The organism is Sphingobacterium sp. UBA5789 (assembly GCF_002418355.1).
Taxonomy (GTDB): Bacteria; Bacteroidota; Bacteroidia; order Sphingobacteriales; family Sphingobacteriaceae; genus Sphingobacterium.
The window spans coordinates 450,944-566,286 of the sequence record NZ_DIDX01000004.1 but is presented as its reverse complement, the minus strand read 5'-3'; the positions used below and the strand labels follow the sequence as shown (position 1 = coordinate 566,286).

The 115,343-nt window shown below is 39.1% G+C and carries 105 protein-coding genes (2 of these 105 running past the window's edge); 41 read left to right on the top strand and 64 right to left on the bottom strand.

Annotation, left to right across the window (positions count from 1 at the left end; genetic code table 11):
• Window positions 1–981: the 5' portion of a bifunctional aconitate hydratase 2/2-methylisocitrate dehydratase gene (locus B4B65_RS11720; protein ID WP_293915782.1), read on the bottom strand. It extends 1,824 nt beyond the left edge of the window; only the first 981 of its 2,805 coding nucleotides appear in the window; the start codon lies at window positions 979–981; its stop codon lies beyond the left edge, outside the window.
• 265 nt (window positions 982–1,246) lie between these two features.
• Complete coding sequence (locus B4B65_RS11715) at window positions 1,247–1,549, bottom strand: winged helix-turn-helix transcriptional regulator (RefSeq protein ID WP_201679221.1); 303 nt, start codon at window positions 1,547–1,549, stop codon at window positions 1,247–1,249.
• Between the two features lie 144 nt (window positions 1,550–1,693).
• Between B4B65_RS11715 and B4B65_RS11710 the strand changes: the two genes are divergently transcribed.
• The 6 genes from B4B65_RS11710 (at window position 1,694) to B4B65_RS11685 (ending at window position 5,694) form a co-directional block, all read left to right on the top strand.
• Complete coding sequence (locus B4B65_RS11710; RefSeq protein ID WP_293915781.1) at window positions 1,694–2,293, top strand: nitroreductase family protein; 600 nt, start codon at window positions 1,694–1,696, stop codon at window positions 2,291–2,293.
• Between the two features lie 156 nt (window positions 2,294–2,449).
• Window positions 2,450–2,791, top strand: coding sequence for a YciI family protein (locus tag B4B65_RS11705; RefSeq protein WP_293915780.1), 342 nt, complete (start codon window positions 2,450–2,452; stop codon window positions 2,789–2,791).
• A gap of 23 nt (window positions 2,792–2,814) precedes the next feature.
• The gene (locus B4B65_RS11700; protein ID WP_293915779.1) at window positions 2,815–3,120 is read left to right on the top strand and encodes a hypothetical protein; all 306 of its coding nucleotides are present in this window, start codon (window positions 2,815–2,817) and stop codon (window positions 3,118–3,120) included.
• A 22-nt stretch (window positions 3,121–3,142) separates the two neighbouring features.
• Window positions 3,143–4,399: an RNA polymerase sigma factor gene (locus tag B4B65_RS11695; protein ID WP_293915778.1), complete on the top strand. Its 1,257-nt coding sequence runs from the start codon at window positions 3,143–3,145 to the stop codon at window positions 4,397–4,399.
• A 144-nt stretch (window positions 4,400–4,543) separates the two neighbouring features.
• Entirely contained in the window at window positions 4,544–5,071 is a 528-nt protein-coding gene (locus B4B65_RS11690) for a hypothetical protein (protein WP_293915777.1), read from the top strand.
• Window positions 5,072–5,232: 161 nt separating this feature from the next.
• On the top strand, window positions 5,233–5,694 hold the full coding sequence (locus tag B4B65_RS11685) for a hypothetical protein (RefSeq protein WP_201679215.1): 462 nt from the start codon (window positions 5,233–5,235) through the stop codon (window positions 5,692–5,694).
• An 85-nt stretch (window positions 5,695–5,779) separates the two neighbouring features.
• Here the strand turns inward: B4B65_RS11685 and B4B65_RS11680 are convergent, their stop codons facing one another.
• Window positions 5,780–6,367 (bottom strand): NUDIX hydrolase, encoded by a 588-nt coding sequence (locus tag B4B65_RS11680; RefSeq protein WP_293915776.1) that lies wholly within the window; start codon window positions 6,365–6,367, stop codon window positions 5,780–5,782.
• A gap of 22 nt (window positions 6,368–6,389) precedes the next feature.
• On the opposite strand from B4B65_RS11680, the gene pyrE reads away from it, so the two are divergent.
• From pyrE to trxB, 4 genes are all read left to right on the top strand, one after another.
• Window positions 6,390–7,037 (top strand): orotate phosphoribosyltransferase, encoded by a 648-nt coding sequence (gene pyrE, locus B4B65_RS11675; RefSeq protein ID WP_293915775.1) that lies wholly within the window; start codon window positions 6,390–6,392, stop codon window positions 7,035–7,037.
• A gap of 18 nt (window positions 7,038–7,055) precedes the next feature.
• The gene (locus B4B65_RS11670) at window positions 7,056–7,454 is read left to right on the top strand and encodes an SRPBCC family protein (RefSeq protein WP_201679212.1); all 399 of its coding nucleotides are present in this window, start codon (window positions 7,056–7,058) and stop codon (window positions 7,452–7,454) included.
• A 231-nt stretch (window positions 7,455–7,685) separates the two neighbouring features.
• Window positions 7,686–8,636, top strand: a complete 951-nt coding sequence (locus B4B65_RS11665; protein ID WP_293915774.1) for a 3'-5' exonuclease — start codon at window positions 7,686–7,688, stop codon at window positions 8,634–8,636.
• Between the two features lie 43 nt (window positions 8,637–8,679).
• Window positions 8,680–9,636 (top strand): thioredoxin-disulfide reductase, encoded by a 957-nt coding sequence (gene trxB / locus B4B65_RS11660; protein ID WP_293915773.1) that lies wholly within the window; start codon window positions 8,680–8,682, stop codon window positions 9,634–9,636.
• A gap of 71 nt (window positions 9,637–9,707) precedes the next feature.
• Here trxB and rnhA read toward each other — a convergent pair whose 3' ends face one another.
• Window positions 9,708–10,208 (bottom strand): ribonuclease HI, encoded by a 501-nt coding sequence (rnhA, locus tag B4B65_RS11655; protein WP_293915772.1) that lies wholly within the window; start codon window positions 10,206–10,208, stop codon window positions 9,708–9,710.
• Window positions 10,209–10,319: 111 nt separating this feature from the next.
• On the opposite strand from rnhA, the gene B4B65_RS11650 reads away from it, so the two are divergent.
• Window positions 10,320–12,155, top strand: a complete 1,836-nt coding sequence (locus B4B65_RS11650) for an alpha-L-fucosidase (protein WP_293915771.1) — start codon at window positions 10,320–10,322, stop codon at window positions 12,153–12,155.
• A 23-nt stretch (window positions 12,156–12,178) separates the two neighbouring features.
• Window positions 12,179–12,868 carry an SIR2 family NAD-dependent protein deacylase gene (locus B4B65_RS11645; RefSeq protein WP_293915770.1) on the top strand — a complete coding sequence of 230 codons (690 nt, stop codon included), beginning with the start codon at window positions 12,179–12,181 and terminating at the stop codon, window positions 12,866–12,868.
• A 220-nt stretch (window positions 12,869–13,088) separates the two neighbouring features.
• Here B4B65_RS11645 and B4B65_RS11640 read toward each other — a convergent pair whose 3' ends face one another.
• Window positions 13,089–13,334, bottom strand: coding sequence for a hypothetical protein (locus B4B65_RS11640; protein WP_003005689.1), 246 nt, complete (start codon window positions 13,332–13,334; stop codon window positions 13,089–13,091).
• Window positions 13,335–13,519: 185 nt separating this feature from the next.
• On the opposite strand from B4B65_RS11640, the gene B4B65_RS11635 reads away from it, so the two are divergent.
• The 3 genes from B4B65_RS11635 to B4B65_RS11625 all read left to right on the top strand — a co-directional run bounded on the left by B4B65_RS11635 (window position 13,520) and on the right by B4B65_RS11625 (window position 19,566).
• Window positions 13,520–13,873, top strand: a complete 354-nt coding sequence (locus B4B65_RS11635; protein ID WP_293915769.1) for a DUF6660 family protein — start codon at window positions 13,520–13,522, stop codon at window positions 13,871–13,873.
• Window positions 13,874–13,978: 105 nt separating this feature from the next.
• On the top strand, window positions 13,979–18,316 hold the full coding sequence (locus tag B4B65_RS11630; protein ID WP_293915768.1) for a CusA/CzcA family heavy metal efflux RND transporter: 4,338 nt from the start codon (window positions 13,979–13,981) through the stop codon (window positions 18,314–18,316).
• Window positions 18,317–18,318: 2 nt separating this feature from the next.
• Window positions 18,319–19,566 (top strand): efflux RND transporter periplasmic adaptor subunit, encoded by a 1,248-nt coding sequence (locus B4B65_RS11625; protein ID WP_201679204.1) that lies wholly within the window; start codon window positions 18,319–18,321, stop codon window positions 19,564–19,566.
• A 158-nt stretch (window positions 19,567–19,724) separates the two neighbouring features.
• On the opposite strand, the gene B4B65_RS11620 is transcribed toward B4B65_RS11625, so the two are convergent.
• The 8 genes from B4B65_RS11620 to B4B65_RS11585 all read right to left on the bottom strand — a co-directional run bounded on the left by B4B65_RS11620 (window position 19,725) and on the right by B4B65_RS11585 (window position 25,257).
• Window positions 19,725–20,432: an endonuclease V gene (locus B4B65_RS11620; RefSeq protein ID WP_293915767.1), complete on the bottom strand. Its 708-nt coding sequence runs from the start codon at window positions 20,430–20,432 to the stop codon at window positions 19,725–19,727.
• A complete protein-coding gene (locus tag B4B65_RS11615) occupies window positions 20,432–21,637 on the bottom strand; it encodes a DUF763 domain-containing protein (RefSeq protein WP_293915766.1) in 1,206 nt (401 codons plus the stop codon). Before B4B65_RS11615 ends, B4B65_RS11620 begins: the two co-directional genes overlap by 1 nt.
• An 89-nt stretch (window positions 21,638–21,726) precedes the next feature.
• A complete protein-coding gene (locus B4B65_RS11610; RefSeq protein WP_293915765.1) occupies window positions 21,727–22,314 on the bottom strand; it encodes a hypothetical protein in 588 nt (195 codons plus the stop codon).
• A 116-nt stretch (window positions 22,315–22,430) separates the two neighbouring features.
• Window positions 22,431–23,171 (bottom strand): SDR family NAD(P)-dependent oxidoreductase, encoded by a 741-nt coding sequence (locus tag B4B65_RS11605; RefSeq protein WP_293915764.1) that lies wholly within the window; start codon window positions 23,169–23,171, stop codon window positions 22,431–22,433.
• 28 nt (window positions 23,172–23,199) lie between these two features.
• On the bottom strand, window positions 23,200–23,871 hold the full coding sequence (locus B4B65_RS11600) for a YiiX family permuted papain-like enzyme (protein WP_201679199.1): 672 nt from the start codon (window positions 23,869–23,871) through the stop codon (window positions 23,200–23,202).
• 12 nt (window positions 23,872–23,883) lie between these two features.
• Window positions 23,884–24,237, bottom strand: coding sequence for a bleomycin resistance protein (locus tag B4B65_RS11595; protein WP_201679198.1), 354 nt, complete (start codon window positions 24,235–24,237; stop codon window positions 23,884–23,886).
• Between the two features lie 15 nt (window positions 24,238–24,252).
• Window positions 24,253–24,780, bottom strand: coding sequence for a hypothetical protein (locus B4B65_RS11590; protein WP_293915763.1), 528 nt, complete (start codon window positions 24,778–24,780; stop codon window positions 24,253–24,255).
• Between the two features lie 18 nt (window positions 24,781–24,798).
• Window positions 24,799–25,257 (bottom strand): DUF695 domain-containing protein, encoded by a 459-nt coding sequence (locus B4B65_RS11585; RefSeq protein WP_293915762.1) that lies wholly within the window; start codon window positions 25,255–25,257, stop codon window positions 24,799–24,801.
• Between the two features lie 80 nt (window positions 25,258–25,337).
• Here B4B65_RS11585 and B4B65_RS11580 point away from each other — a divergent pair, with 80 nt between their 5' ends.
• Window positions 25,338–25,871, top strand: a complete 534-nt coding sequence (locus tag B4B65_RS11580; RefSeq protein ID WP_293915761.1) for a GNAT family N-acetyltransferase — start codon at window positions 25,338–25,340, stop codon at window positions 25,869–25,871.
• Window positions 25,872–25,908: 37 nt separating this feature from the next.
• On the opposite strand, the gene B4B65_RS11575 is transcribed toward B4B65_RS11580, so the two are convergent.
• Complete coding sequence (locus B4B65_RS11575) at window positions 25,909–27,297, bottom strand: MFS transporter (protein ID WP_293915760.1); 1,389 nt, start codon at window positions 27,295–27,297, stop codon at window positions 25,909–25,911.
• Between the two features lie 144 nt (window positions 27,298–27,441).
• Here B4B65_RS11575 and B4B65_RS11570 point away from each other — a divergent pair, with 144 nt between their 5' ends.
• Together B4B65_RS11570 and B4B65_RS11565 are read left to right on the top strand one after the other, a co-directional pair.
• Entirely contained in the window at window positions 27,442–27,912 is a 471-nt protein-coding gene (locus B4B65_RS11570; protein ID WP_201679193.1) for an Lrp/AsnC family transcriptional regulator, read from the top strand.
• A 26-nt stretch (window positions 27,913–27,938) separates the two neighbouring features.
• Window positions 27,939–29,135: a threonine aldolase family protein gene (locus tag B4B65_RS11565; RefSeq protein WP_293915759.1), complete on the top strand. Its 1,197-nt coding sequence runs from the start codon at window positions 27,939–27,941 to the stop codon at window positions 29,133–29,135.
• Window positions 29,136–29,262: 127 nt separating this feature from the next.
• Here B4B65_RS11565 and B4B65_RS11560 read toward each other — a convergent pair whose 3' ends face one another.
• Entirely contained in the window at window positions 29,263–29,454 is a 192-nt protein-coding gene (locus B4B65_RS11560; protein WP_293915758.1) for a hypothetical protein, read from the bottom strand.
• A 149-nt stretch (window positions 29,455–29,603) separates the two neighbouring features.
• Here B4B65_RS11560 and B4B65_RS11555 point away from each other — a divergent pair, with 149 nt between their 5' ends.
• Entirely contained in the window at window positions 29,604–30,026 is a 423-nt protein-coding gene (locus B4B65_RS11555) for a hypothetical protein (RefSeq protein WP_293915757.1), read from the top strand.
• Between the two features lie 46 nt (window positions 30,027–30,072).
• On the opposite strand, the gene B4B65_RS11550 is transcribed toward B4B65_RS11555, so the two are convergent.
• The gene (locus B4B65_RS11550) at window positions 30,073–30,549 is read right to left on the bottom strand and encodes a hypothetical protein (RefSeq protein WP_293915756.1); all 477 of its coding nucleotides are present in this window, start codon (window positions 30,547–30,549) and stop codon (window positions 30,073–30,075) included.
• Window positions 30,550–30,707: 158 nt separating this feature from the next.
• On the opposite strand from B4B65_RS11550, the gene B4B65_RS11545 reads away from it, so the two are divergent.
• Window positions 30,708–31,457 carry a hypothetical protein gene (locus B4B65_RS11545; RefSeq protein WP_293915755.1) on the top strand — a complete coding sequence of 250 codons (750 nt, stop codon included), beginning with the start codon at window positions 30,708–30,710 and terminating at the stop codon, window positions 31,455–31,457.
• Here B4B65_RS11545 and B4B65_RS21695 read toward each other — a convergent pair.
• The 4 genes from B4B65_RS21695 to B4B65_RS11530 form a co-directional block, all read right to left on the bottom strand.
• On the bottom strand, window positions 31,372–31,572 hold the full coding sequence (locus tag B4B65_RS21695; protein ID WP_409590536.1) for a GmrSD restriction endonuclease domain-containing protein: 201 nt from the start codon (window positions 31,570–31,572) through the stop codon (window positions 31,372–31,374). The two genes, B4B65_RS11545 and B4B65_RS21695, sit on opposite strands and share 86 nt — an antisense overlap.
• Before the next feature lie 265 nt (window positions 31,573–31,837).
• Complete coding sequence (locus tag B4B65_RS11540) at window positions 31,838–33,094, bottom strand: hypothetical protein (RefSeq protein WP_293915754.1); 1,257 nt, start codon at window positions 33,092–33,094, stop codon at window positions 31,838–31,840.
• On the bottom strand, window positions 33,094–34,251 hold the full coding sequence (locus tag B4B65_RS11535; protein ID WP_293915753.1) for a hypothetical protein: 1,158 nt from the start codon (window positions 34,249–34,251) through the stop codon (window positions 33,094–33,096). The genes B4B65_RS11540 and B4B65_RS11535 overlap by 1 nt, the downstream gene beginning before the upstream one ends.
• Window positions 34,252–34,365: 114 nt before the next feature.
• Window positions 34,366–34,776, bottom strand: coding sequence for a helix-turn-helix domain-containing protein (locus B4B65_RS11530; RefSeq protein ID WP_293915752.1), 411 nt, complete (start codon window positions 34,774–34,776; stop codon window positions 34,366–34,368).
• A gap of 301 nt (window positions 34,777–35,077) precedes the next feature.
• On the opposite strand from B4B65_RS11530, the gene B4B65_RS11525 reads away from it, so the two are divergent.
• Complete coding sequence (locus B4B65_RS11525; protein WP_293915751.1) at window positions 35,078–35,548, top strand: hypothetical protein; 471 nt, start codon at window positions 35,078–35,080, stop codon at window positions 35,546–35,548.
• 291 nt (window positions 35,549–35,839) lie between these two features.
• On the opposite strand, the gene B4B65_RS11520 is transcribed toward B4B65_RS11525, so the two are convergent.
• The 6 genes from B4B65_RS11520 to B4B65_RS11495 form a co-directional block, all read right to left on the bottom strand.
• Entirely contained in the window at window positions 35,840–37,084 is a 1,245-nt protein-coding gene (locus B4B65_RS11520; protein ID WP_293915750.1) for a sulfate adenylyltransferase subunit 1, read from the bottom strand.
• Between the two features lie 72 nt (window positions 37,085–37,156).
• Window positions 37,157–38,047, bottom strand: coding sequence for a sulfate adenylyltransferase subunit CysD (gene cysD / locus B4B65_RS11515; protein WP_293915749.1), 891 nt, complete (start codon window positions 38,045–38,047; stop codon window positions 37,157–37,159).
• A gap of 13 nt (window positions 38,048–38,060) precedes the next feature.
• Window positions 38,061–38,762: a phosphoadenylyl-sulfate reductase gene (locus B4B65_RS11510; protein ID WP_293915748.1), complete on the bottom strand. Its 702-nt coding sequence runs from the start codon at window positions 38,760–38,762 to the stop codon at window positions 38,061–38,063.
• Window positions 38,752–39,333, bottom strand: coding sequence for a precorrin-2 dehydrogenase/sirohydrochlorin ferrochelatase family protein (locus B4B65_RS11505; RefSeq protein ID WP_293915747.1), 582 nt, complete (start codon window positions 39,331–39,333; stop codon window positions 38,752–38,754). Before B4B65_RS11505 ends, B4B65_RS11510 begins: the two co-directional genes overlap by 11 nt.
• Entirely contained in the window at window positions 39,334–40,092 is a 759-nt protein-coding gene (gene cobA / locus B4B65_RS11500) for a uroporphyrinogen-III C-methyltransferase (RefSeq protein WP_201679178.1), read from the bottom strand. It abuts the gene before it with no gap.
• A gap of 10 nt (window positions 40,093–40,102) precedes the next feature.
• Window positions 40,103–42,214: a HEPN domain-containing protein gene (locus B4B65_RS11495; RefSeq protein ID WP_293915746.1), complete on the bottom strand. Its 2,112-nt coding sequence runs from the start codon at window positions 42,212–42,214 to the stop codon at window positions 40,103–40,105.
• A 145-nt stretch (window positions 42,215–42,359) separates the two neighbouring features.
• On the opposite strand from B4B65_RS11495, the gene B4B65_RS11490 reads away from it, so the two are divergent.
• The 4 genes from B4B65_RS11490 to B4B65_RS11475 are packed head-to-tail and all read left to right on the top strand — an operon-like array spanning window position 42,360 to window position 45,840.
• Window positions 42,360–43,331: a PstS family phosphate ABC transporter substrate-binding protein gene (locus B4B65_RS11490; RefSeq protein ID WP_293915745.1), complete on the top strand. Its 972-nt coding sequence runs from the start codon at window positions 42,360–42,362 to the stop codon at window positions 43,329–43,331.
• A gap of 1 nt (window position 43,332) precedes the next feature.
• Window positions 43,333–44,229, top strand: coding sequence for a phosphate ABC transporter permease subunit PstC (gene pstC / locus B4B65_RS11485; protein WP_201679175.1), 897 nt, complete (start codon window positions 43,333–43,335; stop codon window positions 44,227–44,229).
• Complete coding sequence (locus tag B4B65_RS11480) at window positions 44,222–45,076, top strand: PstA family ABC transporter permease (RefSeq protein ID WP_293915744.1); 855 nt, start codon at window positions 44,222–44,224, stop codon at window positions 45,074–45,076. Before pstC ends, B4B65_RS11480 begins: the two co-directional genes overlap by 8 nt.
• Window positions 45,031–45,840: a phosphate ABC transporter ATP-binding protein gene (locus B4B65_RS11475; RefSeq protein WP_313271122.1), complete on the top strand. Its 810-nt coding sequence runs from the start codon at window positions 45,031–45,033 to the stop codon at window positions 45,838–45,840. The genes B4B65_RS11480 and B4B65_RS11475 overlap by 46 nt, the downstream gene beginning before the upstream one ends.
• A gap of 53 nt (window positions 45,841–45,893) precedes the next feature.
• On the opposite strand, the gene B4B65_RS11470 is transcribed toward B4B65_RS11475, so the two are convergent.
• The 6 genes from B4B65_RS11470 to B4B65_RS11445 all read right to left on the bottom strand — a co-directional run bounded on the left by B4B65_RS11470 (window position 45,894) and on the right by B4B65_RS11445 (window position 52,065).
• A complete protein-coding gene (locus B4B65_RS11470) occupies window positions 45,894–46,676 on the bottom strand; it encodes a GLPGLI family protein (protein ID WP_293915742.1) in 783 nt (260 codons plus the stop codon).
• Entirely contained in the window at window positions 46,666–49,464 is a 2,799-nt protein-coding gene (locus B4B65_RS11465) for an outer membrane beta-barrel protein (protein ID WP_293916769.1), read from the bottom strand. Before B4B65_RS11465 ends, B4B65_RS11470 begins: the two co-directional genes overlap by 11 nt.
• Before the next feature lie 197 nt (window positions 49,465–49,661).
• Window positions 49,662–50,045: a diacylglycerol kinase family protein gene (locus tag B4B65_RS11460; protein ID WP_293915741.1), complete on the bottom strand. Its 384-nt coding sequence runs from the start codon at window positions 50,043–50,045 to the stop codon at window positions 49,662–49,664.
• Window positions 50,046–50,135: 90 nt separating this feature from the next.
• Window positions 50,136–50,858: a bacillithiol biosynthesis deacetylase BshB1 gene (gene bshB1 / locus B4B65_RS11455; RefSeq protein ID WP_293915740.1), complete on the bottom strand. Its 723-nt coding sequence runs from the start codon at window positions 50,856–50,858 to the stop codon at window positions 50,136–50,138.
• A 59-nt stretch (window positions 50,859–50,917) separates the two neighbouring features.
• On the bottom strand, window positions 50,918–51,409 hold the full coding sequence (locus tag B4B65_RS11450) for a glutathione peroxidase (protein ID WP_201679170.1): 492 nt from the start codon (window positions 51,407–51,409) through the stop codon (window positions 50,918–50,920).
• Window positions 51,410–51,423: 14 nt separating this feature from the next.
• Window positions 51,424–52,065, bottom strand: a complete 642-nt coding sequence (locus B4B65_RS11445) for a DUF4294 domain-containing protein (protein ID WP_201679169.1) — start codon at window positions 52,063–52,065, stop codon at window positions 51,424–51,426.
• A 151-nt stretch (window positions 52,066–52,216) separates the two neighbouring features.
• Here B4B65_RS11445 and B4B65_RS11440 point away from each other — a divergent pair, with 151 nt between their 5' ends.
• The 7 genes from B4B65_RS11440 to B4B65_RS11410 all read left to right on the top strand — a co-directional run bounded on the left by B4B65_RS11440 (window position 52,217) and on the right by B4B65_RS11410 (window position 60,612).
• A complete protein-coding gene (locus tag B4B65_RS11440) occupies window positions 52,217–54,427 on the top strand; it encodes a RelA/SpoT family protein (protein WP_201679168.1) in 2,211 nt (736 codons plus the stop codon).
• A gap of 80 nt (window positions 54,428–54,507) precedes the next feature.
• Window positions 54,508–55,002: a Fur family transcriptional regulator gene (locus B4B65_RS11435; RefSeq protein ID WP_201679167.1), complete on the top strand. Its 495-nt coding sequence runs from the start codon at window positions 54,508–54,510 to the stop codon at window positions 55,000–55,002.
• 127 nt (window positions 55,003–55,129) lie between these two features.
• Window positions 55,130–56,407, top strand: a complete 1,278-nt coding sequence (locus B4B65_RS11430) for an adenylosuccinate synthase (RefSeq protein WP_201679166.1) — start codon at window positions 55,130–55,132, stop codon at window positions 56,405–56,407.
• A 3-nt stretch (window positions 56,408–56,410) separates the two neighbouring features.
• A complete protein-coding gene (pabB, locus tag B4B65_RS11425; protein ID WP_293915739.1) occupies window positions 56,411–57,697 on the top strand; it encodes an aminodeoxychorismate synthase component I in 1,287 nt (428 codons plus the stop codon).
• 71 nt (window positions 57,698–57,768) lie between these two features.
• Window positions 57,769–58,428 carry a TatD family hydrolase gene (locus B4B65_RS11420; RefSeq protein ID WP_293915738.1) on the top strand — a complete coding sequence of 220 codons (660 nt, stop codon included), beginning with the start codon at window positions 57,769–57,771 and terminating at the stop codon, window positions 58,426–58,428.
• 2 nt (window positions 58,429–58,430) lie between these two features.
• Window positions 58,431–59,153: a tRNA threonylcarbamoyladenosine dehydratase gene (locus B4B65_RS11415; protein WP_201679163.1), complete on the top strand. Its 723-nt coding sequence runs from the start codon at window positions 58,431–58,433 to the stop codon at window positions 59,151–59,153.
• 61 nt (window positions 59,154–59,214) lie between these two features.
• A complete protein-coding gene (locus B4B65_RS11410; protein ID WP_293915737.1) occupies window positions 59,215–60,612 on the top strand; it encodes an exonuclease domain-containing protein in 1,398 nt (465 codons plus the stop codon).
• Window positions 60,613–60,639: 27 nt separating this feature from the next.
• On the opposite strand, the gene B4B65_RS11405 is transcribed toward B4B65_RS11410, so the two are convergent.
• The 9 genes from B4B65_RS11405 to B4B65_RS11365 form a co-directional block, all read right to left on the bottom strand.
• Window positions 60,640–61,167 carry a hypothetical protein gene (locus tag B4B65_RS11405; RefSeq protein ID WP_293915736.1) on the bottom strand — a complete coding sequence of 176 codons (528 nt, stop codon included), beginning with the start codon at window positions 61,165–61,167 and terminating at the stop codon, window positions 60,640–60,642.
• A gap of 165 nt (window positions 61,168–61,332) precedes the next feature.
• Window positions 61,333–61,965, bottom strand: coding sequence for a hypothetical protein (locus tag B4B65_RS11400; RefSeq protein WP_293915735.1), 633 nt, complete (start codon window positions 61,963–61,965; stop codon window positions 61,333–61,335).
• 27 nt (window positions 61,966–61,992) lie between these two features.
• Window positions 61,993–63,477, bottom strand: a complete 1,485-nt coding sequence (locus B4B65_RS11395) for a hypothetical protein (RefSeq protein ID WP_293915734.1) — start codon at window positions 63,475–63,477, stop codon at window positions 61,993–61,995.
• Window positions 63,478–63,670: 193 nt separating this feature from the next.
• The gene (locus B4B65_RS11390) at window positions 63,671–64,795 is read right to left on the bottom strand and encodes an efflux RND transporter periplasmic adaptor subunit (protein WP_293915733.1); all 1,125 of its coding nucleotides are present in this window, start codon (window positions 64,793–64,795) and stop codon (window positions 63,671–63,673) included.
• Between the two features lie 20 nt (window positions 64,796–64,815).
• Window positions 64,816–67,995, bottom strand: coding sequence for an efflux RND transporter permease subunit (locus tag B4B65_RS11385; RefSeq protein ID WP_293915732.1), 3,180 nt, complete (start codon window positions 67,993–67,995; stop codon window positions 64,816–64,818).
• 10 nt (window positions 67,996–68,005) lie between these two features.
• Entirely contained in the window at window positions 68,006–69,391 is a 1,386-nt protein-coding gene (locus B4B65_RS11380; protein ID WP_293915731.1) for a TolC family protein, read from the bottom strand.
• A gap of 112 nt (window positions 69,392–69,503) precedes the next feature.
• Window positions 69,504–69,896 (bottom strand): hypothetical protein, encoded by a 393-nt coding sequence (locus tag B4B65_RS11375; protein WP_293915730.1) that lies wholly within the window; start codon window positions 69,894–69,896, stop codon window positions 69,504–69,506.
• Between the two features lie 238 nt (window positions 69,897–70,134).
• Window positions 70,135–70,593 carry a DoxX family protein gene (locus B4B65_RS11370; RefSeq protein WP_293915729.1) on the bottom strand — a complete coding sequence of 153 codons (459 nt, stop codon included), beginning with the start codon at window positions 70,591–70,593 and terminating at the stop codon, window positions 70,135–70,137.
• 165 nt (window positions 70,594–70,758) lie between these two features.
• Window positions 70,759–73,176, bottom strand: coding sequence for a TonB-dependent receptor (locus B4B65_RS11365; RefSeq protein WP_293915728.1), 2,418 nt, complete (start codon window positions 73,174–73,176; stop codon window positions 70,759–70,761).
• 763 nt (window positions 73,177–73,939) lie between these two features.
• Here B4B65_RS11365 and B4B65_RS11360 point away from each other — a divergent pair.
• Complete coding sequence (locus tag B4B65_RS11360; RefSeq protein WP_293915727.1) at window positions 73,940–74,101, top strand: hypothetical protein; 162 nt, start codon at window positions 73,940–73,942, stop codon at window positions 74,099–74,101.
• A 73-nt stretch (window positions 74,102–74,174) separates the two neighbouring features.
• Here B4B65_RS11360 and B4B65_RS11355 read toward each other — a convergent pair whose 3' ends face one another.
• Entirely contained in the window at window positions 74,175–74,798 is a 624-nt protein-coding gene (locus B4B65_RS11355) for a hypothetical protein (protein WP_293915726.1), read from the bottom strand.
• 483 nt (window positions 74,799–75,281) lie between these two features.
• Here B4B65_RS11355 and B4B65_RS11350 point away from each other — a divergent pair, with 483 nt between their 5' ends.
• The 5 genes from B4B65_RS11350 (at window position 75,282) to B4B65_RS11330 (ending at window position 79,258) form a co-directional block, all read left to right on the top strand.
• Window positions 75,282–75,986, top strand: coding sequence for a hypothetical protein (locus B4B65_RS11350; RefSeq protein WP_293915725.1), 705 nt, complete (start codon window positions 75,282–75,284; stop codon window positions 75,984–75,986).
• A gap of 229 nt (window positions 75,987–76,215) precedes the next feature.
• Complete coding sequence (locus B4B65_RS11345) at window positions 76,216–77,154, top strand: SPFH domain-containing protein (protein WP_293915724.1); 939 nt, start codon at window positions 76,216–76,218, stop codon at window positions 77,152–77,154.
• 34 nt (window positions 77,155–77,188) lie between these two features.
• The gene (locus tag B4B65_RS11340) at window positions 77,189–77,431 is read left to right on the top strand and encodes a hypothetical protein (RefSeq protein ID WP_293915723.1); all 243 of its coding nucleotides are present in this window, start codon (window positions 77,189–77,191) and stop codon (window positions 77,429–77,431) included.
• Between the two features lie 31 nt (window positions 77,432–77,462).
• The gene (locus tag B4B65_RS11335; RefSeq protein ID WP_293915722.1) at window positions 77,463–78,398 is read left to right on the top strand and encodes a hypothetical protein; all 936 of its coding nucleotides are present in this window, start codon (window positions 77,463–77,465) and stop codon (window positions 78,396–78,398) included.
• 17 nt (window positions 78,399–78,415) lie between these two features.
• On the top strand, window positions 78,416–79,258 hold the full coding sequence (locus tag B4B65_RS11330; protein WP_293915721.1) for a DUF6620 family protein: 843 nt from the start codon (window positions 78,416–78,418) through the stop codon (window positions 79,256–79,258).
• 159 nt (window positions 79,259–79,417) lie between these two features.
• On the opposite strand, the gene B4B65_RS11325 is transcribed toward B4B65_RS11330, so the two are convergent.
• The 4 genes from B4B65_RS11325 to B4B65_RS11310 form a co-directional block, all read right to left on the bottom strand.
• The gene (locus tag B4B65_RS11325; RefSeq protein ID WP_293915720.1) at window positions 79,418–80,923 is read right to left on the bottom strand and encodes a RagB/SusD family nutrient uptake outer membrane protein; all 1,506 of its coding nucleotides are present in this window, start codon (window positions 80,921–80,923) and stop codon (window positions 79,418–79,420) included.
• Window positions 80,924–80,933: 10 nt separating this feature from the next.
• Window positions 80,934–84,416: a TonB-dependent receptor gene (locus tag B4B65_RS11320; RefSeq protein ID WP_293915719.1), complete on the bottom strand. Its 3,483-nt coding sequence runs from the start codon at window positions 84,414–84,416 to the stop codon at window positions 80,934–80,936.
• Window positions 84,417–84,593: 177 nt separating this feature from the next.
• On the bottom strand, window positions 84,594–85,715 hold the full coding sequence (locus B4B65_RS11315; protein ID WP_293915718.1) for a FecR family protein: 1,122 nt from the start codon (window positions 85,713–85,715) through the stop codon (window positions 84,594–84,596).
• Window positions 85,716–85,806: 91 nt separating this feature from the next.
• Complete coding sequence (locus B4B65_RS11310; protein ID WP_293915717.1) at window positions 85,807–86,343, bottom strand: RNA polymerase sigma-70 factor; 537 nt, start codon at window positions 86,341–86,343, stop codon at window positions 85,807–85,809.
• Window positions 86,344–86,430: 87 nt separating this feature from the next.
• Between B4B65_RS11310 and B4B65_RS11305 the strand changes: the two genes are divergently transcribed.
• Window positions 86,431–86,781, top strand: coding sequence for a hypothetical protein (locus B4B65_RS11305; RefSeq protein ID WP_293915716.1), 351 nt, complete (start codon window positions 86,431–86,433; stop codon window positions 86,779–86,781).
• A 42-nt stretch (window positions 86,782–86,823) separates the two neighbouring features.
• On the opposite strand, the gene B4B65_RS11300 is transcribed toward B4B65_RS11305, so the two are convergent.
• From B4B65_RS11300 to B4B65_RS11280, 5 genes are all read right to left on the bottom strand, one after another.
• Window positions 86,824–89,217, bottom strand: coding sequence for a PDZ domain-containing protein (locus B4B65_RS11300; protein ID WP_293915715.1), 2,394 nt, complete (start codon window positions 89,215–89,217; stop codon window positions 86,824–86,826).
• An 18-nt stretch (window positions 89,218–89,235) separates the two neighbouring features.
• The gene (locus B4B65_RS11295; RefSeq protein WP_293915714.1) at window positions 89,236–90,666 is read right to left on the bottom strand and encodes a RagB/SusD family nutrient uptake outer membrane protein; all 1,431 of its coding nucleotides are present in this window, start codon (window positions 90,664–90,666) and stop codon (window positions 89,236–89,238) included.
• Between the two features lie 11 nt (window positions 90,667–90,677).
• Window positions 90,678–94,082 carry a TonB-dependent receptor gene (locus tag B4B65_RS11290; RefSeq protein ID WP_293915713.1) on the bottom strand — a complete coding sequence of 1,135 codons (3,405 nt, stop codon included), beginning with the start codon at window positions 94,080–94,082 and terminating at the stop codon, window positions 90,678–90,680.
• 132 nt (window positions 94,083–94,214) lie between these two features.
• The gene (locus B4B65_RS11285) at window positions 94,215–95,303 is read right to left on the bottom strand and encodes a FecR family protein (protein WP_293915712.1); all 1,089 of its coding nucleotides are present in this window, start codon (window positions 95,301–95,303) and stop codon (window positions 94,215–94,217) included.
• Between the two features lie 89 nt (window positions 95,304–95,392).
• The gene (locus tag B4B65_RS11280) at window positions 95,393–95,992 is read right to left on the bottom strand and encodes an RNA polymerase sigma factor (protein WP_293915711.1); all 600 of its coding nucleotides are present in this window, start codon (window positions 95,990–95,992) and stop codon (window positions 95,393–95,395) included.
• Between the two features lie 419 nt (window positions 95,993–96,411).
• Between B4B65_RS11280 and B4B65_RS11275 the strand changes: the two genes are divergently transcribed.
• Window positions 96,412–96,603 (top strand): hypothetical protein, encoded by a 192-nt coding sequence (locus B4B65_RS11275; RefSeq protein ID WP_293915710.1) that lies wholly within the window; start codon window positions 96,412–96,414, stop codon window positions 96,601–96,603.
• A 414-nt stretch (window positions 96,604–97,017) separates the two neighbouring features.
• On the opposite strand, the gene B4B65_RS11270 is transcribed toward B4B65_RS11275, so the two are convergent.
• The 12 genes from B4B65_RS11270 to fucP all read right to left on the bottom strand — a co-directional run bounded on the left by B4B65_RS11270 (window position 97,018) and on the right by fucP (window position 113,773).
• Window positions 97,018–97,743 carry a LytR/AlgR family response regulator transcription factor gene (locus B4B65_RS11270; protein ID WP_293915709.1) on the bottom strand — a complete coding sequence of 242 codons (726 nt, stop codon included), beginning with the start codon at window positions 97,741–97,743 and terminating at the stop codon, window positions 97,018–97,020.
• A gap of 65 nt (window positions 97,744–97,808) precedes the next feature.
• Window positions 97,809–99,134 carry a RagB/SusD family nutrient uptake outer membrane protein gene (locus B4B65_RS11265; protein WP_293915708.1) on the bottom strand — a complete coding sequence of 442 codons (1,326 nt, stop codon included), beginning with the start codon at window positions 99,132–99,134 and terminating at the stop codon, window positions 97,809–97,811.
• Between the two features lie 24 nt (window positions 99,135–99,158).
• A complete protein-coding gene (locus B4B65_RS11260; protein WP_293915707.1) occupies window positions 99,159–102,497 on the bottom strand; it encodes a SusC/RagA family TonB-linked outer membrane protein in 3,339 nt (1,112 codons plus the stop codon).
• A gap of 18 nt (window positions 102,498–102,515) precedes the next feature.
• Window positions 102,516–105,134, bottom strand: coding sequence for a zinc-dependent metalloprotease (locus tag B4B65_RS11255; protein WP_293915706.1), 2,619 nt, complete (start codon window positions 105,132–105,134; stop codon window positions 102,516–102,518).
• A gap of 137 nt (window positions 105,135–105,271) precedes the next feature.
• Window positions 105,272–106,744 (bottom strand): sensor histidine kinase, encoded by a 1,473-nt coding sequence (locus B4B65_RS11250; RefSeq protein WP_293915705.1) that lies wholly within the window; start codon window positions 106,742–106,744, stop codon window positions 105,272–105,274.
• 286 nt (window positions 106,745–107,030) lie between these two features.
• Window positions 107,031–107,822, bottom strand: coding sequence for an SDR family oxidoreductase (locus B4B65_RS11245; protein WP_293915704.1), 792 nt, complete (start codon window positions 107,820–107,822; stop codon window positions 107,031–107,033).
• A gap of 13 nt (window positions 107,823–107,835) precedes the next feature.
• The gene (locus B4B65_RS11240) at window positions 107,836–108,663 is read right to left on the bottom strand and encodes an amidohydrolase family protein (protein WP_293915703.1); all 828 of its coding nucleotides are present in this window, start codon (window positions 108,661–108,663) and stop codon (window positions 107,836–107,838) included.
• Between the two features lie 9 nt (window positions 108,664–108,672).
• The gene (locus B4B65_RS11235) at window positions 108,673–109,530 is read right to left on the bottom strand and encodes a fumarylacetoacetate hydrolase family protein (RefSeq protein ID WP_293915702.1); all 858 of its coding nucleotides are present in this window, start codon (window positions 109,528–109,530) and stop codon (window positions 108,673–108,675) included.
• Between the two features lie 146 nt (window positions 109,531–109,676).
• Window positions 109,677–110,441 carry an SDR family NAD(P)-dependent oxidoreductase gene (locus B4B65_RS11230; RefSeq protein WP_293915701.1) on the bottom strand — a complete coding sequence of 255 codons (765 nt, stop codon included), beginning with the start codon at window positions 110,439–110,441 and terminating at the stop codon, window positions 109,677–109,679.
• 55 nt (window positions 110,442–110,496) lie between these two features.
• A complete protein-coding gene (locus tag B4B65_RS11225; RefSeq protein WP_293915700.1) occupies window positions 110,497–112,161 on the bottom strand; it encodes a UxaA family hydrolase in 1,665 nt (554 codons plus the stop codon).
• On the bottom strand, window positions 112,161–112,496 hold the full coding sequence (locus B4B65_RS11220; protein ID WP_201679124.1) for an L-rhamnose mutarotase: 336 nt from the start codon (window positions 112,494–112,496) through the stop codon (window positions 112,161–112,163). The genes B4B65_RS11225 and B4B65_RS11220 overlap by 1 nt, the downstream gene beginning before the upstream one ends.
• 11 nt (window positions 112,497–112,507) lie before the next feature.
• Complete coding sequence (gene fucP, locus B4B65_RS11215; RefSeq protein WP_293915699.1) at window positions 112,508–113,773, bottom strand: L-fucose:H+ symporter permease; 1,266 nt, start codon at window positions 113,771–113,773, stop codon at window positions 112,508–112,510.
• Window positions 113,774–113,932: 159 nt separating this feature from the next.
• Here fucP and B4B65_RS11210 point away from each other — a divergent pair, with 159 nt between their 5' ends.
• Window positions 113,933–114,787 (top strand): helix-turn-helix domain-containing protein, encoded by an 855-nt coding sequence (locus B4B65_RS11210; RefSeq protein WP_293915698.1) that lies wholly within the window; start codon window positions 113,933–113,935, stop codon window positions 114,785–114,787.
• Between the two features lie 51 nt (window positions 114,788–114,838).
• On the opposite strand, the gene B4B65_RS11205 is transcribed toward B4B65_RS11210, so the two are convergent.
• A protein-coding gene (locus tag B4B65_RS11205) for a GH92 family glycosyl hydrolase (RefSeq protein ID WP_293915697.1) crosses the window boundary here: on the bottom strand, window positions 114,839–115,343 show its end. Its footprint extends 1,787 nt past the window's final position; 505 of the gene's 2,292 nt are visible here — the last part of the coding sequence; the start codon falls outside the window, past its right edge; it ends in the stop codon at window positions 114,839–114,841.

Below are 115,343 nucleotides of genomic sequence, written 5' to 3'. Positions count from 1 at the left end.
AACAGAATATGTTTGTTCGAGAACAGGCTGCCCTTCCGAATCTACAACCAACTTGCCGTTTTCATCAAACTTTTTAACCCAGTTTTGAAGATCCAGACCAATACCACCGGTTACACCTACAGTAGTAAGAAATATCGGAGAAATACCGTTTGTTCCTGCTACTACAGGAGCAATATTTACAAATGGAATAAACGGACTTGCCGATTTACCGATCCACAGAGCCACATTATTTACACCCGACATTCTGGAAGAACCTACACCCATAGTACCTTTTTCAGCTACCAGCATAATTCTTTTATCCGGATGTTTTTCTTTAAGTTCCTGTAAGTCTTTTTGTTGCTGTTTATTGTGCTCAAACATACACTGACCATGGAGCTCACGGTCAGAACGGGAGTGAGCATCACTGCCCGGAGAAAGTAAATCTGTAGAAATATCACCTATACCTGCAACGAAAGTTACTAATGAAATTTCCTCAGGTATATCCGGCAGTTTTGTGTAGAATTCTGCCTTAGCATAACTTTCAAGAATATCTTTGGCAATTGGACTGCCATTCTCAAACGCTTTCTCTAATCGGTCTGTATCCGCTTCATAAAGAAAAACCTGAGTTTTAAGCACCTCTGCAGCACTCTTAGCAATAGCCGGGTTTTCACCCAATGCCAGATCCAGCAAAACCTCAATAGAAGGACCGCCCTTCATGTGAGATAATTGCTCAAAAGCAAATTCAGGTGATATTTCTTTTACCTGAGAAGTCCCCAGAATAATTTCTTTCAAAAACTGCGCCTTCACACGGGCAGCACTTGTTGTTCCCGGTAAGACATTATAAATAAAGAAATTCAGCGAATCCGCACGATGTTCGTGGTCTGTATCTTTGATCTGTGCGATTACCTCGCTCATCAATTCAGCACCATCAATCGGTAAGGGGTGAAGTCCCTGGGTTTCTCTGTCTGCAATCTGCTTTAGATATTCATTATATCTGCTCATAAATTAATTTTAGTATTAGAAGGGGTCTTAAGTTGTCTAAACTCACAAATTTAAGCAATTTATCCAGAAAGTAGATAATTCTATGTCTACAAATTTGTTCCGTACTTTCTTGATAAACAAAGAAATTGTAAGTATTACCAAAGCTCAGCTTCTTGTTTATTATTAACTATTTCTATTTTACGGTGGAATTCACCTGACAGAAACAGCAACTGTTATTCATATTCTATTCTAAATGTATCATTCGTCAACCTTAACAGCTAATACATTATTGTGGCATGACCTTTATCCGGTTATTAGCTGCCGCCGTTTCTCTTCCCCACTTTGCGACGGCTTCCAGCAAAGGGATAAGTGTCTTTCCAAATTCCGTCAATTCATAATCTACTTTGAGAGGAGGCTTGCTCGTATGGACAGTCCGGATTATCAAACCGTCTTCTTCCATTTCCTTTAATTGAAGACTTAAAGTTCTTTCTGTTATCAACTTACATTCTTTTCTCAGTTCACTATATCGTTTTTTTTCGATTAAATGAATAAGGATTACCGCTTTCCATTTACCTCCTATGTACTTCATAGTCAGGCTGGTGCTGCAGGGATATTTTTTATCGTCTATACAATACATCTGTTACTGTCTTTTTTGACCGTTATTGCAAAGATAATACACTATACTTAGTTTTGCAACAGTAAAAAGTATAGTATAAATTTAAATGTAAACAATATGACTTTTCTAAAACTTGCAGAAAGCAGGTACACCACTAAAAGCTACTTTCCGGCACAAAAGATTTCAGCTGAAAAAATCGAAACATTGAAAGACATTATACGGTTAAGTCCGTCGTCCATAAACAGTCAGCCATGGAAGTTTACCTTCGTTTCGGATGAAAGAGTAAAAAGCGAATTGGCTGCAGCCTCTTATTGGAATGCTGAAAAAATCAATCAGGCCAGTCATTTGGTTGTCTTTAGTGCCATTGATGACATTCATGCCTTTGAAAAACAAATTGCAGAACACCTTCCGGAAGGTTCGGTAAATTATTATAATCAATTTTTGAAACCAAAAGAAGAGCGTGATATCAAAAGCTGGCTTCAGCATCAGGTATATCTTTCCCTTGGATTCTTTCTTTCTGCCTGTGCCAGCCTGCAGATAGACAGCACACCCATGGAGGGAATTCAAAATGAAGAATATGATAAAATTCTTAAATCAGAAGGGTATAAAGCACTATTTGCGGTTGCAATAGGATACAGAAATACGGCTGACAACAATCAACCATCCCTTAATCCTAAATCCCGTTTGCCGTTTGAACAGGTCATTAAGTCGATATAATTATTTGTAGATTTTTTAGGAATTTTTATCGGGTATTTCAAATTTAGTATCAAATACTTTGCTTGTAAAATCAATAATCACTAATTTGTTTTTAAAAAATGTCCCTCTTTTAAAAAATCAATCGTCATTAGGTCGAACATTAAAATAGTTAAAAAAATGAAAGAATTCGCATTAATCTTCAGACTAAAAGACATTTCTGATTTTCAACCTTCACCAGAGCAAATGCAGGAAAGAATGAGTTGGCTGGCTGGCATAGCGGCACAAAATAAACTGGCGGACAAAGGAAATACTCTTTTACCTTCATCCGGAAGTGCTAAAACAGTAAAACCGGATAATATAGTTACTGACGGACCTTATACAGAGATTAAGGAATTTATAAGCGGCTATATTGTAGTTAAAGCAGAAACTATTGATGAAGCTATAGAAATAGCAAAAGGCAATCCGGTATTTAAAATTGGAGGAAGTATTGAAGTAAGAGAAGTTTTAAAAAGAGATTAACAATCCTGAAAAAAAAGTTTTTTATGATCGTAGTAAAAGTAACGTATACTGTAAACAGTGAATATGTAAATACCAATAAAGAAAGGATACAAAATTTCCTGACAGACTTTAAAAAATTGGACAATACGCGGTTTCTGTATTCAGTATTTCAAAAAGAAGATGGTGATACATTTGTCCACCTTTCTCAGTATCAGAATAAGGATATCCAGCAGGAATTGCTGAATACGGCAAGTTTTATACATTTTCAGGAGCAGCGGGATAAAAACCTGGCTTCTGAACCTCAGATTGAATTTTTAAATTTCATTGGAAATTCAGAAGATACACGATAACGTATTAAGAAAGGTGTGAACATTGTCTGATAAAGAAGTACATAACGATCTTTTACCTCACTTATTCCGACAGGAGTATGCTAAAATGACGGCTGTTCTATGCCGTCATTTTGGTTTACATGATATTGAAATAGCGGAAGATATTGCAAATGATACTTTCCTGAAAGCCTCTGAATACTGGGCAATTAATGGTGTCCCTGAAAATCCAACAGCCTGGCTCTATACTGTAGCAAAGAATAAAACAAAAGATTACTTCAAACACAGAGACATTTTTGAATCTCGGATCAAAAAGGAAATAAAATCCGATATGCCTGAAGCTGAGCATGAATTTGAATACAGCGACGAATTAATTGCAGACAGTCAGCTGGCTATGATCTTTGCTGTTTGTAATCCTGCAAATTCACAAGAAAGCCAGATTTGTCTTGCGCTGCAAATTCTTTGCGGATTCAGTATAGAAGAAATCGCCAATGCCTTTTTAATACCCGCAGAGACTGTGAAAAAACGGCTGCATCGTGCAAGAACTCTTCTTCGGAATAACAGTTTTCAGATCAGCGGATTAACCGAATCCCAAATTAAATCCAGACTGGAAGCTGTTCTCAAAATATTATACCTGTTGTTTAATGAGGGCTATTTTTCAAAATCCGGAAATAAACAAATCAAAACTGACCTTTGTTCTGAAGCCGCAAGACTAACCTTATTCTTAACTGAAAATCCGATAACAAATACAGCACAGACAAATGCGCTGCTCGCATTGATGTGTTTTCAGAGTTCAAGACTGGAAGCAAGGGCAGGAGTGAACGGAGAAAGTATACTTTTTAATGAGCAGGACAAAAGCTTATGGGATCAATCGCTGATACAGCGTGGAAATTATTATCTCGTACATGCTACAGCAAATTCAGCCAGTTCTCCTACAAAATATCATTTAGAGGCTGCCATTGCCTACTGGCATACCACAGAGACAGTTACTAAATGGACAAATATATTACAACTGTATGATCAGCTTATTTTAATGGAGTCCTCTCCAATAGCTGTACTAAACAGAATCTTTGCTTTTGCGCAGGTATATGGGAAAGATAAAGCAATACTAGAAGCTAAAGAACATAAATTAATCAAAAATAGTTACTACGAAGCGCTGATGGGTTATCTGCATACTCCCACGGATATTGACAAATCAATGGCACATTACAGACAGGCTATTAAACTGACCAAATCTTTAATTGAAAAGCAGATGCTTCAAAAGGAAGTGGAACGCCTGGCGCTGTCAAATAGTCAACACTAAGAAATAGTATGAAGAAGATAAGTCTTGTAACAAGTATCTTATTATATCAATAATACTTCTTTTCATTTTGAAACCTAAAGGATTGCCAAAATCCCCGGATTCAGGGAAACACAGACATTCCTATTTTATCTATTTTTGGTGAATATGCAGCAATTAGTTTCGCTATCTCAAGATGAACTTAAACGATTAAAAAAGAAATCCCGCTTCAATTTCTGGATTGTTCCTGTGCAGATGTGTGCAATGGCTGTTATTATAACCTGGATATTCGGAAAAATAGTAATCGGCTTGCTTGTCTGTACTGCTGTACTAACAGTCTATACAATTGTCTCTCTGGTCGCATGGAAACATCCCTCTGTCACCGGAAACCATAAAACGATTCGCAGACAAATTGTAGAGGAAGTCCGTATTGAAGGTTCTGGATATAAATTGAAATATGCTTCCATTTATATAAGACTGAAGGAAGAAGGCGAAGCTACAGGAGCTGATTCTATAAATGATTTTCTGATTTATCACAGTTATGGTAGTATCGGCTACCAGCAGGATAAGGATTTACCAAAATACGGTAAAGAACTGGAAGGTAAGATAATCGAAATAGAATATATTACGGAAACCGGACTGGTGCTTGATTTGCGTACTAAGCCTCCTTATCAATTAAAGGACACGGGTAAATAAATCTCTCCCCATCCATTGATAATAAATAACTTAACTTTCTTCTTTCCGTTGTCAAAAGTAGAATTTCTCTTAACATCTTTTAACAATAGTACATTAAACTTTAGGGCTTCCGATCGATCTATTAGATAAAATTAGTTCATTGATTACTAAAAAAATCGAAGATGAAAAAAATGCTATTATTGGTAGGTCTTATGTCCGGATTGACATTTGCTACTTATGCTCAGGAAGTTCAAAGTAAACCTGTAAAAAGAACAGATCGAGGCGAAAAAATGATAAATAAAACTCCGGAAGAAATGGCTACCCTACAGACGGAGCGATTGGATAAGGACCTCAAGTTTACAGAAGCACAAAAGAAACAAGTCTATGCTATCCAGTTGAAAAGTGCTCAAAAACAAAAAGAGGTTATGACGGATCAGAAAGCCGGTCGGGAAGCTTTCCGTGAAGGAATGAAACAAAATCAGGAAGAGCTTAACAAAGTACTGACTCCTGAACAACAAAATATCCTCAAAGAGAAACGTGCGCAACGCGGAGACCACATGAAAGGAAAACGTAAAATGGACGGCGAGCGCAGAAGTAAAAAAGCTGAAAAAACAGCTCCTGCTGAAGATAAAACTTCATTATAATATTAAGTTCATATTCCGATACATTTTAATTTAGTTTAGTTAGTTTAACAGACGGGCAGCCCTAATCGCTGCCCGTTTTTTTGTATTATTTTCTGATTTTTTTGATTACATCCAGAATCAGCGGATACGTATTTTCTCTTACTTTTTTCAATCGGGAAGGAGTGAGCCATTCTGCCTCTGTAATATCCTCTTCATGCTGAGGAATCAATTTCGGAACTTTATTAATTCCCATGCGATACCAATTGGTTGCTTTCAGCACAAATTTACCGCGCATATAATAAGTATGATAGGTAGTAATAAGTTTTGGACCCAGATAATCAATTTTAACGCCTGTCTCTTCCTCCACTTCACGAACAGCTGCAACTTTCATTTTTTCAGCTTCTTCAACCTTTCCTTTTGGTAGGTCCCAGTGTCCTAATCGGAAAATGAAAAGATATCCTCCTTCACCATTTTCAACCAAACCACCGGCAGCCTTAATGATTTTTGCTTTATCCAATATTTTTTTAAAAACTACTTCAAATTCCGGATGGATATACAGATAAGTTATAGGTTCGGTACTCTGCGAAGACTGCGTGAAAAGTTTTTCCAGGTCAATTTCTTGAATGCCAATTGTTTGAGGGTTTTCAATGTTCTTAGGAACGAAATCTGTCAAAATTAAAACAGATTGGTTCATATAAATTTTATAAATTTGCTGCATGAATAATTTAAATGAGGTTGAACAAAAAGTTGCTGAATCCTTACTGCAAATTAAAGCAATTAAATTGCAACCTAAAAGTCCTTTTACATGGGCTTCGGGATGGAGATCACCAATTTATTGTGATAATCGTATTACATTGTCTTATCCGGCTATCCGTACTTACATCAGACAAAAACTTTCTAAACTCATTCAGGAGGAGTTTGGAAGTGTCGATATGATTTCCGGAGTTGCCACTGCAGGTATTCCTCAGGGAGTATTAGTAGCTCAGGATTTGGGCTTACCATTTACTTATGTTCGTAGCAGCGCAAAAGATCACGGTCGCCAGAATCTTATTGAAGGTGAAGTAGTGAGTGGACAGCGCGTGGTGGTAGTGGAAGATTTGGTATCTACAGGAAAAAGCAGTCTTCAGGCCGTAAAAGCCCTGCGTGAAGCGGGTTGTAATGTAGTTGGTCTTGTGTCTATATTCAGCTATGGCTTTGATGAAGCTGTACAGAATTTCGCAGAAGCCAAATGTGCTTTTTTCAGCCTATGTGATTATAATGCCTTAATTCAGGTAGCAGCAGAACGCAACTACATTATGGAAGAAGATGTTGATGTCCTGAGACAATGGCGCGTAAGCCCATCTACATGGGAAGCAACGGTATAACGTTAAATTTTATAAAAGATGACCATTATTCAAAGTAATACAGAAATCAATAAGTCTATAGCTGAAGTATATCTGTTTTTGGCAGACTTCAATAATCACGAAGGACTGATGCCTGAAAATATTTACAATTGGTCATCTACAGCAGACGAAGCCAGATTTACTATCCAAAATATGGCCAAGCTGGCTTTGAAGATAGAACTGCGTACTCCCAATGAAGAAATAGTAGCTGTACCAAGTGAAAAGGCACCCTTTGATCTGACGCTTCGCTGGAGACTGATATCCGTATCAGAAACCGAAACAAAAGCTAACTTTGTGATAGAAGCAGATTTGAACATGATGATGAAAATGCTGGCTTCAGGTCCACTTCAGAAATTAGCGGATCATCAGACAGCAAAACTAAAAGAACTGTTAGGATAATACTAACATTTTATAACGTAAACAAAAGGGAGCTAGATAGTTCCCTTTTGTTGTTTATTATAATAGGAATGAAAAAATGGTGCTGAAAATGCACTGCTTTACAAATTGTATCCCTAGATAGATTTTTATATTTAATTTAAATTTATAATGCTATTGTCATTCTGAAATGATAATGCCATATTTGAAACTTTACTTTGTATTTTTGTATAATTTAGCTAGAAACATTCATTCATGGAACTGAAATTAAAAAGACCATTGGCATTTTTTGACTTAGAAACCACTGGTGTAAATATCCCCTTAGATCGTATTGTTGAGATCTCTATTCTAAAGGTGATGCCTGACGGTAATAAAGAAGTGCTGACGTACCGTATTAATCCCGGAATGCCTATTCCAGCTGAATCATCTATGTTTCATGGTATCTACGATGAAGATGTAAAAGACCTTCCTTCATTTAACGAACTGGGGCAGGAGATAGCAGATTTTATAGGAGATGCGGATCTGGCAGGTTATAATTCCAATAAGTTTGATGTTCCGATGCTAATGGAAGAATTTTTACGTGCAAATATAGACTTCTCACTGGAAGGCAGAAATTTTGTCGATGTTCAGAATATCTTTCATCAAATGGAGCAGCGCACACTGAAAGCTGCATACAAATTCTATTGCGACCAGGATCTGAATAATGCACATACGGCAGAAGCAGATGTCACTGCAACATACGAAGTGTTAAAGGCACAGCTGAGCCGTTATGAAGATGTCATATTTGAGGATAAGCATGGTAACCAGAGTAAGCCTGTAGTGAATGATGTAGAAGCACTGCATGCGTTTACGAATCTGAGCAAGCCCGTGGATTTTGCCGGTCGTATTGTATATAACGAAGACGGTGTAGAGGTTTTCAGTTTTGGCAAGCACAAGGGGCGTCCGGTAGAAAATGTATTTGAAATAGAGCCAAGTTACTATTCATGGATGATGCAGGGTGACTTTCCTCTATACACGAAAAAATGCCTGGAGCGGATATGGACACGGTTTAAGGAAAACAGAAAGTCAGCTGCTCCAATACCAGCTTCCACACCTGAAGAAAAAAAACAGGTAAAAAAAGATTTTCAGCAGAAAAACAATCCGTCAAAAGGTAAGGCCATTACTACGGATATGTTAAAAGATCTGCAAAGTAAATTTGGTAAATAAAAAGATAATATAAATCATACAAATAACTATTATTCATAATTATATGTCACAAGAAAGAGAACATATCAAATGTTTGATTATCGGTTCAGGTCCTGCAGGTTATACTGCTGCTATTTATGCAGCGCGTGCTGACCTCAAACCAGTTATATATACTGGTCTGGTACCGGGAGGACAATTGACACAAACTACAGATGTAGATAATTTTCCGGGATATCCAAAAGGTATTCTGGGTCCGGAGTTAATGGAAGATCTCAAATCTCAGGCAGAACGTTTTGGCACAGAAGTTCGGTTTGGTTATGTCACCAAAGTGAATCTGGAAGGCGAAATAAAAGAGATAGAGATCGATGGGTCCAAAGTTGTTACTGCAGATACTGTAATTATTTCAACAGGAGCTACAGCAAAATGGTTAGGATTGGAAAGTGAGCAGAAATACAACGGATTTGGAGTCTCTGCCTGCGCTGTCTGTGACGGATTTTTCTTCAAAAACCGTGAAGTTGCGATTGTTGGGGCAGGAGATACAGCCGCTGAAGAAGCGACTTATCTGGCTAAACTGGCATCGAAAGTACATATGTTAGTTCGTCGTGATGAATTCAGGGCTTCTAAGGCTATGGTACACCGTGTTATGAATACTCCGAATATTGAAATTCACTACAATACTGAAGCAGTTGAAATTCTTGGCGATGGTCAGGTAGTTACAGGTGTAAAAGTGATCAATAATCAGACACAGGCCACTACAGATATCCCTGTTGACGGCTTCTTTGTTGCGATCGGACACAAACCAAATACAGAACTATTCACAGGTGTATTGGATATGGATGAAACCGGATACCTGATCACTAAAGCAGATAGTACGCAGACGAATATTGAAGGTGTATTTGCATGTGGAGACGTACAGGATCACATTTACCGTCAGGCTATCACTGCCGCCGGAACAGGCTGTATGGCTGCATTAGAAGCAGAACGTTATTTAGCTGCTAAAGAGCACGCTATAGCTGAATAAATTCAATAAAAAAACGTCATTGCTCCAGCAATGACGTTTTTTTATTCCATTATATAATCTGTAAGGGATAATTATCCCAACGCTTTTTCCTCCTGCTCAAAAACAGAGTCAATCTTCCAGTTCGCTTTATCTTTTGATGCAGCTACCGCCAGTTGATCACATCGCTCATTATCCGGATGACCGGCATGTCCTTTTACCCAGACCAGACGCACCTGATGTAACTTATAACTTTTCATCAGACGTATCCACAGATCTTTATTCTTTTTACCCTGAAAGCCTTTCTGTATCCATCCGTAAACCCATTTTTTATAAATGGCATCAATAACATATTTTGAATCTGAATAAATGGTTACTTGCTGTTGCGGACTTTTTAATGCTTCCAGCCCAATAATGACAGCCATCAATTCCATCCTGTTGTTGGTGGTTCTGCGAAACCCTTCAGAAAAAGTTTTCTCAATCAGTTTACCTTTGAATGCTTCATTTTCACCACTATAACGGGTGCGCAGAATAGTTCCGTAACCTCCCGGCCCCGGATTACCGCTCGAAGCTCCGTCCGTATATAATTCGATCATTGGTAACAAAGTTACTTCTAATCCGCTAAAATACCTGATTTAAGTTTGAAAAATCAGGTATTTGTTCTAATTTTCATGCTTTTAAAGACATCTGATTAATTTGTAAACTTAATGAAGAAGAGAGCTATTATAGCTGTACTGCTTGGGTTATCTGTTCAATTAACAGCACCTGCTCAGCAGCCAACAGAAAACAAAGAAAAAATGGAGTGGTTTGAAGATGCCAAACTCGGCATATTTATTCACTGGGGAATCTATTCTGTACAGGGAATTTCAGAGTCCTGGGCATTTTTCAACAATTACATCAATCATGAAAATTATATGAAGCAGCTAAATGGATTTACTGCTTCGAAATATAAACCGGATGAATGGGCACAACTGATACACGATGCAGGAGCGAAGTATTCAGTTATCACCACCAAACACCATGACGGCGTATCGCTGTGGGACAGTAAAGCAGAGAAAGCTATCACTATAAAAAAGGATGCACAGGCGAAAAAAGATGTATTAGATCCCTTTGTCAAAGCATTACAAAAAACCGGACTTAAAACAGGATTATATTATTCATTGCCAGACTGGAGTCATCCTTATTACGATGTAAATACGCGAACAAGGAAGCGCTACAGTATCCAGGACGAACCCCAACGCTGGGAAAACTATGTTAAATACTATCAGACTCAGCTTAATGAATTATCTGAACGCTACCATCCGGATCTGATCTGGTTTGATGGAGACTGGGAACACAATTCAGAAGAATGGAAAGCACAGCAGACTCTGGCCAATCTGCGTAAATATAATCCGAATATCATTATCAACTCCCGTCTTAACCATCACGGGGATTACGATACGCCTGAACAGGGTATTCCGGTTGTCAGACCATCTGCAGCATATTGGGAGCTGTGTTATACCATGAATGATTCCTGGGGATACCAGGCTTTTGACAAACACTACAAGACACCCAATATGATTGTGCGTACACTGGTGGATTGTATCAGTATGGGTGGTAATCTGCTGCTGGATATTGGGCCTAAAGAAGATGGCACTATTCCACAGGAACAGGTGTCTATTCTTAAAGAGCTTGGTCGCTGGACCGGACTTCACAAAGAAGCTGTATACGGTACACGTGCAGGAATTCCATTTGAAAATTACCAAGGCAAATCTTCTTTGTCAAAAGATGGAAAGACAGTTTACCTGTATCTGGATGCTGTAAAGCGTATGGAACATCTGACGGGCATATCTTCTGCCTTAAAGGGAGCAACTGTTGTCGGACAATCCGGAATCAAAATTCCTTATACACAAAACGGATCTGCTATAACACTGGATCTGAATACAGCCAAATTTGATCCGGCAGTTACCGTATTGGCACTTCATTTTGACACAAAACCAACCTTTAGTAAAGCAGACACGGTAGCAACAGATATCAATACCTTGCTTAAAAGCAAAAATACAGAGGAGGCGGTTTATCAGATTGCGAAGCAACTTTACTCAGGTCATAATCTTCTGAAAAATAATGGTATTACCATCGATGGCCTAAACATGAACTTACCAGGGCAAAAGCAAGCAAATCCGGCTATTGTAAACTGGATCAGCAAACATGCTGAGGCCTTGTATGAAACAGGGGCAGGAATACCTGACGGACATTATGCAGGTCTTACCGCATTGTCAGCAGACAGACAGACGCTATATCTGTTTGTCGAGGGTAAACCAACAGGTCCGGTTGCCTTAAAGGGATTGAAGAATACGGTTGCACGTATCCGTGTTGTAGGTGAAGGATCTATGATTGATCATGATATCTACAACAAACTATACTGGAGTGCTATTCCGGGAATTGTGTACATCAATGTACCTAATGAGCGTCTGGACAATCATCTCTCTGTTATAGCTGTCCTCTTAGATAAACCGGTAGAACTCTACAGGGAAAAAGTCGGGGCAATAGAAAGCAATTTATAAACAGAACACAGCAACTATTGTATATGAAAAGAATCGTTGTATTTACAGGAGCAGGAATTTCGGCCGAAAGCGGGTTAAAAACATTCCGGGGTAATGACGGCTTATGGGAAGGTAATCGTGTAGAGGATGTGGCCACTCCGGAAGCATGGCAGCGAAATCCTGCTCTGGTACAGCAATTTTATAATGAACGTCGCAGACAATGTCTTAGAGCCGAACCCAATTCTGCACATCAGGCATTAGTGAAGCTCGAAGACCAGTATCATGTGGATATTATTACACAGAATATAGATAATCTTCATGAACGTGCAGGAAGTAAGAATATTTTGCATCTGCATGGACAGATCACACAGTCACGCTCATCAAAGGATCCATCCTGCATTTACGATATCAAAGGAGACGAACTAAAGATGGGAGAGCTGTGTAAATGGGGAAGCCAGCTGCGACCTAATATTGTATGGTTTGGAGAAGCTGTGCCGGCCATGATTCCGGCAATGCGGATTGCCCAGCAGGCAGATACACTGATTGTGATCGGAACATCACTTCAGGTGTATCCCGCAGCAAATCTTATTCATGATATCCTTCCGCATTGTGAAATATTCCTGATCGATCCATCAGCAGATCAGTACCGTGTACCGGAGAGAACTGTAACTATAGTTGCAAAAGCATCAGAAGGAGTACCGGAATTAGTTGCGCAATTATTACATCAGATTTAGATTTATTTGGCAAAATAATATAGCCAAATATAATTTTGTTAGTAGTAATAAGTGTTTGAAAAACAGTATTTTAGTGTTGTATATGTAATCTATTAAATTACACTTAATGTTTTTTATGTTTACCCCGTAACAACAAAGGGCCAAATTTAATTTGGCCCTTTGTTGTTTGTTGATGTAATTACCTTATAATCAATGTGTTCATATATTATATATGACACGTCTATTGATATCTGTCATAACTTTCTATAAAGCTTTTACGCATTTCCTGAAAATGGTTCAGCACCTGCTGAATAAACGTTTCATCCAGTAATTCAAACACACCATTGACACCACCTACCACATCAGTTTCAGCGAGCTTGTAGGATTGTTCAAGAACACCCTGTTCAAATTTGATAATAAATTTTTGGTTCATGCCAAAGATGGAAATCTTACAATCCGGATGAGGCAATTCTGCTAATACTCTCATATTATTTTTTGTATTTTCTTAATTCAAATAAAGTTCGGATAAATGATCTTATGATCACTTTTACAAATGTAAGTTTTATTTCAACTTCGTGTGATCCAAAAACCGGGTATAAAATAGTATCTGAAAATAATTATAATGGAATATTTACGTAAATCCCATCCGATCGTTTTAATAAATTTATATATTTGCAAATAAAAATCAAGAGATTGCGCATTCTTGCCTACATATTGAGCCTGTACTTTATTCTTCTGACACTTATACCGTGTCAGGATAATCATTCTGTTTTGCCCAATATAGAGCAGATCGCAACCGAAATTTCCACACATCGCCATACTGATCAAAACGGTAAACATGCTCATAAAGACAGCTGTTCACCACTGTGTGTATGCGGATGTTGTTCTATAGCAGTCCACCTGCCGGAACATATTGATTTTACATTTGAACTTCTTCCTGTACATCAGGACAAATCCTTTGCTTATCATTTATCGTTCTATGCGAACGAATATAGTAGTATCTGGCAGCCGCCCAAACTTTCATAATTAATGTCGCACTGTATCTCATAGTTTCGTCTATGTAGATATATTTTATTTATTCGTACTTATTTTTAAGCAAATAAGTAGTCGTTAATTAATTATGTTATTACTATGTTGAACGCAATTATCCGATTCAGTATCCGGAATAAAATTGTAATCGGATTATTTACTCTGATACTTATAGTCTGGGGTGTATGGAGTGCCACTCACATCCCCATTGATGCTAATCCCGATATTACAAACAATCAGGTACAGATTATTACCAGATCACCTTCCCTTGCCACGCAAGAGGTAGAGCAGTTTGTATCCTATCCCATTGAGCAACAGCTCATGAATATTCCTGATCTTATTGAATTGAGATCTATTTCCCGTTTTGGCCTCTCGGTCGTGACGGCTGTATTTGACGATGACGTCAATATCTATTTTGCAAGACAGCTGATTAATGAAAAATTAAATGAAGCTGTACAAAACATTCCTGAAGGTATGGGCACGCCGGAACTGGCACCTATCAGTACCGGACTGGGAGAAATATATCAATATGTACTGCATCCGGTCAAAGGAGCAGAAGATAAATATTCTGAGGCCGATCTGCGTACATTACAGGACTGGGTAATCGCCAGACAGCTTTACGGCACACCCGGTGTAGCCGAAGTCAATAGTTTTGGCGGTAAACTAAAGCAATATGAAGTTTCCATTGATCCTTATCGCCTCCGTGCGATGAATCTGGGTATCAATGACGTTTTTGATGCACTGGAAGCTAACAATCAGAATACCGGTGGAGCCTATATCGATAAAAAACCCAACGCTTATTTTATTCGTGGTGTAGGTTTACTTTCAGATATGGAAGATATCAGGAATATCGTAATCCGGAAACGAAACGGTGTACCTGTATATGTCCGGGATGTGGCTCAGGTAAAGGAAGGTTCTGCAGTGCGCTACGGAGCATTGACCTATAATGGTGAAAAAGAAGCTGTCGGGGGTATGGTTATGATGCTGAAAGGATCAAACAGTGCGCAGGTAGTCGGGGCCGTAAAAGAGAGGCTGAAAGTAATTGAGAAGTCACTTCCCAAAGACGTTGTGATTGAAGCATTTTCAGATCGTACAGAGCTGGTAAACCGTGCTATCAATACCGTACAGACAAATTTGATTGAAGGAGCCCTTATTGTCATTTTTGTGCTTATCATATTCCTGGGAAATCTGAGGGCAGGTCTGATTGTCGCATCTGCTATTCCTATTTCTATGCTTTTTGCGTTGGGAATGATGCGTATGTTTGGTGTAAGTGCCAATCTGATGAGTCTTGGAGCTATTGATTTTGGACTTATTATAGATGGTTCACTGATTATAGTCGAGGCTACGATGCACCATCTGGGGCTTCGGAAATCGAATCAGCCACTGACACAGGCTGAAATGGATGAAGAAGTGTATCAATCCTCCTCTAAGATTCGTAACAGTGCCGCATTCGGTGAAATAATCATTTTGATTGTGTATATCCCTATTCTGACACTCGTCGGTATAGAAGGAAAGATGTTCAAGCCTATGGCGCAGACAGTGAGTTTTGCCATTATTGGCGCACTGATTCTTTCACTGACCTATATACCGATGATGAGTGCCCTGTTTCTGTCTAAAAAACCTCATACGAAAGTTACTTTTGCAGACAGGTTAATGAATGCATTGCAACGTTGGTATCAGCCGCTTATCAAAAAAGCTGTACGTATCAGAAAGACATTAGTTGCTGCTGCTGTAGCTGTATTTGCGTTTTCCATCTTTCTGTTTTCAAAGATGGGCAGTGAATTTATTCCTCAGCTTCAGGAAGGTGATTATGCCTTTCACTGTATTCTGCCTCAAGGTGCTTCTCTGGCACAAAGTATAGAAACATCTATGGAAGCTGCCCGGATATTGAAAAAATTTCCGGAAGTAAAAACAGTAGTCGGCAAGACAGGAAGTGCCGAGATCCCCACTGACCCTATGCCTCCGGAAGCAACCGATCTTATTGTGACTCTGAAACCTATTAAGGAATGGACCGGAGGAGATACCTATACAGGATTGGCTGATCGTATGATGGATTCATTATCCGTTATTCCCGGAACATTCTTTGAAGCATCACAACCTATACAGATGCGATTTAATGAGTTGATGACCGGTGTAAGACAGGATGTTGCGATCAAGATATTCGGAGAAAATATTGACACATTAGCTGCTCTGGCAAATAAAGTCGGACAAGTGGTACAAACGGTAGACGGAGCTTCTGAACCACAGGTAGAACGTACAACCGGACTGCCGCAGATATCCATTGAATATAACCGCGCACAGCTTGGCTTGCACGGACTTAATGTCAACGAGGTCAATAAAATGATCTCTATGGCCTTTGCAGGCAGCAGCGCAGGGTCTATTTATGAAAATGAACGCCGTTTTGATCTGGTTGTCCGTCTGGATAGCAATTACAAAACTTCTATCGAGGATGTCCGTAATCTACCTGTAGTGACAGGTGAAGGTGAACAGGTGCCGTTAAGTCAACTGGCGAATATTTCGATGAAAGACGGACCTGCACAGATTAGTCGTGAAGATGGAAAACGGCGGGTAGTTATCGGATTCAACATTAAAGGTAAAGATGTAACATCTGTAGTAAATGATATTCAGTTAAAATTAAATGAACTGAATATACTGCCTACCGGTTATTACTATACTTTCGGCGGTACCTTTGAAAATCTGAAAGAAGCTTCTAACCGATTGATGATAGCTGTTCCGGTAGCGCTATTGCTTATCTTTATGTTATTATATTTCACCTTCCGTTCCATTAAAGAATCTATACTTATCTACACTGCCATTCCAATGAGTGCGATCGGTGGTATTTTCGCACTTTTACTACGGGATATGCCATTCAGTATATCCGCAGGAGTTGGATTTATAGCATTATTCGGAGTTGCCGTACTTAATGGAATTGTCTTGATATCTACTTTTAATCAACTGGAGAAAGATGGAATTCATGATGTATTTGAGCGAGTGTGGAAAGGTACTACAATACGACTGAGACCTGTATTGATGACCGCTACTGTTGCTTCATTAGGTTTCTTACCTATGGCACTTAGTACAGGAGCAGGAGCAGAGGTACAGAAGCCGTTGGCTACAGTGGTAATAGGCGGGTTGATTTCAGCTACGCTGCTTACACTTTTTGTGTTGCCAAGTCTCTATGTATTGTTTTTTAATAAAGGCAACAAAATGAACGGAATTGTAAACAAGACACTTCCTTTAGTAATAGCTGTTCTGTTGTTTATTCCTGCTCAGCAATCTTTTGCACAGCAAGGAGCAAAGCGTATTACTTTAGACAGCGCTATACAACAGGCCATGACGGCCAATCTGGATATTAAAAGAACAAGCCTCCAGACGGATAAATTTAAAGTGGAAAGTGCCAAAACATTTGATGGAAAGACAGGAGTATTTGTCGAAAATGAAGACATGGCGCCACTTGATCCGGGAGGTATATGGAAAGTCGGGCTTTCCCAGGATTTCAGCTGGCCTGGATTTTATAAAGCACGTAAAGCTTATTTGAGTAAGAATGTCGAAGTGTCGGCCATGCAGCTTGAAGAGATCAGGGCTCGTATCACCCGTGATGTATCTACAAATTACTATGAGCTCAGCTATCTGGAAGCAAGACAGCGATTATTTCAACAACTGGATAGTATCTATCAGGAACTTTTCAGGGCGGCAGATCTGCGTGTAAAAACCGGAGAAGCAGCCGGGTTGGAACGTATAGCAGCAGAAACGAAATGGCAGGAAAACAAAGCACTTCTGATACAGAATCACCAGGATTTGCTGATATCCGCTCAGAATCTGAGTGTAATCTTAAATCAGAATATGTTTATGTTGCCAAATGAAAAAGAGCTTGTGAAAATCTCTTTCAATAAGCGTGACATTATAGCTTCTTCCCATCCGTTGGTTCGTATTCAGGAAAAAAATGTCGAACTGGCTGATGCAGGAATATTGGTTGAAAAGAAAGGTAAAATGCCTGATTTTTCAGGAAGAGTATTTTCCCAAAGACTTTGGGGACAGAAGAATCCGTTTACAGGATTTTCGGTGACAGCCACTCTTCCAATATTCTCTTCAGGATATTACAATAATAAAATAAAGGCGGCACAACTGGAATCTGACATTCAACAGCAAGGGCTTCTGCAGGTACAACAAGTCCTGTCTGCTGATATTCAGAATGCAGAAAACGAACGCATCAAGAATGAAGGTCAGCTCCAGTTTTATGAAACCTCAGGATTAAAGCAGGCGGAAGCTATTATCAAAGCTGCAAACCTGGGATATCAGAGCGGAGAGATCAGCTACGCTGAGTTAAGTCAGTTTCTTACGCAGTCTATTGACATCAAGATCAACTATCTGAATGCACTCAATGCATACAATAAGAGTGTCGTTAATTATCAATATTTCCAAACATCAATCAATAAATAGACATGAAGATCAACATAATTTATCCAACCTTATTATGTGCAATAGCCCTCTCATTATCCGGGTGTGGCGGAAGTCCGGCGCCTTCAAAAGAAGCTGGTGAGCATGCAGAAGGTGAATCCGAACATGAAAATGAATCCACAACTTCACTTACAGAAGCTCAGTTCAAACAAATTGGACTGACCTATACCACTATAACGCAGCAGGTATTAAGTGACGGACTCGTTCTAAACGGCCAACTTACTGTTCCTAATGACAAGAAAGCCTTTGTAACGTCTGTTTTTGGAGGAGTACTACAACAGTTGTTTGTACAGCAAGGGGATATCGTCAGTAAAGGGCAGCGCATTGGAGTAATCAATAATCCTGATCTGATCAAGACACAGGAACAACTGCAACTAACAAATAATCAGATCAAATTAGCGGAAGTAGAGCTTTTACGTCAAAAAGAACTTGTAGAAGGGAACGCTGCTCCGTTAAAGCGCCTGCAGCAAGTAGAAATGGAACTGGCTAATTTAAGAGCACAACGGAACAGTCTGTACAAACAGCTGACTGCCGGGGGCGGATCTACTCAGATGTCTTCTCAGGTATCCATTATTGCACCGATGTCAGGTACAATATCGACAATAGCAGCACAGATTGGTTCAAATATCAATGCATCCAGTCCCATTCTGGAAATTGTCAATAATGAATCGTTACACGTGGATGTATATGTATATGAAAAAGATCTTCCGAAAGTCAGAAAGGGACAACTAATCCGATTTTCAGCAGTTAATAATCCGGAAGTATCTTATGAAGCACGCATTGATCAGATAGGGCAGGCTTTTGAGGCACAGACGAATGCAGTTGCTGTGCATGCTCAGGTACTAGGGGATAAAACAGGGCTGATCAATGGTATGCAGGTTCAGGCAAATCTGATTGTATCTGATAATAAAGTGAATGCTGTCCCTAATGAGGCTATTGTATCCTCTCAGGGACAGGATTATATATTCATTCTGACAGATGCACACCGCGAGGAAGAGCATCACGAAAGTGGTCATGAAGGAGAAGAGCACGCACATTCTCATGATGAAAAATCAGGTTCTGAGAAAGCAGCATTAGTATATGAAAGGATACCTGTTATAAAAGGTGTCTCAGCGCACGGATATACCGCTATTACTCCTACAAAAGAGATCGGCAGTAATGATAAAGTGGTTCACAAAGGGGCATTTTTCTTATTGGCCAAAATGACAAATTCAGGTGAGCATTCACACTAACTATATTTTTTTCTAATGCAGGGTGGAGTTATCCCTTTTCCATTGATTTGGGAGAGGGATTCTCTTTTTACAGCTCTTCACAAAAAGTCGGATATTACACTATCGAATGAAAGCAGTATTCAAAAATGAAATATGAGGAGCCTCCAATGTCTCATTCTTTAAAACAAACTCAAAGGCTGCTGTATCTTATGATATCCCGGTTTTAGTTTACCTGTCCGAAAATCGTTAACTATATTATGAGCCAACCGGGTGGGCTCAGGAATACGATATCGTCCCGTACACTGCTGTATTACTTCCAGACTTTTGTTCACTGTCAGTCCGTATCCCGGAGAGATAAAAACAGGTTTTACCGCTTCTTTTGTCCGCAATAAATGACCGATATGCGTTGCTCCATCTACTATTGGCGTAGATGCTCCTTTGAAAAGCGCCAGATCAGCATGTACACCATACAAAGAGTTTTTGGCGCATCCAATGGTTGCCTGTCCGGTAAGTACTCCAAAGTGAGAAGCAATTCCCATTTGTCTGGGATGCAGAATACCTTGCCCATCCAGCACCAGCACATCTGGTCTGGCAGGAAGCAAAGTCCAGGCATTCAATAAGGCAGGTACTTCACGAAAAGCCAGATAACCGGGGATATAGGAAAACGAAGAGTGGCCAGTAGCTAATGCATATGAGTGCAAAGTCATATCCGGATAATTCAGAATCACTATAGCGGCATACAGGATTTCGCTGTTTTTGTTAAAAGAAATATCAGCTCCGCCTATGGTATATATAGCCTGAGTATCCGGACGGTCAAAGCGAAGCTTCTGACGTAAATCCTCCTGTATTTCTGTGGCTTCCTGTATTGTAAGTTTATTATAGTCCATTAATCAAAAAGATTAAGTTGAGCTGGAAGGGGAGGTTTTGCTTTTCCAAATACAGTCCGGCCTCCGTATTTCCAGGATTCGGCACGTTCTTTTTCTATTACTTTATCAAAGTTGTCATTCGGTGTAAATCCTTCTTCCATGCGGCTTGCAATTTGAGAAAGCGATTTAATAGCCTGCGATTTGTCTGAATTTCCTAATCTGGAACGTTGTATAGCATTCTGCAAGGTTTGTATGGTATCATCATACACCGTGAGTGGGACAGGGAAGGGGTGACCGTCTTTACCACCATGCGCAAATGAAAATCTTGCCGGATCGCGAAATCGGGACGGACTGCCATGTATCACTTCGCTGACCAGGGCAAGCGACTGCAAGGTACGCGGCCCCATTCCTTTCAACAATAATAATTCTTCAAAATGCTGAATGTTATTATCCTGTGCTAACCACAATACAGACCCCAGTCTTTTCAGATCTACATTTTCCGCACGTACATCATGATGATCAGGCATAACCAGATGAGTAGCCTCCTTTAGTATGTGTTCGGGATTTTCAGCCAGCACACTTAACATCGCTTCTTTAATCGGACGTGCATCTTTATCTGTCAGATTGAGGATTTCCCCACAGTTTTGGCCATAAATAAAAGTATGGGGTTCTTCTGTAAAAGACTGTATAGCTGCTGAATGCCAATGATAACGCCTCGCTGTACTGCTTGCATCACTCATGCCTTGCTGAATTACAGTCCATTGTCCCTCATTACTGACTACAAAGTTATGCTGATAAAGCTGAAAACCATCCTGGATAGCTGTATTATCTACTTTTGCGGCCAGTTTACTGCACCGCACCATATCTGCAACATCTAACCCGTTGAATTCTGCAAAACGTGCAAGCTCCAACGGAGTCTGTCTGGATAATTTACCTTTTCCGCCACAGACATAAATACCAAATTCTTTAGCATGCGGATTAATACTTCGCTTGAGCGCACCCATCACGGAAGTAGTAATACCTGAAGAATGCCAGTCCATTCCCATTACAGCACCCAGACTCTGAAACCAAAAAGGATTGCTCAATCTGCTCAAAAATTCATGCTTACCTTTATGACTGATAATCTCCTCAACAATAGCTAAACCTAATTTACCCATGCGCTCTGCAAGCCACAATGGAACATGGCCGTAGTGTAATGGTAAATCAGCTGTGCCGGATCGCTTCATATTACTAACAAATTTAGTAAAATAATTTATAATATGAAAGCAACCCTTTTATCCAGACTCCCTAGAAGAGTTAATCCTTAAATCTTAACTTACTTTACCTCTTTAAACTTTCCGTTTTCTTGTAAGATGTAATTTTTTGTTTCTTTGGTAGGTTCTTCCTGCATATAATTCCAGTCATCCACAGTGATTTTATCTTTTTCAATAACACTGATTTTACGAAAAGCAGATTCAGCTACTTCATCATATGCTACAGGCAGGATATCGATAATTTTAGTATTCTTATCTACTGTCAGCATACTGGTACATAACTCCATTTCTCCCTTATGATAAGTAATCACAACAGTTTGAAAATTATTGGAAAGTGGGAGGCTGTAATTTATATTAAAATCCGTGGCATCTGCTATAGCTTTTTCAAGATTAAGCTTCTTAAGAAGTTCCGGATTTTGTTTAGTTCCGGATTTGTAATTATCAAAGTTAGTGGAATCTGTAAACGGGAGCTGTTTTACCGGTATACCTGTCCAGATCAAATCTTTAGTATCTGAAACCGGTTTGCTTATTGTATCTGCAGATACTACAGAAGTCGTCGTATCACCGGAAGACAGTTCTTTTTTATTTTCAGTTCCCGTATTACAGGAATATAAAAGAACAAAAGGAATAGCAAATAGTATAGTTTTCATTTAAGTTATGTATTATTTTTAAATAATGTAAAATAAGATTACAGGAAATCAGTAGAGTCAATAATTATTCCAATATCGTTGTTAAAAGTGATATTCAGATGGTTGAAGCCCAAAAATCACACATTCATATCTTTCATGGCGGGCATGGTAATTTCTTTGACACAGGTGGCCTTTGAGGTTGACAGAATAAATCGCACAGCCGCTATTACGTCTTGTAAAGGAATCAGTTCAGCATCAGTTTGCTCTATAACTGTATCCAGGTCATCTTCATAGTCAAATTCAGTAGCCAGATAGCCCAGATTCAGAACGGACACGCCAATGCTGTATTCACGAAGATTTTCTCTTAATGCATGTATAATTCCCCGCAAGGCAAATTTTGTAGCCGAGAAAGTTACTTCTTTTCCATTATGATTCTCTAATCCCCAGGTAGAGCCAATCAATATAATCTTTGCGTTTTCAGATTTCTTTAAGTTCTCCGTAAAACTCCGTACCGCCAGAAGGCAGGATGAAATATTGGTATTGATCATCGTCAGAATCTCTTCCTCCGTGTTATCCTTAAAATCATAGCCGTCTGAAAAAGCATTATGTTCCCATATACCCACGTTATAAATCAGATAATCAATCCGGCTGCCGCCTATGGCATTGCGGATACTCGCTGCTGACTCTGCAGGTTTTGCCAAATCAGCACTGATCCATTCCATCTTATGATTCGCATTATGCAGATAATCGGGCTGACTTCTTGAGACCCCATACACCTGATCATCAGGACCTGGAAGATGCCGGGCTAAAGCTTTACCTAAGCCTTTACTGATGCCATAAATTAAATATGTATGTTTAGTCATTCTATTCTTTTTCATATGTAAGCATGGTTTAAATATCCATTCCTTACTCTTGTGTAATCGTTTCGAGCAATTCACTATCGAAGACTGCAGCAGGTGAAATTACCGTTTCATTCAAGGGGATATGACGCCCGTAGCGTTCCTTTAATTCAGCTCTGACAGCAGCATTCGTAAAATCAAAATCCTTCAGTTTCTGTAACTTCCCCAATTTTATTCCGGCAGCACGCTCATATATTTTATAGATCAGTTCAGAACAATAGATCTTGTCATCAGTCCATTCAAACCGGACATCATAATCTCTTCCTTCCAGCTTTTCACCTTCTTTTTTCATACGGTTCAGTACAGCTGTCGTTAATATCTGATCCGCATTTTTAAGACGCCTGATCACGTACTGATTATTTTCTCCTCTTGCGATCCACTCCAAAAGAGGTGTTTTCTGTACAGGTTGAACAGCTTCCAGTACAACGTAATCTTCGCCCTCCTTAAAGATAATTCCACAATGGGAGTAAGGAGAGTTTGTAGCCAGTTGAATAGCTTTACTTTGTTCGGAAAGAGAAGACTGAAAAATCAGATCTGCTTCTCTGATATCAGTTTGAACCGTGTTCTGAACCTTATTCCGGAGTTGTGAAAGCGAATGGTTTTCACTGCTTTTACCAATACAGGACAGTAGTACAGTAAGAAGCAATAGCGTATAAAGTCCCGGTAATATTTTTTTCATGATACAGCAAAATTACACTACAGCCTGACCGAATGTGAGTAGATTATTATCCGGGTCAAGTATAGAAAATTCCTGTTGTCCCCATGGCTTGATCTCCAGCGGACCATTCGGATGTATACTTACGTTGTTGTCCAGAAGAGACTGGTAACATTCCTCTATATTGTCTGTCCGGATATAAACTTGACCATAATTTTCTAAAGGATCGAGTTCCCGAAACAGGAAGAAATGAATCTCGATGTTCTCTTTTCGGATCATTAAATAATCTCCGTAATCTCCGATTATTTCGAAAGCCAACTCTTTTGTGTAAAACGCTTGTGTGATAACCTTATCACGCATAGGCAATTTTGGATGAATAGCAGTAAGCATTATAAAATCATTTAATTAGAGTTCAAAAAGCCGCAGCAAGGCATTTCCCATATGTTGCAATTTATGGATATAATCATTTTTGCAGGCTTCATTAATTTCACCTTCCTGGTTATATATCTCATCCAACTGTCGGTTCAGATCTGCATATTGCAGCCAACAGTCAAAATCAATATGCAATTCCACAAAATTATTCAGGCTCATTTGTCCCTGATTGTGGTCATAAAAATAGAGCTTATGTTCATTGTCCAACAACCAAAGATCTCCCTGACCATTCTGTCCGAAAATCCAAAAGCGATCAATACCCTGCCGTGTGTAAGTCGCCGGCCAGTAATCCGGATCTGCAAATGTCCGGGTTTCTTTCGAGGCCTGTGCAGCATTAAAGAGTGTACATTCAGTAGAGATCTCTTTGGTTCCTATCTGCTTTACCAGATCTACATAAGATAACGCAAAAGGAAAATTAACGGACTGAGGAAATGTGCTCAGCGCTTTGCCTTCTGCAAGTATATCCTGTTTGATTTGTTCGGCTGATCGTAGTATTAGCATAGTACTGTATGGAAAACCTTATTCCACGTCGTTCAAAAGATTATCCACATTATCCCAGTTCTCATCATCGCTTATTTCACAATCGAAGTTGACCAGTCTGTTCGCGTCTGCTTCCAGTTCATTCAGCTTCCCAATTGCACTTTCCACATCATCTACATACATTTCGATTGAAATTCCATCATCTGTTGTGATACGGGCCACGATATGACATACACATACTTCCCGGAGCTGTTTGGTAAAATAATCTTCTATATCTTTGTAATCCAGATCTTCATTTCGCAGATTAAACTCATCATTCAGCAGATTGACTGATATAAAGCAGTTAAACATACACTCTTGTTTATACGGATAGTCTGCATAAGCTTTATCCACCCAGCAGGTCGCTGGTTTTCCAGAGTCGGTATCCATTAAAAAGAGTGTAATACTATTTGCCGGATATATCTTTTGTGTATCCGTTTTAATTTGATTCCATTCCATATTTATAACACTAATCTATGATCAAATGTATAAATTTATCCTTAAAATTAAGCTATTATTCATTATACAATAAAATACTTATGCCAGACATTCGGACACTGGATAAAGATGAAATATTTCGTATAAAAGAGATAGATCGATCTGAAGAAATTGCAGAACTCTATATATACAGAAATGGCTCTTTGTTATTAATTCCTCACAGAGAAACTGTTAGCGGCTTTGATCCTGCAGAACTCAGAGAAATTACAGAACGTCAGCTGAAGTTGATATCTATTGGCGGTGTAGTGTATGGAGCTTTTGATCAGGAAAAACTGGTAGGAGTGGCTTCTGTAGAATACAAGCCCAGAGGAGTGAAGCAGAACTACCGTAAGATGGATATTCTGTATGTAAGTCATGCCTATCAGGGAAAGGGGACAGGCAGGCAGCTTTTGAATGCCTGCAAAAAATCTGCTTCAGACTTTGGGGCAGACAAACTTTATATATCAGCTATCCCGACACGCAACACTATAGATTTTTACCTGAAAAACGGTGCCATACTGACTACTGAACTGGATAAAGAATTATTTACCGCAGAGCCTCAGGATATTCACCTGGAAATGGATCTTTCGATATAAAGAAAGCTGAGCATGTATTATATTCCTACTCAAAATCTTAGGACACAGCCAGATTGCTTTGTCTGACCTTCTGATCTGTCAAAATAAGGTATACTAACAAACCTATCGCTAGCAGTGCATAGACCACCAGAATACCTATGCTCAGGCCTCCTACCACCCATTCGGAAGGAAACAGCTGACTCAGCAATGTCATAAAAGAAAGTCCGATTCCGGCTCCCAGAAAGTAGCTGGTACTTGTCAGACTGGAAGCTATACCATAGCAGGCCGGGTCTACACCACGAATGCCCAAGACGGATAAGCTGGTGAAACAGAACGTCATGCCTATCCCTGAAATACAGGCTGCACCTAGTAATACTAACCAAACAGGATGACCTGTGTAGACGGAGACAAAAAGAGAAACAGCCCCTAAAAACATACAGGACCAGCCTAGAATACCCATTCTGACCGGATTCAATAGCTTGGATATTTGTGGCAATACAAATTTGGCCACCAGTGCGGACAAGATACTGAAAGGTACCAGCATAAGACCGGCTGCCGCGGCTGTATGCCCCATGTCTTTTTGCAACATCAGGGAAATAAGAAATAAAAAGCCGATAAAAAACGCACCTAACGTAAAAAAGGCAAGATTAGAAACCACCAATGCTGTATTTCTGAATAACTGAAGATCTATCAATGGTTCGGCAACAGATCTCAAACGTATAAAAACAATGACCAGAAGTGCTACCGCAAGCAATAATGAACCTCCTACTAGAAGCGGCTGTTGTGCTATATGCATGAGTTCATGTGTGCCATAGGTCAGGCTCAGTAATCCCAACACAAGCAAAATACCCGATACAGTATCTGTCTTTGCACGTACAGCTGGTTTCTCATCCACGGGCAGATAGAAAACTGCCAGCACCAAAGTCACTAATAGTATAGGAACATTAATCAGAAATACCCAGTGCCAGCTCAGGTAGGTACTTATAATACCTCCAATAGAAAGTCCGCTGCCGGATCCTATAGCGGCAAATGAACTAAAAACACCTAATGCACGATTGCGCTCCTGTGTTTCTCTGAACGTATTGGTCACTAACGAGAGCGCAGCAGGCATAATAAGTGCTGCACCCAGTCCCTGCAAGGCTCTGAAAACGGCCAACATTATAAAATCTGTCGATAGTCCGGCGCCTAATGAGGTCAGCATAAACAGTGCAGCTCCCCACAAAAAGATTTTTTTTCGCCCCACCTGATCCGAAAGTTTACCGCCTATAATCAGAAAACCTCCAAAAAAAAGCACATACAACGTTTGTAACCATTGTACACTGTCACTACCTATACCAAATTGCTCTTGTATTGCGGGAATAGTAAGATTGATAATCGCGATGTCCAGTGCTTCTACAAATGTACCTACGGATGCTAATATTAATATGAGATTTTTTCTCGTCTGCATGTGCTTGAAATTTCTGACAAAATTACCTTTCAAAGAACGTATGTAAAAATTATTGGCTAAATTTGGAACAAAAGCACAATAACAAGCTAAATTATTTATCAATCGTTCCGAATCAATACATTTAACACCTTTAAAACAGAACAAATGCAACAGGAAAATTATATACTGGATGAGAAAGACCTGGCTATTCTTCGATTGCTTCAAAAGGATGCCAAATTAAGTGTAAGGGATATTGCGACCCGGATCAATCTGAGTGCGACACCGACACATGAACGGATCAAACGAATGGAAAAACAGGGCGTTATACAGGAATACACGACAGTTGTAGACCGTAAAAGGGTCAACAAGGGAATGATGGTACTCTGTATGATAGCACTTAGTGCGCATAATAAGAAAGCGGCCGGAAAATTTATTGAAGAAGTGGTCAGACTTAAAGAAGTAGTCGAATTTTATAATATAAGTGGTGATTTTGACTTCATGCTTAAAATTCTGGCTCCGAATATGGATGATTTCCATGATTTTTTTGTCAATAAATTATCCGAAATAGAGGGAATCGGACAGACAAAAAGTATTTTTGTGATGAATAGTATTAAGGAAACCCATCAAATTCTTTGATAATTGCTGTTTTAACTTTTATGCCTATGTCATCTTTTAAACGTCGTGATTTCTTAAAGTTATCCGGTTTGGCGCTTCCAGCCATTGGCCAGATTATTCCTTCAACCAGTTTTGCTGATTCCGGGTCGAAGAAGAAAATCCTGAAAGATAGCGATGCTGTATATTTTATTAATGATGGTATTTTTTACAGACCTGATGATTTTATTGCACAATTGCAGGCAATACAGGCTAAAGATCCGATAGAGCGGGACAGCTATGCGGCTGACGGTACTATGAAAAAGCTGCTGGATATGTGTTTGAACATTACCGGCAAGGAGGCTGCTATTTATATGCCTTCCGGAACACTTGCTAATCAACTGGCGATATCTGTGCTGGGAAAATCTGCTACAAAAGCCTTTGTGCAGGAAAAAAGTCATGTGTACAGGGACGAAGGCGATGCCGCGCAAACGTTATTCAATAAACGTTTGATACCACTTGCAGCAGACAATCACTGGTTCGGTGTACAGGAACTGCAACAAGCTGTAGAAGATCAGGAGCAAAGAGAGGCTTTCGCTGTTCCCGGAGCTGTTGTCTCCATTGAAACACCTGTACGAAGAGCTGACAACCAGGTATTTCCACTCGAAGAAATAGAGAAAATAGCCGAATATTGCCGTACAAAAGGTTATAAAATGCACCTTGACGGCGCAAGATTACATGTGGCATCGGTATATACGGGTCATACTATAGCGGACTATGCTCAGCACTTTGATACCGTATATTTATGCCTGTATAAATACCTGGGAGCTACCGGAGGGGCTATACTCTGCGGAGATAAAGCTGTTATAGATCAGATGCATCATCTGGTCAAGATCCACGGAGGAGGTGTTTTTACCAATTGGCCTAATGCGGCTATGGCGCTGCATCACCTGGAGGATGTCGATCGGGTCATGAAGGAAGTTAAGGAAAAATCCCACATGCTTTTTAGTCTCTTCAATCAGATAGATGGCATTCAGGTGGAGCACCCGGAGCAGGGAAGTAATATCAGTCTCATGAAAATAGGGAAGGGGATAGACAGTGTAAAGTTGAGAGGTCATCTGCGCAATGAGCATAATATTATTCTTGGTCAGCCCCGCCAGACGGATGGAATGATCGCTGTAAAGACGAATGCAACCTTATTAAGACGGGCTAATAACCAGCTTGTATCTGCTTTTGAAGACGCTATCCGAATCGCAAAGAATTCCTGATTAGCGAAAGGTCATTTATCTATAGATGTTCCGCCAATATACCGGGTTTGAGTCTGATTTATTGAACATATAAGCTGTTTTGAAATTAAGTCGTGTTGTTTATCTTAAAACTGATAAATGTTTGTTTTTAGCTTCTGGATCTGTTTCTGAAGTTTTTTATAAGAATAAAAGCAGAAAAAGCAAAGGTGAGTCCATAGACAACGGCTAATCCTTTATGTAAAACTTTAAAATTCTCAAAGTCTATCTGCTTGTAGAGGGCAGATCCGACAATGATGGCTATAATACCAAAAATAAACGATGATGCTTTGTTCTTTTCCATGAGGTTAATGCTTACTGGCGCAACGAATTTAGATATATTCAGGTATATTGACAAGTATTCTTTGTATACCTGTGACCAACTTGAAAAATCATCTGTAATAACTGAATTATGTTTAATTGAATTTCAGTAGTTTTATAAAAAAATATAATATGAAAAACGGACTCCTTATTCTTGCTGTATTGATCTCCTTTGTTTTTATGTCTGAAGTACAGGCGCAGTCAAAAACTGTTTCTGTAAGCGATCTTTCAACCGCTGGAAAAGAAATGAGTAATTTTGCCGGCAAATACTCAAGTGAAGGGGAAGAAATCGGCGTGATTGCTTTTGATATGTCACAAACAGGAACAAAAGTAGAAGGTAAAGCCCGTTATATGACTTTTGGAAAAAAAGCAAAAACGGTGACCTTATCCGTTGATGGAAATATTAAAAGTGACATCGCTTATATTCAGTTTAAAGATCAGAAAGGCACTGTTGTGGCCAAAGGAACACTGAGCATAGACGGAGAAGATACGCTTATTTTTAAGCAGACAACTACATCCGGTCTTATACCCCTTGAGGCTGTTTTGCTGAGGTAGGTTTATCGGATGTTAACTATCTTATAAATTTAAAATTATATGGGTTTCAAATATCTTTTACAACGTTAATCTGATATTTGTCTCCACTTTTCCCTTTTTCCCAAACAAGATCTCCGTTCCAGAATATTTTTCCAATTCGGATAACATGCTTGTCTTTATACAATTCAGCTTTTAAGGTATCTTCCTTCACCATATTTTTCCATTTAATTGTAATGATCGATTCTCTATATATTGGGGAGAAAGTCATGTTTAGAATATTAGATTCACCTTTTTTAGTTACAGAATAACCATCTATTGGTGGCGTGTCGGGTGTTTCGTAGCCGGCGGTAAGATATTCTTGACCATTATTGGTTCCAGAGTGCGTGATTTTCTCGACTTCGAGCCACCCATTTAATAGATTTTCCTGCTTCTTATTCTTAATATCCAATCCAAATTCAGCGTCAAGACTGTAATATGTAGAATTTTTAGAGCAAGAGAACAACAAAATTGTAATGACAGGAATTAAATAATAAAATTTTTTCATAATTATTTTTTATAATCAAACGAATATAAAAAGAAAAACGATACAATAATTAAAATTCAATATTAAATTTTTAAAAAAATACACCATATAGAAATAAATGCTTATTTTTATAAATATTATAAACCTTAAAATGTAGTAAATTAATTATAAAAATTTAAATGATGTATAATTTACAAATTAGGCATTTCATTGGCCCAGTTCTCTGTTTACTTTTTACTCTTTTTAGTTGTCAAAAAAATTATTTAGTAAATCTTGATGAAACAAATCAAAAGAATCAAGAAAAAACGAGAGCGCAAATTTACAAGGCTCTTATTACCTTGGGCTTTCCCACCAATAATGTTAAAGTAAATGGAGATACTATTTTTGTCGAAGATATTATCCTTTACAAATCTCTTCTTTTTCCTAATGACCAAAACACCATTCCACGTCAAGCAACTAGCACTGCATATCCTAAGTTATTTAATACAGGGACTATTATTATTTATTTTCCTCCTATAAATAATTTTGCTTGGGGTTTTTCGGATAAGGAAGTAAGAAGAATGCAAGAAGGTTTTAATAAGTTTTTAAAATCAAATCTTAACAATGAGAGTGGTTTTACCAAGATTATTTTTACCCGAAATTCAAATTTTGGATACCATGTTCAGGTGAATCTAGCTTCCTTTGAAAGTAACTCTAATACATGCGCAAATGCAGAACTTGCTACAACCTACAGAAGAGGAAGCGAAATAGGTATCAGTATGGGTCGAAATATAAATATGAATGTGAATTACCTTAGAGGATTTAAAGGAAAACCAAAACTTACAGACTCGCAATTAACTTTTCTCATTGCTGGCCATCTACAATATCTATTACCTCAAGTTTTTTTGTACCATAATTTTCTGTTGGTTTGTTTACCGGTTGATAAATGACAATTGTTCCCGTATAATGATTGATTATTTTGTCATCAATCAGCGCATCAACATCTTGCACAAAATCTTTCCATTGTTTTATTTCCCAGGCATATCCTCTTTGATAATCAGGTATCTGAAAAATTTTTCCTTCTAAAATATTTGATAACGTTTTTTTTTCATAATAATTGTCGATTTAACCTTAAAAGGGATTTGTTTTTTTAATATAACTTGGATCTATATATTGAAGTAAATTTAAAAAAGTAAGTCATCAAATACCTCTTCCTTGTTTTCGTTTGAAAGCGTAACATTTATTAAATAATTCAATATTGTCATATCCTTACAAACTGAAAACAGTGGAATTGCTAATAATTGTTTATTGCATAAGACTTTGAGATTTCTCATTTTTTACTATTTAAAATACTATTTAGGATTTTTAGTAACAATTTTATGAGACTTCTTTTTTGTGAAGATGGAGGTGCTTCGATTATTGATTCATCTGTTTCTCCAAGATTCATGACAATTCCATGAATTAATATTTCAAATCGTAAAATTATACTATCAACTGTATTTTCTTTATTATTATTTAAAATTGATTTAAAATCATGAAATAACAAATTACGAATGTCATATAAGCAATCGCCGGTTGCTTCTTTATTATATTCACTATCAAATTCAATTATAAATTCTTTGAAAACCTGAGTAATCTCATTTTTATCTTCAAAAACTAGATTATTAACCAGTTTATTAATATTTGCTCTAGCACCATGGACTTCATTTATTTTTTGTATAAACTTAAAGTTAGATAATTCATCCTTTTTTTCTAAAACCTTATTTAATTCCTCTTTAAATTTTGATTCTGTTAAATGTTCAATTATTTGGTATAATAACAAAAAGCGATGTAATGTATTAGCACTAGTAGAAAGTAATTTTACATACAAAAGCTTAATAAGAGGTTCTTTTTCTATTAATTTTCTAGATGATTTAAGAGTTATAAATTTATGATCTCTTTGTTTGTAGAAATAACTTTCTACTAGATCTTTTAAAAATTCATCATTGGAATTAACTAAAAGATCGTTAACATTACTTTTTGTTTTGGTTGCATAGTAGTAATATCCTTTTGAAGCTAAAGAGGGTAAAAAATTTTCAATATTGAAATTTATCTCTATTAAGGGTTTAAAAATAATCAAGTAGATAGAATCAGCATTAATAAGTTTAGAAAACTGTATAATAGTCTGGGCATCATTTTTTAAATCAATTGTTGATGTATCAGTATTTTGTATGATTTTGTTTATGCAATAAAACCTGTACGCTTGTTCTAATTCCTCAAAATCCTCTTCTTCAATATCGACCTCTAAAGAGTTTGCAGGAAAAACTTTTCCAATTGTTTTCCCCATTAACTTCAACCCAAAAGTATCATTTTGTGCATTTAGAAACGGATTGACAAACTCATACACCTCATAGGAACTTAATGGTATATCCGTTTTGACTTTTTTTACTCTTCCGTCAATAGTTGCTGATAATCTAATATTTATTTCGATAGCTATCTCATCTATTATATCATCATCAACTAAAGAGATTTTTTTTAGATTAAATAAACTTTGATCTTCTTGATAAGAAATTTCAAAAAAATCAGATATTTTTTTTTCATCTGCCATTATCCTAGCATATTGGCTTTATAAAATTTATATGCCTGTTCTACTGATTTTTCAATACTTAAATAACCATCGTTTGTATTATTAAATAGGCTTCGTATAAAGTAATAGAAATACATTCTCTGTTCATTACCTACCTTTTTAGCTATAATATTGATTTCATCCAAATAAAGGATCATTTTTTCTAAAGAAAATTCTATATTATTTAGATTAATTTTAGGGATAAGGTCATCTAGTGCATCTAAATTTTTAATTAGCCCATTTTCAATGAGAAAGTTAATTGCAGCACCATAACCTGCCAATACTTGGACTTTGGAAAAAATTTCATTTGAATTTTTCCCAAAAGGTCGTTTTCTTATTTTCTTGTCAGAGTCAAATTGCCAGTTATCTGATTTATCATAAATTACCTTTCTTAATTTATTATAAATAGATATAAGTTGTTGAAAAATGTCTTTTTGTGTATCGTTTTTTGTTAGTACTTCTAAATTTTTTATAATGCCAATTAAATCCTCTCTATCTAATGGTAAATAATCGCCAGTTATATATGAAATAAAACCATCTAAAATATCATTAAATCTAAATTCATTATCTCCAGATGGAACGCGATTTTCCGCCTCTGAAATAAAAACTAAGCCCGAGAATCCAGTTTTGTAATCAGAATATATCATTTCAACCTGTTGTCTAGTTGACATTGGGGTTTGGCCTGTATTAAGAGTTAGCATTCTATATAAAATACCTATTTTACTAATCCCTGTGTAAACTTCTATTCTTAGTTTTTGATCAGAGACAAAACTTAACAAAGTAGTATCATTCTTTATTTCATTTATTAAATCTAAAATAGTATATGTTCTTTGTAGTCCATCTAAAATTAATAATTCTTTACCCGATTGAATTACCAGATCAATAATATTTGAATCATCAATATCTGAGGCAACAAGTTTTTTAGGAATGGCTAAAACAATAGGAGGAATTACACAACCCGTCATAATATCCTCTTTAAGTAATGAATATGTTCGGTTTGCAGTCTTCACTCTTTTTCGTTGCAAATCATTATTATTTATAATGTCTTTTGCAATATCAATATATTGACCAATACTTATTTCTATAAGATGATTTGCTGCTTCTATTTTTTTATCAAAGGTTGTTGTTAATAATTTCATTATTCTTCAAATTTTATACAAGATATATATTTATGTGTATTACATCAGAACTAAAACTTGTTGCTATGAAAAAAATCAGAGCATGCAAGCTTTTCATCACAGTTTTTTTAATCTCTATTTCCCCTCAATCAACCTCTCCAACTTCTCAATCATTTCCTTTTGCTGTTCAAGCATACGCTCGTATAGCTCTACCATTTTGTCAAGAGGATTGAATGTACAATGGAAGTTTGCCTGCGCACCCTCTGTAAAAGTATTTGCGACAGCACTGTCATGGAAAGTATTAGCTATGATATTGATTGCCGAATCTTCATCAAAATTCTCAATGGCTTCTGTAGGTACATTAAGTATTTTAGCCACTTGTTCTAAAATATCCTTTTCTACAGACTCTTTTTGTTCGAGGAGAGAGATTTTCTTTTGGTTCCAATCTTCGCCTAATTCGTAGGCTAGGGCGTCTTGTTTGATGCCCAGCATTTCACGGAAACGCTTTAGGTTTCTATATTTAAGAATTGTTTTAAATTTTGGCATATTGGTTTGGTTACTAATCTCAAATATAATATTTTTAGTTAAAATAATTAATACTTATAATGAAATAATATTTCATAGGCTTTACAATAAAGAGGCAAAAGCATTAACAGAAACAAATATAAGTCATTTAAAAGACCTAGAATTACGGGAAACCGTATAGATTAAACAGTAAACATTTATAAATCATAAATACGCAAATCAAATTAAAAGAGTAGGGGACTACTATATATATACAGGCTCTTAAATAATATTTACATCTCAAATTTGGGACAAATTACAAAACATTATGTTAAGTAAACTGGTGTGCATTAGATGCAAAAAGTACAAATTAGGGGATAAGATGGCAGAAGAATTCATACATACAGAGGCAAAGGTGGCTTTAATTCAAAAATTAAAACAATTTGGTTATGTGCCATTGCCAGAGCAAGTTTCAAAAGATCGGATCAAATTTATAGCACAAAATGGTAATACGTACGAAGTCATTTTGTGCTTCCTCGATTTGGACGAAGTCCGTAGCATTAGTATTAATCAACGTGATTACGACTATACACCACGAGTGGATTTATTGGTACTGCTCACCATGTATATGCAAGATATGAAGCCGGTCATGTATCTGATACCCAGCATGGTATTTACCACGCCCAATACTATATTTCAAAACCACGAGCAGTCTGCCAACTTACGTCATTTTTCTACATGGCAGATCAAAGTCTTTACCAAAGCCATTGAAGAACTCAGTCATTATGCATTGGATGCAGTAAACGAACTGTAGAATGACTGAATCCTGTAAAATTTATGTATATATAAATGTCTTATAATTTATATTATGTTAAGTAATAATTTCGACAAGCTCATACCCTTGCATATTTTTATCACAAAATCCAACAGCTTTTAATATTCTTAAATTCTATAGGTGTGAGTCAATTCCATATTTTCTTTTAGAAAGTGTGGAATATTATTAAAAGCATTAGTCCTTACAATCAACATCTGAAAAATCCTAAAACAAAAAAAACGAACTTCAAATCCTGAAGTCCGTTTTTATATTTTTTGTATAATTTTTTATTTAAGCCACATTTTCAATAATCAATGCACCGACAGTCAGATTGGTTCGCGGATCAATCAAGATGGCGCGGGCATTTGCAGGATTATCAGATGCACGATCAAAAATAATATCCTCAGCTGCTTTTACTTCTACTTTTCCAATATCATTGAGTTTGATCGGTTCATTGTACAAATATTCCTGCGTATTGATATCAATCTTATGAAGCACATCCTGAATCTTGACTTTAGTCACTTTGCTGTGATACTGTATCAAATATACCTGACTGATATCCAGAGGCTTGTTGTCGAACCAACAAATATTTGCTTCAAATTGTCTTTCGGCAAGTGCCGGATTTTCTGCAGAAACAATAACATCTCCGCGGCTAATATCCACATCATCAGCAAGATGCACAATTACAGATTGTCCGTTTTCAGCTTTTTCAAGATGCTTTCCATCCAGTTCAATCGCTTTAATACTGCTCTCCGTAGCTGAAGGCAGGATCAGCACCTTGTCACCAACGGACAACCCCTCTCCCACTACTCTTCCAGCATAACCGCGGTAATCGTGTAATTCATCCGTCTGCGGACGAACAATCCATTGTACCGGAAACCGCCAGTTTTCATTTGTATTCTCCTCAAATTCAACCGATTCCAGATAATCCAGCAACGACGGCCCCTCATACCAGTTCATACGATCCGATTTATGGACGATATTATCACCCTTTAAGGCTGATACAGGCAGATAATCCACATGTGTCAGTCCTAATTTTTGGACCAGTTGTTCGTAGTCATGCTTTATATTTTCAAATACAGCCTGCTCATAATCCACCATATCCATTTTATTGACACATACCAAAACCTTCTTCAGGGATAGTAATTTAGCCAAAAAAGAATGGCGTTTTGTTTGTTCAATAACACCTTTACGGGCATCAATCAGTACAATAATCAGGTCTGAATTGGACGCTCCTGTTACCATGTTGCGGGTATACTGAATGTGTCCGGGAGCATCAGCGATAATGAATTTCCGGTTTTCCGTTTGAAAATATTTATAGGCCACATCTATAGTGATACCCTGCTCACGTTCCGCTTTCAGTCCGTCAGTCAGAATCGCCAGATCCACCGTTCCGTCATCATTCTTACGATTCGCTTTCTGAATAGCTTCCAGCTGATCGTCTAATATAGAGTCTGTATCATAAAGCAGGCGTCCGATCAGCGTACTTTTGCCGTCATCTACAGATCCTGCTGTTATAAACTTAAGTATATTCATTTTAGTCGTTTGTCTTGAGAATTGAATAATTTATATCACCTGAAATAAGATCGGTTCTATTTTTTAATCAGGTTAAAAATAGCCCGCTTTCTTACGGTCTTCCATCGCCGCTTCAGAGACTTTGTCATCCATACGTGCACCACGTTCACTGACTGTAGAAGCTTTGATTTCGGCGATAATATCATCAAGTTCTACCGCTTTAGAATCTACAGCAGCCGTACATGTCATATCACCTACAGTTCTGAATCTTACTGACTTACGCTCGACTACATCTTCCTCATCAATATGCAGAAAAGGTGCCGCTGCCATCAGCTGCCCGTTGCGTGTCACGACATCTCTTTCATGACTGAAATAGATGCTCGGCAAGGCTATATTTTCCCGTTTGATATAATTCCATACATCCAGTTCCGTCCAGTTTGAAATCGGAAATACACGTACGTTTTCTCCTTTATGAATCTTTCCGTTCAGGATATTCCACAGCTCCGGACGCTGGCGTTTCGGATCCCATTGTCCAAACTCATCACGCACCGAAAAGATACGTTCTTTTGCTCTTGCCTTCTCTTCATCTCTTCTTGCTCCTCCTATACAGGCATCAAACTGATATTTTTCTATTGTATCCAGTAAAGTGACCGTCTGAAGGGCGTTACGGCTGGCATTTTTACCTTTCTGTTCCACCACTTTGCCCGCATCAATACTGTCTTGTACATATCCTACAATAAGTTTTTCACCCAATTCATTAATCAGCCAGTCACGGTATTCAATGGTTTCGGGAAAATTGTGTCCTGTATCGATATGTACCAGCGGAAAAGGAAATCTTCCTGGTCTGAAGGCTTTTTTTGCCAAATGAACCAGTGTAATCGAATCCTTTCCTCCGGAGAATAGCAGCGCAGGATTCTCAAATTGACCAGCTACTTCACGCAGGATATAAATGGCTTCTGCCTCCAAATGATCTAAATAATCCATCTATGCTACTTTATTATTTTGTTGTAATATGTAAACCACACTCTTTCTTGCTCTGATCTTCCCACCACCAGCGTCCGGCTCTAAAGTCCTCGCCTTCCTGTACCGCACGTGTACAGGGCTGGCAGCCTATGCTCGGAAATCCCTTATCATGCAGGCTGTTATACGGGATATGTTCTGTTTTGACATACTGTTTTACCTGATCAAAACTCCAGGCAAATAAAGGATGTACTTTTATAATCTGATTGACTTCATCATACTCCACAAAGTCCATATCATGGCGATTTGGCGATTGTTCGGCACGAATCCCGGTCACCCATATCTTATATCCGGCCAATGCCCGGCGCAAAGGTTCAATTTTGCGGATATGGCAACACTGTTTACGGTTGTCTACCGATTCATAAAAAGCATTCGGCCCTTTGGCCGAAACAAACTCCTGCAGCAGTTCCTCATTCGGAGCATACGAACGTATAGGTAATCCTAACCGGTCCAGTGTACGGCTCCAAAGCGAATAAGTCTCTTTAAACAGGCGTCCGGTATCCAGTGTGAATACCTGAATATCCAGATGATTCTGACCTATCCATTCTGTGATAATCTGATCTTCAATACCGAATGAAGTAGAAAATACAACCTGGCCGGGGTACTGTATACTTAGCTCACGAAGCAACTCCGCACCTTCTTTTCCTGCTAATGCTGCTTTTATCGTATTAATATCCATCCTGTTCAATCAAACTTTTTGTGTGTTCGTTCAGCGTTTTAACTTTATACTCAAAGTCTCCCTTTAGCTTATCACGCAGCTGACTCATCAGTTCCAGTGTTTCATCAATCTCTTCCGGTAAAAGATCCTGCAACAGGTCTTTCACTCTTTTAGCGATTGTCGGAGATTTTCCATTTGTAGAAATAGCTACCTTAAGATTTCCCCTTCGTACAATAGATCCAAGGTAGAAATCACATAAAGCCGGCTTATCTGCTGCATTAAGTAAGATATTCTGTTGTTGGGTCAATACCCGGATTTCTTCATTCAATTCCGGATTATTGGTTGCTGAGATCACCAGTTGTTTATTTAATAAATCTGCAGCTGTAAATTCACGTTCGAATAGCTCGACATGAGGATAAGCTGCCGCCAGTGACTTCAGTTCAGGCTTAATCTCTTTTCCTACAATAGTAAGCTGTACCTGGCTGTCCTGTGCTGTAAGTGCCTGAAATTTCTCAAGTGCCACAGCACCTCCGCCTATCAAAAGGGTACGGATCTGATTAAGCTTGATAAATATAGGAAACAGTGTATTCATTTACAATGCCAATGCTTGTTCTTTGATCTTGTTAAATTCACGGTGTTTGGCTACGACCTCACCCAATACAATAATGGCCGGTACACCAATACGGCGTTCCTGCGATTCATCCAGAATATCGTTAATCGTACCTAATACTACTTTTTCGTTGGGCAAGGATCCGTTTTGGATTAATGCAACAGGAAGGTCACCTCTGTTGTGGCGTTGATAAAGCGCTACAATCTCCCGCAGTTTGCCATAACCCATAAGCACCACTACAGTCGCATTTGAGCGTACTGCCAGCTCGAGATCAGAAGACATAGATCCGTCAGATTTTGCACCGGTGATTACCCAGAAACTTTCGCTGATACCTCTGTATGTCAAAGGAATCTGCTGTAATCCGGTCAGTCCTATAGAAGACGATATGCCCGGAATAACTTCAGTTTCAATATTATGCTCACGTAAGAAATCAATTTCTTCACCACCTCTTCCGAATACAAAAGGATCGCCACCTTTGAGACGGACAACGTTTCCGTAATTGACGGCATAATCCACAAGTAAGCGGTTTATTTCATCCTGAGAGGCCGAGAGTTGCTCTGCACGCTTGCCTACATATATCTTGACACAGTCTATTCGTGCATGATCCAACAGTTCTCCGCTGATTAATGCGTCATACAGAATAACATTGGCATGCTGAATCGCTTTTAGTCCTTTGACACTGATCAAATCCGGATCTCCGGGGCCGGCTCCCACTAAGGTAACTTTTGCTTGTATGTTCATGTGCTCCCTCTTAACTTTCTTGTACCTGTTGTATTAAATTCTTATTAGCGTATACTTCATTGAAAAAGGATAGCGAACGAGTCAGATAAGCCTCCGCAAATACCTGTCCCGGTTCATTTTTACTGATCTGCAACACTGTATCTGCAAATGACGGATCAAATGAATATTCACCTGCCTGTACAAAGTGGGTGTTAAATTCCTGAATCACGGCGTTCTGCGTACTTACATTGATTCCTTTTTCTAATAATAAAGCTTTGGCACATTGTACAAAGGCATTGTATGCATGATAAATCGCATCTGCATATTTATTTTCCGCATAGGCTGATTTTGCCCACGTTATTTTTTCTTCCGCTTCGTATATAAGGGTAGCGACAAGATCTATCACTACACCGGCACATTCTCCCACACCGATTGCTGTAGCGAATGTTTCCTGATGTCCCCAGTCTATATATTCATCTTCAGACAAATTGGTCAGGTCTGAAAGTGGCTTTAACAGCGTGTAGAAGTAATTCTTACCCTGACGATCGTAGTAAGCGTGAAAATCCTCTTCTCCGATTGCTTCTTTTTTATAATCGTTCAATACCAGATCCACCACATGCAGGACACGTTTGGTTGGCACTTTAATAATACGTTCTGCAACTCTTCCGAAGCCATCACCTATTGTTCCGCCCCCGATCATAACCTGAGCAGCGGGAACGACTTTGCCATTAGCCTTTACAGAACTTCCATGAAATCCTATATGTGCTAGACCATGCTGACCACAGGAATTCATACAGCCTGATATTTTGATTTTCAGCCGACGGTTATAGATAAAGTCCTGATGAAATTCCTGTATATAGGTTTCAATAACCCGCGCCATTTCAGTACTGTTGGAAATACCAAGATTACAGGTATCTGTACCCGGGCAGGTCGTGACATCTGCGGTGCTTTCAAAACCAGGAGAAGCCAGTTCAAGCTGTGTTAATAAATTGAAAATATGTGGTAAAGATGCTGCAGTAGCATATTTTAACAGCAAACCCTGATTCTGTGTAATACGGATATCGTCTGCAATCAATCCACGTAAACCTTCTATCAGTTCTCTGGATTTGGCAGTAGGCAGATCTCCTGTTGATACCTTTACAAATACACCGTAGTAGCCTTCCTGTTTCTGCGCAAAAGTATTGGTGTCTTTCCAAAGCACATAAGCTTCGGAATCACTAAGATCGAGGGCCGCTAATGCATCCGTATCCGGAGCTTCAGGTTGTACTATACGTGTACGGTCTACCTCGTAGCGCTTTACCTTATTTGCTATTTTCTCTTCTTCGATCAGGCGAATCACTTCTTCCAGACCCAGTTTCTGGATCAGGTATTTAAAGCGAGCCTTATTACGATTATTGCGTTCGCCATGACGGTCAAATACCCGTAATGTCGCTTCTATATAAGGGATAAGTTCATCCTCCTGCAGAAATTCATTGGTAATACTTGCCAGAAAAGGTTGTGAGCCTAATCCTCCACCAAGCATAACTTTGAACCCACGAACTTCTTTCCCGTCGATAATTTTGATTTTAGGAATGAAACCTAAGTCATGTATATATGAAAATGCGGTGTCATCTTCTGCGGAAGAAAAGGACATTTTAAATTTACGCCCCATTTCAGCGCAGACCGGATTGCGTAAAAAATACTCAAATGTCGCATGCGCATAAGGTGATACATCAAACGGTTCATTCGGATCTATACCTGCAGTAGCGGAGGCAGTGACATTACGTACCGTATTTCCACACGCTTCGCGCAGGGTAATATCATCTTCTGCTAATTTGGCCCACAATTCAGGTGTACGATCCAGACTTACATAATGAATCTGTATATCCTGACGCGTTGTAAAGTGCAGATTGCGGCTCGCATATTCATCTGAAATATCTGCAATTTTAAGAATCTGCTTAAAAGTAACCTTACCAAACGGCAGTTTGATACGCACCATCTGTACACCAGGCTGACGCTGTCCATAAACTCCCCTTGCAAGACGAAGTGATCTGAATTTTTCTTCCGGCAATTTGCCTTCTTTAAACAGACGAATCTTTTTTTCAAGATCAATAATCTCTTGCTCCACTACGGGATTCTCTAATTCAGTACGGAAACTTTGCATACACTTAATGATTTATTCTTTGGTCTTCATGACTGATGACGGATCAAATGTAAAAATAATTTTTTTAAAACCTATAATATCTACCAATTTAATATATATTTGTCATTATAAAATTTACAAGAGTATTTCTATAGACTTTAAGTAGATGCCATTTAAGAAAAATAAAACTCTAATTTTAAGCATATTAACACTTATTTTAACGAATTCCTGTGCTCCAAAAGTAAAAGACGGATATAGCGAAGAGAAAGGTTACGAAGGAAATATTTCCATTTCAGGAGCTTTTGCACTCTACCCTCTCGCTGTTATCTGGAGTGAGGACTTCAAGAAAATACACCCTAATGTCCGGTTTAATATTTCAGCCGGCGGTGCAGGTAAAGGGATCGCAGATGCTTTGACAGGAATGGTTGACATCGGGTTGATTTCCAGAGATCTGCATCCCCAGGAAATTGAACGCGGTGCATTCCCGATAGATGTAGCCAAAGACGCCGTGATCTGTACAATCAACAGTAAAAATCCAAATTATCAAAAGTTGCTGAATAGAGGCCTGACTAAAAAGGAACTGGAAGATCTGTTTATTAATCAAAAATACAAACGGTGGAACGATATTGATCCGGCTTTCACCACAGATCCTATAGTGATATATGTGCGTTCGGATGCAGCGGGTGCTGCAGAAACCTGGGCAAATTTTTTCGGACATAAGCAGGAAGATCTGAAAGGAGTAGGAATTTTCGGGGATCCCGGTATTGCTCAGGCTATCAAAGATGATCCAAATGCCATCGGCTTTAACAATATCAATTACGTATATGATCTCAAAACCAAAAAAACTGCAGAGCGAATAGATGTCCTGCCATTGGATCTGAATGCAAATGGAAAGATTGACTCAGAGGAAAGCTTCTACACGAATATAAATGATCTTACAGAGGCTGTAGCGCTGAATAAATACCCTTCTCCTCCTGCACGTAGTCTTTCATTTATCACACATGGAAAGCCAAAGTCTTTGTTATTGAAAAAATTCATCTCTTTTGTGTTAGAAAAACAGTCCCAAAGTATCCTGCTGGAAAACGGATATGTGCCCTTGCACGAAGATATAATCGCTGAAGAACTGAAAAAACTTTAACATGCTTATTAATAGAATACTTAAAGATAAAATCATACAGAAATCCACATTAGTGCTGCTGATCGCATCTATTTCAGTAGTAGCACTCATTGGTATCGGATTGGCTGCTAAATCTGTACCGCTGTTTGAATCGACCAGTGTTGCATCTTTGCTGACACAGAAAGTATGGTCTCCGATGAAAGGTTTTTTTGGTTTTCTACCTTTTATTATGGGGACGTTATCCGTCACCTTTATTGCGGTTCTTGTCGCAGCACCTCTTTGTATTCTTACAGCAGTGTACCTTACAGAGTATGCCGGAAAATCTTTGAGAAATATGATGCTGCCACTTGTAAACGTTCTGGCAGCCATACCTCCGGTATTGTACGGGGTCTGGGGTGTACTCTTTATCGTTCCTGCGGTACAGGATTATATAGCACCCGTCTTCGGAGTCACGACTTCCGGTTATACAGTGCTATCCGGCGGACTGGTACTGGCAGTCATGATCTTTCCGATCATGATCAGTATAATGGTGGAGGTTCTGCAGACTATACCTTATGAATTGAAGTCTGCATCCATGTCTTTAGGTGCAACAAAATGGGAAACGATACAAAAGGTGGTATTAATAAAAGCCAAACCCGGTATTTTTGCCGCAACAGTACTGGCCATCTCCAGAGCATTCGGTGAAACAATAGCTGTACTTATGGTTTGCGGGAATGTCCCCAAAATACCGACTTCTGTATTTGACGCCGGATATCCTATTCCTGCACTAATCGCTAATAACTTCGGGGAGATGATGTCCATTCCGCTATATGACTCCGCTCTTATGTTTGCGGCTTTATTATTATTCGTAATTATTTTTGGATTCAATCTGATATCAAGGTTGATCCTCAACAAACTGGAGGGAAAATACAATGGCTAATGTAAAAACCAGATTATTCAAAGAGCAGGTAGCAAAGACCCTTATGCGCCTGTCCGGGATGGCTGTAACAGGTTCTTTATTCTTTATCCTGGGGACAATATTATACAAAGGCTTACCTTATATCTCCTGGGATATGATTACACAGGTACCAAAGGGAGGTTTTTATATTGGAAAGGAAGGCGGGATTCTGAATGCCATACTGGGCTCTCTTTATCTGGCGGGTGCAGCGACGCTGCTGTCTACCCTTATCGGTATCCCTATTGCCATTTATCTGAATATATATGTACGTAACGGATCAAAGCTGGCGCAATTATCCAAATTGCTGTTTGATGTATTGTTTGGGATCCCGTCTATTGTTTACGGAGCGGTAGCCTTTAGTCTGATGGTATGGTTGGGGATCCGTGCTTCTCTTCTGGGGGGAATTATCACCATTACATTATTAACCATTCCTATCGTTGTACGCACTGTGGATGAGCTTATTAAAACAATTCCCGGCGACCTGAAACATGTTACTTTATCTCTGGGCACAACCCGATGGGAAGTAGCAAAGATATTTATCCGTTACATCAGACCTGGTATACTGACCGCTATTTTACTGGCTTTCGGACGCTCCATCGGAGATGTGGCTGGTGTGCTGTTAACAACAGGCTTTAGTGACAATTTACCCAAATACATTGACGAACCAGCGGCAACGCTTCCGTTAGCTATTTTTTTTCAATTGAGCAGTCCTATTCCTGAAGTACAGGGACGGGCATATGCTTCGGCGCTTATTTTATCATTGATCATCTTAATTATCGTGTTATGCACTCATATCCTTCAATCGAAACAGAAGAAACACAAAATATAACAACCTTGAGCCGTCCCCATCTGGAAATCAAAGACCTCAATGTGTACATAGAGGGCAACCATATTCTGAAGAATATCAATCTGGCTTTGCCAAATAATTCCGTCACTTCGATTATAGGGCCTTCCGGCTGTGGTAAAACCACTCTTTTGAAGACATTAAACAGACTGCTGGATGATATTGATGGTGTAGATATCACCGGATCAGTACTGGTCAATGGAGAAGATATCTATGCCAAAGGAGCTGAAGTAACACACATTCGGAAAAAAATGGGATTGCTCTCGCAAAGACCTTTCCCTTTGCCGATGTCTATTTTTGACAATATTGCTTACGGACCACGTATACACGGAACCAGAGACCGTAAAAAATTAAAACTTATCGTAGAAACACAATTACGTAATGTGGGGCTTTGGGAAGAAGTGAAAGACCGGCTGGATCAATCAGCGACACGGCTATCTATTGGTCAGCAACAACGCCTTTGCCTCGCACGGGGTTTGGCAGTAGAGCCCGAAATTATTCTGGGAGATGAATCCACATCTGCTCTGGACCCTGTATCTACACAGACTATTGAAAACTTACTTATCGATCTGAAAAAAGATTACACCATCGTACTTGTAACGCACATTCTCAGACAGGCCAGACGTGTATCAGATTATATCGCATTCGTATATAATGGAGAAATTCTGGAATTCGGAAAAACAGAGCAGGTACTTCTGCATCCAAAACATGAGGTGACACAACAATATGTAAAAGGTTTTATCTCTTAGCACAAGGGGCTATCCCCTTATGCTAAGAGAGGTCCTGAAAAGCTCCATCGGTGCTACAAGAAAAGCCGTTGCAAATCTTTGTTTCCCATCCATTTCATCAGTTCCTTTAATTTCTTCGAAATCTCAGCCTTTGTCTGAGGAACAGCTTTTTTATTTTTTGTAACGTTAGTAGGCACGGCCACCTGACTTAATTCTACTTTAGTAGCAAAATAATTTAGGTTATAGGACGGAATAGCCACTCCAAGTATCATTCCCGGCAGACCATTTATCAGCTCCGGGCCTCCTGACACAGGAATCTGAGGGGTATAAAAGGCTACAATATAGACAGAGTCTTGCATTACTCCGTTTACACGTCTGCAATCGTATCCCAGAATATTTCGGTACTCATCTGTAAACTTCCATTTAATTTCAGCTATACTGTCTGCCAGCTGCAATTCGTCTTCCCCAAAGGACAGCAGTTTTTTAAAAGTTCCTGTTTTGAAATTACTGTATGTTTTGGTGTCACTGTAATATTCCTGATTTTGCAGGAGATAGCGTTGGTTTGCCGGAAATTCTTCTTTAACATTTTCAAAAAATGTTTCCGTAGTATTAAAATTCAGGGTATTTTTAGTTATCAGCTCAGCAGGTGAATTTTTCAACAGACCATCAAAATAGATGCCCGAATACCCACCCAAATTTTGAGATTTCTTGAGCTGATTCTTGACATAATTATGCAGATGAAACTTACGCTCGTAGGTAATGGTTCCGTTTTCAGGAAAAAAGGCATATTGTGCCTGAACACATTTCACCGTTAATAAGCACAAAAGCAAAGCAAGAAATACAAATCTATTGTTCATTTTTACTACCTCCCTTCATTGTGGTAAAATTATAAATGACTCTAAACATAAAAAATCTATTTATGACATTGTTTTGAGTTTCGAAAAAAGTAGAGCCGCTTTGACTTCTGTTAATACCATTTCTTTCATTAAAAAGGTCATTGACGGATACCTGAGTCTCCAGACTTTTATCTTTGAAAAACTTCTTGGATACATAAGAATTCACATACATATTGTGAATTGGTTTTGCGTATACACCTGTCGCTCCCTGGTAATTTTGGTTAACATCAATACTCAGTTTAAAGTCCTGAGGGAAGATATAACTAAATGTTCCGGAGTTACTGATGGTAAAGGCATTATTGTTAAGCTGAGGCTGAATACTTGAATTCATTTTGCTGAAACCCGGTCTGAGATTTACATTAAAATTAAACCCTGTCTTAGCATATCTGTAAACTCCGAGACCGAAAGAGTAATTCATTCGCTCACTGCGGTTAAGCTCCGGTTCCGAAGCAGTAGTCGTCACATAATTATAAGACCTGTTATAACTGGCTGAAAGGCTCGGAGACACTTTCAAATCTAATTTTTTGAACGCTGTAAAAGAAAACGATCCGTAGATATTTGCATTAAGATTCTGTTTATCGGATACATTTACATACTGTAATGTCCGTTGCCCCGTCGTGGGATTTAGCGTCACAAACGAAGTGATATTGTCCACCACATTTCCGATACTTGCATTCAAAAAGAAGGATTGCTGTTTGAGTTGACGGTACGAATTAAAGGAAGCGGAAAGGTTATTTCTGTATCCTCCCTCTAAATCCTCATTAGGCAGAAATTCGGTTCTTTGATCTGTATTCTGACGCAAAGGCTTTATCTGGCTCAAGGAAGGTTGCAATGTATTTCCGGAATAATTAAGTCGTACGCTTTTACTTTTACTAAGCTTATAGTTGATGTTCACATTAGGATTATAAGACAATTGCGTCACATCCAGTTTAGATTGATCTCCATAGTCATCTCTTACATTAGCAGACGAAGTCAGTCTGTTGTTGATACTAACTGTAAGTTTATCAGCGATATAGTTAAAGCCGAGATTACCTGTGTTACGGTAATTGTGATAAGTTAAATCATTCAGTACGCTCTCATCGAGATCTGTGTATTCCTCTGTAAGCGGATCTTTGTTAAAAGATTGGTCAAGTGTTTTTGATTGATACCAGGCATATTCGTAGCCGACATTTGCCGTAATCGACTTACTCAAAGGTTCGGAATAATTAAAAGAAGAAGTCAGCTGATCATTATTTACTGAATTACGTTTGAATTGATCAATAACGTCAAGACTGTCCAGATTCACGTATTCAACACTGGAAAAATACTGGTTTTCATCCTTTTGCCTGGTTATATTTCCAGCTATCCGTAGCGTAAGAGAACGTTTCGGTTTTCTAAACTTTTTAGTGTAATAGGCAGATAAGTCTGCATTTTCATTTGTATTCTTATTGAATGAGCGGCCTTCCGTTTTATTGATCGGTTCGTATTCCAGCGTTTGTTCCAGACCTTCAGAAAAAGAAGTATTCTCTCTTTTATTCAGTTTATATCCTACATTAAAGGTGATATTAGAGCTGGAATCCAGTTCCAGATCATACCGTAATCCAGCCTGGTGACCATTATTCAGATTACTGGTCTTAGATGTATTATTTTCAATTTTTGAAAATCCCGGTAACTCATCCCGGCTAAACGATGAACTGGTGTTATCTACCTGCAGTCGGGAATATTTATAATTGGAATTGATCTTTTGTTTATTGTCTTTCGTCTTATCACTGAATGTAATTCCTGAGTTTATGGCTGTCGGGATCCCTCCACCTGCATATTCTCCATTGAATCCTTCATCTCCTCCCCCTGCCCGGATAACAATTCCACCTCCTTCAAAGGAAGAATCATCCGATCCGCCAACACCAAATCTCTGATTAGAAAAATAACCTAATCCAACCGTGCCCTCGTTACCTGTAACTCCGAAAAGGGCAATTTTTTGCGCTCCCTTAAACTTATTAATGACCGCAGAGCCTGAATAGTACTTTTCTGGAGCAATACCGCCCTTCAACTCCCCAAACATACCTTTTTTACTTTCTTCCTTGAGACGGATATCAATAGTTTGTGTTCGTTCCCCGTCATCTACACCTGTTCGTGTTGCCATTTCAGATTTCTTTTCATAAACCTGAACTTTAGAAACCATATCCGAGCGGATATTCTTAGTGATTAAAGTAGGATCGTCTCCAAAAAATTCTTCTCCATCCAGAAGAACTTTTTTTACCGTCTTTCCCTGTGCTGTAATAGATCCGTCTGCATTCACTGTTATTCCGGGAAGCACTTTTAGCAGTTCTTCTACTTTCGAACCTTCCTCAACCTTAAAACTGGCGGCGTCATATTCAATCGTATCTCCCTTTATCACGACAGGTATACGACCAGTTACCTGAGCCTCCTCTAACAGAATAGCCGTTTTAGACATACTTATTGCCCCGATATCAATGGCCTGCTCCTGAATATGTATCTTTTTTACAAAATCGGCATATTGGGGATAGTTTATGATCAACAGGTACTCACCTGTATCTTTTGCGGTTATAGAAAATTTACCATTCTCGCCTGTGCGGGCATAGCTCTGCATTACAGAATCTCTGGAACGAAGCAATACGACAGAAGCCTTTTCCAGTTTGGCTTTTTCTTTTATGTCCATTACTTCACCTGTAATTTTTGGATTGTGTTGTGCGTAAAGCTGCGTCAGGCACAATAAGGTCAACCACAATAAGAGTACATATTTTATCATCACAAAGGCTTGGTTATACGAATTATTCGTAAATATATCAGCTTTTGTGCTAAGATGTAATTTATGGAATCTGATTTAACATTATTTAAGATATAGTGTTAATAATTATAAAAATTTAACTTTAAGCAATCGATTGCTTATCTTAAAAAGAAATAAAACAAATTTGTAAATCGGGTTGACGATGGATATTTTTATAATCAAAGAAGGAATAGATTATAAATTTTTGGCAAAAAGATAATTAATCCAACGATCAAGGCAGTCAATGCAGTAATCAGCACAGCGCCTGCTGCTATATCTTTTATACGTTCAATACCAGGATGGCGCTCCAGTGTAATCATATTGGCTATATGTTCGATAGCTGTATTGAGTGCTTCCGTGGCAATAACCAGACCAATACACAGGCAAATAGCTATCCATTCCATTCCCGATATATGTAGCCAGAATCCCAAAACAACGGCAATAATTGCTGCCAATAAATGTATCTGTGCATTTGTTTCCTCACGAAATAATACCTTAAGCCCTTTAATTGCATAGCCAAAACTGGCTATACGCGATTTGAGTTTATTATTCAGATTACCCATTTTATAATCAAAAAAGAGTCGCTTTTTTTATTGAAAAGCGACTCCTAAAGATACAGATTCCTTTTAGAAACTGTTAAAATTTTACGGAAACTATATAAGTTCAAATAAGTCTGTAACCCCCAATACTTTACGACTGGTGAATCCTTCCGCATACTGCACCTGGATATTTCTTCCGAATTCCTTTCCTCTACCTTCTGTAGATTTCATAAAATCCGGATTAGAGATATAAGTTTGGGGTTCATCATCCTCACCACCGGAAGAATTAAACTGAGTCTTATAGGCCAGTACAGCCTTTTCTTTAATATGCCAGTAATCTGTGACATCCAGTATCACATCCGGTCTTATATACTGATCCTGTATTAATTGCAGCAAAAGTCGGGGACGAAAAGCTTCCTGTGGTTTGCCGTCTGCTTCTGTTTCTATTCGACGCAATCCGGCCAGAAACAAGGCGTCATAGACCAGCTGGCTCGCACGTCCGTGATCCGGATGCCGATCAGACAAGGCATTTGTAATAACAATCTCGGGTTGGAATTTACGTATACACTTTATAATTTCCCGTTGTTCCATTTCTTTATTTTCGAAAAAACCGTCGCGCAAATCCAGATTTTCACGGACAGCTACACCTAATATTTCAGCTGCATCCTGAGCTTCTCTGCTCCGTATTTCGGCTGTTCCGCGCGTACCCAGTTCGCCTCTGGTCAAGTCCACAATACCAACTTTTTTACCTTCAGCTACGTATTTTGCAATCGTTCCTCCTGCTCCTAATTCGGCATCATCAGGATGAACAGTCATTACCAATAAATCTAATTTCATGTTATGACATCATTATTATCCGGCACAAAGATACAATTTTCACCTTCATTCCAGTGTCATTATTCGTTCAGGAGTGCTTCGATTTTGCGTGTAATGCGGGAAGAATTGGGCCCTGTAAATGGATAAAAGAAATCCACGACCTCTCCTTTCCGGTTAATGAGATATTTGTGAAAATTCCATAAAGGTTTGACATTCACAGATCCGTTTAATTCTTTATGAGACAGGTACTTAAACAACGGATCTACATACTCTCCTACTACATGTGTTCGTTTGAATACGGGAAAGGTAACCTGCTGCTGCAGGCGACAAAATGTCTCCAGCCGGCGTCCGGTCAGCGGCTCTTGCTGATTAAAATTATTAGAAGGAAAGGCCAGTACTTCAAAACCCTGATCCTTATATTTTTTATAAAGTCGTTCCAATGCTTTGTACTGACTGGTAAATACACATTTACTCGCCGTGTTAACAATTAACAATACTTTATCATGATAATCTTCCAATGACTTTTTTTCGCCATTGAACTCCAAAGCGTGAAAATTGTAAACAGATTGCATAGGCTATAATTTTTTTACTGAAGCGGCGGAGATGCTACCGGGCGCGTTCTCTCAAAACTTCTGATAATGTTTTCGATCTCAAAATCTTCCTGACTATCGTACGTGCTTTTTAGATTGTGACCAAATACTTTTGCGATACCCTGATAGAAAAATGCAGTAAGTCCTCCTTTCATTTCTCTCACCATGTCATAGCTGGTTTTTCCGGTTTGTCTGTCCACCAGTTTTATTAATATTTTACCCTGTGACACAGACAGATTTTTGATTTCCTTGGTAAACTTCTCCTTAATTTCTTCTTCGCAGGCTTTAATCAGTCTTTTTTGTTCTTTTTTATCATTGACCACTGCCAGATCTCTGTCCAGCTGATCGTATCTTTTTTGTGCATAGATGGCGTAAGGCAATACACGCAATACATTTCTTCTTAGTCTGAGATATTCTTTTTTTGCGTCTTCACTGCTCCATATACGTTTGCCCGTCACGACCACTTCCGGTATAGGAAACCAGGGCACTACTTCTCCGTCATCCAATGTAGTTGTGGCATAATGCTCTACCACTTCCGGCTCACCTCCACCATACTGAGGTTTAATCAATGTCTGCCCGTTTCCAAAAAGTGGAAGAAGCAGAAAAAGCACAAATCCGGGTACATATATTATTTTCATTTTTGCATCAAAAAAAGCCTTTTGTTTTTATTCTGATAAATAATTTTACTACATTTATTCAAATGAAAACAGATATCCATATAAAGGTACTTTTTTCTGTCCTAATTTAATAAAAATATTTAAAGTATCTTAAAAATTTTACAGCACGTTTATGAAAGAGTATGTGATTGATATTGAAGCTGAAAACAAAGAAATTCGCAAAAGATATAGAGATTTATTGAGAGCGTGCAAGCCGACTTTACAACGCGGTGACAAACAAGAGATACGTAAAGCATTTGATCTGGCTCTGGAAAGTCACAAGGAAATGCGCCGCAAATCGGGCGAACCTTATATTTTCCACCCTATTGCTGTAGCCAAAATCGCTGCAGACGAGATCGGACTTGGTACCACCTCTATAGTATGTGCACTGTTGCATGATGTCGTAGAAGATACAGCCATCACCTTACAGGAAATCGAAGATCAGTTTGGCAAGAAAGTCGCCCGGATCATCGATGGCCTGACCAAAATATCAGGAATATTCGATCCGAACAGTTCTATGCAGGCGGAAAACTTCCGTAAAATGCTGCTGACACTGGCCGACGATGTACGTGTTATACTTATTAAACTGGCAGACCGCTTACATAATATGCGGACGATGGAGTTTATGGCACGTGACAAGCAGTTAAAAATCGCTTCCGAAACAAGTTATCTTTATGCTCCGCTGGCACACAGATTAGGGCTCTACGCAATTAAATCCGAGCTGGAAGATCTTTCCATGAAATATACGGATCCGGATACGTATAAATTTATTGCGAAAAAGCTCAATGAAAAGAAAGCCGAGCGTGAAAAATTTATTTCGGATTTCGTCGGACCGGTTAAAGAAATCCTGGAAGAACAAGGCATTAAAGCCGAGGTATTCGGACGCCCTAAATCTATCCATTCTATCTGGAATAAGATGCGGAAAAAGTCTATCCCATTTGAAGAGGTATATGACTTGTTTGCGATCCGTATTATCATTGATACGGCTTATGAAAAAGAGAAAACAGAATGCTGGAAGGCCTACTCTATTGTAACAGACCTGTACAGACCTAATCCGGATCGCCTGCGGGACTGGGTATCTTCTCCTAAAGGAAATGGATACGAATCGTTGCACACTACTGTAATGGGGCCACGTGGTCAATGGGTAGAGGTGCAGATACGAACCAAACGCATGAATGAAATTGCGGAAAAAGGATTTGCAGCCCATTGGAAATACAAAGAGTCTAATTCGGACAGCGGACTGGATCAATGGATTCAGAAAGTAAGAGATGTACTGAGCAGTGCTGATTCAAATGCACTGGACTTTGTGGATGACTTTAAGATGAATCTTTTCTCTGATGAGATTTTTATTTTTACGCCCAAAGGAACCCTTATTCAGTTGCCGAATGATGCCACAGCACTGGATTTCGCATTTGAAATACATTCGGATATAGGTGCTACCTGTATCGGTGCAAAGGTCAATCACAAACTCGTACCGCTGAGTCATAAGTTGCAGAACGGAGATCAGGTCGAGATCATTACCTCCGGTAAACAGGTGCCAAAAGAGGATTGGCTAAATTTTGTGGTAACAGCCAAAGCCAAGTCTAAAATACGTTCGTCTCTGAAAGAGGAAAAACGAAGAGTAGCTGAAGATGGCAAGGAAATCCTTGAACGTAAACTGAAATCGTTAAAGATTACCTATAACACCGATAATATCAATAAGATTTCCAATTATTTTAAGTTTCCGAGTTCACAGGAACTGTTTTACAATGTGGCCAAAGGAACGATAGATATCAAAAATCTTCGCGATTATGCCGCAAGTGAAAAACTGATTGATACTTCGCCAAGCCAGTTTAGCTCTCACATCAGCGGATTAGTAGAAAAAATAAACAAGAAAGATCTGGATACGCTGCTGATCGGGGATGATCTTCAGGAGGTAGACTATACGCTGGCTCCTTGTTGTAATCCTATCCCGGGAGATGATGTATTCGGATTTCTGACTGTAAATGACGGCATAAAAATACACCGGACCAGCTGCCCGAATGCGTCTAAGCTGATGGCTAACTACGGATATCGTATTTTAAAAGCTAAATGGGCTTCTTCTACTTCCAACAACGTGGCTTTCCTTACCGGATTACGTATAGTCGGAATTGATGATGTCGGATTGGTCAATAAGATTACAACCGTTATATCTCAGGAGTTTAAGGTTAATATCCGCTCCCTTTCTATTTCGAGTAATGAGGGTATTTTTGAAGGTAATATTATGGTATTTGTCAACGATACAGATCAGTTGGATAACCTGATAAAAAACCTTAAACATATCAGCGGAATAACCGGAGTGACACGATATGAATCGGAGAATTAAATCAACTGAATCTCACATTTTTGAAAAAAGCAATTTTGTGAATCTAATTTGGTAAATTTGTAAAGAATCTTAAGTTTGATATGAATCTAGCAGAAAATTACGCCACTGTAAAAAAGATATTCGAGGCTTATCTGGAAAACAAAAATCTGAGAAAGACTCCTGAGCGCTACGCTATTTTGGAAGAAATCTACTCGCGCTCCGATCACTTTGATGTTGAGTCATTGTATATTCACATGAAAAATAAAAAGTATCGTGTGAGCAGGGCTACAGTGTACAATACATTAGAATTATTGGTGTCATGTGACCTGGTAACCAAACACCAGTTTGGCCGTAACATGGCTCAGTTTGAAAAATCTTTTGGCTTTAAACAACATGATCACGTGATTTGCATAGAATGCAATAAGGTGGTCGAATTTTGTGACCCGAGGATCAATCAGATCCAGAGTCTGATGGGAGATTTGTTGAAGTTTGACATCAAGCATCACTCCCTTAATCTGTATGGCGTCTGTGAAGATTGCCAGGAGAAAGATAAAGCCGCCAAGGCAAAAGCCGAAAAAACGGTTATTTCAAATTAATATTGACTATTGGTAAAATATTATAGTACATTTGTTCGGAAAAACTACTACCGTAATTTTTCCGAACATTTTTGTTTTAGAATAAGTCATTATCTAAATATATTTTTAATCTCAATACAAAAAAGCTATGCAAGTTGATGTGCTTTTGGGCCTACAATGGGGCGATGAAGGTAAAGGAAAAATCGTAGATGTTTTATGTCCTGAATACGATTTGATCGCACGTTTCCAAGGCGGCCCTAACGCCGGACACACATTGGAGTTTGATAACAAAAAATTCGTATTGAATACTATCCCGTCTGGTATCTTTAATGAAGGTATCATGAATCTTATCGGGAATGGTGTTGTTATTGATCCGATTATCCTTAAAAGAGAGTTAGACAATTTGAAAACTGCCGGCTTCGATCCGGTTGGTAAAGGGAATCTGGTTTTGGCGCGAAAAGCTCACCTTATCCTTCCTACCCACCAATTGCTGGATGCTGCTTCAGAATCTAAAATGGGTGCTGGCAAAATTGGTTCTACACTTAAAGGTATCGGCCCGACTTACATGGACAAAACAGGCCGTAACGGTCTTCGTGTAGGTGATACGACATTACCGGATTTTAAAGAACGCTATGAGAAACTAAAAGAGAAACATCTGTCTATTTTAGCTCATTACGGCGAAATCCCTGATTTCTCTGAAAAAGAACAAGCGTTTCTGGCGGCAATTGACTATATCAAAACTATTCCTCATGTAGATTCTGAGCACCTGGTGAACCAGTATCTGAAATCCGGTAAAAGTGTTTTGGCTGAAGGTGCACAAGGTACATTGTTAGATGTAGATTTCGGATCTTATCCGTTCGTTACATCTTCTAATACAACTACTGCCGGAGCATGTACAGGTCTGGGAGTAGCTCCTAATAAAATCGGCAAGGTCTATGGTATTTTCAAAGCATATGCAACCCGTGTAGGTGGCGGACCATTCCCTACTGAACTGCATGATGAAGTTGGTGAGGAATTACGTAAGCTTGGACACGAATTCGGTGCGACTACAGGACGTGCACGTCGTACAGGATGGATTGATATTCCGGCATTGAAATATGCTATTATGCTGAATGGTGTGACGGAACTGATTATGATGAAAGCGGATGTATTAGATACATTTGATAAAATCTATGCGTGTACACATTATAAGCATGATGGTCAGGTAATTGACTATATGCCTTATGAGATCATTACGAATGAGGCTGAGCCTGTGCTGGAAGAAATCCAGGGCTGGAATCAGGACCTGACTGGTATAACTTCAGAAAGTGAAATTCCGGAAGCATTGAAAAATTACATTTCTTATCTGGAAAAAGCGTTGGAAGTTCCTATTACGTTCCTTTCCGTAGGTCCGGATCGTAAACAAACGTTATCCTTATCTAAATAATTAATGCGAATCGAAGATATACATTCGATCGATTCCAATAGCAAATTTCATCAAAAAGCATTGCAATGGGCGATGCAATTTGATGAAATTTGTTTCTTTAACTCCAATGAGTCAGCTGATGAATGGTCTTCCTTTGACTGTTGTCTGGCTGTTAAAGCTGTATCACAATTTGTTGCCGATGGCACCGATACCTTTTTAAAAGCACAACATTTTATAGATCAGTATCCCGGAACATTTATTCCCGGATTTCTTTCTTATGATCTGAAAAATGAAATTGAAGATCTGACCACAGACAAACCCGATATTCTACAGTTTCCGCTTGCTTATTTCTTTGTGCCTGCTGTTGTAATCACCATAAAAAATGGAAACGTATCTATCGAGGCGGAGGATCCGGAGCACATTCTCAAAGAAATACTATCCCAGCAATATTTCTCGAAAACCTTTCAGTTTTCAGATACGATCAAAGCGAGATGGACAAAAGCTGAATATCTGCATGCTTTCGATCGTATTCAGTCTCATATTCAACAAGGTGACCTTTACGAGGCAAATCTTTGTCAGGAATTTTACGCTGAACATGCTGTAATTGATCCTTTGTCCGTTTATCAGCAATTGTCAGAAGTCTCTCCTACTCCGTTTTCTACTTTTTTCAGAAGGGGTGATCACTATATTTTATCCGCATCACCGGAACGTTTTATGGCTAAACGGGAAAATTTACTGATTTCTCAACCGATCAAAGGTACTGCCCCGAGAGGTGCAACATCTACAGAAGATCAGCGTATCATACGTCAGCTGCAGGACTCCCAAAAGGAAATTGCTGAAAATGTAATGATTGTTGATCTGGTACGAAATGACCTGACCAGAAGTGCAGTAAAAGGTTCGGTAAAAGCTGACCGATTATTTGAAATACAAAGTTTCAAACAGGTTCATCAGATGGTTTCTACTATTACCTGTCAAAAATCAGCTGATGTAACGGATATTGAAGCTATAAAAAACACTTTTCCCGCAGGATCTATGACCGGAGCTCCGAAAATTGCAGCCATGAAACATTGTGAAGAAATCGAAAATACCCGCAGAGGATTATATTCTGGGGCAATCGGTTACTTCTCACCAAACGGAGACTTTGATTTTAATGTCGTTATACGGACTCTTTTGTATAATGCTTCCTCACACTACATTTCTTTCCATACCGGCGGTGCAATTACTAACCAGGCGGAAGGTGAGCAGGAATATGAAGAATGTCTACTGAAGGCTAAAAGTTTGTTAGATGCCCTCCAAACCTCTATAGGTTAAAATTATCTATACAAGAATAGTAGATAAAATTTAATAGCTCATTTATTTTTCAGAAATTTGCAGCGCATCGTATGTCAGCTGTCTATATTGATATCCACACCCATAAGAGTGAAACGGTTACTCCCCTATCTGCTATCTGTCAGATACACAGTGTTGCGCTGAATAATGGCGAAACTGTAAATAGCAAGTGCACTACTGCCGGACTGCACCCCTGGTATCTGAATAATGAAGGAAGTGAAAATGCACTGGAACAACTTCGCACACTTCTTCATGATGGCAAACTTTTGGGAGTAGGCGAATGTGGTATAGACAAGGTTATCCAAACGGATGTACATATTCAGAAGGAAGTCTTTGCTGCTCAGATCCGATTAGCTGCGCAATATGATAAACCTTTGATCATACATTGTGTACGTGCTTTTGAAGAAGTAATGCAAACCTTATCTTCCCAATTGTTTCAGGGAAAGGTTGTTTTTCATGGCTATCAAAAGAATGAAATTCTGGCGAAGCAACTGATTGCCAAAGGCTATTATCTTTCCTTTGGAAAGGCTGTTTTGAACGGCAGCATGGATAAAGTACTGACTGAAATTCCTGTAGACCGGATCTTTTTGGAAACAGATCATGCAGCTGTGGGTATTGAAGAAATCTACGCTTATGTGGCAGGCGTAAAACAAATTGAATTAACAAAATTTAAAGCATATATAATACAGAATTATCATTCTGTTTTTGAGTAATTATGAAAGATTTGTCTTGGCTTTCACGTACGGAAGCATTAGTAGGGCGTGAAGCATTGGAAAAACTGGCTAATTCGCATGTAATGATGCTGGGATTGGGTGGTGTAGGCTCGTATGCGGCGGAATTTATCTGCCGGGCCGGAGTAGGCAAAATGACTATCATTGATGGCGATACGGTAGATCCTACCAATCGCAATCGTCAGCTCCCTGCCCTCTCTACCAATCACGGAGAGTCTAAGGCAGAGATTATGAAAGAAAGGTTAATGGCCATTAATCCGGAATTGGATCTGACAGTAATTCAGGATTTTATTATTCCTGAAAAAATACCTGCACTCCTGGATTTAAAGCCGGATTATTGTGTTGAGGCTATTGATAGCATCACGCCAAAGCTATTTTTTATTCGTCTGGCACTGGATGCGAAAGTTCCTTTTGTCAGTTCTATGGGAGCTGGTGGTAAGGTAGATCCTACGAAGATAAAAATTGCAGATATCAGTGAGTCGTACAATTGTAAACTGGCACAACACATTCGTAAAAAATTGAGGAAGCATGGGATCCGTGATGGTGTCAAAGTTGCTTTTTCTACCGAATTGCCGGATAAAAATTCTTTACTCTATACGGATGGCAGTAATTTTAAGAAGTCTGCTTACGGTACGATGTCGTATTTACCGGCAGCTTTTGGCGGAGCGATTGCATCTGTCGCTATCCGGGATCTGATGACGGTTTAAATTTAAACTTCTATTGCAAAACTAATATTTTTAGCATTATATTTGTGTAATGGCTAAAACTATGAGTGTATCAGAAGATCGCATTTATGCTATTGTCGATATTGAGACAACCGGAGGATATGCAGCAAATAGCGGTATCACGGAGATCGCTATTTATCTGCATGATGGTCATCAGGTCATTGATTCCTATCAAACCCTGATCAATCCGCATAAGGAGATTCCTTACCATATTCAGATGCTTACGGGCATTACTCCCGATATGTTGACGGATGCACCCTCATTTGAGGATGTGGCTGCTGAGATTTACTCCTTTCTGGAAGACAAGATCTTTGTCGCACATAATGTTAATTTTGATTATTCCTTTGTCTATTCCCATCTCAAAGCCTGTGGTTATCAATGGAAATCTCCCAAACTTTGTACTGTACGGCTGGCCAGAAATGTTTTTAAGGGATTTTCGTCTTATAGTTTAGGCAATCTGTGCCAGCGTTTGGAGATTCCGATTTCTGACAGACACCGTGCAGCAGGTGATGCTAAAGCCACTGTCATTCTCTTTGAACGTATCCTCTCACAGGATACAGAAGGATTGATTAATAGTTTTCTGCAGACACATGCCAAAGAGCAACTTTTACCTACCCATATTGATAAAATAGTATTTGAACGCCTGCCTTCAACCCCCGGAATCTATATATTTAAAAATAATAAGGGCAAGATCATCTATGTAGGTAAAGCTATAAACATCAGAAAAAGGGTACTCAGTCATTTTACCGGAAACAACACATCCAACAGGCGGCAATTATTTTTGAAGGAAATTTTTGATATTGATTTTGAAGAATCCGGAACGGAGTTAATGGCCTTACTTATGGAATGCCAGTTGATCAAAAAACATTGGCCGGCACACAACCGGGCTTTGAAACAGTATGAACCCAAATTAGGTCTGATGACCTACGAAGATATAAATGGTTATATGCGCCTGGCCATTACTAAAGTTGCAAAAGGAATTACCTGTATTCGCTATTTCGAACGTCCGTATGATGCCAATCAGATGTTACTTAAGCTTATTCAGGATTTTGATCTCCATCCATTATTATGTGCTTTCTATTCCGACAAGACGGCCTCAGCCCATGGAAGACATGTAGAATCCAGATATATGGAAACAGAAAAAGCCGAATATTATAATGATAAAGTCACAGCAGCTCTGGATTCTCTGATCCTGGAAAAGAAAAGCTACATTCTGATTGATCAGGGCAGACATAAGGAAGAAAAGAGCTATATATATGTAAAAGAAAATAATCTCTATGCCTTAGGTTTTCTGGATCAATACCATGAAAGTCAACAGATAGAGGATATCATAAGCAAAGATGACCGCTGCGTCAGTAATTATTATATGATGCAGCTTGTGGAGCAGTTTGCAGAGAAAAATCCGGATAAGATTTTGTTACCGGATCTGCATATGAGTTAAAATGTATTCCTGAAATTGTTCAGGCAATTACATCTTTGCAAAGAAATTAAAAGTTTGTTCTGCAATAAGCTTTGGAGTTCTGCCTGAGGGATCGGTGATTCGTTCTTCGTACAACTCCATCTTTATTGCTTTAACATCATCCGGGATTTTACAGGTTTCATCTTTTGTATAGTTATATCCCGCAATATCAGCACTTTCTTTGCCGGGAATCTTTTTGATTTCCACAAAACATTTCAGTGTCAGGATATTGCCTTTCTCCTCTCCTTTTTCTAAACGAATTTTACTTACCTGATGAATATTGTGTCCTCCGGAACTGATATTTCCCTGTATACGAAACTTTACAGTTTTCTCTTTTTTGGAAATCAGGAGGATCGTGGGATTAAGACGCTCCGTAATTTCTTTACGGGTTGAATAATGCTGCAAAGCTCCCGTTTCCGGGATTTCTTTTGTAACTCGATTGGGTTTGGTATAAATGGTTGTGACTTTCAGTTTCTGAGCACTGGCGTTAGAACTCAACACAGCCCACAACGAGGTTAAAATGATAAAATATTTCACTTCTTTATTTTTTAATAACTTCTTAAATTAAAACATAACCTTGTTTGCGCACGTGTGTCGCGTGTGCAATTTATTTATAATCATACTACTTTATTGTCACAAGCGGACGCTTGCGCCAGAGAAGCGTTAGCGTACGCGTGTGCAGTAAGTACATATTTTTGTATTCTAATTTATTCCGTTTTTGGCATCTTTCAATATTTTTTCAGCGTGCAGTCTTATGGGTTTGGGTAATAATTTGAAGTTTGAATCTCTTTCTTCACGATAAGGGTCAGCTTCTTCAAATGATATCCAACCTGTAATTTTTGATTTTGAAAGCTTTTTTTGACCTCTCTTGGTATAAACAATAACTTTCAATGGTTTGGCGTCTAAACCGTCTGATTCTTCAAAATAAGTCAGGTAAAACTCTGGAAAACCGTCTTTGTCTGCATCACCGACTTCGCAATAGTTAATCAGATATCGCGGTTGTGCCAGACCTTTTGCAAAATCTCTAAAAGTAATTTGCGAAATTAATCCACCGTGATCTTCCAGAAAAATTCCTGCATGCAAATCCTTAGGATGATCATCTAAATAGGCTTCATTTTCAGCTTTACTTTCGTTCAGATACCAAACATAGCTTCCATGGTTGGGAACAAAGGATTTCACAATCATAACCGGATTTCCTGCTAATGGATTTCCAAGATCCTCTATAATCTCATTATATTTTTTGTCGGAAGAAAAATATACTCCTGTTTTTATTTGTGCAAAGGATGAGATGCTTATCATACAGGTAACAATGAGCAATAACTTTCTGAAAATCATAGTGTATCCTTCTTTTAATTTATTGTTTTAATTTTCTTTGTATTCTCTTCCGGAATAAATATCGATATAATAGTAAATGGTTTCGTCTTCGTGGAGCTTAGCATTGACTAATCCATCCGAATTAATAGATTTATAAGCATTCGATCCTATATTCTTTTTATTCTTATTATCATAAAGCGTATACAGACCATCTTTTTCTTTTTGAAGCGTATAGATTTCTTTTTCTGTATCCAAAACCGAGATATCATTGTATTCAGGTTTTATCTCCCAGGTCTTTGTTTTGCTATTCCACAAGCCCATTGTTCTCACTTCTTTTTCGTCTTCAATCCGGATAAGATATAAATCATTCATACCCTGATAATAACTTATTTTTCCAAACTTCCAGTTTTTTTCATTGAACTGATTGGGTAAAATCATTTTCCTGTCGGGCCAAACCAGATATCCAACCTGATCCAAGACCTTAAAATTATAGGGATCTATAGTATCTGTAACATTTCCTTTGGTATCGATATAAAGCCAGTCATATGCCCAAACATCGTGATCGTAATTAAAAGCACCGAGTAAAAAGTAAGGTGAATTGGTAATGGAATACAGCAAGGATGTTTTTTTAATAAAATCAATCTGCGAAGCTGTTGCCTTTGTTATTTCCTTTGGAAATACCTTATCATATTGTGGAAAAGCATAAACATCATTGGTTTTACTATCCATTAAAAGTTTAGGGATATCCGGTTTATACCGCTCCTTATTAACTTCGTTTAATATTATATTTTCCTTACCAAACCGAATTGATAGGGTTTCAGTACCTTGCAGACTATTGTGAATTGCTTTTTTCTGATTCAATCCATATACTGAAAAAGTTGAATTTGAAGATTTGATAAAGCGTTTATCTTCCAACAATTCAGCAATATTATTCTCAACGTCGTGTAAACGATTTTTTTTGATTTCATAAAGACTTCCATTCCAAAAAACATGGTTTTCATCTACAGAAACAAAATTCAGATAATAATTGTCTTCCAGGTACGGGATATCCTCCCTGAGTAAAACTTGTCTGGTTTCTAAAATACCAATCTCAAATTTATGATAGGTTTGTTCCTTCTTGATGCCGCCTCCCATGATATTCCAATCCCATTTCCATACAGGCATTTTCTTTTGGTATTCCATATCTTTTTTATAAAATGTAAGTCCGTTTACAACATTCATATCTATATTTTCTTCTGAAAAATTCAAAATTATTTTGCCTGTTTCATCTATGACTGCAGATTCATTCTTTTCATTCCCAACAATTGCAAAACCTGTAGCTGTAAATAAAGAGGCTGCCTTAAATTTTTGATTAATAGTGGGCTTTAAACTTGTTTTATCTACGTAAGTAAAATCATTCTGTTTCGTTAAAAAAGGAACAGCATTTATGGTTTTCATTTCTGAGATCACTACCTGAGGATTATCATTTTTTTCCTGTGTACAGGCCGTTACTGAAGTCAACATAAAAAGGGTACTTAATATTAATATTCTCATGCATCAAAAGTTTATTCATCATATTGATCAATATTAGATAGAAATACAGAATAAAAAAATCCCCGTTATTGGCTATATTTTGGTTCATTCATCAAACGAATAGCTTCAAAAACAATCTGACACTGATTTCAAACAAAACATCCCTGCCATAATGCTGGTAAGGATGTTTTTCTTTTACATAGTATTGCCGGCTTTACTTGAACGAGTCCTGTTTCTTTATTCTCCCCTCCTTAATCTCTTCCGATGGTTTGATGATAATTTTGTCCTCCGGATCCAGATTACCGAAAACCTCCGTCAGTGTATCTAAACGAATTCCTTCATGTACAGCAATCCGTTTTACTTCATCGTTATTTAACGTCAAAATATAAGTTCCTGACTGTGTATTTAATATACTCTTTGTCTGTACCCAATTAGTGGGGTTTTTACGTTTTAATATCAGTTTTACCTGTGCATAATCTCCTCCCTGCAGTTCGCCCGACGGGTTGTTTACATCAAACTCCAGTGTAAGCGACCGGTCTTGCTGGTCAAGCAATCCCGAGGTACGGGAAAGTCTGGCGTCAAATGTTTTACTCGGCTGAGAGCTGACCGTAAACGTAGCGTACATCTCCTGCTGAACGGATGATACGTGCTTTTCGGGGAGGGATAACGTCAGGCGGAGCTTATTACTCTGCGCCATCATAAACAAGGGTATATTGCTTCCTGCTCCCGCCAATGCACCAACTGAAATATTCCTTTGGGTTATCACGCCGTCAAACGGTGCGGTGATACGTAGATACTGTTGTAATTGCGATGAATGCGCAGTACCTGCTTTGGAAGCATCATAAGCGGATTTGGCACTTTCCATTGCGCTTTTAGCCCTGTCCAGTTCAATATCTGCAATGGCTCCGGTTGTTTTGGAAGCCGTTATCAATCGGTCATACGCCTGTTTTGCATAAAGGTAATCGCTATAAACCTTTTGCTCGGTAGATTTATCGGAAAGATATTTCTGCTGCATTTCGGGAGCTTCCAATACGGCCAAAAGCTGACCTTTCCTAACCCTGTCCCCTCTATCTACGTACAACCGTTGTACAAATCCGGTAACCTTTGCATATACGGAGACCTGCTCATAGGGTTTCAGTTCTGCCGGAACGGATATTTCATATTCAGGATTGATAACCTGTACAGGTGCTGTCTTATAATTCATGGATTTTACAAGCTCTTTTTTCGCTTGTGGCTTTTCCTGTTCTTTTTGTGAGCAAGCCGAAAGCAGCAATACCAACAATATGGTCAATGCCAATAGAGCTGTTGTTTTTCTATTTATTGAAATGCTGTGATACATTGTAATGCTAATTTTAAAGTTTATGATATCGTTTGTTTACCGGACTGTTCTGCATAATACCTGCTTTCGTAATCATCAGGGTCTAATGACGGGCTAATAACTTTAGTCCTTGACATCAGAGAAGAAAAGAAATGTGGTACGAGTAATAAGATGGTGACGGTAGATGCAATCAGACCACCGATAACCGCCCTGCCCAAAGGGGCTACCTGCTCTGCTCCATCGCCTAAACCCATTGCCATCGGCAACATTCCGGCAAGCATGGCTGCTGCGGTCATCAGTACAGGTCTTAGCCTTGAGGAAGCGGCAAGTCTTGCAGCGTTGGCTGGTTTCAAGAGTAATTTTTTACGGTAATATTCTGCCTGATTGACCAGTAGTACCGCATTGGAAACCGATACCCCGAGTGACATAATAATACCCATATAAGATTGCAGATTGAGCGTACTGCCTGTAAAGAAAAGGATAATCAGACTGCCTGCAATTACGGCAGGCAACACTGAAAGGATAATCAAAGGAACTTTGAATGATTGGTAATAAGCCGAAAGCATCAGGAATATGGCCATAATGGCCACACCCAAACCAGCCAGAAGACTTCCTAATGTATCATCCAATAATTGTAATGTTCCCTCTGTCCAGATAGTCGTACCACGCGGCGGTACTCCCGCATCTTTAATGGCTTGTTTCACTGCCCGGGAAGCCGTGCCCAAATCCTTTCCGTATACATTGGCAACAATGGTTACATAACGGTTTGGTCCCTTACGGTTTACCTGTGCCGGAGCTATCACCCTGCGTATAGTCGCTACATCTTCCAGTACAGGACGAAGGCTTCCCGCTTTCAAAGGAAGTGACCGCAATCTTTCTTCCGACATCATACCCTCCGGTATCTGTACCTGTGTCTGGAATACCAATCCCGATTTCGGATCAATCCACAGGTTTTTGTCCGTAAAACGGGTAGATGAGGTCGCCGTAACCAGACTGCGGGTAATATCCTGCATTGTCAGTCCGAACTGTCCGGCAAGGTCACGGTTTACTTCAATTTCCATATTCGGATAAGCAATGGGTTCTGCAATGCGGATATCCCGCAGATACGGAACTTTTTTCAGATTAGCTTCAATCTTTGAGGCATGTGCAAAAGCACCTTTTACCTGACCTGCGCCTACTTTGACTTCAATCGGTGTCATTGCGCCCTGTCCCATAATTTTTTCGGTCAGCTCCATCGGTTCGAAATTAAAAGCAACTTCAGGATGCTTCTCTGTAATCTTATTACGGACTTTCTCTTTGAAATCTTCCATTGAACCGCCGTACACCTCCTGATTAACGGATATTTGCAATATTGCTTCGTGAGAAGAATTACTGAAAAGGAATATGGGATTAATAGGTGACCCGGCGGGATGCATTCCTATAAATGCAGAGGTAATATTCAGTCCGTTTTCAGGCAGTTCGGCTTTGATGTCATTGGTAATATCTTTGACAATCCGTTCTGTTTTTTCAATTCTGCTTCCCTGTGGAGCCTGTATACGTAACTGAAAATCACCATTATTGGAAACTGGCATTACATCTGTACCCACGACAGTCAAAAGTAAACCTGCGATAGCGCAAGCAACCAATACATACACGATAAAAAGCGGTACGGCTTTAGTAGACCATTTACGCATACGGTAGGAATAATTGACACGGAATTTGTCAAAGAAGGCCCGTTTTCTTGCTGAAATGGTTTCTGAGTTGTGTTTGTTCTTCATCATCCAGTTTGCCAGTATAGGCACAAAAGTTTGCGAAGCCAGAAAGGAAGCTATCATAGCAAAGGCAACAGCCATCGATAAAGGCATAAACATATCTTTTGGAATACCTGTCATAATAAAGGCTGGGGTCAATACCGCAAGAATACAAAGCAATATCAGCAATTTAGGAATAGAGATTTCCAGCAAAGCATCCACAATCGCCCGCTGTTTGGGCTTACCCATTTCCATATGCTGATGTATATTCTCTATCGTTACCGTAGCTTCATCGACAAGAATACCGATAGACAGAGCAAGACCGCTCAAAGTCATAATATTGATGGTCTGCCCGAAAAGGTACAAGGTCGTAACTGCGGAAAGAACGGCAATCGGAATAGTAAATACAACAATGATAGCTCCCCGTGTATCGCCAAGGAACAATAATATGACCAACCCCGTGAAAACCGCTCCTAAAATCCCCTCGTGGATAAGGTTAGAAAGAGAGCGTTCGATATAGCTGGATTGGTCAAATTCATAGCTGACCTTTACATCTTCGGGCAATTGATCTTTCAGCATCGGAATGGCATTTTTCAGGTTTTCCACAGCATCCAGTGTGGAAGCATCTGCTTTTTTAATAATGGGCAGGTAAACCGAACGTTTGCCGTTTATCAAAGCGTAACCTACGGTCTGATCTGCGCCGTCTTCTACACGGGCAACATCGCCTACATATATGGTGCGGTTAGCACTTGTTTTCACAGGGGTTTTTAATAGCTCTTCCGGGCCCTTGGCAATGGAATTAATGGGTGCCATCAGGTTTTCCTCTCCTATCCGGATATTTCCGGCAGGTGACGGAAGGCTGTTTCTGGTAATGGCAACCGTTATATCTTCGGGACTTAACCCGTTCGCCTGCATAGCGTCGGGGTCAATGTTGATAACGATAGAACGCACATTGCCACCGAAAGGTGCAGGGGAAGTAATACCCGGAATTTGTACGAACATCGGCCTGATTTTGGTCAATGCTAATGTTTGTATTTCATTAACAGAACGCTGGTCACTTTCAAAAACGAGATTACCAACCGGAAGCGAACTTCCGTCAAAACGTACCACCATAGGTGGGACGGCTCCGGGTGGCAGAAAGCCCATTGCCCGGGAAACGGATGTGGACACCTCCCCGGCAGCCTGTGCCATATTTGTTCCCGGATAAAAGGTCAGCTTCATCAGGGTCAGGCCTTGTACACTTTTGAAATCAATATTTTTGACGCCGCTCACAAACAGGAGAACCTTTTGGAACTCATTTGCCATAAAACCGTCCATATATGCCGGTGATAATCCACCATAAGGCATTGCAACATACATCGCCGGTAATTCCACTTCGGGAAATATATCTACGTTTATTTTTTTTATAGTATTGTAGGAAAAGAAAGCTATCGCGAGTATGACAACCATAATCGCAATGGGTTTTCTTAACGCAAATCTTATTATGTTCATATACGATTAATTAAAGGTTATTAAACAAAAAGTCGAAATCAGCAGTCAGTTCTGCCTCGTAAGCCAGCAATACCCAGTAATCACGGGAAGCCTCAATATGGGCGTTCTCCGCCTGTTCGAGTAAGATGCGTATCTGCAACAGTTCGCTCAAGGTGATTAATCCACTTTTATACCTTGCCCGGTACATATGGTATGCATCCTGAGACTGCTGCACAGCGAGCTTTGTTTTCTGAAGTTGACTATACTGCTGAATGATTTTTGCCCGCGAAGCGGATAAATCTGCCTGCATAGCCTGTTCATATTGTGCATGTAAAAATCTGGTGCTTTCTGCTTCTTTAAAAAGCTGCTGACCTTTCATACGATTTGTATGCAGACTGGTCAGATTCCATGTGATACCGATACCTGCCAAAAAGTTACTGGTGGTATTGTTAAATCCATCTTTCCAGGCTCCTGATACCGTTCCGTTCGGACTGATCCCCGTGCCCCGATACGCATATCCGCCTAACAAGTTAATGGAAGGCAAAGAAGATCTTTTTTGCGCTTCCCCGCTTAACATGTAATACTCAGATTGCTTATCCAAAGCATCTAAAACAGGGTGCGAGACATTTATAATCTTGCTTTTGCCGAGTCTATTTTCTGCCATGTTCTCAAATCGGTTGGCCGATGCGGTATAATTAATGGTATCATTACCATACAATTCCAACAGCTTGATATAAGCGGCCTTTTCAAAGCCCTTCCATTTATCATGTTCACCCATAGCCTGTACATACGAGGACGAGGCGAGCAGGCTGTCTGCCGCAGGTCGCAAACCGGAAGCGGACATAGCAGCAGTTATTTTGCGTATATCGTTGAGACGTTCGGCGTTCTTTTCTGCCCACTGCAGCTTGGCATTATTGTACAGGAGAATGATATACCGTTCAGATAACGTTTTTTTCAGGTTGAGCAAATACGCATCTTTCTCACTGACCGATTTGTGATATAACGCTCCTGCAGCTTCATTCTGCTTGCCAAGCTTTCCGAAGGAAAATACTTCCCATTGGATAGTAGCAGAACCAAAGGTATTCGCTGTCACAGAACTTCCGTCAAGTGGTACAACTGAACCACTTACATTGAAAAATCCTGCCTGTGGAAAAAATGCTCCGGCACTTCCTTCATAAGTTCCGTATGTATTCTGTGCTTGTGCATTTACCTGTGGGAGCATATTGCCTTTGACGGCTCGTTGGTTGAACTTTGCAGCAGCAATTGCTGAAGTTCTTACACTAACGCCCGGATAATTTTCTTCAACTTCAGACCACAGACTGCCTAAAGTATGTTTCTTTTGTTGCTGTGCATGTATTGGAAACATAACAACAACGGCCGACCAGAATAATGCGGTCGCCATAATATGTTTTATCATATTACTCTACAAATTTTGGACAGGTCGCAAAGGGCGACCATAGATTATTTTAAAATGAAATCAATAGAAATACAACCCATTGAACAGGTGCGGTCAACAGGAGAAAAGGGAATTAGCAGGTGTAATGAAGAATAAGTTTCCGGTATTCGAGAAAGATGGGAATAGAACTGTGGATTTTTCCACTATCACTGTAAAGCGGGTGCTTACTTTCTTTGTTTACAGGCTGTAAGGCGAATAGAAAAAGAAATGCAGCCGTAAAGATAACGGCAGGCAGTAAATCGTTCGTATCAATAGATTTCTTTTGAACGATTTGTTTATCTGAAGCATCGGATTGCGCACATTTTTCCATTGCATGTGCAGAAAAATTTTGGCTGCCTTTCGGTATACTCTGTTCTGTTTTAACAGGAATACCTGCCAGATTTTTGATACTTGTTTTGACGACACATGAGGTCAGTAATACCAAAAGTATAGCAGCGAATACGAAAAAATATCGCTTATAATGCATTGAAATATTTGGTATTATCTTGTTCATCAATAAACAAAAGTAGTTTTATTAAGTAAGGGAAGCAAACTATTGTGTTAGTTTTATGCTATTTTACATATAGAAAACTGCGAGTTTTGGTGTAGACATATTATAAATACCAGATTATCCTGTAGTCTTTATGGATCAACATTACACTCAAGATTAACCAGTTACAATCAATGATCTGTTGGTTAACCTCTACTGTATTCTTTGGAATATGTTATTTTAAATAAAGTCCGAAATACCAGGTCCAGCCAATCAGAATCAATTGCATAGGCAGTCTTTGGGCGTAGAGATAATTCATTCCGGGGCCTGTGTAATCGGCTTTGAAAATATTGATCATTTTCTTAGAAGAATTCACATTTGCTATAAACACCACTATTAAAAATATAATAAGCAATACAGCTGTCAATGCACGCAGCCCGGGAATCATGAGTCCTATTCCGGCGGCTATTTCCAATATTCCTGTGAAGTATACAAAAAACATCTTAGCAGGTATATAATCGGGCATCATCATAGCCATTCCTTTTTGAAATCTAAAATGTGATAATCCGGTAAAGATGATAAATACACTCATCCCCAGATTCCCTGCAAAGACAAAATCCCAGAATCCGTACATGAATTTCGTAGCTAACAATGCGATAAAAAATGCAGTAAACAGAAGAATTAATAATTTCATAAGCTTTATAATAATGGTGTATGTATAGGATTCCCAACACGAATACTGCTGTAATAACAAATAACGGAGCTAAATGTTGTGGTTATTATTCAAACAAAAACAGCGTATCAACTTTTATTGATACGCTGCGGGGTTAATGAATTGGGTTTATAATATTATTAATCTCTAGAATTTATAAGTAATACCAAGGCGCATATTACGTCTTGCTTCTACGATATAGCTGTAATAATCAACTCCTCCCTTAGCAAGGGTCGCTGCATTTGCTTTTGAAAAAGATCCTGCAGTCAGTAGTTTTCTGTTATCCAACAGGTTGTTTACCAGTAATGAAATGTTGTATTTCCCTTTTTGATAACTCAAACCACCATCTGTACGTATATAGTTTTTGAAGTTGGATTCCTTTGTCGTACCGACAGCTCTGTCAAACATAGTCTGAACACTTCCCATAAGACCAAATCCTTTCAGTGTTCCGTTTTGAATACGATATTGCAGCCATGCGTTGGCCGTATGTTTTGCTGTATTAGGTGTTATATTTCCAATTGTCGATTCGTCACTCGCTTTAGATATTTTAGAATCGGTCAATGCATAGTTGGCATTGACATTTAATCCTTTTAGGATTTCACCTGTAATATCCAGTTCAATTCCCTTTGATTTTGTCTCCCCTAGCTGTGCCTGGAAAGTTTGCCCGTTAACAACATGATTCGGATCCGGATCTGTCACCAGAGAATTTTCCCTTCTTATCGAATAAGCACTTACTGTAGAAATCCAACGACCTCCAAACCATTCTTTCTTTACTCCTGCTTCCACATTATTACCTCGTATAGGTTTGAATGCATTTCCTTCCCAATCTACTCCTGCCACGGGCACAAATGACTGATCGTATAAGCCATATACACTCATCGATTTATCAATCGAATAACTTAATCCGGCACGTGGACTCCATACATTATCTTTCACGTCAGCAGCATTGGTCTTACCTACTGTCACTGCATTCGTGAATCGTAAACCTAAGGAAAGACGAAGCTGATCATTTAAGAAAGCCATCTCATCATGTGCATAGAATGAAGTATAAGAAACAGAAGACACATAGTTACTTCCTCCGGCTCTTAATTTTACACTTTTGGATCTGTCTATAGCTGGTAAGACTGCGCCTGGAATACCGTACTTCGGATCGTATACATTAAGGGATGCAAATGGAATAGAATCCAGTAACGTTCTGAAATCACCCCAGAATTTTTTGTTTCCAAAGTCTCCTCCGAACAGTAAACGGTGTCTTACACCTCCTGTCTTTTCCTCTCCGGTGAATGAAAACTGTGCAAATCTGTTTTCTCCGGCCTCATCAGCGATGCTGAGGTTACGAGGCATATCACCATTCGGTTTCATATAATTCAGCCAGGTGCTGTTTGCAATCATATTGAAATTAAAATAAGCTACCTGAGCATGTAATTTCCAGTTTTCGTTAAGCTTGTGATCAAAATATACATAGGCACTGTGGTCTTTGATTTTACTAGGTTCAAAAGATGGATCTCCATAGAAGAAATCATTGGCAATACCCGGATCTGCATACTGTTTTGGAGAAAAGGTATAGTTACCATTCGTCAGGTAGGTAGATCCCTGATAAGTGTACTCTACTGTCAGTGAGGTCGCATCGTCAATTTTATACGTCAATACCGGTGCTACTACAACACGGTTGCTGTAGTTGTATTTTGTAAAATAATCCTTCTGTTGACCTGCCACATTAAGACGATACAACAGTTTACCATCCTTACTAAGTTTACCATCAAAATCCAGCGCTCCGCGGTAGGTGCTGAAGCTGCCCATATTGAAGCTTGCGGATCCTTTGGTATGACCTGAAGGTTTTTTGGTTACGACATTATAGAATCCTCCCGGCTCGCCATTAGCCAGCATAAAACCTGCCGGACCTTTTACGAATTCTATACGCTCAATCATAGAGGCGTCTTCAGCTGTAGGACCCCAGGAAGCTTCGATATTCATACCATTCCTGAATGCAGGAATTTTCGATCCGCGCATTCTCAGGTTGGCATATTGGTTATCCCAGTGTCCCTGACGTGTAGCCCCGCTGATATTACGCGTAATACCATCTACAATATCAAATACTTGCTGATCAGCCATTAGATCGGCCGATATGATCTGTATATTCTGAGGTAACTCCAGAATAGGTGTTTTTAAACGGAGTGAACCCGAAATGCTGTCCAGCTTATATTGCTGATAATAACGTCCGTAGACAGAGACCTCGTCAATAGATTCGGATTTTGAAGACAGTTTGATCTGTCCCAGATCCAATGATTGATTCTTGACCAATACAACTGACTGATATTTGCTGTATCCAAAGGATTTTATGTGCAATTCATAATTACCAGACTTTACATTGGACAATTTAAAATGACCTTCAGTATCTGTTGTTGTTGCCAGATCTGAAGGATCCAGTTTGATTGTGGCTCCTGAAACAGGCTGATCATTTTCATTTAAAATTATTCCTTCAACTGAATATAGGCTTTGCGCATAAGATGCTGACCCGGTCAGATAAAGAAGACAAAAAAATAACAAACGTAATAGTTTATTCATGAGTGTGCTGAATTAAGGGTGTGTGTTGTTGTTTATATTATGTGAATTAAATGTTGAGCATAGTTTAGTATTTCCACTTTACAGACTGACATACTGTAAAAGGAAACGGAAAGGCATCAATCTGTATACAGATTGAAAAAACGAAAGCAATATATTATCGAAATGGATTGGAATCTCTTATTCTGAAGGTGCTGACAGGTTGCACAAGCGTAATAGACTCGCTTTCAGGAGAGTTGTAAAGAGAAAATAGATATAAGTATTTCATAATATGTTGAATATTGTCCGTATTTATTTGTTTCAACTCTTTATGAAAAGAAATAACAAGAAGATATTTGAATAAGAAATAGTTTAATTTTTTATTTTTCTCTATCTTGCAGATTCTTCCATATGTTACAGTATCGGGAGTGACCTGTTCAGCTTGCTGAGCAGATCAACTACAATCAGTTGCCGCTGATCGTAGTTTTACGCCATGCAGAGGATTGCCGTCTTATGCATGGCGTTATTCTTATTCGCTATCGGACTTATTATTGTAAACGGCCATGTAATAACCACATTTACAATATTCAATCCAATTATTTAGACTGATTAAAAACAACGCAAATATAAAACGAAATCTTCTTATTACAACTTTTATTTCATATTTCGTGTTTTCAGATCCATTCTCAGATAGATAAGGAGCTTATCTAAAGTGCTGTTTCTTTAGTTGAAATGTGAAAAACAGTCTGTTAAGTCCCATTCTGACTATATTTTTACTTGTTAACGCATGGCGGAGATGACAGTCTTTGAAAAGATTAAGGGATTGTATCAACTTACTCCAATAGATAGTAATGGTTTTGTGCCTTTAGAAATCCGGCAGTTGGAAGAACATTTGCATGTAGCAGTGATCATGAAAAGTTTGAAGAACTGCTCGACAAATTACCAGTGAGCTGGGGCTATATTGAAGATGATAAGGAAGAGGAATAGTCCTTCTCCCCGATCATCTTCGAAAAGTCTGAATATTAGTTGTTTTGCTGCGAAAGAAATTCCTCAGAATCAAAACCTTGCATATAAGAAACCTTCCAGCCGTCATTTTCTTTGACAGCCTTCATCTTGTATGGAACCCCGTCTCCCCATGTCCAGTTGTAAGTTGCGGTTTCACCATCAAATACGACATCCTGCAGGATGATTTTTTTCCAGTAATCATCGGGATTATCCTGACAATTACACCATGGATTTGCTCCGTTTCCAAATGGAGGTAATTCTCCGATATACCAGGAAAAAGAATGACTACGTAACTTCTCATCAATCGTCAATCCGATCTTGTTATAATTTTCAAGAAATTCTGCAGCAAAAAAATGTGTATTCTTAAGCGTCGAAATTCGTTTTTTGTGAGCCTCCAGATCTAAACCCAAATACAGACTATCGGTTTCCTGCTCTGGCAAAGGACTGAAGTCTTCGCCGGCATTATCAGACTCCACCCATTTGTAAAGCTCTTTTGTAAGTGTCTCCAGTTGATCAACAGGTTTAACAGATTCTGTTTGTACTATCGCTGTATTCGTTTTACCGGATTGTCCATTACAACTGCTAATGCTCAAGGCTAACAGAATAATGGTGCTATGTGCTATCAGTTTCATTTTATTCATTTCTGTTTAAATTAAAATATGCTCTCTCGAATGTTAAAATTATATGCTTCTACATTACTGTGGAAAAAGTTGTTGCAAGATATTCTTTTTCCGTCGGGCATATACCTGTATCTGCTGCTTATTTTTTAAAACAAATAATATCCGGTTGCTGCTCTTCAATAACTACAGCTATCATTCATTTATGAGTTAAACAGCAAATTTATTAATTCTTACCAAAAGTAACACTATACTGTTATTATATTCTTTTTTCTCTTTATAAAAAAACTGTCTCTATCCTGTTCTGCTTTTTCTTTACAGCAGATCAAGATAACAACTCTTATTCTTTACCCAGTTGTAGCCTAAAAGCTACTTCTCCAAAGATTACTGAAAAATTTGTTATCATAGAAATTAAAGAAAACTAACTTTACGGCACACTAACGCTGTGTATATGTCCGCTTGGACTGTTCTGAGCAACAAATACACCCACACACTAAATTCACTAACATGAAAAGAAAGTATTACATTCTTTTAATTTGGCTATTGCCTGTTGCGACGCAGATTCATGCTTCGACAAAAGATCCGATTGTGCTGTCATCCCGATTTCAGCAACGGAAGAACAGCCCTTTTTACAATCCCTGGTTCGCAGGCGCAGGCATAGGCGGACAGATCTACTTTGGAGATCATAACAAACAACTTTCTTTCGGAAAACGCATTACACCAAATTTTGATTTGTATGCCGGCAAATGGATCAATGCTAATACAGGCGTCCGTGCAGGTATAAACGGTTTTCAGATCAAAGGACTCACCCAAAATGGAAGTCACTCTACCGGCGAAGTGTATAATGCTGCTGAAAGACTCCAAAAACAGTCATTTAAATATGTGTACGGACATGCGGATATATTGGTCAATATGAACAATATAATAGACGGATATGACAATGAGCGGATTTACTCCTTTATTCCTTATGCGGGTATTGGTGTGATGATGACCACAAATGAACCAAAGGCTACAAAATTAAGTCCTAATTTAGGTATCTTAAATAGCTTTGTACTAACCGAAAATTTAAACTTTACAGCCGATGTACGCGGCAATTTTGTAGGAGACAGTTTTGACGGTGAAGTTGGCGGACGCCGGGGAGAAGGAACTCTTACCGTATCACTCGGTGTTAGCTATACTTTCCGGAAACGTACCTTTTATAACTGGAGATAAAATAGCATTAACCTTACAGCACCATTCCATTTTAAGGCTGTCTTAATTAAGTTCTGAGACAGCCTGATATTTTTTAATCTTCCGGTAGTAAGACAAGAAATTCCTGCCAATGTTACTTCTGCATTAAATTAATGTTACAAAATCAATAATAATGGTTATTGTAATCATTTTAATTTTGACATTAAAGATAATTAATGTATATTAATCTTTAAATTTTAAAATTTAAGCTATGAAATTATCTTTTATAGAGATTATTGAGAGTGTTACGCCGGATCCAAACCTACTAATGTGGAAATATCCGGATGAAGATAAAGAAATAAAAAACGGAGCCCAAATAACCATACGGGAAAGTCAGGCTGCGTTATTTCTCAATGAAGGTCAACTGGCAGATGTGTTCCACGCAGGACTCTATAAGCTGCATACGGAGAATGTACCCCTATTAAGTCAACTCAAAGGCTGGAAATATGGATTTGAAAGTCCTTTTAAAGCGGACATATATTACTTCAATACCCGTCATTTTGTTAATAACAAATGGGGAACCCCAGCCCCTATTCTGCTGAATGATTCGCTATTCGGACAAATTCGTATACGCGCTTTTGGTACTTTCGACATACAGATTACAGATATTCCGACTTTTTTCAGGCAATATGCCGGATCTTATGAACGCTTTACAATTTTTGAACTGCAACATGAACTTCGGGATTACATCGCTCCTAAATTTGGGGAAGTAATAGCAAATGAACAACTGACAATTACTGATGTTGCTGGTAACATAACAGATTTGAGTCAAAAGGTAACTCCCCTATTACGTCCATATTTTGAACAATTTGGTCTGACATTGACTCAGTTCATGATTACCTCCGTAACTCTTCCGGAAGAAGTGACACAACATTACGACAAAATCAGCAATATGAATATGGTGACGGATATGGACAAATACACCAGATTCAGTACTGCTCAGGCTATTTCCCAAAAAGGAACTGATGTGAATGAAGCCACCAGAAATGCCATAGCTTTCAGTATGCTGATGGACAGAAAAATTCTTGAAGAACAAACACAAGAGGATATTGCAGAAAAGCTCAAAAAATTAAAATCCCTTTTTGATTCCGAACTGATAGATGAAGAGGATTACAAAATAAAAAAGACTGAACTTCTGAAGAAATTATAGAGAACAGCAGCATTTGCATATATCAGGTATTCTTATGACAGAAAAGAAAACTAATACTATACTGGAAAAATTAAAAAATAAAGCGAAGACGCAGCAGCATTACGGAGGAAAACCGGAAGAGAAAGAGCCAGAACTAAGTATACATCCCTGTCCGAATTGTGGTGCAGGCAGAGCACAGCAGGACGGTCTCACACATTGTGCATATTGTGGATTTCAATTTATTAAGGTCAAAATTACAGACGGATTACATTTAAAAAGAGAAGACAATTCTATGTAAGAGGTCTTTTACATTACACTACTGATATTCTATGTTTAACCTATTTAGCAAAAGAGAAAACCTGGGTCATGAAAATAATTTCCATTCTATGGAGGAGTTGTCTAAAATTCTGATAGAAAATCGGGAACGATTATTTGTGTTTCTCAATAAATTAGAAGTCAAAATGCAGGAATTCACAGAAGCAGCACTACCTGAGCTTGAGGAGCTGAAAATAAGGGATGAACGCGAATATGGAATATTTTATTCCGGTATTCAGGGGCAGCTTAATAGTATAATAGAAAAAGCGGAGGCTATATATCAGGATAAAATTGAAACCGTTTATCAGCATCTTAGCGTAGAAGTAGATAGTTTGCATCCAATGTACCATAAATTAACTGATTTTAGAATTACATGCTCCGACAGGCTGTACAATGATTTTCATAAAAAGTACAACTATTACCGTGAACAACTTGAGCACACAAATCAGACAGATTATGAAGTACTATATCAAAAGATCCTGGATGAGCATGCGCGGATCAAAGATCGGTTCAGGTGCCAACAGTGTGGAGATACAATTCACCTGACTAAGATTTATTTTATTACTACATATCTGACCTGCCCAAGTTGCCAGACTAAGAATACTTTTAGACCAGGGACACTGTCTCAAAGACTGGAAGACATTGGCCGGGGACTGGCAGAACAACGAACACGCCACCTGCTGGAAAAATATCATAAAGAACAGGAAAATGAAAGGATACTCTATCACCGGGCGCATGAGTTAAAGTTGAAACTGGCTAGTAACAGAACCTCCGAATTACAGCAACAGCTTGATATGCTGGAAGAACAAAGGCAGCAATCCCTAAAGATAGCACCAAAATATTATCAGGAATATCAACGAGCAATGTTTGATGAATGGAAAGTATTAGTGCCGGATCTGGCAGAGCAAACCGAAAATTTCTACCAGGGCCTGCAACGAAGAAAATTTTAATCAAAACTAACAATCTTATGAATTTAGATCCCCAAACATTACATGGTACGCATTACACAGAAAGTCAGTTTGATGCGGAATTAGAAAAAAGATTTCAGGAACATGTAGATAGCAGTGATGGCGATTGGGATAAAAGTGACCGCCACAGCTACCGCAGACATTTGCTGAGACAGATTTATCAGGAATGGAATCCGGAAACAGACACAGACGATTTTATCAATTTTGAAATGGCTAACTCCCTGAAGTATTCAGGTGTGGCTACAGCAGGTTACACAAAAGAAGATGATGATAATCCGCTGTTACAACCTATTCATGGCATTTCTCTAAAAGACTATACAGCTCTGGTTGCCAATCTGGGTAGTATAGACCCGAAAACCTTATTTAATGCCTTCGGTATAGATGAGGCTATATTTGAGGAGCTCAATACACTCTGGCCTAAGCGTATGCAGGAAGATGAAACTTTTACCATCACCACCCTTTATGGTCAGTATTTTATGGAAATAGGAAATCATCCTGTAATTCTTGACCTTCAAAACAAAAGTAACACGACACCTGCCGGCACTAATAACAATCTGGATCGTTTAAAATCTGACCCTTATTTTTACGAAGAATTAAATGCTGCACGTACAGCTGCTTACGAGTATGGAATTGATGGGGCACAATGGATTGAAGATAATTTCGGAATTGGTCTCATTGACTTTCAAAGTGTAGCTATGCAATGGATGACAAAACGAAATCAGAATTTTAATACTGCTGAAATTACCGAAATGATGGATTATCATGAAGTAAAATACGAGGAGTATAAAGCCAAATTCGCCGGTGAACAGGGCGGAAATATAGCTGATGACATTGATTTTTAGCGTAATAAAACAATATAGAACTTATCTGAGTTATCAGACTGAAAAGAGTTTTGATGAAAAGATAGTTAACTAATCCGGCTGCCCTCAGACAACCGGATTGGTTTTGTATGAACATTTTATAAAGATAGCATCCGGATACTATCGCTATTATATGTATTTTTAGTTATACCCTGGATTTTGTTTAATTACGCCATTAGTCTCATTAATCGCTTTTCTAGGGATAGGATATAATACAAATTCGGGTTTTGCAAAGGTAGACCCGTCATCCAAAGCTCTTTGTATATAGGTTCCCCATCGGATCATATCCTCTCTTCGGTTACCTCCCTCAAACCAAAATTCAAATAAGCGCTCATCCATCAGTTTGCTTCTAAACTGGTCTTTTGAAAGTCCTGCTGGCAAAGCATCCAGACCAGCTCTTTTTCTAACCTGGGTTACTAAATCATAAGCTTCAGTTGTAGGACCCGCAGTTTCATTAATAGCCTCAGCAAGTGATAACAGAACATCCGAATAGCGCCAAACAACAATGTCAACTCCTGTATTTTCTCCTGGTGCATTAGGATCAATACCATATTTCATGGGAATAGCCCCTTTGTATCCATTGGCTCTGGCATCAAAAGTTTGTCCTCCGTAAGTTGGCCATTTTGCCAATAATCTTGTCAACCTTTTATCATTCTGATCAAATTTATCATAGGTTTTCCACGGCATTTTGTAGCCTCCCCATTGGGTTAGGGCTTTTCCGCTAGGATCTACATAATTCCCCGGTAAGGCATGAGCCAGCCATATATTGGTAAAGGCAGCATCCATTCTGCTGGAGATTGCAAATATTTTCTCCTGATTATTTCCGTTATTTTCTATGGTAAAAATATTCGCATAGTTTGGTTCCAGACTATGTCCCATACCTTGCAAGGTTCTGCAATTGGTAATAACTTCCGGCCATCTTTTTTCGTGCATATATAATTTTACCAGTCCCATCAGACAGATGTCCTTTGTCATCCTTCCGTAGTCGGCTTTATCCTGCTGCATAGCTGTTGGTAATCCTGCAATAGCCTCTGTATAGTCTTTTTCTATTTGAGCTACCATAGCTTCTTTTGTCATTCTTGGGATAGGCTTAGCAGCGGGATTCTGTGCTTCTGTAGCATCCAAACGTAATCCGACAGGACCATAAAAGTTATAAAGTTGCCAGGCATAATGTGCCCGCAGGGCTTTAACTTCTGCAATATACCTGCTTTTCTCTTCTGTACTCAAAGAGGTCATACCATTGAGTTTATCAATGGTAATTGTAGCATTGGTTACTGCCGGCATTATTGAGGAATACAATAATCCTAGTTGACCATTTGGAAAATCTTCAAAAAAGTTTAGCTGGTAATAAGGTATCCACACCGGATCTCCCCACGAACAAATTAATTCATCTGTAGTAGCACTGGATTGTACAATTACAGAACCGGCTCCGGATCCATAGATAGCATCGTATCCATTTTTGTTAAGAGATGAATATACAGCTGTAACTGCCAGTTTAGCATCAGCCGGAGTCTTATAAAAAGAAATTTCTGAAAACCTGTCATAGGGCGTCTCTATTAAATCTTTTTCACAGGATGTTAAGAACATTAAAATACTCAATCCTACAATGGCTGGTATTCTTTTGAAGTATTTATTAGTTAGTTTCATAATATTTTATTTAAAAAGTAATATTAGCACCCACAATAAAGGACTTGGCAATAGGATAAGAATAGAAGTTTTTAAGCTCCGGGTCTATACCTCTGAATTTGGTTATTACAAAAGGATTCTGTACAGAAGCAAAAATTCTTACACTACTTAATATTTTTTGTTTTTCCAATAAACTTTCCGAAAATCTGTAACCCACGGCAATATCTCTTACACGGATAAAACTCGCATCTTCAATGAAGTAGTCAGAGGATCCACCGAAGGGATAGGTAGTATTAATAGCAGTTGGTATTGTTGCATTTGGGTTATCATGAGACCATGTATCTTTTATACCATTCAATGCATTCCATCCAAAACCTACTAGACTCCCATATCCCCCCATCGTTAGTTCTCGGTTTTGCTTTTTCTGTATAGCACTATAGGCAAAAATAGATAAATCGAAATTTTTATACCTGAACTCGTTATTAAACCCAAAAGTATAGCGGGGAGCTGTGGAAGAATTATCCATGATAACTGTCATATCTGCATTGGTGATTTTCCCATCGGGTTTCCCAGTCAGATAACCATTAGCATCGTAACTATTAATGTCTTTTACAATAATCTCTCCAGGTTTAATATTTGGCATCCATGCCGGAGCATCCATTTTATTAGGATCGTAAATGCCATCCGACAGATAACCATATACTTCATTGAAATTTCCGGTTGGATTAATATATCTGGCAAGCGTTTTAAGAGCTTCTGGTGAGCGCTCTACCCACATATTTTTGAAAGTGGTAAAATTGAATGTGCTATTCCAGTTAAAACCCTCAGGCTTTTGAATATTTTTGGTCTGGATACTAAATTCGAATCCCGTACTTTTTGTTGTTCCCGCATTTCCTGCATACGCAGAAACAGAGAAGTCAGTTGCCAATGATATGGTAGTCAATAAATTTCGGAAATTTCTTCGATAATAATCTACTGTACCGGTAATTCTGTTGTTAAACAATCCAAAATCGATACCAACATTTTTTTCTGCCTGTGTTTCCCAGGTAAGATTTGGATTGGCTAATTGAGACATACCAACACCTTGATATTGGGTGTTATTAAATACAGCATTATAGCCAAAAGAATAATAGGTAAATGCGCTCGATAAGGCACCATTTCGGGTAATGTTTGAATTCCCCACTTCTCCATACCCCAGTCTTAATTTTAGAAAGCTAAGCGTTTTGTAATCCTTCAGGAAGTTTTCTTCTGAAACAATCCAGGCGGCAGAAAATCCGGGAAAAATCCCCCATTTTTTATTTTCAGCAAAATGGGATGCTCCGTCTCCACGGATAGAAGCTGTCAGGATATATCTGTCATCCAGTTCATAAATAGCCCGCCCAAAATAGGATTTCCATATTCTGTCTGGGTTACGATAAGACCCTGCTCCGGGACGCGGTGCTGCGCCTGAGCCTAAGCTGTTGGTCGTAAAAGCATCGGTTGGGAAATTATTGTTAGCAGCAGAAAAACCGTCCTTAGTATTAACCTGATAAGAATGTCCGGCAAGTAAGTTAATCTTATGTTTTTCTGCAAAAGTTTTAACATAGCTTAAGGTATAATCTGCTAAGAGAGTTTGAGAGTTGGCTTCTCCGATACTTCCGGCTCCTCCCGCTCTGGCTCCGTATAAGAATGTTGTCGGGAGGTAATTATACCTTTTGGCAGTACTTTGATCATAGCTAAGGCTTGCTCTCGCTTTTAGTCCCGAAATAATAATCCATTCGGCATATCCAGAGGTTAATAATCTGTTCGAATTGGTATAATCTGTAATTTCCAGATAAGATAAGGGGTTCGGTGTATTTTGATATTTAGGGTTGATAATGTAATTACCCTTGTCGTCTTTAAATGGTAATGTTGGTGGGTGATAGAAAGCGGCACCAATCATTCCGGAGTTTTCATATAAACCATCCCCAATATTTCCGTTGTTAGCTTTAGAACCATTTATAATAATATTTACCCCTACTTTAAAAGCATCTGATATTGCCTGATCTATGGATAGCTTTCCGGAAAAATTTCTAAAATCAGAACCTTTCAATACTCCCTTCTGATTCATATAGTTGCCGGACATATAATACTGGGTTCTGTTTACAGCTCCCGAAACCGAAATATTATGTTGCGCCGTAAGACCCGGACGCATAATGGCATCAAAAGCATTTTGATAAGATGGCTGATTATTAATCTGATCCTGCGTATATACAGGAACAAAAGGTTTCACTGATGCAGGATCCTTGCCTCCATATATTCCGATTTTGTTGTCCGACAACCATTGTTCATACGAAATTCTGTTCGTTTGCGTCATATAATCATACGTATTCATTAAGTCATAATATTTAATAGACTTTTGAAAAGCATTACTAACATCATATTGAATGGTTGGTTTTCCGGATTTTCCTCGCTTTGTAGTAATTAGTACAACACCACCAGCAGCTCTGGCTCCATAAATCGCTGTAGCACTGGCATCTTTCAAGATATCTATAGTTTCTATATCATTTGGATTCAGGAAGTTTAGCGGAGATCTGTTTATTCCCGAACTTCCATATCTCGTTCCTGAGCCTGGTTCTCCTGACGCATCATTAATAATTACTCCATCCACAACATAAAGTGGTCCTTCCGAAGCAAATGAGGCGTTACTTCTTATGAGCAGATCGGCCGCAGCACCAGGTTGTCCGGACGTAGACATTACAGTTACGCCGGCAGCCCTACCCGCCATGGCTTGTACAAAGTTGGTATTGGTGGAAACGTTTACATCCTTCATTTTAACAGAGGCAATAGATCCTGTCACATTCTTGGATTTAATGGCTCCATAACCGATCACTGTCACCTCAGAAATTTCCGTATTACCAGCAGAAAGCTGCACATCAAGTGGAGACTGTCCGGTATAGATGATTTCTTTTGACGCATAGCTGATATGACGAAAAATAAGTGTTTGTCCCGGTTGCACATCTATGGTGAACTTACCCGAAGCATCTGTCTGTACCGTATTATTGTTTTCTTTGACCCGTACCACGACATTTGCCAGAGGTTGTCCGTTTTCATCCTTTACATGTCCTGTTACAGATACCGATTTAACTGCCTTGGCAGGGACTTCCTTATTTTTGGTTAACTCTTTTCGTCTCAAGACGACTGTATTTCCCTTTATTTCGTAGGCTAACGGCTGATTTTTGACCAGCTCATCAAGTGCTTCCTTTATAGATCCGCCCTTGATATGTATACTGACCGGAGATGTACCGGTCAGGTGACTATTTACATAAAAGAAGTCATATCCTGTTTTAGCTTTCAGTGTTTTGACAACTTTCTCAACGGAAGTATTGGATTCGGAGAGTGATATTTTTTGTGCACTTGCAGTTGCAGTTGTATTTAATTGAAGTAATGAAATCAGAATAAGTGCATTCATCAGATACTTGTATCCGGAATGACGAACAGCTTTAAACGATAGAGCCGGATCGGGCTTTTTTAGCCCAAAAATAGTATTCCTCATATTGGTTTATAATTTAGAAAATTGGATATTTTAATTTTACATTTCCTATCTGCAGAAAAATGTCTTGCGACGGACAAACCTTGTTTTACCCGGCTGATTTGATAAGTTTAGTAATCTTTATCTTCCATATAGCTTTACATTAAGTTTTATAATAATTAGTGTGTGTGAATGTTTATATCAGGTTTTACGGATGTAAACCAGATTATCTTTGTATGTTATTTTAAGGAGCTTTGTTGAGCCCAGAATATCCAGTATTTTTGCAAGATCATCCTTGATCCGAATCTGACCACTCATCCCTTCTAGTGGGATAATTCCTTCATACACGACCTCTATATTGTGGAAGCGTGTAACTTTGCGCATGATTTCATAGATATTCTCATTCCGGAATTCAAAGTAGCCGTTTTTCCATGCAGTCACCACATCCGTATCCACATTTCGCTTGCTGATATGATGCGCATCATCGATGCGGGATTGTTCTCCGGGAAGAAGTATAACTTTTTGATTGACTTCTACCGCTCCTTCTACCAATGTTGTTTTGACCAAAGGCTCATCTGCATAGCAGTTGATGTTAAAATGTGTACCCAGGACTTTGACCTGCTGACTACGTGATGCCACAATAAAAGGTTGCTTTGCATTTTTTGCTACTTCAAAATATGCTTCACCGGTAAACTCTACTTTCCTTTCTTTCTGATGAGAAAAACTAAGTGGATAACGGATAGAAGAAGCGGCATTCAACCACACTTTTGTACCATCTGATAGTGTAATCTGAAATTGCTGACCTCGGGATGTAGCCAGTGTATTATAGCTGACTTCCTTCTTCCCTTTACCAGATTGAGCATCGGAGACATGTAATGTATGATCCGCAGAAATAGTAGTAATGCTCGTATTCTGTACGAAGTGATCCTGCTTCATCTCTGATGTCACGTGTACCGTATCACCATTAGATAACGTCAGCACAACACCGTCAAATCCTTCCGGGATCTGATGCTCAATCTTCAGGGTAATTCTGTCCTCTTCATCTGTATTCTTATTCTCTTCCCAAAGAATTTTAATCAACAGGAATAATAACAAAGCTGCAGCAATAGTTACTAACGAAGCGGAGATATATCGTTGACGTTTCGATGCGATTCTTTTTTTGACAAAACGAAATATGGCATCTGTCTGATCCGACCAATCCGATTTGTCCCCTCTGCGCTGTTGCACATTACACCAGGTGTTGTATTGACGCAAGTCTTCTTCCGAATAGTTTCCTTCGGCAATTCTTGAAATGATCTCGTCAATATTATTTTTATTGGTCATTACTTTGTGCTGTACAGTTCAGAGCTATACATTGGTTATATACCAGTAAGTACCATGAAGAAGGGCTATCCCCTAAGCGGATATAAAAAAATTAAAATATTCTATTGAGATAGAGTTTGAGCTTTCTCAACGAAATGGTCATCTGTGCTTCTACTGTTTTTTCCGATATTCCCATTTCCAGGGCTATTTCCTTATTAGTAAGATACTGTTCTCGACTAAGCTGGAATGTTTCTCTTGCACGTACCGGTAAAGTTGCTGTAAAATCCGTTATTGCCTGCTGAAGTTCTTTTAATTCCAGATCATTTGTGGTATCTGATTCATTAACAGGGACTGCTTTGTCCAGAATTTCTTTTTTTCTTTTACCGGAGCTTATAACCCTTATCAATTTATATTTTACTGCAGCCAGCAAATAATTTTTGAGATTCAGAATATTGAGATTTGTCCTGTTTTCCCACAACCAGACGAAAACTTCCTGAATAACATCTGAACATTCATCTTCATCCTTAATAATATTAAAGGCATAACGATAAAGCAGTCCGGAATATCGAAAATAAATGGCATTGAATGCCATTTGATTGCTGTTCTTCAATTCGGTCATCAAAGTAGAATCATCCCAAATTTTATGCATAGTCATAACCGATTAGTATTGAAAATTCATTTCTTTATTAGATAATAACGAAAATAACAAAATATTAACCCCATTAACAAATACAACATGCAACCGGTTGCCATTTACTGTAAAACAGCATGTATAAAAGAAAATTATTTAGCATTAAAAGAAGGTGAAAATTATTACAAAAGTTGGTTTACGATAAAAAGAGCCTTTTTAAATTCTAAAAATGTAATTTTAAAATTGATATACGAAATTAAACAAAATCAAATTAATAATTTTAAAAAAGTAGAAAAAAAACTACAAATCATATTGGTAAAAATAAATAAAACAACATTATACTTAAGTAAGTTTACTTTTGCTAACGTACTCTTGCGACGTGCGCCCAGCATTAAATTAAATCAAGGATTTAAAACTGCAGCAAGCAATAAAAAAACACGTCATTCCATTTGGTAATGACGTGTCTATAAAATATTAGTGTGAAAATAACAGGCAATATCAGAGCCTTACTGTAAAATCCTGTTTTACCTGATTTCGGAAAACCGTGACTGTTAACTGACCGGTATATGCATCTCTTTTAGCTATTCGTATAAAATCATCTACACTATTGGTCGCTGTCTTCTGACAGACAACAATAACGTCACCTACACGAAGACCACTTTTATATAGCGTACTGTTTTCTGACAGGTTCACAACCAATACACCAGCTATAGCAGGTAATCCTGCTGCAGACTGTTCACCTAAAGTTTCAATTGATTTAAATTCTCCGTTGTTCCACTTCACAATCTGGCTGCCCTGATTTCCTTTTTGTTTTGCAAGAGCAGGGATTTCGGGTTTGGCAGCTTTCACAAGCAATCGTGAACTTGTCACACCTACATCCAACATATCAAAGTTTTTAAATCCTGCAGGTATATTGTCCTTAATTCTGAAATCTCCTTTAGGAGCATCTGCAAACGTACCGTCCAACAGGATGGAGTGCTGCTCTACTCCTTTCGCCTGATCTTTCTTTAGGTCATCTATATTTGTATAATAGTTATAATCTACTGTATCAGCCCAATACCTGACTTGTATATCCTGATGAGATTGCATCAAAATATTATTCCGGAATACATCATGACTATCTTTAAACCAGACATGCGGATGAAATCCGTTATTGAGTATAACATTATTGTAAACTGTTCTGTAAAACCCTTCCCTGAGTTTCAGACCTCCACTCAGACATAAATTGTTATAAATCTGATAATTGGTAGATCCGTCATCCAGATCAATATCCCATCCATGATCACATTGAAATCTATTATTCCGAATCAATGTCGGCGCGACAGCATCCAACGTCACCCAATCCGGATGTGCAGCAGCCAGGTGGTTCATTTCTTCGCGATTAGGATGCCAGAACCGATCTCTTCCCCAGGAATTAAATGCACCATGATCACTGGTTTCTAACACCGTACGAAATACATCATTATGTGCGATATCATGTCCTCCCCAGGTCCCATCTCCTACGTTAATACCTGCTCTTGGAACCTCATATATGGTGTTGTGAAGTACGCGAATAGCTGACGCCATAGAGATCTGCACACCAGCTACCTGTTTTTCAATCAGACCAATATGTCTGATCAGGTTATTACTAGCTTCACAATTCAAAGGATAGTCATCCGATTTGGGTCCTTTAATAGTGTCCATATCCGCTTCCGGAACAAATTTTTCATAATGGAATGCAGGAGATCTCACAGCATCGGGATTACCGACAAAACTGATCGCACTCGCACCTATATGTTCGATAAGATTATCTGATATCACCACCTCGCGGTTATAGTTGCTGACAAATACAGCATTTCCACCCAGATCATAAAAATCGGACCCTGAAATCTGGCAGCGTTCCGCATAGGCTATCCGGACAGCGCCTTGCCGGTAAATGGTCCAGTCACTACGTAACAAAGGCTCATCGGTCTTCATAAAAGTTGGAGCTGTATGTACAAAATGTATTCCATTCACATGAATATCATGCACTGGCTTTGTTTTGCTGCCGGATATGCTTATAATATTCTCTAATACCGGGGCTTCTAACTTTTGCTGTTGCGGATTTTTTCCATTTGGAGCATAATAATACAACGTGGAGGTTTTTTCGTCCAGATACCATTCATTGGGTGCATCCAGTTCTTCAAATACATTCTCTACATAACGGTATGTATCATGCATCTTGCTCGGTCTGTTATTTTGCAGTCCTCCTTCCATCTGTAACTTACCGTCCGCATCTTTTCCCGTTACCCGATAATGAAAACCACCCCATCTCCCGATATGGAGTGCATGTACAATTGCACCTTCCGGATTTTTCCATTTGCTGACACGTTCCGGGCTGATAGCATCTGCGGCATAGCCCTGAAACGGAAGGATAGTGGGATCATAATTTGGATATCTGGCCCTTACCAGTGCCTTACCATCAGCATAGAGGCTTTGAAAGCGTAAACCGTTAGGCACCTGAGCTGTCCAGATTCCTTTTTCTCCCTTTTTCCATTGCAGATGTAAAGGGATAGCCCCGCTAAGCACGACCTGCTGACCTTTAGCAGACTGGATCGTTAGCGGAGCAGATTTTGTTCCCGACTCTTCATGACTTAAATCTAGGGGTGTATCCAGATAGTAAGTCCCTCCGTTGATAATGACATCAACAGTTCCTTTGTATCCACTCTTTTTCAACTTTGATACCGCCTTCAATGCCGTATTTGGAGTAGCATATGGCCGTGTTGCTGTACCGGGATTATTATCCCGGCCAGATTTGGCTACATATATTTTTTTTACTGTTGTGGATTGTGCATTTGCAGTCACAACTCCCCCGACAGCACATACAATATATAATGCTAACAAACGGGGCATAAAAGTTAAGGCGTAGTTCATACTTAAAGTTAAAAATATTTATTGATACAGAGGGTTTTGAGGAATATTATTGTTAATTATTTCTTCAATCGGTATAGGCCAGGTCTGATTATAGGGTCCGACAGGAACAGTCAATGTCGCTCCTCTCTGTTGTTGTATACGATTGAATGTATTGGTACGTTTCATTGTCGTCCAGGATAAACCTTCCTCATGCATTTCCCAGTCCCACTCTTTCCACACGGCTTGCTGAAACTGCTCTTTACTCAAATTTTGCAGATCCGGCACATGTGTCGGATCATTCTTGTCCAACCTCGCTCTTTTACGTATTTCGTTTATATACTGATACGCCTGTGCCGGTCCGTTGATTGCGTTCTCAGCTTCTGCCGCAATCAGGTACATTTCTGCGTAACGCAACATAGGGATTGCATACGACACAAGTGAGCCTGATGGAAGTATCCCTCTGTCAATCAGTGTTGCATCTACAAATTTATGAAAAAACGGTCTCGCCAATGGACCGCCCGGAGCCGGATAATTAATCATAATTCCCCAGGACAGGCGTCGGTCTCCTTTTGGAAAACTATTAATAAAATTGGCAGATGGTACTAATGTAGGTGTAAATCCTGGCGCTGTACAGGAACTGCCGTGCAGGAAATTACCTCCCCGGTCTGCTACATATTGCTTGTCCCAGATAGATTCTGTCGTATAGGCTAGTTTATGAAATACTTCTGCATAATCTGCCACAAGTGTAAATCTACCAGATTTAATGACATCAGTAGATTTTTTCAATGCGTCGGCAAAGTATTTCGTCTGATTCAACGGATTACCAGCCATGGTGAGATATACACGTGCCAGAAGCGCGGTAGCAGCCAGTTTATACACACGCCCTTGCTGTGGAGCATTCTCCGGAAGATTAGCTTCCGCAAAAAGTAAATCCTCCAGTATTTGCGTATACACTTCTGCCTGAGGTGTCCGGGGCAATCTTAAGCCATTGTAATCCTCTGCAACCTTCAAAGGCATAGGCACATCTCCGAATAGCTGTACCAACTGAAAGAACGCATAACCTCTCAAAAAGCGGGCTTCGGCAGTTAAATTTGTGACTTGTGCGCTTCCTATCGGCGCATTCGGTAAATACTTTAAGATGAAATTGGCATTTTTGATTATTGAATAAGGGCCGTTCCATGCACTTCGTGCATTATAGTAAGAAGGTGTCGGCTGATTATTATAAACCGGTAGCGCCTGTTCTGCCTGTGCAGAAGGAGTCGCATACAGATCAGTGATCATTTCGTGTGTAAAAGTAACATACAAGGGCAGACCACTATAGATGCCTTTTACAGAAGCCTCATAATTTCCTGGATTCAGGAAAAACTGATCCGGATTTAAAATTGTCTGAGGTTTTTCAACCAATGTACTTTCACAACCCTGTATCAGAAATGTGAAAAGTAACAGGAATATACTATATATCGTTTTCATGTCCTTAAAATTTAAAAATCAACTCTGATACCAGCTGTAATTGATTTAGTCGCCGGATAGTTACCTCTGTCCCATCCGTTTACAGATGCAGAAGCCCAGGAAACTTCCGGATCAAAACCACTGTAATTGGTTATCGTCAGATAATTCTGCGCACTCACATATATCCTTACCTTAGCCATACGGATTCTCTCTGTAACACGCAAAGGCAATGTGTATCCCAGCGTAATATCGCGTAAGCGCAGATATGATCCGTTTTCTACCCATAGGGAGTTCGCATAATCCCGTATCGGACTACCGCTATTTGCCCCTGGTTTGTCAAATGTATTCCCCTGCCCACTTCCTTTCCAACGGTTATCAAAACCTTCCTGTGTAGGTGCCCAGTTGCCATTGAGCGAGATGTTATACTTCCTGAATTCGTTCACAATATCGTTACCATAGCTACCTACTATCATAAAAGAGAAATCAAAATCCTTGTAGGTAAATCCGTTGTTGAAGCCAAACGTAAACTTAGGTTCCAGGCGACTCAATACAGTACGATCTTCCTGATCATTGACAGTACCCTGACCATCCCAGTTCTTAAACCTGTAGTCTCCGGCTTTCTTTGACGGCTCTCCGTTAGCAATGGCTTCCTGATCGGTCTGATAAACCCCTTCTACCGTATATCCGTACAATTGCATCATGGACTGACCTACAATCGTCGGAAACCAGTTGCCTCCTGTTCCGATCTCTTTGAAAGTAACCGGCCGGCCATAAGCATCCGTCCCCATATCCAGTACTTTGGTACGGTTAAAGGAGATATTAAATGAAGGATTCCACCTTAGATGCTCTCCCAACCGTGGCTGAGCAGAGATTTGAAATTCAAAACCTTTATTTTGTACCACACCTATATTCTGCAATACAGAACCAAATCCACCAGATCCGGGCAAAGTAACATTCAACAACAGATCTTTGGTACGTTTGTTATAATAATCGGCTACGATCTGGATTTTGTTGTTAAACAATCCCATATCCAGTCCTATATCATACTGGCGGGTTGTCTCCCATTTCAGATTTGCATTCTCAAGTGCAGCCAGAATAAATCCTGTATTTATCTGATTATTAAATATTGCATCCGTCCCGGAAACATTAGCGAGTGTCTGATAGTTAGCAATAGCCTGATTCCCTGATTCTCCATAAGAGGTTCTGATTTTCAGAAGTGATAAAGTTGGGTTATCCTTTAAAAAATCCTCCTGTGATACTACCCAGGCAACTGCAGCTGAAGGGAAAAAAGCATATTTATTATTTGCTCCAAAACGGGATGAACCATCTCTCCTTCCGGATACCGTCAGGAAATATTTATCTGCATAGGAATAATTAGCTCTGGCCATATAGGAAAGTAACCTGTTATCACCAAATGAAGATGAAGGAAGTGCTTTGGTAATGGCAGACTGAATATTTGATGTTTCATAGGTGTCACTGGCAAAGCCTACTCCGGTACCACTATTCAATCCATCGTTCCTACTGGTCTGATAAGTCAGGCCAACCAATGCATCCAGTTTATGTTTATCTCCGAATTGTTTCTGATATTCCAGAATGTTATCATTGATAAAGGTAGAAGAACTACCGTAATTCTTAGAACCAACACCAAATACAGGTTTTCCGTCTACAGTTCGTTGGCCCAGACTAATATTACCTGGGTAATACGTATCCTGCTTATTATATGCGTGATCCAGTCCTGCACTTAGTTTTAATTTCAACCCATTCAGTATCTCATACGACAGGGCCACATTACCGATAAGACGTAAGCTGTTATTTCTATTTTTCCAGTTTTCGGATATGCCGACCGGATTAGTCTCTCCCCAGGATACTCCGGTGAATTTAGTATAATTGCCATTGGCATCATACACCTGCATAGTAGGAGGCAATACCATTGAAGACCAGGGAATTCCTCCGCTACCATCCGCACTTTGGTATTGTGCACGGTCATAAGCTGAATTTTGAATACTCAAATTGGTTGTCAGATTAATTTTTTCAAACAACTTATGATCAATATTGGTACGAAGAGACAAACGTTGAAATCCCGAATTACGGATAATACCATCCTGATCAAAGTAGCCGAATGAAGTGAAATATTTAGTATCCTGATTACCTCCACTCAGACTCAGATTATGTGTCTGTACAGGAGCTGTCCGGTATACAAGATCCTGCCAATCCGTACCCTTTCCCAGATCATTGATCTGCGTCTGTGTCCAGGGCAATGGTTTCCCGTCATTAGTAGCCACTTCATTCTGAAGGGTAGCAAAATCCTGCGCATTGATAACATCAATCTTTTTACGCAGACGCTGTGTTCCGAAATAATTATTGTAGGAGACTTTTGTCTTTCCTGCGGCACCTTTCTTTGTGGTGATCATCACCACTCCATTTGCCCCTCGGGATCCATAGATAGCTGTAGAAGACGCATCTTTCAATACATTGACACTTTCTACATCATCCATATTAATTTGTGCAGTCAGTCCGTCCAACATCATACCGTCTACGACATATAGCGGATCATTATTTGCACCAAGAGAGTTTGTTCCCCGTATCTGTATCTTCATTCCTTCCCCGGGCTGACCGGAAGCCTGATTGACACGCACTCCCGGTGCATGCCCCTGTAATGCCTGTGCCACATTGGAAACGCCATTTACCTGAGTCAGCTGTTTGGCTGAAATGGTTGAAACAGATCCTGTAAGATCTGATTTTTTGACTGTTCCGTATCCGATAACTACGATTTCAGCAAGATCAGCAATATCCGGCTGCAAGGCAATTTGCAGAGGTATGCCTGTATACATACTTTCTCTTGTCTGATAACCTATATAAGAGAACACAAGTGTTATACTATTTTGCTTTGATCCGGTCAGCTTAAAATACCCCTGTGCATCTGTTGATGTAATATTATTTGTTCCTTTTACTCTTACCGTGACACCCGAAAGACTGTTTCCTGTACTGTCAGTGACTGTTCCGGTAATTGTCTCCTGAAGGGATTCATATGCAGCATGGACAGAGAGATTGGGTGCTGAACTCTCCCGATTAATAAGAATAGATTTTCCTTCCAGACGATACTTTAAAGGCTGATTGAGAAAAACAATATCCAGGACTTTTTGTAAGGTACCGGCTTTTACATCTATGGTTACAGGCTTTGTTCCTTTTAACAGTTCACTGTTATAAAAGACTCTGTATCCGCTCTGCTGACTGATTGATTTTAATACTCTACCCAACTTTTCATTCTTAAAGGAAAGATTAATGTTTTGAGAATATGCTTTACTGTGAACCTGACATAAGATCAGGCATAAAAACAGGAAGGTGTATCTGATATAAAGTACAAACTTTCCTGTGAATGGCCTGTCATAAGGAGATTTCAGGCCAAAAGACTGTTTGAATAATATGATTAAATTCATACATTTGGTTGATTTGGTTTTTAACTGATTAATACTGACTACCTCTATTTTAGTCAATTAAACTAAATTTAAACGGTGTTGCTCGAACTTCACCGTTTTCTTTTTTTATCGATTATATCCGCATAGGCTACTTCATTTTTTTCTGTTTATAATTACTTTCTGGTCTTTATACTGGTAATCCAGTTCTCCTGTTCCTTTTAATGTTTCCAAAGCCTCACCCAAAGAAACATTTCGTTGTACATATCCATTAAACTGATAATCAGAAGATCCGACAAATACAATATCAACATTATACCAGCGGCTTAACTGATTTAAAATCTCTTTTATATTTGTTTCGTAGAAAACAAATGCATCAGATCGCCAGCTGGCAATTTCTTCCAGATCGGCCTTTCGGATCTTAATCTGGCCATTCTCTTCGAGAGTAGCAGTGTTACCCGGGGACAGAAGTGCTTCATGACTTGTACTGTTATTTTTTACTTTTACAATTCCGGTAAATAAGGTGGATTCTTCATTTTCCTGCCCGTAGGATTTTACATTAAAACTGGTTCCAAGTACTTCAATAGTTTGTTTTGCGGTCTGTACGACAAAAGGTATACGTGTGCCATTAGTACCTGACTGTTTTCTGATCTCAAAGAATGCTTCTCCCTTCAACTCAATTTTGCGCAAATCAGCAGCAAATTTTTGAGGAAACTTCAGGGAGCTTCCTGAATTCAGCCACACTTTAGAGCCATCACTCAGACTCAGATGAAATGTACCTCCTCTGGGTACACTGACTTCATATAACTCATTCTCTCCTTCATGAACCAGTTTACCTGATTTGTCCAGAATAGTACTATCCTGGACGACAAGCTCTCCAAAAGTAGAATCCAATATAATATTTCGGCCATCTGCTAACTTCAGCATTGCTCTTGAGGTAGCAGGACCTATATTATTCATTTTTGCGATTTCATTCTCTCTGTCCTGTTGGTAACGTTTATAATAAAGGCCTCCTCCTGCCAGCATCAATACCAATATGACAGCTGCATATTTCAAAAAAGTATAAAAATGAATTCTTTGCTGACTGGCCGGAGCTATGTTCAATTGCGCATTCATATGCCCTTCCATAATGTCATCAAGCTGACCCGTTCTTAGCAAATCCAGAAATAAAGCTATTTCCTGTTCATTTGCCTCTCCGGAATGATAACGTTGTACCAGTTGTTTGTAGAATTTATTATTATCCATTAAATTGGTTATAAAAAGGTGTAGAATAAGGGCCTTTTAATATAAGACACCGCTAAGAGGATATAGGGTACCTCCTAAACTAAATTTTATTAAAAAAAAATAGAATCGATTGTCATACAGACAAACAGACAAACCTGTATATCCAATGGGCCAGATAGCAGAGACCTGAAAGTTTTCATAGTCTGAACCATATATTTTTTGACAGCATCACGACTAAATCCCATTTCTTCAGCTACCTGATCATAAGTCATTTGCTGTTCCCTGCATAATGTAAATACGCGTTTGGCTGTAGGAGACAATTTTTCATATGCTTCCTCAATAAACTTTTCGTATTCTTTTTGTTGTATATTATTTCCGGTAGTTTGCTCGGCGATCGGGTAATAGCGTAATACTTCCTGCAAAGATGCATTAGAACGGGAAATTTTTCGCAGTTGATTAAGGGTGTGATTTTTGGCCAGTGTAAAAAGATAATGCTTAAAAGACAGCACCTGAGCAAATTGTTCTCTCTTGTTCCAGACCTTCATAAAAATCTCCTGACAGATATCCTGGGCCAGATCCGGAGATTTGACATAAGCTAACACAAAAATATATACCGATTGAAAATACTGCTCATAAATATCCTCAAAAGCATGCTCATCTCCATTAGTCAATGCGAGTAGAATCTGCTTCTGTGTGATAGAATCTTTCATGCAAAACTGAGGTTAGAAATTTAAGTTTACCGCCCACAAATTAATAAAGAAATTGATAAAGTAAAAATCATCAAATTAATAGTGAAGTAGAAATATTTATATGCTAAAGATATAAAGCAGTTATAATCTATAATAATTCATTTTTAATATACAGCTAAATTAAATAATTAAGAAAATATTTCACCTTTAATCAACCTGTATAAATTTCCTTAATTAGGTTTGTTATCTGATACATTTTTATTTCCTGATAGGATGATTTATCATTTTGTCTGAATAAGATTAAAAAAAGATTATTCTTCCTTTTAAATCTACAGTAATATGCCTGTTTTTAAACGAATCATAAACCATTTGTAACGAATTGTAAGCAAGTCAGCTGTTTCATTTCTAATCCTGTTATTTTTAGATTTTACCCTAATAAAATGAGAACAGCGATACAACAGGAAGCCTGGCAGGCCCTTCAGAATGGAAATTATGCAGTTGTAGCCAAAAACTGGATACAGGGACACTGTTTTCCGGAAAACCATACAGCTTTAAAGGAGTTATATAATACCCTCATTAATTTACCTAAAGTTTCCCCTAATCCGGATCTGTTGGCTATACTCGGGCTATAGCTTTGGATACAATGAGATTTTTAATTCTGACCGCGAAGAGGCACTTATACAATGTGTACAGTGGAAGCAGCTTTTGACTGTTTTGAGCAAAGCGTTGCTATGGGTTATGCTGATTTTTGGTGTGGATATTGGGCAACACATTGTTCTTACCATTTGACAGAAAATGAAAGGCCTATTTTCTATGCTAATAACGCCATACTGGCCTTGCCCCAGCAGGAAGGCGTCACAGATGATGTTATAGCCGGGCTATATGAGCATCTGGGCAGTGCACAACTCGATCTTGAGCTGTATACAGAAGCGGCACAAAACTACCGGGAGTCTCTCCGATACCATTTTAACCAGATGATATCCGACAATTTGAAGATAGCAGAAGAAAATATAAAAAATTCAGACTCAAATAACTTCTTCAGTAAATTATTTGTCAAGCCACAATTGAAAGTCATGGGACTTCTCTTCACTGACAATAATCTCCAGATTTTCCAGTATCTGGGGATGCAGTTGAAGTTTAATACGGTTACGGCTCATCTTTAGCATTTCGCCAATAGATTGGATATGTATTATAAATTTACGATTGATCTGAAAGAAAAACTCCGGATCTAATCTCGGGGCTAGTTTACTCAAAGTATCATCCACAATAAAACGATCACCCTGTACCGAAAAACCATACAAAAGCTTATCATCGGCCATAAAGTAAGCAATATCTTCAACGGGAACAGACTTTAACCGGATGCCATAACGAACCAGAAATCTGTTTTTATAGTGTGGTATGATCTCCTCGCGTGGTAAAAGAGATTCTACTTTACTCAATGCTTCTTTCAGTTCTGGTAACTCAAAGGGTTTTAGCAGATAAGCATATCCCTGATTACGGAATGCTTCCAGTGCATACTCATCAAAAGCAGTTGTAAAAATAACGGGAGTCTGAATTTTGATATGGTTAAAGATATCAAAGCTAAGGCCATCTCCAAGGTGGATATCCATAAAAATAAGGTCAGTCTCATTTTTCGATAACCAACTGATCACATCCCGCACAGTGGATTTGACAACAGCTGTATACTCATCGTTCCACAGTTCCGTCAACATTTCCATCAGGCTCTCGGAAGCCCAGCTTTCATCCTCTACGATTAGTACCCGAATTGCCATGCCGTGAAATTAAAAAAAAATCCCCACTCTCTAAAGAATGGGGATATCTATCTGCATAGCTATAACTATAGATCCGGATTTTTTTCAATTGCTTCCTTAGGATAACGAATCACATAACGTGGATCATTCTGTATAAGATGAAACTCTTTTCCAAAGAAAGTATGTATAACTTCCGGACGATCTGTACGTTTCATATCGTTCCAGCGAAGACCTTCCAGCGCCAGTTCACGTGCACGTTCTGCAATAATCTCTTTCAGCAGATCCGCATCTGACATCGCATTTAGTTCATTACTGCGTGTAGTAAAATAAGTTGGCGTCAGGCGATTTTTCAACAATGTTGTCAATGCTCCTGTAGCCTTGGGTCTGTCTCCCAGTCGGGCTGCTGTTTCTGCAATAATCAGATATAATTCTGCATTTCTGAAACTGACATTATACCGGATATTTCCACCTTTTAAAGAAACGTAATTACGGCTTCCTTGTTTCCCAAAGTATCTTGAGAAACGCAAATCATCTTTCTGGTTATACAATCCTAATAATTTTGCTGAAATAAAAGTAGATGTACTGACATTAGATTTTCCAACCTCTTCCCAGGCCTGAATCATTTCTGCCGATTCAAAATCGTTAGGCAACAGACTGCCCGACTTATTAAGGTCTACCAGATCTCCTTTTATTGCTAATGCTTTTTCTGCAGCTTCCATAGCCAGCTTCCACTCTCCTTTATACAATCTCAAACGGGCTTCAAAAGCATAATAGGAACGTTTGCTGAATCTATATTTTACAGCTGTTGGCTGATCATTTACATTTAGTAATGTATTTCCTGCCTGCATATCCGCTTCTATCTGTTTGTATACGGCTTCTACAGTAGATGCCGGGAATTTTTGTTCCAGATCTATCTTAGTAGATATCGGTACACCCTTATCAGTCGCAGCTGTTGCGGCATTATATTGCTCAGCATACGAATTCAACAACTCAAAATGAGCATAGGCACGCATCAGGTATGCTTCCGCACGAATCTGCTGAACAGCTTCCGTATTTCCGGCTTCTTCTTCAGCTTTTGAAATAACATGATTGGCATAAAAAATGGATTTGTAAAAGGCTACCCATGCGTAAGGCAAGGTCGTAGCATCCGGATTTTGATCATTCCAAAGATGAATATCCTTTATTGTCGTCAGATCCGTAGAATTCTCATCTAATTGCAGTTCATCTGTCCGTAGATTCAGATAAGATTTATGATCCGGAAAGGACTGATAGCCACTGGTCATCAGAGCTCTGAAGTCTGCCTCGGTCTTAGGAACTACCGTTCCTACAGGTTGTATGTCCAGATATTTGTCACAGGATGAGAAAACTGTTCCCATCAAAAACAGACAGAGATATGTGGTATATTTTTTCATGTTGTATGTTCGTATTGATAAGTATTAAAATGAGGCTGATAGTCCAAAAGCAATAGATTTGGATATAGGCTGTGTATAATTACTACCATAAGTCTCCGGATCGAAAAATCCGGTATAATCTGATCCGAAGACAAATAGATTGCGTCCTTCTACACTCACACGAAGATTAGATGAACGGATCTTTTTGCTTACCGATTGAGGTAAAGTATACCCTAAACGAATGCTGTTGATACGTGCATAGCTCATTTTCTTAGACCAGATATCCAGAAACTGGAAGGAATTGAGCGGGTCATTATCCATCATCCAGCTATACGCCATCCATCTGTCATTCAACTCAATATTGGAGCTACCTAAAGCCGGTAATACACTTCCGCCATTTACGACCTCTAACATTTCACGTGTATTATTCGCTCCTCTGTCCAGTGACGAAGGATTGTAATTAGGAGTGCGTCTTACCAGTTTGTTTATATTAAATATTGCGGATACGGCAAGATCAAAATTATGGTATCTGAAACGGTTAGTCATACCTCCGATAAACTCAGGATCCAGACTTCCTTTATATTTAAACTTAGACTGATACTTAGCCGCATTCAAATTAGTAGCTACACTATATCCGGGAAGAAAATCTGCCCACGGATCATACAATTCATAAAAATCCTCGAAAGAAACAATCTGTCCGTTGTCACCATAAAATTGCGGAACACCATCTTTATCCAGTCCGGCTGTTTCCAGGACAAACAAAGAGTTGATCGGGTATCCGGCTCTTCCGTCCGGCATGTATGCCTTAGGATTGGACACGACACGTGTCAGCTTATTGCGGTTGTGTGCAATATTGAAATCCGTAGACCATGTAAAATGTTCCCGGCTGATATTTTTACTGGAAACAGAGAGTTCTATACCATCATTCCTGACTGAAGCCCAGTTACGTTGTACAAGTTCGAATCCATTCTCTAAGGAAAGATCATTATTACCAATCAGATCTCTGCTGTCACGGTTGTAATAATCTACCGTCACGACCAATCTGTTCTTCCATAATCCCAGATCAATTCCTGCATTCCAGGAAGCAGTTCGTTCCCAACGCAGTTTATCATTTGCAGGTGCAGTCACTACGATGGTAGGTTCACTGGTACCCGGCAATAATGTTGAATTGTTATAATTTCCGACAATAAACGGATATGTGTTACGGTCTATGTTACCCTGAATACCATATGATCCGCGTAACTTTAACATCGAAATCGCTTCTATATCTTTGATAAAGTCTTCTTCTGAAGCATTCCATGATCCGGAAAGAGACCAGATTGGCAGGAATCTGTATTTTGGATCTACGCCAAACATATTCGATCCGTCGTAACGGATACTTCCGTAAACATTATACTTACGGTCTAATGTATAAGATGCATTGGCATAGAATGAAGCGTATGCAGTCTCTCCAATTGCTTTCGCATATTGTCTGTATAGTCCGTTATTCTGATAGTTACTGTTTGGAAATACAATATTCTGCGTCGTCAATGTTACCGGATTAAACCCGAATCCTTTGGTCGAGATCAGCGTATTTTTTGATCTTCTCAGTTCGGTACCGGCCATGACATCCAGTTCATGACGACTGTTGAATGTCTTGTTATACTGTACAAAAGATTTCCAGTTGTATTGAAATTCACTTTTGTTACTATTTTCAATAATACCACCATCCGGCAGGAAGTATTTATACTGTTTTGTCTGGCTATCGTAATAACGTGTATTTTCTCTGAACTTTCTTGTTAAGTAAGACTCTTTATCTCCAAAACGTTCGGTACCTACTTCTTCAAACTGAAGTCCAAGTTCTGTACGTACAGACAAAGAAGGAATAATCTGATATTCCAGATTGGCAATAGCTTTCAAACTTTTATTCGCCAGAGAATAGGATGTATTTTCTCTTTCTTCAATTACATTAAAAGGAATATAAGTATTCTTTTCAAACCCTTCTATATCCCGGTCATATACATAATTGCCATGTGCATCTCTGACCTGTAAATAAGGATTGACGGTACGTGCATATTTACTTGGATTGGAAAACCCGTCTGCATCCTGAGTCAGATTATGTCGGTCTGTGGCAGACCCCAGCAGGCTTAATCCTCCCTTAAGTTTACTGTTTATATTAAAATTGTTGCTGAATGTCAGGGAATAACGACGCATATCTACACCTTTAGTTGTAGCTTTCTCATCATAAAATCCACCTGAAATATAGTATGTATGTGCATCTGTACCTCCTGACACGGATGCTGTGTATTGCTGGTTGACAGCATTACGAAAAAGTTCGTCTCTCCAGTTGGTCTGCTGGCTGCGCAACGTATTGATAGCCTCCTGACTCGTCAAAGATAAAGCACTGAATCCTCCTTTTCTGAATGCATCCAGTTCATTTCCTGTTGCGAGAATACGGGCAACAGCTCCCCTGTCTGCACGGTAATCCAGATCGGTTCTGTTTGCCATAGCCAGTTCAAAATCAACTTTTTCGCTTGATGACATCAGATTCAGTTTATTGTAATCCGGACGTTGCGACACAAAGCTGTTGGCACTGATCTGCACTTGTGCAGGACCTTTTTTACCTTTTTTGGTTGTAATCACAATTACTCCATTTGCGGCACGTGCTCCATAAATAGAAGTTGCTGCAGCATCCTTCAATACCGTGATATCTTCAATATCATCCGGGTTGATGCCTGCAATAGGAAGGTTGGTCAGGTTATTCAGATTATCCTTATCAAAACTGTTTGGAAGCGCTGTTCCTTCTATTGGAAGTCCGTCGATTACCCATAACGGATCCTGCGTTCCGTTCATTGATACGGTACCTCTGATACGGATTTGTGGAGCACTGTTCGGTCCTCCGTTCAGATTACTCAATTGCAGACCCGCTACTTTTCCTTCCAGTAACTGATCGATACCAGAGACACCCGCCTGTCTGATCTCATCAACCTTCAGTTTATTATAAGCTGTGGTATTCTTACGTTTGCTGATGTCCGTATATCCGGTCACAATAACTTCTTCCAGAGACTGATTTTCCGAACGCAGATAAATGGTCTTCTCTCCACCATTTACTTTTACATTCTGGCTTTCATATCCAACAAATGATACGGTAATAAAAGCAGTGTTTTTAGGCACTTTCAACTGAAATTCTCCGTTTGAATCAGTTAAAGTTCCCAAAGCAGACTGTTGAATCTGTCCAGGAACTCCGGTGTCTTCACTGACTGCAGAGCTACCCAGCAGAATCGTCACTCCGCTGATCGGATTTTGACTGCTGGCATCAAGGACCCTTCCCTTGATCGTAATTACTTCCTGTGCATATACGAACTGCACACAGGAAAATAAAAGAAATAATAAAATTCTATTCATGTTAGGTGTTTGTGTTGCTTAATTTTTTGTGTTTAGAACCCCTGCTATTCTCGCCAATAAATCCTGATAATGTGCTTTTGTAGCCATATCTCCGGAATTACGTGCCTGCATCAGTAAAGCTTGAATCTGAAATAGTTCAGCTCTTTTGCTCGTCAGCATCTCTGAAGTTCTGCTCATACCAGAAACATGTACATTGCGGATAGATTTATCCGATCCGTGAGCTGTTCCATGAATAGGGCAGATTTCCGGTCTTGCCTCTTTCAAAAACTGATCTACGAAATCAAGTTTTTTACTTTGCAGCTTTTCCATATTCTTGCTGGTAGAAACCAACAGTACATCAATATAGTTTTGCTGAAGCATACGTGTCTCTATATCCAGATTTTCTTTGTTCAAGGATTTGTGGAAAATATCATTACGCACCGAGGTCAGGAATTCTTCTACACTCCAGGCTTTGTCTTTCCCAAACAACAGTTCCATTTCTGTCATACGGAGTAGACGCTCGTCCTTAACCAGATTATAAAGAATGCTGTATTGAAATTCACGCTTCAGATTGTAAGGCGCATATTCAAACGGACCGACAGGACTATCTTTCAATGGAAATGTTTTCGTAATGAGATCTTGTCTGAATAACCATTCAGGTAAGTAATAAACCTGATTTTTTAGATATTTCAAGGCGTCTATCTGTGTATTGCGCGGTACTGGAGCATAGGCACTTTTACCATCGCCCATAACCGGATTTTCCAGATAGATACCACCAATATTGTTCAGTACGTGATCAGCATATGCATACCATTGTCCGATTACGGCCATATACAATTTGCCTGCACGATAGTAATCTTCACCATTAGCTGTAGTCCAGTTGATAATATGAGGCATCGTTCTTTTCAGGTTACGTAATCCATATTCACCAGCCTTCATTGCATTATCCCCAAGATCTTCAGATTGGGATCTGGGATCAACAATATTCTTTCCATCCTGCTGTTCTCCATACCAGTAATACGGGTTGTGCTGATGTGTCTCGATTACTTTTCTCAATTCAGGAAGTTCATCCCATGGATTGACATTGTCATACCAGCGATATGCCCATCCGATAGCATACTTATCATACAGGCCTATAACAGGAGTAATTACTTTGACATTATCTTCAGGTTGTGCTACATAATTAAAACGTGCATAATCCATAATAGAAGTCGCTGTCCCTCCCATTGTTTCTGTAAAATGTGGCGAACGAAGCGAATCTACCGGAAAACTGTGAGAAGATCCCATATTATGCTTTAAACCAAGGGTATGCCCTACCTCATGAGAAGAAACAAAACGGATAGCATGTGCCATCTTTTCGTCAGAGAAGGAATTTCCGCGCACATCGGTATCTATTATTCCGGTTTGCACACGCATCCAGCTATTTAATATGGTCATTACATTGTGCCACCAGATGACATCCGCCTCCAGAATTTCACCTGTCCGCGGATCTACTACAGACGGCCCCATTGCATTTGCCTGAGGTGAAGCGGCGTACGTAATAGCGGAAATATTTGCATCATCAATATCAAAATCCATCCCCTCAGGCACTTCTTTTGCAATGATTGCATCCTTGAAACCAGCTTCCTCAAAAGCTTTCTGCCAGTCATACACGCCAGCTATAATCTGCTCTCTCCATTGTTTTGGAGTAGCAGGGTCAATATAAAATACAATAGGTTTCTTAGGTACAACCAATTCACCGGCAAGATAACGAGCCTTGTCCTCTTCTTTTGGTTCTAATCTCCAACGGGTTACCAGTTCCCGTTTTTCCATTTCTTGCTGCGCATCCGAAAAATACCAACGTGCTGTAGTAAAATATCCGACACGCGGATCTGCAAAGCGCGCCTTCATCTTATTATCCGGCAGCTCATAGATATTACTCGTTACCGTCAGACTGATCGGAATAGATTCGTTTCCCTCTGTCACTTTTGTACTCAGAATTGATCTGACAACTACGTTATTACGGAAAGATTTGATTTGCTCCACATTTGAAAGCGAACTTTTCGGAGATGTACCCAGTCCCAGGTTGGTAAACACATCATTGAAACTCTTTTCTGTTCCGTCGAATACTTTATTGACTTTGATGAGCACAGCCGATGAATCTGCATTGTAGCTTTCAATTTTAAAGGATTCTATAAATGATTGTGTAAAATTATCTGCTACCGATTTTGCTATAGCATCCTCACGAGGTACTTCTACCTGTGGCTTAGCTTCGCCTACCCACACTTCATTACGCGTTTTCTTAACTGTAAACCGAAGTACTTTATTTTCAAAATTCATCCCCTTATTCAATCCCGCCTCATTCAGGGCCAAAGGTACCGAAGATATTTTATTGATAAGCAAAAAATCCTTATCCATCTTATTCAGAGGGATTTCAAAATAGTAATCTTTGCCTTTTGAAAGGATATTAAAGATGCCGCTATCAATTTTTGCATCTTTAGCAATTCTGGCATAAGCCATGACACTGTCCTTTTTAGTGGTATCGACAGTTGTAGATGTAGCCGAATGATCTTTTCTGAGACCTATTTTGGTCATCAGCTGGCATGAGCCAAGTAACGAAGTGGAAAATAAACAAAGAAATGCTAGTTTAGTGTTGCTACTGAAATAATTGCTTTTCATTAAGATACTTTAAGTAGGGTCAAATAAATGAGAAGTGAAGATCAAAAGAAATACCTTAATTATAAAGCGATTACCCGTGAAACCGCTTAATACAGGAGTGAACCCTCCTTTTAGACAGAAGAAAAATAAAACAATTTCTAAATAATGGGTAGAAAGACTTTAAACGAGGATTTGTCCTCTACTATTTCAAATCCACTAATCTGATAATAATCATAAATATTAGCTAAAAACTGTGTACCATACCCATTAGATTCGTCACCTGAAAGCCTCAGTCGCAGTTCATTACTTACGACAATACGCTGATCTTGCTGATAAATCCAGATTGACAGCGGATTTTCTGAAGAGATTTCATTGTGTTTAATGGCATTCTCCAGCAGAATTTGTAAGCTTAAACGGGGAACCTTTCTATTACGTATGGACGAATCCAGCTGGACATCTAACGGGGAAAGTCCTTCTCCAAAACGAATCTTCTGTAAGAAAAAATACTCCTCAGCCAGTTCAAGTTCTGTGGAAATCAAAGAAAGACCGGAGTCGTCTGCACTTAACAATTTACGATAAACACGGGCAAGCTTAGTAACAAAACTCTTTGCCAACTGCCCATCTTTACCTATCAGCTGCTGTAAAGTCCCTAAACTGTTGAATAGAAAGTGAGGATCCATCTTTTCCTGCAACTGTTCGAATTTCAACAATGCCTGCTCCTTTTGGTATTGTAGATTATTAACTTCCAGCCGATGGTTTTTTCTGCGCTGCAGATAAAAAATAGTCAGGAAAATAGCAATAGCAAATACAAGTATCAAACCTAGCAGAATACTCAGATTGACAATACCCTCCACCTGTTCATCCGTTAAAAGAAAAAGTGTGGATAGTAGTAAATCGCATTCTCCCAATATACCGTGTATTTTGTATTTCTGAATTAAGACAGGAAGTTTAATATAATCGGAATTGATAACCACACTTCCTTTATCATAATCCAGACGGACTTTTGTGTTATCCCGCACGCCTACTTTTTCCAGTTCCGGATTTAGCAGGCAGATTCCGTCTGCATTATAGATTTCGAAATATGACCTGTTACCCAGAGAAGAAGTCCAGAAGTATTCATTGAGCTTCTTTACATCTATATAGATCTGTAATATCCCGTCATCCAGCATTAACTGACGAACGATATACATTCCCTCCTGGGTCTTTATAAAAGTGGCAGTTTCGTCTTCCTGAGGTATAACGGCCTGCAACTGTAGCCGGTCGGATGCCAAAGGAATAAACAGTTCTTGGTGCAAAATCGATCTTGAAGCCTTTTCTTTTCCTTTCCAGATCTGATAACCTACAATAAATTTTTTCTTGTTATCTTCCCGAATTAAACGATCTATGGAAGGGAATTCTTTTGTTTCGGCAAGGGTTTTCAGCAAAAATATGCTTTGATCAAAAACATCAAATTCTTTTTGAACCAGCAGCGCACTTTCCGCATTTATCTCTTTCAGAATAATAGTATTCAGTTTCTCCAGTCGCTGATTCATCAGATGCAGCATACAGAACACCAATACAACAAATGTGATGAGTCCTCCCGAAAAAAGAAGAATACTACGTTTGTTCCATATTTTTTTGCCTGAATACATATTCGGTGCAAAACTACATAAACTCTGTAAGTTAGCGGGAGAAATTAAGGAATAAACAGATTTTAGAACCGAAATAAACCCATACTCATGATTATATATAATTGAAAATAAAGAATATATATTATTTACATAAATAAAGACTCACACAATAGACTGATATTTTAGTTTTACCCGCCACCAGCCTGTTTAAATAACAAAAGCGTCATTGTAAGTACTGAACAACGAATTTTATATCCGTTACCCTGACTTACGATGACGCTTAAAAGATTATTTTTATTTCTGAATGTTACTTTTCAGCCAGAATAGAACGATCCAGATGAACGTAACCTCCATCTACATGAATCAACTGTCCTGTCGTATGACTTGATTTGTCCGATAACAGAAAAACTGTAGTATTTGCAATCTCTTCCGGAGTAGTCATCCGATGTTCCAAAGGAATACGATCTGTAATTTTCTTTAGTGTTTCCTCCGGATTATCCAGTGTCTGAATCCACTTATCATACTGTGGTGTAGAAGATTCCGCGACCACAATAGCATTTACCCGTATAGAATAAGGCAAAAGTTCCACAGCCCATTCCCGTGTCAGTGCATTTCTACCCCCGTTTGATGCAGCATAAGCAGATGTGTTTCCCTGTCCCGTTTCAGCAGTTTTGGAGGTAATATTCACAATACTGCCTTTTGATTTCTTTATAGCCTCTAATGAATGATGAGCCATCAGATAATAATGAACCAGGTTTTTATGTAATGATGCGACAAACTTCTCATAATTGCCGGAAGCAAGGCCTACCCCATCATTAACACCTGCATTATTGACCAGCCCGTCAATACGGCCATAGACCTCCAGTGTTTTGTTTACAGCTTTCGCGCTTTCCTCCGGTAGAGACAGTTCTGCTTCAATACACAATGCCTCTATACCTAGTTGTTCAACTTCGGCTTTGACCTTATTATTATCGGCTTCATTGCGACCTACGATCACAGGTATAGCTCCTTCACCAGCCAATGCGAGTACAATTGCTCGTCCTATGCCTTTAGCTCCCCCGGTGACAATAACTACTTTATCTTTTAGATTTAAGTTCATATTACATTCTTTATTATAGATTATATGCTTTTACTGCATTCAGTCCCCAGAAAGCTTCTTTTTCAGCAGATGTAAAATCATCAAGCTTAGATCCGACTATTGCCAGATTATCTTCATATGATGCCGCAAGAAGACACACCGGCCAGTCTGATCCAAACATAATCCTCTCTTTCCCGAAACACAGAAAAACATGATTCAGATACTGAGAAAAGTGATCCAGTTTCCAGCCGCTCCAATCGGCCTCTGTAGCAAGCCCAGAAACCTTACAGTACACATTGGGATATTCTGCAAGTGCACTTATAAAGGATGCCCATTCATAGAATTCCTGAGATTTGATTGGTGGTTTGGCGATATGATCCAGAATAAATTGTTGATCCGGATGATTCGCGACACAGATCAATGTGCTGGCGTAATGACGCGGACGAATCAACAAATCATACGTAAAGCCATACTTACTTAACCGGGAAAGTCCGTTTTGAAAATCATCTCTTATCAGAAATTCAGGATCGCTTTCTCCTTCTACAATATGCCTGAAACCTTTGATGACAGATTCCTGCTGATAATTACTCAACAATTCATCAATATTCGAAGCCCGTAAATCTACCCAGCCAACAACTCCTTTTATAAACGGATGCTGATGTGCCAGCCGAACCAGAAATTCGGTTTCAGAAGGTGATTGATCAGCCTGCACCGCAATACAGCCATCTATATCATTCCGCTGTAAGATAAATTCCAGATCCTGAGGTAAAAAATCACGACGGATTACCTCCATTTGATCAGTTATCCAGCTATCACGTACGGGATCAAAATGCCAGAAATGCTGATGAGAATCAATGCGCATACTTTACAATTATTTACCAGAATAAGCGACTACTTCCTGACGGGATTCACCTAAACCATCTGCACCAAGCTCGATTATATCTCCGGCTTTCAGATAGATCGGTGGATTAAAGCCAAGACCTACACCTGCCGGAGTTCCGGTAGAGATCACATCTCCAGGTAATAAGGTCATAAACTGGGACACATAGCTTACAATATAAGGAACAGAAAATATTAAGTTTTTAGTATTTCCGTCCTGATAGGTTTTTCCGTTAACTTTTAGCCACAAACGAACGTTATTGATATCAGCAATCTCATCTGCTGTAGTCAGGTAAGGTCCCATCGGTGCAAAAGTATCACAACCTTTTCCTTTGTCCCATGTACCACCGCGCTCGATCTGAAATTCCCGTTCGGAAACATCATTGTGTAAGACATAACCAGCCACGTAATCCAGAGCCTCAGACTCTTCAACATAGGAAGCTTTCTTGCCGATTACGATTCCGAATTCCACTTCCCAATCTGTTTTGACTGAGTTTTTAGGAATTACGACCTGATCGTGTGGTCCTACCAGTGCGGTAGTCGACTTCATAAAAATAATAGGCTCTTTCGGAATAGCTGCTCCGGTCTCTTCTGCATGATCTTTATAATTAAGACCAATACATACAATCTTAGAAGGACGTGCGAATGGTGCTCCAAGACGAGAATTTGCAGGAATTTCCAATAATTTACCTTCATTCGCTTTTACAAATTCCTCTAAACGGGCTAAGCCGTCTTCAGCGAAAAATGATTCATTATAGTCTCCGCCAAGGGCTGAAGTATCATAATTAACGCCATCAATCTGAACGCCTATTTTTTCTTTTCCGGATTCACCAAAACGTATTAATTTCATTTGTATATAATTTGTGTTTAACTGTTATTATCTTACCCCGATAACCGGGATGAAGCACTCAATAATATTTAGATTTTTAGGTTCAAATTAGCCTTATTCGCTCTTCAAACCTGCTAATTCTTTTTATTATTTTCCAATTTTTGGCCCTAATTATTTAATTTGATAAAGCCTCCGTCTATAGGATAGTCGTTACCCGTAATAAAACCTGCATCATCACTGCATAAGAATAATGCGAGTTTAGCAATTTCTTCCGGCTGAGCCATACGGCCTATAGGCTGACTTTTAGAAAGCTTTTCAAACATTTCAGCTTCCTGCCCTGGGTAATTCTTTGCAATAAACCCATCTACAAATGGAGTATGAACACGTGCAGGTGAAATACTGTTACAACGAATACCATCCTCCATATAATCACGTGCAACGGAAAGCGTCATTGCAAATATGGCACCTTTACTCATTGAATATGCAAATCTGTCACTGATACCCACCCATGCAGCAATAGAAGCCATATTCAGAATAGCTCCGCCACCTTGTTTTTTCATCAATGGAACAGCTGCATACAGCGCATTATAGGCACCTTTAACATTGACATTGAATACACGGTCAAAATCTTCCGAAGTACAACCCTCCAATTTACCTACGTGGGCTATACCAGCATTATTGACCAGAATATCCACAGTACCGATACTTTCCACGACAGCCACCACTTCACTTTGGATAGCAACATTACAAACATGTGCCTTTGCTTTTCCTCCGGCAGCAACAATCTCTTCTACTACCTGTTCAGCACCATCCGTATTGAGGTCCAGAATATGAACTTCCGCACCTTCAGAAGCAAATAACAAACTAATGGCTTTCCCGATTCCGCTGCCACCGCCTGTGATAATGGCTGATTTATTAACTAATTTACTCATATTATGATCTTAAAACCCGGGCAAACAGTCCGGGTAGTACATGTATCTAAAAATTTTATAAAGAAACTCCTCTTCTCCAGGGAATAAAATCATCCTGACCAAGCAATACAGCCTTCGGTTTTATTTCACCATTTGCCACAGATATTACATAATCCAGGATACGATGTGCAGCCTGTTCAATACTTTCCTCCCCTTCAATAATAGTTCCGCAGTTGAGGTCTATTATATCCGGCATTTTTTCATACGTCTTTGTATTCGTAGATAATTTGACCACCGGAGTGATAGGATTTCCTGTAGGTGTGCCCAACCCTGTAGTGAACAACACCACATTTGCACCTGCTGCAACTTCAGCTGTAGTACTTTCTACATCATTGCCCGGAGTACATAAAAGATTCAGACCGGGTTTGTTAGCCAGTTCCGGATAATCGACCACCGCAGTTACAGGCGATGTCCCTCCCTTTTTAGCAGCTCCTGCGGATTTAATAGCATCCGTAATCAGACCATCCCGGATATTCCCAGGTGAAGGATTCATATAGAATCCTGAACCATCTGCTTCAGCCTTAGCATTATATGTACGCATAAGACTCATAAATTTGGTCGCTGTTTCTTCATCAATACATCTGTCACTGAGTTCCTGTTCGACTCCGCATAGTTCAGGAAATTCAGCCAGAATCACCGAGCCCCCCAGACTAACCAGTATATCAGACAAATACCCTAAAGCCGGATTAGCTGAAATACCTGAAAAACCATCAGATCCGCCACATTCAAGACCGATACATAATTTATCCAGTGTAGCAGGTTTACGCTCCTGCTGATTGGCCTGCATCATACCCGCAAAAGTCGCTTTAATAGCTTTTTGCATCAGTTCCTTTTCAGTACCTTCTTTCTGTTGCTCAAATACATACAGAGGTTTATCAAACTGAGGATCTCTTTTCTGAATTTCATCCTTCAGAATAGATGCCTGTGCGTGTTGGCAGCCTAAGCTCAATACAGTTGCTCCTGCAACATTCGGATGTGTAATATAACCTGCCAACAGGCCACATAGTGCATCCGAATCCATACGTGTACCACCACAGCCCATATCATGATTCAGAAACTTGATACCATCTACATTATCAAACAGACGTTTCACTTCTTTATCTGACGAACCCGCATTCAGATCCTGCGCAATGATTGCGTCTACATTAGCACCGGACTTATACAGGTTGATCAGATCATCTACTTCAGTGGTATAATCATTAGCTTTTACCTTATACCCCAGCTTTTCTTCGAACGCTGCTTTTAAGGTCAGGACATTTCTGTTTTCACAAAAAACCAACGGAATAACGAGCCAGTAATTAGCTGTACCAACCGTTCCGTTAGAACGATGATATCCATTGAAAGTCTTATCTTTAAACGATGATACATCAGGTTTATTCCAGTTCAGCTTGCGCTTCCCCATTCTGAAATCTTCAGCAGCATGACGCAGATTATCAGTAGAGATCAGTTCGCCCTGTTGCAAGGCATAATTTACTTTCCCCACCAGTACACCATACATATGCACTTCTGCGTCTGCAGCAAGCGGACTGATCGTAAACTTATGCTTTGCAGCCACATCCTGAAGCAATTCAAATTGCTGACCTTCCCAATTAATTAACGTCCCTTTCTGTAAATCACGTAAAGCCACCAGCACATTATCCGAAGGGTGGATTTGCAGAAACAATTGTTTTGTAGTTTCCATTACTTACTTAAATCAAATATTTTATCCAATAGCACCCATTTCTCACCAGCCTTAGCACCGGGTATAGCCACCTGGTATTTCCACATCAACTCTTCCCACTCCTGCACTTTAGGATTACCGCTGTCCATCTCTCCTTTACGTTCAAATGAAAAGCTGTCATTTACTTCCATAATCATGAAAAGACGATTAGCAAACCTGTAAATCTCCATCGACTCCACTCCCGCATCGGTAATTGACTTCTTAATCTCAGGCCAGACAGCAGCATGATAAGTCTCGTATTCGTTTATCAACTTAGGGTCATCAACCAAATCCAGCCCCAGTGTATATCGTTTCATATTCAATTGTATTAATGTGTTTTAATATCTTCTGTTTCTTCAATGACTAAATTACTGTTCTTCATGGCAAATAGCAGAACTACCACAAAACATACCAACGGAACAAAATATCCATATTGTAAATGGCCGGTATGATCGGAGATATAGCCTAATATAGGAGGTAAAATAGCACCTCCGACAATGGACATAACGATCAGACTGGATGCAGATTTTGTATCTGATCCGATTCCCTGTACACCAATCGCAAAAATAGTCGGAAACATAATGGACATAAAGAAAGAAATACCGATCAGTGCATATAAGGTAATTACTCCGGATCCGAAGATCACAACAAACGATAACAGTATAGATATCACGGAATAAATAGCCAGCAATTTAGGTGCTGACACAAATTTCATAAAGAATGTACCGACAAATCTTCCCAGCATAAAAGCTAAACCGGCTACACCTGCATAATATTTAGCCTCCTTAGGGGCAATACCTGCTGCATCCGTAGCAAAAAGAACCAGAAAACTTAGTACACAGACCTGTGCGCCCACATAAAAGAACTGAGCAAGCACTGCCCATGAAACATTTTTATGCTTGAATGCATGAAAAAAGCCTGATTTTGTCTTTTCCTCATCATCTTTAATATCAGGCAAACGGGTGAAGTAAAAGATAGCCGCTACCACCAGAATGAGTACGCCCAGAATAACATAGGGTAACTTTACAGAAGAAGTTTCCAATTGTAAATACGCATTACGGGCCTGATCACTTAATGCAGCCAGTTCTTCGGCTGACTTTGGTTCTTCCGTAAGGATATATTCACCACCAAGTATAGGCGCTACAAAAGCGGCAAGACCATTAAAGGACTGTGCAAAATTAAGGCGTTGAGTAGCTGTATTAGGATCCCCTAAAACTGTTACATAAGGATTAGCTGCTGTCTCCAGAATAGTGAGTCCGCAGGCTACTACAAATAGTGCACCCAGAAAGAAAACATAACTCATCGTGTTTGCCGCAGGAACAAAAAGAAAACATCCTAAAGCAAAAAAGATCAAACCGATCAGAATACCGGCCTTGTATCCATATTTCTTCATTAACAGACCTGCAGGAATAGCCATTACAAAATAGGCTATAAAAACAGCCGAATCCACTAGCGATGCCTGAAAAGTCGTGAGGCTGAATGCCATACGCAAATGTGGTATCAGAATCGGATCCAGATTGTGAATAAATCCCCAAAAGAAAAACAGGGAGATTACCAATACCAGAGCCAGAGAATAGCTTTTAGTTTTTGTCATACGTAATTGTCTTACTAATTATTTATAATTGATTACTGTAAAATTCGCAAATAATATTTTGAATACATTAATGGATATTACCCAATTATTAAGCTATTTTACCTTTATTTGTATAAAAGAATTACTATTTATGCAAGTATTCTTTATAATTTTGAAGAAATGAAACCTCAACTCCTCACCTTCGGTACACCGGCAGCAGCCTCATTCTCCATTCGGAATGACGTAAAACCTCAGCAACACAACAACTGGCATTACCATGAAGAGCTAGAGCTGATTCATATTGCTCAAGGCAGCGGAACTCAATTTATAGGAGATAGTATCAATAACTTCGAAAATGACAATATGGTGCTTCTGGGAACAAATCTGCCACACTACTGGCTATTTGATGAACAATACCTGCAGGACAATGCAGATATCCGCGTCGCCCATTTTAGAGAGAACTTTTTAGGAGAAGTATTTTTCAATTTACCGGAAAACCGAAAATTGAAAGAGTTATTCGTTAAAGCTAAGCAAGGATTGCAGATATATGGAAAGACGAGAGAGATACTGCGGAACTTATTGGAAAAACTACTATCAGCAAGCGGTGCTTCCCGGATCATCATCCTTCTGGAAGCACTCAATGTACTGGCTACCAGCGATGAATATGAAAGATTAACACGATCTACCTATGAATTCCAGAGTCATCTCGGGGATCATGACCGCTTAAATGCCATTATTCAATATGCGACTCAACATTACAGAAATAAGATCAGTCTGACTGAGTTGGCCCAGATTATAGGGATGACAGAAAATTCCTTTTGTAGATTCTTCAAATCCAAGACCGGTAAAACACCGATAGAATTTATAACCGAACTCCGGATCGGACATGCTTCCCGGTTGCTGATGGAACAGGAAATGCCTGTAAAACAAATCTGTTTTGAGAGTGGATTTCAGAATTTTGTCAGTTTTCATAAGGCTTTCAAAAAAATAAAGGAAACGACACCATTGATGTATCAGAAAAGCCTAAAAAAATAGGCTCCGGAAATCCGGAACCTATTCAACAAAACAAACTAATTATAAAAATCTTTACTGTTCATAACTTAGTGAGTACGGAAAGTCAGCCTTTACAGTACCTCTGTTCTTGTTAGGTTCAGCACTCATATCAAAAGATAAATTTACACCCTTGATCAACTCGCTGTGGTTGATATAATTTTTTGTATAATTCTTACCATTCCATTTCATCGATTTGATATAACGGTTGGTATCTGAATTTTGAGGTGCCTGTATTACTACTTTTTTGCCATTTGATAAATGTAATGTAGCTTTTTTAAATAAAGGAGCTCCTAATATATACTCATCTGTTGCCGGAGTTACCGGGTAAAACCCAAGTGCTGAGAACACATACCAGGCAGAAGTCTGTCCGTTATCCTCATCTCCGCAATACCCATCCGGAGTAGGTGCATACATCCTGTTCATCGTTTCGCGAACCCAATACTGCGTTTTCCATGGTGCCCCAATATGGCCATACAGATAGATCATGTGCTGAATAGGTTGATTACCGTGGGCATATTGTCCCATATTGGCAATCTGC

Coding starts and splice junctions, on each gene's coding strand:
- B4B65_RS11495 (WP_293915746.1), bottom strand. CDS start 42,214: ATGCAAAGTTTCCGTACTGAATTAGAGAATCCCGTAGTGGAGCAAGAG.
- B4B65_RS11230 (WP_293915701.1), bottom strand. CDS start 110,441: ATGAGTAAATTAGTTAATAAATCAGCCATTATCACAGGCGGTGGCAGC.
- B4B65_RS11335 (WP_293915722.1), top strand. CDS start 77,463: ATGTTTAACCTATTTAGCAAAAGAGAAAACCTGGGTCATGAAAATAAT.
- B4B65_RS11690 (WP_293915777.1), top strand. CDS start 4,544: ATGCAGCAATTAGTTTCGCTATCTCAAGATGAACTTAAACGATTAAAA.
- B4B65_RS11345 (WP_293915724.1), top strand. CDS start 76,216: ATGAAATTATCTTTTATAGAGATTATTGAGAGTGTTACGCCGGATCCA.
- B4B65_RS11410 (WP_293915737.1), top strand. CDS start 59,215: ATGAGTGTATCAGAAGATCGCATTTATGCTATTGTCGATATTGAGACA.
- B4B65_RS11580 (WP_293915761.1), top strand. CDS start 25,338: ATGCCAGACATTCGGACACTGGATAAAGATGAAATATTTCGTATAAAA.
- B4B65_RS11465 (WP_293916769.1), bottom strand. CDS start 49,464: ATGATAAAATATGTACTCTTATTGTGGTTGACCTTATTGTGCCTGACG.
- B4B65_RS11705 (WP_293915780.1), top strand. CDS start 2,450: ATGAAAGAATTCGCATTAATCTTCAGACTAAAAGACATTTCTGATTTT.
- B4B65_RS11490 (WP_293915745.1), top strand. CDS start 42,360: ATGCCATTTAAGAAAAATAAAACTCTAATTTTAAGCATATTAACACTT.
- B4B65_RS11325 (WP_293915720.1), bottom strand. CDS start 80,923: ATGAAACTAACTAATAAATACTTCAAAAGAATACCAGCCATTGTAGGA.
- B4B65_RS11320 (WP_293915719.1), bottom strand. CDS start 84,416: ATGAGGAATACTATTTTTGGGCTAAAAAAGCCCGATCCGGCTCTATCG.
- B4B65_RS11430 (WP_201679166.1), top strand. CDS start 55,130: ATGCAAGTTGATGTGCTTTTGGGCCTACAATGGGGCGATGAAGGTAAA.
- B4B65_RS11565 (WP_293915759.1), top strand. CDS start 27,939: ATGTCATCTTTTAAACGTCGTGATTTCTTAAAGTTATCCGGTTTGGCG.
- B4B65_RS11295 (WP_293915714.1), bottom strand. CDS start 90,666: ATGAAAACGATATATAGTATATTCCTGTTACTTTTCACATTTCTGATA.
- B4B65_RS11415 (WP_201679163.1), top strand. CDS start 58,431: ATGAAAGATTTGTCTTGGCTTTCACGTACGGAAGCATTAGTAGGGCGT.
- cysD (WP_293915749.1), bottom strand. CDS start 38,047: ATGGATTATTTAGATCATTTGGAGGCAGAAGCCATTTATATCCTGCGT.
- B4B65_RS11280 (WP_293915711.1), bottom strand. CDS start 95,992: ATGAAAGATTCTATCACACAGAAGCAGATTCTACTCGCATTGACTAAT.
- B4B65_RS11340 (WP_293915723.1), top strand. CDS start 77,189: ATGACAGAAAAGAAAACTAATACTATACTGGAAAAATTAAAAAATAAA.
- B4B65_RS11505 (WP_293915747.1), bottom strand. CDS start 39,333: ATGAATACACTGTTTCCTATATTTATCAAGCTTAATCAGATCCGTACC.
- B4B65_RS11700 (WP_293915779.1), top strand. CDS start 2,815: ATGATCGTAGTAAAAGTAACGTATACTGTAAACAGTGAATATGTAAAT.
- B4B65_RS11645 (WP_293915770.1), top strand. CDS start 12,179: ATGAAAAGAATCGTTGTATTTACAGGAGCAGGAATTTCGGCCGAAAGC.
- B4B65_RS11650 (WP_293915771.1), top strand. CDS start 10,320: ATGAAGAAGAGAGCTATTATAGCTGTACTGCTTGGGTTATCTGTTCAA.
- B4B65_RS11710 (WP_293915781.1), top strand. CDS start 1,694: ATGACTTTTCTAAAACTTGCAGAAAGCAGGTACACCACTAAAAGCTAC.
- B4B65_RS11375 (WP_293915730.1), bottom strand. CDS start 69,896: ATGCATTATAAGCGATATTTTTTCGTATTCGCTGCTATACTTTTGGTA.
- B4B65_RS11545 (WP_293915755.1), top strand. CDS start 30,708: ATGATGTATAATTTACAAATTAGGCATTTCATTGGCCCAGTTCTCTGT.
- B4B65_RS11620 (WP_293915767.1), bottom strand. CDS start 20,432: ATGGACTATAATAAACTTACAATACAGGAAGCCACAGAAATACAGGAG.
- B4B65_RS11240 (WP_293915703.1), bottom strand. CDS start 108,663: ATGCGCATTGATTCTCATCAGCATTTCTGGCATTTTGATCCCGTACGT.
- B4B65_RS11250 (WP_293915705.1), bottom strand. CDS start 106,744: ATGTATTCAGGCAAAAAAATATGGAACAAACGTAGTATTCTTCTTTTT.
- B4B65_RS11330 (WP_293915721.1), top strand. CDS start 78,416: ATGAATTTAGATCCCCAAACATTACATGGTACGCATTACACAGAAAGT.
- B4B65_RS11370 (WP_293915729.1), bottom strand. CDS start 70,593: ATGAAATTATTAATTCTTCTGTTTACTGCATTTTTTATCGCATTGTTA.
- B4B65_RS11575 (WP_293915760.1), bottom strand. CDS start 27,297: ATGCAGACGAGAAAAAATCTCATATTAATATTAGCATCCGTAGGTACA.
- B4B65_RS11470 (WP_293915742.1), bottom strand. CDS start 46,676: ATGAACAATAGATTTGTATTTCTTGCTTTGCTTTTGTGCTTATTAACG.
- B4B65_RS11395 (WP_293915734.1), bottom strand. CDS start 63,477: ATGAGAATATTAATATTAAGTACCCTTTTTATGTTGACTTCAGTAACG.
- B4B65_RS11680 (WP_293915776.1), bottom strand. CDS start 6,367: ATGAACCAATCTGTTTTAATTTTGACAGATTTCGTTCCTAAGAACATT.
- B4B65_RS11275 (WP_293915710.1), top strand. CDS start 96,412: ATGAGAACAGCGATACAACAGGAAGCCTGGCAGGCCCTTCAGAATGGA.
- B4B65_RS11555 (WP_293915757.1), top strand. CDS start 29,604: ATGAAAAACGGACTCCTTATTCTTGCTGTATTGATCTCCTTTGTTTTT.
- B4B65_RS11365 (WP_293915728.1), bottom strand. CDS start 73,176: ATGAATAAACTATTACGTTTGTTATTTTTTTGTCTTCTTTATCTGACC.
- B4B65_RS11605 (WP_293915764.1), bottom strand. CDS start 23,171: ATGAAAAAGAATAGAATGACTAAACATACATATTTAATTTATGGCATC.
- B4B65_RS11540 (WP_293915754.1), bottom strand. CDS start 33,094: ATGGCAGATGAAAAAAAAATATCTGATTTTTTTGAAATTTCTTATCAA.
- B4B65_RS11360 (WP_293915727.1), top strand. CDS start 73,940: ATGGCGGAGATGACAGTCTTTGAAAAGATTAAGGGATTGTATCAACTT.
- B4B65_RS11440 (WP_201679168.1), top strand. CDS start 52,217: ATGAAAGAGTATGTGATTGATATTGAAGCTGAAAACAAAGAAATTCGC.
- B4B65_RS11400 (WP_293915735.1), bottom strand. CDS start 61,965: ATGATTTTCAGAAAGTTATTGCTCATTGTTACCTGTATGATAAGCATC.
- B4B65_RS11595 (WP_201679198.1), bottom strand. CDS start 24,237: ATGCTTACTGCTATTCATCCAAAATTGCCTATGCGTGATAAGGTTATC.
- B4B65_RS11510 (WP_293915748.1), bottom strand. CDS start 38,762: ATGGATATTAATACGATAAAAGCAGCATTAGCAGGAAAAGAAGGTGCG.
- B4B65_RS11475 (WP_313271122.1), top strand. CDS start 45,031: ATGCACTCATATCCTTCAATCGAAACAGAAGAAACACAAAATATAACA.
- cobA (WP_201679178.1), bottom strand. CDS start 40,092: ATGAACATACAAGCAAAAGTTACCTTAGTGGGAGCCGGCCCCGGAGAT.
- B4B65_RS11315 (WP_293915718.1), bottom strand. CDS start 85,715: ATGACCAATAAAAATAATATTGACGAGATCATTTCAAGAATTGCCGAA.
- B4B65_RS11630 (WP_293915768.1), top strand. CDS start 13,979: ATGTTGAACGCAATTATCCGATTCAGTATCCGGAATAAAATTGTAATC.
- rnhA (WP_293915772.1), bottom strand. CDS start 10,208: ATGATCGAATTATATACGGACGGAGCTTCGAGCGGTAATCCGGGGCCG.
- B4B65_RS11350 (WP_293915725.1), top strand. CDS start 75,282: ATGAAAAGAAAGTATTACATTCTTTTAATTTGGCTATTGCCTGTTGCG.
- B4B65_RS11480 (WP_293915744.1), top strand. CDS start 44,222: ATGGCTAATGTAAAAACCAGATTATTCAAAGAGCAGGTAGCAAAGACC.
- B4B65_RS11390 (WP_293915733.1), bottom strand. CDS start 64,795: ATGTATCACAGCATTTCAATAAATAGAAAAACAACAGCTCTATTGGCA.
- B4B65_RS11385 (WP_293915732.1), bottom strand. CDS start 67,995: ATGAACATAATAAGATTTGCGTTAAGAAAACCCATTGCGATTATGGTT.
- fucP (WP_293915699.1), bottom strand. CDS start 113,773: ATGACAAAAACTAAAAGCTATTCTCTGGCTCTGGTATTGGTAATCTCC.
- B4B65_RS11715 (WP_201679221.1), bottom strand. CDS start 1,549: ATGAAGTACATAGGAGGTAAATGGAAAGCGGTAATCCTTATTCATTTA.
- B4B65_RS11300 (WP_293915715.1), bottom strand. CDS start 89,217: ATGAACTACGCCTTAACTTTTATGCCCCGTTTGTTAGCATTATATATT.
- B4B65_RS11590 (WP_293915763.1), bottom strand. CDS start 24,780: ATGCTAATACTACGATCAGCCGAACAAATCAAACAGGATATACTTGCA.
- B4B65_RS11260 (WP_293915707.1), bottom strand. CDS start 102,497: ATGAATAGAATTTTATTATTTCTTTTATTTTCCTGTGTGCAGTTCGTA.
- B4B65_RS11600 (WP_201679199.1), bottom strand. CDS start 23,871: ATGAAAAAAATATTACCGGGACTTTATACGCTATTGCTTCTTACTGTA.
- B4B65_RS11220 (WP_201679124.1), bottom strand. CDS start 112,496: ATGAAACGATATACACTGGGGCTGGATTTGGTTGATGACCCTAAGTTG.
- B4B65_RS11290 (WP_293915713.1), bottom strand. CDS start 94,082: ATGAATTTAATCATATTATTCAAACAGTCTTTTGGCCTGAAATCTCCT.
- B4B65_RS11570 (WP_201679193.1), top strand. CDS start 27,442: ATGCAACAGGAAAATTATATACTGGATGAGAAAGACCTGGCTATTCTT.
- B4B65_RS11265 (WP_293915708.1), bottom strand. CDS start 99,134: ATGAAAAAATATACCACATATCTCTGTCTGTTTTTGATGGGAACAGTT.
- B4B65_RS11225 (WP_293915700.1), bottom strand. CDS start 112,161: ATGGAAACTACAAAACAATTGTTTCTGCAAATCCACCCTTCGGATAAT.
- B4B65_RS11560 (WP_293915758.1), bottom strand. CDS start 29,454: ATGGAAAAGAACAAAGCATCATCGTTTATTTTTGGTATTATAGCCATC.
- B4B65_RS11435 (WP_201679167.1), top strand. CDS start 54,508: ATGAATCTAGCAGAAAATTACGCCACTGTAAAAAAGATATTCGAGGCT.
- B4B65_RS11670 (WP_201679212.1), top strand. CDS start 7,056: ATGACCATTATTCAAAGTAATACAGAAATCAATAAGTCTATAGCTGAA.
- B4B65_RS11420 (WP_293915738.1), top strand. CDS start 57,769: ATGTCAGCTGTCTATATTGATATCCACACCCATAAGAGTGAAACGGTT.
- B4B65_RS11610 (WP_293915765.1), bottom strand. CDS start 22,314: ATGAAAACTATACTATTTGCTATTCCTTTTGTTCTTTTATATTCCTGT.
- B4B65_RS11355 (WP_293915726.1), bottom strand. CDS start 74,798: ATGAATAAAATGAAACTGATAGCACATAGCACCATTATTCTGTTAGCC.
- B4B65_RS11210 (WP_293915698.1), top strand. CDS start 113,933: ATGAAACCTCAACTCCTCACCTTCGGTACACCGGCAGCAGCCTCATTC.
- B4B65_RS11625 (WP_201679204.1), top strand. CDS start 18,319: ATGAAGATCAACATAATTTATCCAACCTTATTATGTGCAATAGCCCTC.
- B4B65_RS11450 (WP_201679170.1), bottom strand. CDS start 51,409: ATGCAATCTGTTTACAATTTTCACGCTTTGGAGTTCAATGGCGAAAAA.
- B4B65_RS11665 (WP_293915774.1), top strand. CDS start 7,686: ATGGAACTGAAATTAAAAAGACCATTGGCATTTTTTGACTTAGAAACC.
- B4B65_RS11270 (WP_293915709.1), bottom strand. CDS start 97,743: ATGGCAATTCGGGTACTAATCGTAGAGGATGAAAGCTGGGCTTCCGAG.
- bshB1 (WP_293915740.1), bottom strand. CDS start 50,858: ATGAAATTAGATTTATTGGTAATGACTGTTCATCCTGATGATGCCGAA.
- B4B65_RS11255 (WP_293915706.1), bottom strand. CDS start 105,134: ATGAAAAGCAATTATTTCAGTAGCAACACTAAACTAGCATTTCTTTGT.
- B4B65_RS11285 (WP_293915712.1), bottom strand. CDS start 95,303: ATGGATAATAATAAATTCTACAAACAACTGGTACAACGTTATCATTCC.
- B4B65_RS11550 (WP_293915756.1), bottom strand. CDS start 30,549: ATGAAAAAATTTTATTATTTAATTCCTGTCATTACAATTTTGTTGTTC.
- B4B65_RS11245 (WP_293915704.1), bottom strand. CDS start 107,822: ATGAACTTAAATCTAAAAGATAAAGTAGTTATTGTCACCGGGGGAGCT.
- B4B65_RS11530 (WP_293915752.1), bottom strand. CDS start 34,776: ATGCCAAAATTTAAAACAATTCTTAAATATAGAAACCTAAAGCGTTTC.
- B4B65_RS11235 (WP_293915702.1), bottom strand. CDS start 109,530: ATGAAATTAATACGTTTTGGTGAATCCGGAAAAGAAAAAATAGGCGTT.
- B4B65_RS11445 (WP_201679169.1), bottom strand. CDS start 52,065: ATGAAAATAATATATGTACCCGGATTTGTGCTTTTTCTGCTTCTTCCA.
- B4B65_RS11310 (WP_293915717.1), bottom strand. CDS start 86,343: ATGCATAAAATTTGGGATGATTCTACTTTGATGACCGAATTGAAGAAC.
- pabB (WP_293915739.1), top strand. CDS start 56,411: ATGCGAATCGAAGATATACATTCGATCGATTCCAATAGCAAATTTCAT.
- B4B65_RS11305 (WP_293915716.1), top strand. CDS start 86,431: ATGCAACCGGTTGCCATTTACTGTAAAACAGCATGTATAAAAGAAAAT.
- pstC (WP_201679175.1), top strand. CDS start 43,333: ATGCTTATTAATAGAATACTTAAAGATAAAATCATACAGAAATCCACA.
- B4B65_RS11685 (WP_201679215.1), top strand. CDS start 5,233: ATGAAAAAAATGCTATTATTGGTAGGTCTTATGTCCGGATTGACATTT.
- B4B65_RS11520 (WP_293915750.1), bottom strand. CDS start 37,084: ATGAATATACTTAAGTTTATAACAGCAGGATCTGTAGATGACGGCAAA.
- B4B65_RS11585 (WP_293915762.1), bottom strand. CDS start 25,257: ATGGAATGGAATCAAATTAAAACGGATACACAAAAGATATATCCGGCA.
- B4B65_RS11640 (WP_003005689.1), bottom strand. CDS start 13,334: ATGAGAGTATTAGCAGAATTGCCTCATCCGGATTGTAAGATTTCCATC.
- trxB (WP_293915773.1), top strand. CDS start 8,680: ATGTCACAAGAAAGAGAACATATCAAATGTTTGATTATCGGTTCAGGT.
- B4B65_RS11380 (WP_293915731.1), bottom strand. CDS start 69,391: ATGATAAAACATATTATGGCGACCGCATTATTCTGGTCGGCCGTTGTT.
- B4B65_RS11460 (WP_293915741.1), bottom strand. CDS start 50,045: ATGGGTAATCTGAATAATAAACTCAAATCGCGTATAGCCAGTTTTGGC.
- pyrE (WP_293915775.1), top strand. CDS start 6,390: ATGAATAATTTAAATGAGGTTGAACAAAAAGTTGCTGAATCCTTACTG.
- B4B65_RS11615 (WP_293915766.1), bottom strand. CDS start 21,637: ATGAAGCGATCCGGCACAGCTGATTTACCATTACACTACGGCCATGTT.
- B4B65_RS11535 (WP_293915753.1), bottom strand. CDS start 34,251: ATGAAATTATTAACAACAACCTTTGATAAAAAAATAGAAGCAGCAAAT.